The 115,343-nt window shown below is 52.7% G+C and carries 105 protein-coding genes and 1 riboswitch (2 of these 106 cut by a window edge); of the genes, 25 read left to right on the top strand and 80 right to left on the bottom strand.

The window, feature by feature from the left end:
• The 16 genes from phoU to citZ form a co-directional block, all read right to left on the bottom strand.
• Window positions 1-160: the 5' end (the start) of a phosphate signaling complex protein PhoU gene (gene phoU / locus KP014_RS12405; protein ID WP_036596467.1), read on the bottom strand. It extends 500 nt beyond the left edge of the window; only the first 160 of its 660 coding nucleotides appear in the window; its start codon is at window positions 158-160; the stop codon falls past the left edge of the window.
• 76 nt (window positions 161-236) lie between these two features.
• The gene (pstB, locus tag KP014_RS12400; protein WP_036596468.1) at window positions 237-1,016 is read right to left on the bottom strand and encodes a phosphate ABC transporter ATP-binding protein PstB; all 780 of its coding nucleotides are present in this window, start codon (window positions 1,014-1,016) and stop codon (window positions 237-239) included.
• Between the two features lie 76 nt (window positions 1,017-1,092).
• On the bottom strand, window positions 1,093-2,532 hold the full coding sequence (locus KP014_RS12395) for a methyl-accepting chemotaxis protein (protein WP_175491840.1): 1,440 nt from the start codon (window positions 2,530-2,532) through the stop codon (window positions 1,093-1,095).
• 163 nt (window positions 2,533-2,695) lie between these two features.
• A complete protein-coding gene (locus KP014_RS12390; RefSeq protein ID WP_036599800.1) occupies window positions 2,696-3,424 on the bottom strand; it encodes a response regulator transcription factor in 729 nt (242 codons plus the stop codon).
• Between the two features lie 144 nt (window positions 3,425-3,568).
• On the bottom strand, window positions 3,569-5,365 hold the full coding sequence (gene pnpS / locus KP014_RS12385) for a two-component system histidine kinase PnpS (RefSeq protein ID WP_036599796.1): 1,797 nt from the start codon (window positions 5,363-5,365) through the stop codon (window positions 3,569-3,571).
• 260 nt (window positions 5,366-5,625) lie between these two features.
• A complete protein-coding gene (locus tag KP014_RS12380) occupies window positions 5,626-7,245 on the bottom strand; it encodes a fumarate hydratase (protein WP_090834135.1) in 1,620 nt (539 codons plus the stop codon).
• A gap of 138 nt (window positions 7,246-7,383) precedes the next feature.
• Window positions 7,384-8,502 carry a 2-iminoacetate synthase ThiH gene (gene thiH / locus KP014_RS12375; RefSeq protein ID WP_036587385.1) on the bottom strand — a complete coding sequence of 373 codons (1,119 nt, stop codon included), beginning with the start codon at window positions 8,500-8,502 and terminating at the stop codon, window positions 7,384-7,386.
• Window positions 8,503-8,520: 18 nt separating this feature from the next.
• On the bottom strand, window positions 8,521-9,291 hold the full coding sequence (locus tag KP014_RS12370) for a thiazole synthase (protein WP_036587388.1): 771 nt from the start codon (window positions 9,289-9,291) through the stop codon (window positions 8,521-8,523).
• Between the two features lie 43 nt (window positions 9,292-9,334).
• Window positions 9,335-10,363: a ThiF family adenylyltransferase gene (locus tag KP014_RS12365; RefSeq protein ID WP_036587391.1), complete on the bottom strand. Its 1,029-nt coding sequence runs from the start codon at window positions 10,361-10,363 to the stop codon at window positions 9,335-9,337.
• A gap of 5 nt (window positions 10,364-10,368) precedes the next feature.
• Window positions 10,369-10,572, bottom strand: a complete 204-nt coding sequence (gene thiS / locus KP014_RS12360) for a sulfur carrier protein ThiS (protein WP_036587393.1) — start codon at window positions 10,570-10,572, stop codon at window positions 10,369-10,371.
• 5 nt (window positions 10,573-10,577) lie between these two features.
• On the bottom strand, window positions 10,578-11,228 hold the full coding sequence (locus KP014_RS12355; protein ID WP_036587396.1) for a thiamine phosphate synthase: 651 nt from the start codon (window positions 11,226-11,228) through the stop codon (window positions 10,578-10,580).
• A gap of 113 nt (window positions 11,229-11,341) precedes the next feature.
• Window positions 11,342-11,443, bottom strand: a riboswitch (TPP riboswitch).
• A gap of 137 nt (window positions 11,444-11,580) precedes the next feature.
• The gene (locus tag KP014_RS12350) at window positions 11,581-12,453 is read right to left on the bottom strand and encodes an SDR family oxidoreductase (protein ID WP_036587399.1); all 873 of its coding nucleotides are present in this window, start codon (window positions 12,451-12,453) and stop codon (window positions 11,581-11,583) included.
• A 211-nt stretch (window positions 12,454-12,664) separates the two neighbouring features.
• Window positions 12,665-13,093, bottom strand: a complete 429-nt coding sequence (locus KP014_RS12345; protein WP_090834107.1) for a hypothetical protein — start codon at window positions 13,091-13,093, stop codon at window positions 12,665-12,667.
• Between the two features lie 131 nt (window positions 13,094-13,224).
• Window positions 13,225-13,437, bottom strand: a complete 213-nt coding sequence (locus KP014_RS12340) for a lactate/malate family dehydrogenase (protein ID WP_281426461.1) — start codon at window positions 13,435-13,437, stop codon at window positions 13,225-13,227.
• Between the two features lie 13 nt (window positions 13,438-13,450).
• A complete protein-coding gene (gene icd, locus KP014_RS12335) occupies window positions 13,451-14,746 on the bottom strand; it encodes an NADP-dependent isocitrate dehydrogenase (RefSeq protein ID WP_036590226.1) in 1,296 nt (431 codons plus the stop codon).
• Window positions 14,747-14,902: 156 nt separating this feature from the next.
• A complete protein-coding gene (gene citZ, locus KP014_RS12330) occupies window positions 14,903-16,015 on the bottom strand; it encodes a citrate synthase (protein WP_036590227.1) in 1,113 nt (370 codons plus the stop codon).
• Between the two features lie 390 nt (window positions 16,016-16,405).
• Between citZ and ytvI the strand changes: the two genes are divergently transcribed.
• Window positions 16,406-17,521, top strand: coding sequence for a sporulation integral membrane protein YtvI (gene ytvI / locus KP014_RS12325; RefSeq protein ID WP_090834106.1), 1,116 nt, complete (start codon window positions 16,406-16,408; stop codon window positions 17,519-17,521).
• A gap of 158 nt (window positions 17,522-17,679) precedes the next feature.
• Here the strand turns inward: ytvI and KP014_RS12320 are convergent, their stop codons facing one another.
• The 9 genes from KP014_RS12320 to KP014_RS12280 form a co-directional block, all read right to left on the bottom strand.
• The gene (locus KP014_RS12320; protein ID WP_025693338.1) at window positions 17,680-18,078 is read right to left on the bottom strand and encodes an FxsA family protein; all 399 of its coding nucleotides are present in this window, start codon (window positions 18,076-18,078) and stop codon (window positions 17,680-17,682) included.
• Entirely contained in the window at window positions 18,075-18,632 is a 558-nt protein-coding gene (locus KP014_RS12315) for an acyl-CoA thioesterase (protein ID WP_036600512.1), read from the bottom strand. Before KP014_RS12315 ends, KP014_RS12320 begins: the two co-directional genes overlap by 4 nt.
• A 57-nt stretch (window positions 18,633-18,689) precedes the next feature.
• Window positions 18,690-19,865, bottom strand: coding sequence for an MFS transporter (locus tag KP014_RS12310; protein WP_036600513.1), 1,176 nt, complete (start codon window positions 19,863-19,865; stop codon window positions 18,690-18,692).
• Between the two features lie 152 nt (window positions 19,866-20,017).
• Window positions 20,018-21,439: a pyruvate kinase gene (gene pyk / locus KP014_RS12305; RefSeq protein WP_036600514.1), complete on the bottom strand. Its 1,422-nt coding sequence runs from the start codon at window positions 21,437-21,439 to the stop codon at window positions 20,018-20,020.
• A 275-nt stretch (window positions 21,440-21,714) separates the two neighbouring features.
• Window positions 21,715-22,719, bottom strand: coding sequence for an acetyl-CoA carboxylase carboxyltransferase subunit alpha (locus tag KP014_RS12300; protein ID WP_036600515.1), 1,005 nt, complete (start codon window positions 22,717-22,719; stop codon window positions 21,715-21,717).
• A gap of 1 nt (window position 22,720) precedes the next feature.
• Window positions 22,721-23,614, bottom strand: coding sequence for an acetyl-CoA carboxylase, carboxyltransferase subunit beta (accD, locus tag KP014_RS12295; RefSeq protein ID WP_036600516.1), 894 nt, complete (start codon window positions 23,612-23,614; stop codon window positions 22,721-22,723).
• 74 nt (window positions 23,615-23,688) lie between these two features.
• On the bottom strand, window positions 23,689-23,877 hold the full coding sequence (locus tag KP014_RS12290; protein ID WP_025693333.1) for a hypothetical protein: 189 nt from the start codon (window positions 23,875-23,877) through the stop codon (window positions 23,689-23,691).
• A gap of 135 nt (window positions 23,878-24,012) precedes the next feature.
• Entirely contained in the window at window positions 24,013-24,525 is a 513-nt protein-coding gene (locus KP014_RS12285; protein ID WP_036600517.1) for a phosphatidylglycerophosphatase A family protein, read from the bottom strand.
• A gap of 68 nt (window positions 24,526-24,593) precedes the next feature.
• The gene (locus tag KP014_RS12280) at window positions 24,594-28,253 is read right to left on the bottom strand and encodes a DNA polymerase III subunit alpha (RefSeq protein ID WP_090834105.1); all 3,660 of its coding nucleotides are present in this window, start codon (window positions 28,251-28,253) and stop codon (window positions 24,594-24,596) included.
• Between the two features lie 151 nt (window positions 28,254-28,404).
• Between KP014_RS12280 and KP014_RS12275 the strand changes: the two genes are divergently transcribed.
• The 3 genes from KP014_RS12275 to KP014_RS12265 all read left to right on the top strand — a co-directional run bounded on the left by KP014_RS12275 (window position 28,405) and on the right by KP014_RS12265 (window position 29,670).
• Window positions 28,405-28,728: a YtrH family sporulation protein gene (locus KP014_RS12275; RefSeq protein WP_036596934.1), complete on the top strand. Its 324-nt coding sequence runs from the start codon at window positions 28,405-28,407 to the stop codon at window positions 28,726-28,728.
• Window positions 28,729-28,732: 4 nt separating this feature from the next.
• A complete protein-coding gene (locus KP014_RS12270) occupies window positions 28,733-29,236 on the top strand; it encodes a sporulation membrane protein YtrI (protein WP_036596933.1) in 504 nt (167 codons plus the stop codon).
• Window positions 29,237-29,358: 122 nt separating this feature from the next.
• A complete protein-coding gene (locus KP014_RS12265; RefSeq protein ID WP_036596943.1) occupies window positions 29,359-29,670 on the top strand; it encodes a YtpI family protein in 312 nt (103 codons plus the stop codon).
• A gap of 99 nt (window positions 29,671-29,769) precedes the next feature.
• Here KP014_RS12265 and KP014_RS12260 read toward each other — a convergent pair whose 3' ends face one another.
• The 6 genes from KP014_RS12260 to KP014_RS12235 all read right to left on the bottom strand — a co-directional run bounded on the left by KP014_RS12260 (window position 29,770) and on the right by KP014_RS12235 (window position 36,725).
• The gene (locus KP014_RS12260; protein ID WP_051500206.1) at window positions 29,770-31,056 is read right to left on the bottom strand and encodes a glycosyltransferase family 2 protein; all 1,287 of its coding nucleotides are present in this window, start codon (window positions 31,054-31,056) and stop codon (window positions 29,770-29,772) included.
• Between the two features lie 63 nt (window positions 31,057-31,119).
• Window positions 31,120-32,661 carry a lipopolysaccharide biosynthesis protein gene (locus tag KP014_RS12255; protein ID WP_036596932.1) on the bottom strand — a complete coding sequence of 514 codons (1,542 nt, stop codon included), beginning with the start codon at window positions 32,659-32,661 and terminating at the stop codon, window positions 31,120-31,122.
• The gene (locus KP014_RS12250) at window positions 32,651-33,811 is read right to left on the bottom strand and encodes a polysaccharide pyruvyl transferase family protein (RefSeq protein ID WP_036596931.1); all 1,161 of its coding nucleotides are present in this window, start codon (window positions 33,809-33,811) and stop codon (window positions 32,651-32,653) included. Before KP014_RS12250 ends, KP014_RS12255 begins: the two co-directional genes overlap by 11 nt.
• 396 nt (window positions 33,812-34,207) lie before the next feature.
• Window positions 34,208-35,542 carry a DRTGG domain-containing protein gene (locus KP014_RS12245; RefSeq protein ID WP_036596930.1) on the bottom strand — a complete coding sequence of 445 codons (1,335 nt, stop codon included), beginning with the start codon at window positions 35,540-35,542 and terminating at the stop codon, window positions 34,208-34,210.
• A gap of 162 nt (window positions 35,543-35,704) precedes the next feature.
• Complete coding sequence (locus KP014_RS12240; RefSeq protein ID WP_036596929.1) at window positions 35,705-35,986, bottom strand: hypothetical protein; 282 nt, start codon at window positions 35,984-35,986, stop codon at window positions 35,705-35,707.
• Window positions 35,987-36,380: 394 nt separating this feature from the next.
• Window positions 36,381-36,725, bottom strand: a complete 345-nt coding sequence (locus KP014_RS12235; RefSeq protein WP_036596926.1) for a YlbF/YmcA family competence regulator — start codon at window positions 36,723-36,725, stop codon at window positions 36,381-36,383.
• Window positions 36,726-36,953: 228 nt separating this feature from the next.
• Between KP014_RS12235 and KP014_RS12230 the strand changes: the two genes are divergently transcribed.
• The 5 genes from KP014_RS12230 to KP014_RS12210 all read left to right on the top strand — a co-directional run bounded on the left by KP014_RS12230 (window position 36,954) and on the right by KP014_RS12210 (window position 43,308).
• On the top strand, window positions 36,954-38,321 hold the full coding sequence (locus KP014_RS12230; protein ID WP_036596924.1) for a YheC/YheD family endospore coat-associated protein: 1,368 nt from the start codon (window positions 36,954-36,956) through the stop codon (window positions 38,319-38,321).
• Between the two features lie 16 nt (window positions 38,322-38,337).
• On the top strand, window positions 38,338-39,507 hold the full coding sequence (locus KP014_RS12225; protein ID WP_175491839.1) for a YheC/YheD family endospore coat-associated protein: 1,170 nt from the start codon (window positions 38,338-38,340) through the stop codon (window positions 39,505-39,507).
• Window positions 39,508-40,881, top strand: coding sequence for a YheC/YheD family endospore coat-associated protein (locus tag KP014_RS12220; protein ID WP_036596922.1), 1,374 nt, complete (start codon window positions 39,508-39,510; stop codon window positions 40,879-40,881).
• Complete coding sequence (locus KP014_RS12215; RefSeq protein WP_036596920.1) at window positions 40,878-41,990, top strand: YheC/YheD family endospore coat-associated protein; 1,113 nt, start codon at window positions 40,878-40,880, stop codon at window positions 41,988-41,990. The genes KP014_RS12220 and KP014_RS12215 overlap by 4 nt, the downstream gene beginning before the upstream one ends.
• Window positions 41,991-42,177: 187 nt before the next feature.
• On the top strand, window positions 42,178-43,308 hold the full coding sequence (locus tag KP014_RS12210; RefSeq protein WP_036596916.1) for a YheC/YheD family endospore coat-associated protein: 1,131 nt from the start codon (window positions 42,178-42,180) through the stop codon (window positions 43,306-43,308).
• 320 nt (window positions 43,309-43,628) lie between these two features.
• On the opposite strand, the gene KP014_RS12205 is transcribed toward KP014_RS12210, so the two are convergent.
• The 10 genes from KP014_RS12205 to KP014_RS12160 form a co-directional block, all read right to left on the bottom strand.
• Window positions 43,629-43,889: an AbrB/MazE/SpoVT family DNA-binding domain-containing protein gene (locus KP014_RS12205; RefSeq protein WP_036596914.1), complete on the bottom strand. Its 261-nt coding sequence runs from the start codon at window positions 43,887-43,889 to the stop codon at window positions 43,629-43,631.
• A gap of 295 nt (window positions 43,890-44,184) precedes the next feature.
• Window positions 44,185-45,243: a CapA family protein gene (locus KP014_RS12200; protein ID WP_090834103.1), complete on the bottom strand. Its 1,059-nt coding sequence runs from the start codon at window positions 45,241-45,243 to the stop codon at window positions 44,185-44,187.
• 197 nt (window positions 45,244-45,440) lie between these two features.
• Window positions 45,441-46,010: a manganese catalase family protein gene (locus KP014_RS12195; RefSeq protein ID WP_036589064.1), complete on the bottom strand. Its 570-nt coding sequence runs from the start codon at window positions 46,008-46,010 to the stop codon at window positions 45,441-45,443.
• 36 nt (window positions 46,011-46,046) lie between these two features.
• Window positions 46,047-46,313, bottom strand: coding sequence for a spore coat protein CotJB (locus KP014_RS12190; protein ID WP_036589062.1), 267 nt, complete (start codon window positions 46,311-46,313; stop codon window positions 46,047-46,049).
• Between the two features lie 3 nt (window positions 46,314-46,316).
• The gene (locus KP014_RS12185; protein ID WP_036589065.1) at window positions 46,317-46,535 is read right to left on the bottom strand and encodes a spore coat associated protein CotJA; all 219 of its coding nucleotides are present in this window, start codon (window positions 46,533-46,535) and stop codon (window positions 46,317-46,319) included.
• A 358-nt stretch (window positions 46,536-46,893) separates the two neighbouring features.
• Window positions 46,894-48,252, bottom strand: a complete 1,359-nt coding sequence (locus KP014_RS12180) for a hemolysin family protein (protein ID WP_425517271.1) — start codon at window positions 48,250-48,252, stop codon at window positions 46,894-46,896.
• Window positions 48,253-48,270: 18 nt separating this feature from the next.
• Entirely contained in the window at window positions 48,271-49,407 is a 1,137-nt protein-coding gene (yfkAB, locus tag KP014_RS12175; protein WP_036590180.1) for a radical SAM/CxCxxxxC motif protein YfkAB, read from the bottom strand.
• A gap of 279 nt (window positions 49,408-49,686) precedes the next feature.
• A complete protein-coding gene (locus tag KP014_RS12170; RefSeq protein ID WP_036590165.1) occupies window positions 49,687-50,763 on the bottom strand; it encodes an HD-GYP domain-containing protein in 1,077 nt (358 codons plus the stop codon).
• A 138-nt stretch (window positions 50,764-50,901) separates the two neighbouring features.
• Window positions 50,902-51,726, bottom strand: a complete 825-nt coding sequence (locus KP014_RS12165) for an undecaprenyl-diphosphate phosphatase (RefSeq protein ID WP_036590163.1) — start codon at window positions 51,724-51,726, stop codon at window positions 50,902-50,904.
• Between the two features lie 56 nt (window positions 51,727-51,782).
• Entirely contained in the window at window positions 51,783-53,222 is a 1,440-nt protein-coding gene (locus KP014_RS12160; protein WP_036590161.1) for a bifunctional metallophosphatase/5'-nucleotidase, read from the bottom strand.
• A gap of 136 nt (window positions 53,223-53,358) precedes the next feature.
• On the opposite strand from KP014_RS12160, the gene KP014_RS12155 reads away from it, so the two are divergent.
• From KP014_RS12155 to KP014_RS12145, 3 genes are all read left to right on the top strand, one after another.
• The gene (locus KP014_RS12155; protein ID WP_036590159.1) at window positions 53,359-54,063 is read left to right on the top strand and encodes a molybdenum cofactor biosynthesis protein; all 705 of its coding nucleotides are present in this window, start codon (window positions 53,359-53,361) and stop codon (window positions 54,061-54,063) included.
• A gap of 187 nt (window positions 54,064-54,250) precedes the next feature.
• On the top strand, window positions 54,251-55,285 hold the full coding sequence (locus KP014_RS12150; RefSeq protein ID WP_036590157.1) for an HD-GYP domain-containing protein: 1,035 nt from the start codon (window positions 54,251-54,253) through the stop codon (window positions 55,283-55,285).
• A 417-nt stretch (window positions 55,286-55,702) separates the two neighbouring features.
• Window positions 55,703-56,125: a hypothetical protein gene (locus tag KP014_RS12145; protein WP_090834101.1), complete on the top strand. Its 423-nt coding sequence runs from the start codon at window positions 55,703-55,705 to the stop codon at window positions 56,123-56,125.
• A gap of 68 nt (window positions 56,126-56,193) precedes the next feature.
• On the opposite strand, the gene KP014_RS12140 is transcribed toward KP014_RS12145, so the two are convergent.
• The 13 genes from KP014_RS12140 to KP014_RS12080 all read right to left on the bottom strand — a co-directional run bounded on the left by KP014_RS12140 (window position 56,194) and on the right by KP014_RS12080 (window position 69,562).
• Window positions 56,194-56,796, bottom strand: coding sequence for a class I SAM-dependent methyltransferase (locus KP014_RS12140; RefSeq protein ID WP_246590751.1), 603 nt, complete (start codon window positions 56,794-56,796; stop codon window positions 56,194-56,196).
• 209 nt (window positions 56,797-57,005) lie between these two features.
• The gene (locus tag KP014_RS12135; protein ID WP_036590177.1) at window positions 57,006-58,823 is read right to left on the bottom strand and encodes an ABC transporter ATP-binding protein; all 1,818 of its coding nucleotides are present in this window, start codon (window positions 58,821-58,823) and stop codon (window positions 57,006-57,008) included.
• 41 nt (window positions 58,824-58,864) lie between these two features.
• A complete protein-coding gene (locus KP014_RS12130) occupies window positions 58,865-60,625 on the bottom strand; it encodes an ABC transporter ATP-binding protein (protein WP_036590149.1) in 1,761 nt (586 codons plus the stop codon).
• A gap of 306 nt (window positions 60,626-60,931) precedes the next feature.
• Window positions 60,932-61,342 (bottom strand): VOC family protein, encoded by a 411-nt coding sequence (locus KP014_RS12125; RefSeq protein ID WP_036590147.1) that lies wholly within the window; start codon window positions 61,340-61,342, stop codon window positions 60,932-60,934.
• 121 nt (window positions 61,343-61,463) lie between these two features.
• Window positions 61,464-62,045: a hypothetical protein gene (locus tag KP014_RS12120; protein ID WP_036590143.1), complete on the bottom strand. Its 582-nt coding sequence runs from the start codon at window positions 62,043-62,045 to the stop codon at window positions 61,464-61,466.
• A 142-nt stretch (window positions 62,046-62,187) separates the two neighbouring features.
• The gene (gene sufB / locus KP014_RS12115) at window positions 62,188-63,585 is read right to left on the bottom strand and encodes a Fe-S cluster assembly protein SufB (protein ID WP_036590141.1); all 1,398 of its coding nucleotides are present in this window, start codon (window positions 63,583-63,585) and stop codon (window positions 62,188-62,190) included.
• Window positions 63,586-63,609: 24 nt separating this feature from the next.
• On the bottom strand, window positions 63,610-64,044 hold the full coding sequence (gene sufU, locus KP014_RS12110) for a Fe-S cluster assembly sulfur transfer protein SufU (protein ID WP_036590138.1): 435 nt from the start codon (window positions 64,042-64,044) through the stop codon (window positions 63,610-63,612).
• Window positions 64,031-65,254, bottom strand: a complete 1,224-nt coding sequence (locus tag KP014_RS12105) for a cysteine desulfurase (protein ID WP_036590135.1) — start codon at window positions 65,252-65,254, stop codon at window positions 64,031-64,033. Before KP014_RS12105 ends, sufU begins: the two co-directional genes overlap by 14 nt.
• A complete protein-coding gene (gene sufD / locus KP014_RS12100) occupies window positions 65,251-66,552 on the bottom strand; it encodes a Fe-S cluster assembly protein SufD (protein WP_036590133.1) in 1,302 nt (433 codons plus the stop codon). The genes KP014_RS12105 and sufD overlap by 4 nt, the downstream gene beginning before the upstream one ends.
• A gap of 25 nt (window positions 66,553-66,577) precedes the next feature.
• Window positions 66,578-67,360, bottom strand: coding sequence for a Fe-S cluster assembly ATPase SufC (gene sufC, locus KP014_RS12095; protein ID WP_036590130.1), 783 nt, complete (start codon window positions 67,358-67,360; stop codon window positions 66,578-66,580).
• Between the two features lie 228 nt (window positions 67,361-67,588).
• On the bottom strand, window positions 67,589-68,161 hold the full coding sequence (locus KP014_RS12090; RefSeq protein ID WP_036590128.1) for a DUF1802 family protein: 573 nt from the start codon (window positions 68,159-68,161) through the stop codon (window positions 67,589-67,591).
• A 339-nt stretch (window positions 68,162-68,500) separates the two neighbouring features.
• Window positions 68,501-68,962, bottom strand: a complete 462-nt coding sequence (locus tag KP014_RS12085) for a Dps family protein (RefSeq protein WP_036590124.1) — start codon at window positions 68,960-68,962, stop codon at window positions 68,501-68,503.
• 297 nt (window positions 68,963-69,259) lie between these two features.
• Window positions 69,260-69,562 carry a YunC family protein gene (locus KP014_RS12080; protein ID WP_036590122.1) on the bottom strand — a complete coding sequence of 101 codons (303 nt, stop codon included), beginning with the start codon at window positions 69,560-69,562 and terminating at the stop codon, window positions 69,260-69,262.
• Between the two features lie 204 nt (window positions 69,563-69,766).
• Between KP014_RS12080 and KP014_RS12075 the strand changes: the two genes are divergently transcribed.
• Entirely contained in the window at window positions 69,767-70,312 is a 546-nt protein-coding gene (locus KP014_RS12075) for a hypothetical protein (RefSeq protein ID WP_090834099.1), read from the top strand.
• 108 nt (window positions 70,313-70,420) lie between these two features.
• Here the strand turns inward: KP014_RS12075 and KP014_RS12070 are convergent, their stop codons facing one another.
• Window positions 70,421-70,801, bottom strand: coding sequence for a DUF423 domain-containing protein (locus KP014_RS12070; RefSeq protein ID WP_036590116.1), 381 nt, complete (start codon window positions 70,799-70,801; stop codon window positions 70,421-70,423).
• A gap of 161 nt (window positions 70,802-70,962) precedes the next feature.
• On the opposite strand from KP014_RS12070, the gene KP014_RS12065 reads away from it, so the two are divergent.
• Window positions 70,963-71,406 carry a hypothetical protein gene (locus KP014_RS12065; protein ID WP_036590115.1) on the top strand — a complete coding sequence of 148 codons (444 nt, stop codon included), beginning with the start codon at window positions 70,963-70,965 and terminating at the stop codon, window positions 71,404-71,406.
• Between the two features lie 125 nt (window positions 71,407-71,531).
• Here KP014_RS12065 and KP014_RS12060 read toward each other — a convergent pair whose 3' ends face one another.
• From KP014_RS12060 to KP014_RS12050, 3 genes are all read right to left on the bottom strand, one after another.
• Window positions 71,532-72,458 (bottom strand): hypothetical protein, encoded by a 927-nt coding sequence (locus KP014_RS12060; RefSeq protein WP_051499504.1) that lies wholly within the window; start codon window positions 72,456-72,458, stop codon window positions 71,532-71,534.
• A gap of 99 nt (window positions 72,459-72,557) precedes the next feature.
• Window positions 72,558-73,592: a copper amine oxidase N-terminal domain-containing protein gene (locus tag KP014_RS12055; RefSeq protein ID WP_036590113.1), complete on the bottom strand. Its 1,035-nt coding sequence runs from the start codon at window positions 73,590-73,592 to the stop codon at window positions 72,558-72,560.
• Between the two features lie 145 nt (window positions 73,593-73,737).
• A complete protein-coding gene (locus KP014_RS12050; RefSeq protein ID WP_036590110.1) occupies window positions 73,738-75,333 on the bottom strand; it encodes an amidohydrolase in 1,596 nt (531 codons plus the stop codon).
• Window positions 75,334-75,661: 328 nt separating this feature from the next.
• Between KP014_RS12050 and yhbH the strand changes: the two genes are divergently transcribed.
• The 6 genes from yhbH (at window position 75,662) to KP014_RS12020 (ending at window position 83,532) form a co-directional block, all read left to right on the top strand.
• Window positions 75,662-76,825 carry a sporulation protein YhbH gene (yhbH, locus tag KP014_RS12045; protein ID WP_036590109.1) on the top strand — a complete coding sequence of 388 codons (1,164 nt, stop codon included), beginning with the start codon at window positions 75,662-75,664 and terminating at the stop codon, window positions 76,823-76,825.
• Window positions 76,826-77,171: 346 nt separating this feature from the next.
• Window positions 77,172-78,212 carry a LacI family DNA-binding transcriptional regulator gene (locus KP014_RS12040; protein WP_036590107.1) on the top strand — a complete coding sequence of 347 codons (1,041 nt, stop codon included), beginning with the start codon at window positions 77,172-77,174 and terminating at the stop codon, window positions 78,210-78,212.
• 107 nt (window positions 78,213-78,319) lie between these two features.
• On the top strand, window positions 78,320-78,982 hold the full coding sequence (gene pgmB, locus KP014_RS12035) for a beta-phosphoglucomutase (RefSeq protein ID WP_036590105.1): 663 nt from the start codon (window positions 78,320-78,322) through the stop codon (window positions 78,980-78,982).
• 46 nt (window positions 78,983-79,028) lie between these two features.
• Entirely contained in the window at window positions 79,029-81,347 is a 2,319-nt protein-coding gene (locus KP014_RS12030; protein ID WP_036590104.1) for a glycoside hydrolase family 65 protein, read from the top strand.
• Between the two features lie 242 nt (window positions 81,348-81,589).
• On the top strand, window positions 81,590-82,453 hold the full coding sequence (locus KP014_RS12025) for an AraC family transcriptional regulator (protein ID WP_036590103.1): 864 nt from the start codon (window positions 81,590-81,592) through the stop codon (window positions 82,451-82,453).
• Between the two features lie 212 nt (window positions 82,454-82,665).
• Window positions 82,666-83,532, top strand: a complete 867-nt coding sequence (locus KP014_RS12020) for a DegV family protein (RefSeq protein WP_036590101.1) — start codon at window positions 82,666-82,668, stop codon at window positions 83,530-83,532.
• A gap of 61 nt (window positions 83,533-83,593) precedes the next feature.
• Here KP014_RS12020 and KP014_RS12015 read toward each other — a convergent pair whose 3' ends face one another.
• On the bottom strand, window positions 83,594-85,177 hold the full coding sequence (locus tag KP014_RS12015; protein WP_051499502.1) for a PAS domain-containing hybrid sensor histidine kinase/response regulator: 1,584 nt from the start codon (window positions 85,175-85,177) through the stop codon (window positions 83,594-83,596).
• Window positions 85,178-85,602: 425 nt separating this feature from the next.
• Between KP014_RS12015 and KP014_RS12010 the strand changes: the two genes are divergently transcribed.
• Window positions 85,603-85,812, top strand: coding sequence for a hypothetical protein (locus KP014_RS12010; RefSeq protein WP_036590099.1), 210 nt, complete (start codon window positions 85,603-85,605; stop codon window positions 85,810-85,812).
• Between the two features lie 260 nt (window positions 85,813-86,072).
• Window positions 86,073-87,464, top strand: coding sequence for a SpoVR family protein (locus tag KP014_RS12005; RefSeq protein ID WP_036590098.1), 1,392 nt, complete (start codon window positions 86,073-86,075; stop codon window positions 87,462-87,464).
• 202 nt (window positions 87,465-87,666) lie between these two features.
• On the opposite strand, the gene KP014_RS12000 is transcribed toward KP014_RS12005, so the two are convergent.
• Entirely contained in the window at window positions 87,667-89,868 is a 2,202-nt protein-coding gene (locus KP014_RS12000) for an LTA synthase family protein (RefSeq protein ID WP_175491838.1), read from the bottom strand.
• Window positions 89,869-90,226: 358 nt separating this feature from the next.
• Complete coding sequence (locus KP014_RS11995; protein ID WP_036590097.1) at window positions 90,227-92,122, bottom strand: PrkA family serine protein kinase; 1,896 nt, start codon at window positions 92,120-92,122, stop codon at window positions 90,227-90,229.
• A 244-nt stretch (window positions 92,123-92,366) separates the two neighbouring features.
• Between KP014_RS11995 and KP014_RS11990 the strand changes: the two genes are divergently transcribed.
• Window positions 92,367-93,218, top strand: a complete 852-nt coding sequence (locus KP014_RS11990; protein WP_090834096.1) for a DUF2161 family putative PD-(D/E)XK-type phosphodiesterase — start codon at window positions 92,367-92,369, stop codon at window positions 93,216-93,218.
• An 86-nt stretch (window positions 93,219-93,304) separates the two neighbouring features.
• Here the strand turns inward: KP014_RS11990 and KP014_RS11985 are convergent, their stop codons facing one another.
• Together KP014_RS11985 and KP014_RS11980 are read right to left on the bottom strand one after the other, a co-directional pair.
• Window positions 93,305-94,522: an aminotransferase-like domain-containing protein gene (locus KP014_RS11985; protein WP_090834095.1), complete on the bottom strand. Its 1,218-nt coding sequence runs from the start codon at window positions 94,520-94,522 to the stop codon at window positions 93,305-93,307.
• 71 nt (window positions 94,523-94,593) lie between these two features.
• Window positions 94,594-95,250: a response regulator transcription factor gene (locus KP014_RS11980; protein ID WP_090834094.1), complete on the bottom strand. Its 657-nt coding sequence runs from the start codon at window positions 95,248-95,250 to the stop codon at window positions 94,594-94,596.
• Window positions 95,251-95,527: 277 nt separating this feature from the next.
• Between KP014_RS11980 and KP014_RS11975 the strand changes: the two genes are divergently transcribed.
• Together KP014_RS11975 and KP014_RS11970 are read left to right on the top strand one after the other, a co-directional pair.
• The gene (locus KP014_RS11975) at window positions 95,528-95,935 is read left to right on the top strand and encodes a hypothetical protein (RefSeq protein ID WP_036590823.1); all 408 of its coding nucleotides are present in this window, start codon (window positions 95,528-95,530) and stop codon (window positions 95,933-95,935) included.
• Window positions 95,932-96,999 carry a phosphodiester glycosidase family protein gene (locus KP014_RS11970; protein ID WP_036590821.1) on the top strand — a complete coding sequence of 356 codons (1,068 nt, stop codon included), beginning with the start codon at window positions 95,932-95,934 and terminating at the stop codon, window positions 96,997-96,999. Before KP014_RS11975 ends, KP014_RS11970 begins: the two co-directional genes overlap by 4 nt.
• Before the next feature lie 386 nt (window positions 97,000-97,385).
• On the opposite strand, the gene KP014_RS11965 is transcribed toward KP014_RS11970, so the two are convergent.
• The 17 genes from KP014_RS11965 to KP014_RS11890 all read right to left on the bottom strand — a co-directional run.
• Window positions 97,386-97,640 (bottom strand): AbrB/MazE/SpoVT family DNA-binding domain-containing protein, encoded by a 255-nt coding sequence (locus tag KP014_RS11965; protein WP_025334125.1) that lies wholly within the window; start codon window positions 97,638-97,640, stop codon window positions 97,386-97,388.
• 120 nt (window positions 97,641-97,760) lie between these two features.
• Window positions 97,761-98,225 carry a tRNA (uridine(34)/cytosine(34)/5-carboxymethylaminomethyluridine(34)-2'-O)-methyltransferase TrmL gene (gene trmL, locus KP014_RS11960; protein WP_036590817.1) on the bottom strand — a complete coding sequence of 155 codons (465 nt, stop codon included), beginning with the start codon at window positions 98,223-98,225 and terminating at the stop codon, window positions 97,761-97,763.
• A 172-nt stretch (window positions 98,226-98,397) separates the two neighbouring features.
• Entirely contained in the window at window positions 98,398-99,489 is a 1,092-nt protein-coding gene (gene serC, locus KP014_RS11955; RefSeq protein ID WP_175491843.1) for a 3-phosphoserine/phosphohydroxythreonine transaminase, read from the bottom strand.
• A 388-nt stretch (window positions 99,490-99,877) separates the two neighbouring features.
• Window positions 99,878-101,302 carry a type I glutamate--ammonia ligase gene (gene glnA / locus KP014_RS11950; RefSeq protein ID WP_036590811.1) on the bottom strand — a complete coding sequence of 475 codons (1,425 nt, stop codon included), beginning with the start codon at window positions 101,300-101,302 and terminating at the stop codon, window positions 99,878-99,880.
• Window positions 101,303-101,571: 269 nt separating this feature from the next.
• Entirely contained in the window at window positions 101,572-102,615 is a 1,044-nt protein-coding gene (gene aroF, locus KP014_RS11945) for a 3-deoxy-7-phosphoheptulonate synthase (protein ID WP_036590808.1), read from the bottom strand.
• Between the two features lie 225 nt (window positions 102,616-102,840).
• Complete coding sequence (locus KP014_RS11940) at window positions 102,841-103,806, bottom strand: 4-hydroxy-3-methylbut-2-enyl diphosphate reductase (protein WP_036590827.1); 966 nt, start codon at window positions 103,804-103,806, stop codon at window positions 102,841-102,843.
• A gap of 30 nt (window positions 103,807-103,836) precedes the next feature.
• Window positions 103,837-105,258 carry a sensor histidine kinase gene (locus KP014_RS11935; protein WP_090834093.1) on the bottom strand — a complete coding sequence of 474 codons (1,422 nt, stop codon included), beginning with the start codon at window positions 105,256-105,258 and terminating at the stop codon, window positions 103,837-103,839.
• 1 nt (window position 105,259) lies between these two features.
• On the bottom strand, window positions 105,260-105,949 hold the full coding sequence (locus KP014_RS11930) for a response regulator transcription factor (RefSeq protein ID WP_036597887.1): 690 nt from the start codon (window positions 105,947-105,949) through the stop codon (window positions 105,260-105,262).
• Window positions 105,950-106,064: 115 nt separating this feature from the next.
• A complete protein-coding gene (locus tag KP014_RS11925) occupies window positions 106,065-107,711 on the bottom strand; it encodes a S1C family serine protease (protein WP_036597885.1) in 1,647 nt (548 codons plus the stop codon).
• Between the two features lie 268 nt (window positions 107,712-107,979).
• Complete coding sequence (locus KP014_RS11920) at window positions 107,980-108,636, bottom strand: response regulator (RefSeq protein ID WP_036597883.1); 657 nt, start codon at window positions 108,634-108,636, stop codon at window positions 107,980-107,982.
• Window positions 108,633-109,727 (bottom strand): sensor histidine kinase, encoded by a 1,095-nt coding sequence (locus tag KP014_RS11915; protein WP_036597881.1) that lies wholly within the window; start codon window positions 109,725-109,727, stop codon window positions 108,633-108,635. The genes KP014_RS11920 and KP014_RS11915 overlap by 4 nt, the downstream gene beginning before the upstream one ends.
• Window positions 109,728-109,731: 4 nt before the next feature.
• Complete coding sequence (gene liaF / locus KP014_RS11910) at window positions 109,732-110,808, bottom strand: cell wall-active antibiotics response protein LiaF (protein WP_036597879.1); 1,077 nt, start codon at window positions 110,806-110,808, stop codon at window positions 109,732-109,734.
• 227 nt (window positions 110,809-111,035) lie between these two features.
• Complete coding sequence (locus tag KP014_RS29080) at window positions 111,036-111,170, bottom strand: hypothetical protein (RefSeq protein ID WP_269079206.1); 135 nt, start codon at window positions 111,168-111,170, stop codon at window positions 111,036-111,038.
• Window positions 111,171-111,321: 151 nt separating this feature from the next.
• Entirely contained in the window at window positions 111,322-111,834 is a 513-nt protein-coding gene (locus KP014_RS11905; protein WP_246590750.1) for a 3D domain-containing protein, read from the bottom strand.
• A 237-nt stretch (window positions 111,835-112,071) separates the two neighbouring features.
• Window positions 112,072-114,012, bottom strand: coding sequence for a threonine--tRNA ligase (gene thrS / locus KP014_RS11900; protein WP_090834092.1), 1,941 nt, complete (start codon window positions 114,010-114,012; stop codon window positions 112,072-112,074).
• A 487-nt stretch (window positions 114,013-114,499) separates the two neighbouring features.
• Window positions 114,500-114,676: a type II toxin-antitoxin system antitoxin gene (locus tag KP014_RS11895; protein WP_036590522.1), complete on the bottom strand. Its 177-nt coding sequence runs from the start codon at window positions 114,674-114,676 to the stop codon at window positions 114,500-114,502.
• Window positions 114,677-114,688: 12 nt separating this feature from the next.
• A protein-coding gene (locus tag KP014_RS11890; protein WP_036590520.1) for an SPFH domain-containing protein crosses the window boundary here: on the bottom strand, window positions 114,689-115,343 show its 3' portion. 188 nt of this gene lie beyond the right edge of the window; the window shows 655 of its 843 coding nt (coding positions 189-843); its start codon lies off the right edge, out of view — the gene reads right to left on this strand; it ends in the stop codon at window positions 114,689-114,691.

Here is a 115,343-nt window from a genome sequence, read left to right as displayed (position 1 = left end):
GATGAACGTCAGCTTGCACAATTTCCTGTGCTCTGGACGTATCAAGCTTCTGCAAGGAAAGCACCGCTCCTTCGAGCGCGTCAATGACATGCTCAGCCATCTGCCGCAGCAGATTTCGCAGTTCGTCAAGATTTTTGTCCAATTCCACTCTTCGAATCATAATTAGAGCGATCCTCCTCGAATCAATAGGTCATCCGGGTAGACCAAACGCATACTTCCCTATTGGAAGCCGCCTTTTAGCCAAATCTGCCGGAAATGTAATCTTCGGTGCGCGAATCTTTAGGATTCGAGAATAACTGCTCAGTGTCCGCCGCCTCGACAATCACGCCGTTCAGAAAAAACACCGTTCTGCCTGATACTCGCGCAGCTTGATGCATATTATGCGTAACCATTACAATCGTATACCGATCCCGCAGTTCCTGAACAAGCTCTTCAATCTTCTGTGTCGATACGGGGTCAAGCGCGGAAGTTGCTTCGTCCATTAGCAGAATATCGGGCTGTACGGCAAGGGCTCTGGCAATACACAGCCGCTGCTGCTGTCCACCCGACAGACTAAGCGCCGATTTCTTCAGGAAGTCCTTGACTTCGTCCCATAGGGCTGCTTGGCGCAGACTTTGCTCCACCAGCTCGTCTAGCTCGGCTTTGGGAGGCTTGCCATGCAATCGGGGACCGTAAGCAACATTATCGTATATCGATTTCGGGAAAGGATTCGGCTGCTGAAAAACCATGCCCACTTGCTTGCGCAAGTTCTCAACCTCGACATCGCCGCCGTAAATATCCTTGCCACCGACCAGAACCTTACCTTCGATCCGGGTTCCCGGAATCATATCGTTCATCCGGTTCAAGGTGCGCAGCAGCGTCGATTTGCCGCAGCCTGACGGCCCGATAAATGCGGTAACCGCCTTCTCCGGAATTTGCAAGTCCATGCCTTTAAGCGCATGAAAGGACTCGTAGTAGAGATCCAGCTTTTCTATATCAATGATGGTCTTCTTCTCTATGTCAATGACGGACTTCATTATATGTGTGCGTCTCCTTCTCATCATCTTCGGTACAATCATAAGCCATGATTGTAAATGCCACTCTAGAGAATTGTTAACGCTCTGTAAAATCACTCATCGCGAGCAGCCTTCCCTTGACCTCCAAAGCCCGGTCTGCACTCTGCCGTACCAGCCGGCAGGCTGCTTCGTCCGCCTTCTCCACTGTGGAAACTGCGGTTTGGAGGCTTGAGAAGAGCCGCTTCGCGGCCGCTATTTCTTCCGCGCTGCCGCCAATATCGCCGGCAGCGGCTCCAGTGAGCTCAGCGGTACGGGCGGCCTGATCCCCAATAGCTCCAAGCAGCGAAGAAATACTTGCCGTCAGCAGGCGGGTATGACGGGCAAGGTTTTTCACCTCGTCAGCCACGACTTGAAAGCCCCTACCATGTACGCCAGCATGGGCGGCCTCAATGGACGCGTTCAGCGCAAGCAGTTCGCTGGTTGCGGCAATCCCATCAATCTCTCCCGTCAAGGAAGCGATCTCCGTCACATTCTTCAGCAGCTCCTCAACCTGGCTGCGCTGCTCGGAGATTCGCTCCTCTACCCGCAAATACGAAGTATGTACATGGCCCAGCTTCCCGGAGCCGGCGTCAATCCACTGCTCCATACGGCTGCATTCGGCACGGGCCGTTTCGGCGGCAGACGCGGCTTCCTGCAGCGAAGACTCCATCTCACCGACATGGACGCAGCTTCCTTCTACGGCAAGGCGGCGCTCCTCTTCAGCCCGCTCCTGAAGCCGTCCGGAGAGCGCCATCAGATCTCTCACCGTCAATACGCCCTTCAGCTTTCCATTCTCGATGACGATAACGCAATCGTAGAATTGTTCTTCCTTACGCCGCAAGGCCCTAGTGATCAGTTCGGAAGGCGAGGCCGAAGACTCCACCACAAGCGCATCTTTATCGGCAAAGCTGTATGCCGGACGTGAATAGAATAACTCTGCTGAGAATCTGCCTGACAGCTGGCGGTGAAAATAATCCCGCATTAGAAGGCCGGCAGGGCGATCTGCTTCGCCCTTGACGACAAGGCATGGAGCACTCAAGTTGTCGCGAAATACAGCCAGCGTCTCAAGGCAGTCAAGATGCAGGTCAATCTCTGGAACGCAGATGCAGTAATCCGTAAGCGATATGGCGGAAGGCCGGGCTGACGCCGCCTCCTTGCCGTCCGAGTCCATTGGCAAGGGAGTCTCACGCTCTTTCGTTATAACGCAAGTCTCATCTCCCATTTCATTTCCCGCCTCCCTTGCAAACTCCGCCGTTGCCGCGGACTGTGGGGCTTGGGTCCGTGAAGCATCCGGCCGCGCCGGAGCTGGATGCACTGCGTCTAGTGACAAAACACCCGTCTGCGCCGCCTTTCTTTTTTGCCTGAGCAGATGTTCATTCCGTCCGATTTCCTGGCGTTTTATTGTAAGCTTGTCTTTTGCCGCCGAATCGGCACTTATGTCCGTCCCTCCTCCGCTCAGCTTGCCTCTCTCTTCCTCAACCGTTGTGAGTGAACCCAATGCACATTCCTCCTGCATGACTATTATATTCATAGCGTATCAATCAAATGTCATAGGAATATTTTCTTACCGTTAATGAAATGTGACTGAAAATGCACGGCTATCACAAGGGTAAAAGGAAATGGATAATACTTCCTAATAAAAAAAGAACCCCGGGCCTCGGTTAAGCGACCGGAGTTCTCTGTTTGTTGACAACCAGCTTGTAGCCGACTCCGCGGATGGAATCGATGTGGACCGATTCGGGGTCCAGTTCCAGCTTCTTGCGCAGCGAACTGACGTGAACATCTACCGTACGCTGCCCGCCGATGTAATCGAACCCCCAAACGGCGTTCATCAAATCGTCTCTAGTCAATACAACACCCGGCTTGCGGGCCAAATACAGCAGCACTTCAAATTCCTTGGGACGGAGATTGATGCTCTGTCCACCCAATGTAACTTCGTATCGCTCGGGATAAATCTCCAGTTGGCCTAAAATAATGGTGGAATCCGTCTCACCCGTTCTGACCTGCGGTTCTTCCGATATACCTGAGATGCGACGGAGTACGGCGCTGACTCTAGCCAGCAGTTCGGATACCCCGAAAGGCTTCGTCATGTAATCATCCGCTCCCGATTTCAACCCGCGGACGACATCTTCTTCGGTATTCTTGGCCGTCAGCACAATGATGGGCGTCGTTATCCCCTGACCGCGCAGTTTATCCAGAATATCAATCCCGTTCATCCCCGGCAGCATGAGATCCAGCACAATCAAATCAAAATGCTCTTTGACCGCCCGATCATAGCCCGCCGTTCCATGATCCTCATGTGCCACCTCGTAGCCTTCCTGTGTCAGATTGTAAGAAAGCAGCCGGGCCAAAGTCGGTTCGTCTTCGATGACAAGCAATCGTTGTGCCATAGGTTCCCCCGTCTTCATAATTTTTGACAAGCCCATCATATCATCGGAATGTTATCCCAGTGTAAAACATTTACGTAAATCGCTCTATTTAAACCTAAGCTTACCTGCCGCTTCACACAAGACTGGAAAATACTAAAATAATTGTCAAATTTCATACTCCTGCAGCAGCGGCAGCTCCAGAATGAAAGTGCTTCCGATACCGAGATCACTTTCCACGGAAATAGCGCCGTGGTGCAGATCCATTAGATGCTTGACAATCGACAACCCGAGGCCGGTTCCGCCCGAGCTTCGCGACCTCGCTTTGTCCACCCGATAGAACCGTTCGAAAATACGCGGCAGGTCTTTGCGCGGGATTCCGATCCCGGTGTCCGTGACGGTGAATACAACCGTTTCCGTTCCGTCTTTTTTCTGCCGGTTAATCGCTCTTACCTTGACGTTGCCGCCTTCATGTGTATAACTGATTGCATTGGAAAGCAGGTTGAGGAAAATCTGCCGCAGCTTGTCCTCATCGGCTTCAATGAAGAGCTCTTCAGGCACCTCTGCGCTTAGGCTGATGCTTTTTTTCTCCGCTACCTTACTCATCGTTTCAAGCAGCGAATCGAAGAAGGTAGCCAGGTGAACCGGAGAACATTCCAACTGGACTCGTTTGGACTCGATTTTGGACAATTCCAAAATATCGGCGATCAGGCGGTTCAGCCTTTCATTCTCGTCATAAATAATTTGTAAAAATGAGTTCGCCGTCTTCTCATCTTTCACTCCGCCTCCGAGCAGCGTCTCCGCGAATCCCTTGACCGCCGCAACCGGCGTCTTGAGCTCATGCGAGACATTGGCAACGAACTCGCTGCGCATTCTCTCCAGCCTCCGGATTTCCGTTACCTCTTGAAGCAGGAACAGCATGCCTTGGTAAGAATCGTCCTGAGTCATCGGCACCCCGTCCAAGCGCATAATCCGTTCTCCCGAATTGTAAAAGCTCCGCTCCTCATGCACCGGCTCCCGGCGGAATAATCCATCTTCCAAAATCCGGGTCAGCTCATAGTGGCGCTTCAGTTCACGGAAGGAGCGGCCGACCAAGTCTTCCGCGTTCACGTCCAGCATTTTCTCAGCCGCCTTGTTGAGCAGGGCGATTTTTCCCCGCTCATTCACCAGCAAGATGCCGCCGGTCATATTATCAAGCACGCTTTGCAGCAGGTTCTCATTATCGCGTATCGTTCGAAGCTGGGTCTGCAGACTATCCGCCATCACGTTGATCGCGGTGGCGAGCTGGCCGATTTCATCCCTTCGCTTCAGGGATACCCGAGCGTCATAATCAAGATCGGTGATCCGGCGGGCCACACGGGTAATCTGCTCCAGTGGTGATGTGAGGCTGAGGGAGACGCGATAGCTGACAATAGCAGCCGCAATGAACAGCAGTACAAGTCCTCCGGCCATAATTGTCCAGGCCCTGTTCACTCCTTGTTCGACAAGGTCAAGGGACAGAGACAGGCGGATATATCCGTTGAAGTTTCCGTTCTGTGACGACACCTTCTGGGCAACATAAAGCATATCCTGCCTCAACGTGTCACTGTAGCGGATTGCCCGGCCAATCCCGTCCTTAGCGGCGATAATCTCTTCTTCACGATTGGAGTGATTGTCCATTAGCTGCGGATTTCTCTCCGAATCGCCAATCACTTTTCCCTCTTGTGTAATAAAGGTAACCCTCGAATTCGTGAGTTTACCAATACTTTGGGCCTGTCCGGTATAATAATTAATCGCATTGGCGGCGTTCATATCGCGGAATTCCATCGTGCCCACCAGCAGATTTATTTCCCGGGACATATGATCTTCAAGCGCTGCAACATGGGAATCCCTGAACAGATGCGCCATCGTGAAGCCCGTTCCAATCATGGAAATTCCGATCAAAGTCATTAAAATTAACGAAAGACGGACTCGAAATGGTTTCATGCGGCACATGCCTCTTTCTATGCTTTACTATACTGCTGTATTCTATCGTAGCCCGATTTCGGTGAAATTGCCAGTACAAAAGCATGCCATGTAAAACCAAAAAAAGGAGCCCCAGACGTTATACGGCTGTGCTCCGATGCTGCTTTATATGATCATAATCATTGCTTAAACCTGCCGCCCCGGCTGCTTCACCAAGGGTAGCCAAGCTTGCGGATAAGAGACTGCTGGTTCGCTTCTCGGGCAATGTTACATATATCAGCTTACTTAAACACCGCTTCACGGAATAAAGCAAGTTTCCCGGCGGAATCCTTCTCAACGTCAGCATGTAAGCTGTTCCCGTGGGAATCCATGGTCACAATCGCCGCAAATCCGTCCATCGTCAGATGCCACATCGCCTCGGGGATGCCGAATTCGAGAAAATCGACACCGTTCACCTTCTTGATGCATTCGGCGTAATACTGCGCCGCTCCGCCTATCGCATTCAGATAGACGCCGCCATGATCATGGAGCGCCTGAAGCGTCTTGGCTCCCATGCCGCCCTTGCCGATGACGGCCCGGATGCCAAACTTCTTAATGATGTCCCCCTGATACGGCTCCTCGCGAATGCTTGTCGTCGGGCCGGCCGCCTTCACATGCCATCCTTCCTCGTCTTTAAGCATAACGGGACCGCAGTGATAGATGACCGCCCCGTCCAGATCAACCGGAGACTCATGGTCGATTAAATACTTATGCAGGGCGTCGCGGCCGGTATGCATTTTACCCGATAGGATGACCACATCGCCGACACGCAGGCGGCGTATGTCTTCCTCGCTAATCGGCGTAGTCAGCCGGATCTCCCGGGGGCCGCTTGCCGTATCTGCGCTAACCGCAGCAGTACTTTTGGCAGCAGCCGATTGGATGACCGGGTCACCGGAGCCTTCGGCCACCGCAGCATTCACATCCGAGGACGTTTCCGCCGCGACCGCTCCTACAGATATGCCGGAGCCCCGCTCATACAGCCACTCCCGGATATCGCCGGTAGCAGTGTCGATCACCACGCCTTGGCGGCGGAACGCCCAGCAGTTATAGGCGACAGAAACGAAGAAGCTCGCTGGTAGCCGGTTCATCACCCCAATCTTACAGCCGAACAGGGTTACTTCTCCCCCGAAGCCCATGGTGCCGATGCCGAGCTTATTGGCATTCTCCATAATATAATTTTCCAGGCTACGCAGTTCCGGGATCGGATTCCTATCATCCACCTTGCGAAACAGCTGCTTCTTCGCCAGCTCATATCCGGAAGTCCGGTCGCCGCCGATCCCTACTCCGATAAATCCCGCGCTGCAGCCCTGCCCCTGAGCCTGATAGACAGCATGAAGAATGCACTTGCGGATACCGTCAAGATCGCGTCCGGCTTTGCCCAGTCCTTCCAGCTCGGCGGGAAGGCTGTACTGAATGTTCTTGTTCTCGCAACCGCCTCCCTTGAGGATGAGCCGCACATCAATATGCTCTTCTTCCCACTGCTCAAAATGAATTACCGGCGTGCCTTCGCCCAGATTGTCACCGCTATTCCCGCCGGTGAGCGAATCGACGGAGTTCGGCCGCAGCTTGCCGTCACGGGTCGCCCGGACAACGGCTTTGCGGATATCACGCTTCATTTCGAGCTGATTCACGCCTACCGGCGTATGTATGACAAAAGTCGGCATGCCCGTATCTTGGCATATGGGCGAGACCTGAAGCTCGGCCATGCCGATATTTTGCGCAATTGTAGCAAGGGCCAGTCCCGAGCGTGTATCCTTATCTTCGAGCGCCCGTCCCGCAGCTATCGCCCGGCGCACGTCGCCAGGCAAGTTGGTGGAGGTCTCAACGATCAGATCATACACACTGTCTTCGAACTTCCGCATCATCAATACACTCCTCTTAAGTCCAGGGTTTAGATGGCTTTCATTTTGAATCTATCATATCATACCGGTGCCTGTCCGGATAAAAAAAACCAACCCTCCGTAAAGAGAATGGTTGGCTTAAACTCTTGAACTCCTCCGTCAGCGCATGGAGCTTTCGGCAAGAATATCCCAATCCTTGAACACCGGCTGAAGCCCGCTGCTGTACAGCATATCTCTGATTTCCGGCACGCTTCGGCTATCGGAAATTTCAAACTGCGGCGTTCCGCCGTCACTGGTATGCCCGCCTACCTCAGTCGAGACGCCTGCCGACATTTTGGTTACCCCCAAGTGCACAAGGCGGTCCCGCAATTCAGCGGGTTCTCTTGTGGACAAAGTAATGCCGGAACGGGGCAGGAACAGCCGGTAAGCCAGTATAATCTGTACCAGCGCGCGGTCGGTCACGTCCGATTCGGGGTTAAAGCTTCCGAGATAGGGACGGAAACGCGGCGGAGACAGGCTGATCTCACAGCCGGGATAACGGTCCTGAAGATAACTTGCGTGCATCGCCGTCATGAACGCTTCCTGCCGCCAATCGTACAAACCGAGCAGCGCGCCGATGTTGACGGAGCGGAAGCCCGCCTGACAGCCACGTTCAGGAGCATCAAGCCGGGCCCTGAAATTACGCTTCGGTCCTTTGACATGCAGCTTGCTGTACGTCTCCTGGTGGTAGACCTCCTGGAATAGAGTCAAACCGTCCACACCCGCATCGGCCAATTCCTTGTATTCCTCCATCGACAGCGGATTGACCTCGATGCTGATGGAAGAGAAATACTTTCGGAGCACCTTTACGCAATCTTTAACGTAACCGACCGGAGAGTCCTTTCGCGATTCCCCCGTCAGCAGCAGAATATGGCGTAGTCCCGTAGAGGCAATTGCTGCCGCTTCCGCTTCAACTTCTTCCAGCGTCAGCTTCTTGCGCGGAAAATCATGAATGGCGCTAAAGCTGCAGTACGTACAGTGGTTGACGCAATAATCCGCCACATACATTGGTGTGAACAGCTGAACGGCATGGCCGAAATGCGAGCGGGTGATGCGCTGCGCCTTCCGCGCCATTTCTTCCAAATGCTGGCCGGCCGCCGGTGACAGCAGGGCAAGCAGATCTTCCTTGTCCAGCTTCTCCTTGGCCAGCGCCCGCATGACATCTTCCCTCGTGTACTTCTGCCACAATTCCTTAAAGGGAATACGCTCCAAGATCATCAGTGACTCATAAAAGCTCAACAGTCTCAGTCCCCCTTCCTATACGTTCAAGAAACCGGTCAAAGGCGAAGAAGCTTCCGCCTCCTGCTGAATCGGGCCCAGCCCGGCCAGATACGCCTGCCGGCCGGCTGCAACCGCGCCGCGAAAAGCTTCCGCCATGCCGAGCGGATCACGGGCTGTGGCAATCGCCGTATTCAGCAGCACGGCGGCCGCGCCCATCTCCATCGCTTCCGCTGCCTCCGACGGACGGCCGATTCCGGCATCCACAATGACCGGCAGGCCGGCCTCTTCAATCAGGATGGAGATCAGCTCCTTCGTCCGCAAGCCGCGGTTGCTTCCGATAGGCGCCCCCAGCGGCATCACCGCCGCTGCTCCCGCGTCTCTCAGCCGGAAAGCCGCAGACAGATCCGGGCTCATGTAGGGAAGGACGATGAAGCCTTCGGCAGCCAGAATTTCCGTAGCACGGATCGTCTCCAGATTATCCGGCAGCAAATATCTCTGGTCGTTAATGACTTCGATCTTCACCCAGTTCCCCATCCCTGCCGCTCTGGCCAAGCGGGCGATACGCACGGCTTCTTCTGCGGTGCGTGCGCCGGAAGTATTGGGCAGAAGGGTCATCTGCTGCGGAATATGGCTTAGAATGTTCTCCTCCCGCGAAGAGGGATCGACTCTACGAAGCGCCACTGTGATTACTTCGGAGCCTGAACGGGCGATTACCTCCGGAATCAGCGTGTTGCGGCTGTATTTGCCGGTTCCGATGAACAGACGGCTGGACAGGGCTTTGCCCCCGATATGTAATGCATCCTGCATAATAATAATCCTCCCCTATTCGGTTAATAGAATGCTTGATAGGCTAGCCAAAATAACGGTGATACAGCGACCGGGCTTCGGCTGGATCGCCCGTTCCGTGAACGAGCACCCGTCCATCGGGAAAGATCGCCATACGGTGCTGGTCCAGTGTCAAAGACAGCATAAAGGGATTCCGCTCTGCCCGGCCATAGGCGGACAGCCGCCGCTCCCACTCCTCCAGATCAAGCCTCGTCGGCCTTGGCGGGCGAATCTGCACCGTATCCCGCCCGCAGAGTACGGCCGTTCTGGAATGGCTGCCCGGCGATAAATAAGGATAAGTGCGTTTAGCGCCGCAGGACGGGCAGTCGGCGCGCTTCAGCTTGGACGTATCCACCGACGAGTAACGATTCGTCCACAGATCGAAAGAGACCAGTGTCCCGCGCAGCGCGCTAACGTTCCCTGAGAGCCACTTCAGCGCTTCGGCCGTCTGGTAGGCAGCCGTCATCTGCACGGCGGGACCGATTATGCCGGCCGTGTCGCAGGTATCCCCTCCGGCTGGAACACTGTCCAGCAGACAGTGAAGGCAGGCGCTCTGGCCTGGAACAATCGTCATTGAAATGCCGTAGCTGCCGGTGCAGGCGCCATAGATCCAGGGAATTCCGTCCCGCGCGGCAATATCGTTTACGATCATCCGCACCTCGAAATTGTCCGCCGCATCAAGAATAAGGTCTATGCCGCGTGTATAGAGGCTGATTTCCTCCGCTGTAATATCCGCAACGATTCCTTCAACTTCCACAGAGGAGTTAACGCTGCGAAGCCTGCGGGCGGCAGCTACCGCTTTGGGAATCCGCTCAGCCGCATCCTGCTCGCTGAACAAATTTTGACGCTGCAGGTTGCTCCACTCCACATAATCCCGGTCGACGAGGGTCACCTTGCCCACACCCGAGCGCACCATCGTCTCCGCGCATGCGGAGCCAAGCGCCCCTGCGCCAATAATCAGAACCTTCGCCTGCGCCAGCTTCTTCTGACCTTCGGCTCCGATTCCGTAAAACCGCTCCTGCCTGCTGTATCTGTCCTCTCCGGCGAAATTCACCGGCCTCAGCCTCCTCCCACAAAATGCACAAGCTCGATGCGGTCCCCGTCGGCAAGGGGGATTGTTCCGTAATTATCCCTACCCACAATCATGCCGTTCAGTTCAACGACCATCCGCCTTTCTTTCCATTCGGGTCGGCTCAGCAGATCCGCAAGCGTAGCGCAAGCTTCGTCCAGCTCGATCTCGTTCCCGTTGATATAGAGCTTCATTGCCCTCACCTCCTTTCATTGCGGGCTGCCTGAACAGCTGTCCTGACTGCAGCCCGGTAAGACTTTGCAGCCGCCACAGGATCAGACGCGCCGCAGATACCCGAGAGTACGGCAATGCCCGCCGCGCCGCGTGAAATCACCTGTCCTGCATTGCCCGGTTCAATGCCGCCAATCGCAATGACCGGAACCCGGCAGGCGCGCACGGTTTCCGCAAGCCGATCCAGCCCCCGCCCTGGAAGACCCGGCTTGCTGGCCGAGGCGTATACATGCCCGTACAGGCAGTAATCCGCCCCTTCGTTTGCGGCAGCGGCTGCTTCATCCGGGGAATGGACGGAGCGCCCGATGCGCAGGCTCTGAGACAGCGGGCGGGCCGCGGCGGTTGGGAGGCTGTGCCCCGCAAGCTGAACGCCTCCGGCGCCGGAAGCCAGTGCGACGTCCAGCCTGTCGTTCACAACGATTTGTTCAAGCGGTATCCCAAGGCTGCGCATCTTCTCCACCGCTTTGAACAATTCTTCTGCTGTACGCGATTTTTCCCGTAAATGAATATAGTCTACAAAGGGCCCTACGGCCGCAGCGATAAGAATAAAGCTGTCCATTATCGCCCCGCTGCCGGATATGAGATGAATTTCGGGATCCTTTGACTTTGGCGGACACATAGCCCTATTCGCCTCCTGTGTTTATTTGTCATAAGCAGCACAAAAAACCGCCCTCCCGAAGGAAGGCGGCCGGAAACTGCAAATGGGATCGAGCCTTGACAGGCCCGGATGCAGATATTCACTCTCCACTTCCCTACGCTGGTATAAACCAGATCAGGTTCAAAGGGTCCGAACCTTGCGTTCGTCTCAGCCTTGCGGCACCCCTAGTGTTCACGCTATGCAACTATTGATCTTTCACAGCGTATCATAAATTTCCTTTTCATACCACCTTTTCATGAAAAAGCCCCAATCCGCTTGACTTGGATCGGGGCTTGCATATTCAGCGGAAATCCGCTTAATACGTTGAGAGTCGTCAACCGTTAACGATTTCGCCGCCATTCACATGAATAACCTGGCCGGTTACATACGATGAATCATCGGAAGCCAGGTAGACAAAAGCCGGAGCCAGTTCTTCAGGCTGTCCCGGTCGTTTCATTGGCTGTGTTCCGCCGAACTCGCTGACCTTCTTCTCATCGAAGGTGGACGGAATGAGCGGCGTCCAGATCGGACCCGGCGCAACCGCGTTGACGCGGATGCCTTTATCCACTAAATTCATCGCGAGCGAACGCGTAAAGCTGAGGATCGCGCCTTTGGTGGACGAGTAGTCCAGCAGTTGAGGATTTCCTCTGTAAGCTGTAATCGACGTCGTATTGACGATGGTCGAGCCTTCTTTCAAGTGGGGCATAGCTGCTTTTGTCAAATAGAACATCGAGAAAATATTGGTGCGGAACGTCCGCTCCAACTGCTCGGAGCTGATATCCTCGATCTTTTCTTGCGGATGCTGCTCCGCTGCATTGTTAATAAGAATATCAAGCTTGCCCAGACCGTTCACTGTTTTGTTGATAAGATCCTGGCAGAATACTTCGACACCGATATCGCCGGAGACGAGAACACATTTGCGTCCTTCCTGTTCGACCTGGCGCTTCGTCTCCTCCGCGTCGGAGTGCTCGTTCAGATAAGAAATGACTATATCTGCTCCCTCCTTGGCAAAAGCCACGGCTACCGCGCGGCCGATGCCGCTGTCTCCGCCTGTGATCAGGGCCGCTTTACCGAGCAGCTTGCCCGCTGCTTTGTATGCCGCCGGTTCGTATTTAGGCCGGGGCGTCATCTCCGATTCCAGACCGGGCCTGCGATCCTGATGCTGCGGCGGCAATGTCTTCTGGCTTTGTTGATTGCTCGTAGACATACTTCATTCTCCTTTCGAAAAGTTGTTAAATTTAGACTTTCCTTAGGATGTCTTGGGGATGTACAATTATTCGTTCCCTTTACGGTAATTAATTTAACCAATCGCATGAAGATCAAACACAAGCGGAGTCCAGACAAACCGAAGTTCTCACAATAGCAAAACACACGCCTCCTTTCGGAGACGGGCGAAATTGGCCGGGCTATGCTGCTATTCAAATAATCTCATTAAAAACCATAAAGAAAACCATAACCAGCAAGCATACCGCCAGCAACGCGCTCAACGTGCGGATTTTGCCGGTTTCGCTGGAGACGTCGCGGCTCTGCTTCATGCCTGCGGCCGCAAGCCGCAGCGGCTTGCTTATAACGCCGCCCAAGGCGAACATGGCGAGCAGCAGCAGTGTGACAATAATCATCCACGGGACCGAATACTCGCCTTTGGTCATCATGTAACCGCCCGTAAGCAGTTGAATGACCAAGCCATATTGGGCAATACGGTTAAACGCGCTGATTGCGCTCAGCGTCCCCTCCTTGGCTGCTGTAGAAAGCTTCTCTGTCCGGCCAAGAATGAAAGGCAGCACCAAGTAGAAACCAAGCGTCAGAGTGCCAATCATATGTAAAAACATTAAAACGCTCCAGTTCATATCATATCCCTCCCGATAAATCTATGACATAAGTTATATTAATAATGATTATAAACAATTAACTATTTAATCACAAAAAAAATCCCCATTTTATCAAGAATAAAATGGGGATGCGTTCATACTTTTGTCAATTACACATTCACTACCGACGTTACACTTCTTACCGACTCCGCCGATTTGTCGAGAGCCGCTTTGTCGAGCGCCTTGCCTTTGGTCGGATTTTCAAGTTGGGGGATATCCAGCAGAACCACGTTACCTAATTCATTCTGAGCGAGCATCAGAGCCGTGTGGGCGCCGGTAAAACCGGCGCCCACGACTGTAATCTTGTAACGTTTGATGGCCAATGTGTTGATCTACCTACATATGTTGGATCACTTGATCAGCGAATTCGGAGCATTTCAGCTCTGTCGCTCCTTCCATAAGCCTTGCGAAATCATAAGTTACCGTTTTATTATTGATGGCAGTTCCCATGCCTTTGTAGATCAGATCGGCGGCTTCCTGCCAGCCCAAATGTTCCAGCATCATGACGCCGGACAGAATGACTGAACCAGGATTCACAACGTCCTTATCCGCGTACTTCGGGGCCGTACCGTGGGTTGCTTCAAAAATGGCATGCCCGGTCACGTAGTTGATGTTCGCACCCGGAGCGATGCCAATCCCGCCGATCTGCGCCGCCAGCGCGTCGGACAGATAGTCACCGTTAAGGTTCAGCGTGGCAATGACGTCAAAATCGGTCGGACGCGTCAGCACCTGCTGCAGCGCGATGTCGGCGATGGCGTCCTTGATAATAATTTTGCCATCCTGCTCCGCCTGCTTCTGAGCCGCATTCGCCGCGTCGGCGCCTTCGCGCTCCTTGATTACATCGTACTGGTTCCAGGTAAACACCTTGTCGCCGAACTCCTGCTCAGCCACTTCATAGCCCCAGTTCTTGAACGCGCCCTCAGTGAACTTCATAATGTTCCCTTTGTGCACAAGCGTAACGCTCCCCCGTCCATGCTTAACCGCGTATTCCACAGCAGCGCGAACAAGACGCTTCGAGCCTTCGGACGATACCGGCTTGATGCCGATGCCCGACGTTTCAGGGAAACGGATCTTGCTTACACCCATTTCTTTTTGCAGGAATTCGATCACTTTCTTAACCTGCTCTGTACCTTCTTGGTATTCGATGCCGGCGTAAATATCTTCCGTGTTCTCCCGGAAAATGACCATATCGACCAGCTCCGGACGCTTCACCGGGGAAGGCACCCCGTCAAAATACCGCACTGGACGCAAACATACGTACAGATCCAGCTCCTGGCGCAGCGCCACATTCAGGGAACGAATGCCTCCTCCAATCGGAGTCGTCAGCGGCCCTTTGATTGCAACGATGTATTCACGGATCGCTTCGAGCGTATCGTTCGGGAGCCATTCTCCGTATGTATTATACGCCTTTTCTCCGGCAAACACTTCATACCAGGCAATCTTCTTGGTTCCGCCGTAAGCCTTATCCACCGCCGCATCCAGCACCCGTTTGGAGGCTTTCCAAATGTCACGGCCCGTTCCGTCGCCTTCAATGAAAGGGATAATCGGATGATCAGGAACCTGCAGCTTGCCATTGTCAATTGTAATTTGTTCGCCTTCTGTCGGCAGTTCATACTTTTCGAGTTTCAGCATTAGTGTGTAATTCCTCCTTAAAAGTTAGTGTACGGCATACGCTTCTGCCAGCCACCCGGCTGCTAACCGGCTGTAAGAAGCGCATGCCATTTGGACGGCTAATCATCTGTCGCCAGCGCCCTTCCGCTCAGGACAGGCATGCAGAAAAAAGACTGCTTATCTTTCGTTGACCGGAACGTATTTTTGCTCCACAAGACCCGTGTATTCCGCGCGCGGACGGATAATGCGGTTATCTTCGTACTGTTCGAGAATGTGAGCGGTCCATCCCGATACCCGGCTAATGGCGAAGATCGGCGTAAACAGCTCGCGGTCTATGCTTAATTGAGTATACACGGAGGCGGAATAAAAATCGACATTGGGCTTAAGGCCTTTCTGCCCGGTTACCATTTCTTCGATCTTCACGGACATGTCGTACAGCGTCGTATCGCCCTTGATTGCGCCCAGCTCGCGCGACATTTTCATCAGGTGCTTCGCGCGCGGATCACCGTTCTTGTATACGCGGTGCCCGAAGCCCATAATTTTCTCCCTGCGGTCCAGCTTGGCGCGGATATAAGGCTCCACATTGTCAAAGCTGCCGATTTCCTCCAGCATTTTCATCACCGCTTCATTCGCTCCGCCGTGCAGCGGGCCTTTAAGCGCGCCGATTGCCGAGGTGACTCCGGAGTATATATCGGACAGCGTTGCAACCGTTACCCTTGCGGCAAAGGTCGAGGCGTTAAGCTCATGGTCGGCATGCAGCACAAGCCCCGTGTCCAAAGCCTTGACCGATACCATATCGGGCTGCTCGCCCCGGAGCATATATAAAAAGTTCTCGGCGAGGGAGGCGCCGGGCTTGGGAGCGACAGGCTCCAGCCCTTTGCGGATACGCGCCAGCGCCGCAACGATCGTCGGAATTTGCGCCTGAAGCTTCACTGCCTTAATTTCATTGGCGCTGCGGCTCATATCATCCGCAGCTTCATCATACAGCGCCAGACTCGATATGGCGGAGCGCAGCGCAGCCATTGTGTTGGTATCCTTCAGATACAGCTTCATCTGTGCGATAACCTGCTCCGGAATAGCCGCAAAATCGCTCAGGTCCCGCTTGAGCTTCTCAAGCTCGGCCGTGGTCGGCAAGCTGCCGAACCAGAGCAAGAAAGCGGTCTCTTCGAAGCTGGCATTTTCGGCAAGATCATCAATATCATAACCGCGGTAAGTGAGCACGCCGTCCACAATTGAACTGATGGAGGAAGCAGCTGCAACGATGCCTTCCAGTCCCTTTATAACTGTCATTGTAAAATCTCTCCTTTTGCCAACTGGGGTATTTAGAGGTGTAAACCCGTGAAAACATTTACAATTTAAAGTAATTAAAAAATGATAGCGCATCAATTAAGCCTGCTGCCCAGAAGGTTGATGGTTTAAATAGTTCAATTCAGAAATTAAAGCCTTTAATTATCATACCGGAAATTGTAGATTACGTGAACTGCACGGAAGCTTTGAGGCGCATCAAATGATTTTATCGGAGAGATAGAAAATTGCTTCCTTGCGAACGTTTCATGAATGCGCCTTCAGTTTGCATAGGCCGAAAAAAGGGATGATTCCCCTTTCACCGGAATATACATTAGGACGAGGACGAGCAATTAAACGAGCCGTTCATTACCGCATATAGAAAGGAGAATGAGCATGGACAGCCTTACGCTGAAGAGGTTTCTGAGGGGCCTGTGGGTCGTTCTGGCCGTCTTTCTTGCTCTCTTCTGCCTCTATGTACTGCTTCCGCTGCTCTATCCGCTGTGCCTCGCCTGGCTGCTCGCTTACAGCATACGCCCGGTCGTAGAAGGCCTGAAGCGGCTTCGGCTGCCGTCATGGCTTGCGGTTATCCTCTCGCTTGCGTTTTATATCGGCTCCGCCGGGCTTGTGCTTACTGCGCTTGTTACCCGGCTGGTCAAAGAACTGGCCGTTCTTGCCCAAACCTTCAATCTACACGCGCCTCAGTGGCATGAACGGCTTCAATCCTGGAGCCGCAGCGACCGCCTTCAAAATATCATTAACCAAATCAACCAGTTCTACAACAACAATCCGGATTATCACGCCACGATCGACAGCCATATCAGCAAAACGACGGAATCGATCGGGGCTGCCGCGACTGGGCTCGTTACCGGCATCTTCAATCTGATTCTGAAAATAATCGCTTCCCTCCCATCGCTCGGAACGGTGCTCATTGTCGTCGTTCTTGCCGCCTTTTTTCTCGCCACAGGATGGGAGAAGCGGGGCCGAATGCTGTCAGATTGGCTGCCGGACGGATTTCGCAGTGCAGCGGCAAAAATCTTCAGCGATCTTCGGAGAGCCTTCTTCGGTTATCTGCTTGCGCAGCTTATCTTAATCTCGATTACTGGAGCCATTGTTATCGTCGGCCTGATTCTCCTGGGCGTCAAATCGGCCTTCGTTCTTGGTCTGATGATCGGTCTTGTCGATCTGATGCCCTATCTTGGCGTCGGTATCGTAATGATTCCGTGGGCTCTCTATTCCTATATGACAGGTGATATGCCGCTTGGCATTGGTCTTTCCGTGTTGTATGGCATCACTTTGATTACCCGCCAGGTGCTGGAGCCAAAGCTCGTGGCCAGCAGCACAGGTCTCGACCCGCTTGCCATGCTGATCGGCATGTTCGCCGGCCTGAAGCTGCTTGGTGCAGCCGGCCTGATTCTCGGTCCGGTTGCGCTTGTGATCCTTGGCGCCTTTTGGCGGGCGGGCGTCTTCCGCAGTCTCCATTCCTATATCCTTAACGGCAGATTGCAATAAGGGGACAGCGCCGTAAAAGCTGCCGCCCTAAACCGGCATAACGCCTCCGAATCTATAGGAGCAAACACGTACGCGGCCACATGAAACGATAAAAAGAGCGAAAGCCGCATGATGATCAGGCGGCCTTCGCTCTTTTGGGTACAGGTTTAAGTGCGGGGTTATCTCTTATAATAGGTAAACGTGCCATTCTTCATTTTTTTCTCAATCCACTTCAGCAGAAATCCGCGGTACAGGGGCCGGGTAAGGGGAAAAACCAAGGTGAAGCCGATAATGTCCGTGATAAAGCCCGGTATAATCAGCAGCAATCCCCCGAAAAAGATGCATAAACCGTCCAGCATCGTCCGGCCTGGAATCCTGCCCTCCTGCATCTGCTGCCTGCTGTCCTGCAGCACCTTGCTGCCCTCAAAACGCATCATCAGAAGACCAATGAGAGAAGTCGAGATCAGCAGCAGTAGCGTCTTGGACGCTCCAAACCAGGACGATACCAGGATAAAGCCGAATAGTTCTGTAGCGGGAATAATAAATAACGCCGCCCACAGCCAATTTCTTTTAATCATATCGTCCCCTTTTCTTTGCGCAGCGCCTCAACGATTGCGCCGTAAACTTGAGGCAGTGTCCTGTCCAGACGTACGGGCCTAAACTCCCGGTTTACCCAGGCATGGCCGGTGGAGCCAGTAACCAGCAGTTCTCCGGCTGCCGAGGCTAGGAAGCCCGCAGCAAATGATTCCCCATTATTGTTATGCAGAACAGCGGCATCCGATCCATACAAGCCGCTGCCGCTCAGTTCCTGGCCTGATACCCGCCGCACCTCATAATCGAAAGCTAGCCGAAGGGGCGTAAACGATGACATGCGGGCATAGACGGCGATCGTATCGTCATATTTTGCGGACCGTTTGAATTGCAGCTCTGCCGAGGTAACCGGAAGCAGCACACCCCGGTTCTCCAGTTCAAGATAGGAAAAGCCGAGTCCGCGCAGCATTTCGGTCCTCCCGATTTCAAACCAGTTCAAATAATTGGAATGGTATACCACGCCCATCTGATCGCTCTCCTGGTAACGGACCCTCAAGGAGGCGGCATGCCAGGGGCCCGGCAAAAAATCTTGGGTTTCCACGCATGATCTCCTCCTTTCCCTTGATTTAAAATAGCTTATTCAGCCTTATTTTTCAAGTTAGGCGCTAAGTCCCTCAGCCGCCGCTAGCAGCTTTCTGCGAGAGCCACGGGCCACATAAATCAGCAGCACCGCCCCGATGGCGGAACTGATCATGCAGGAAACGTTCATAACCTGGACGCCACCTTGGCTGAGCAGAAAGCCGTTAAGCAAATTCCCGACGATGCCCGACAAGCCGGAAAACACCATATTGTACAAACTTTGTCCGGTTGCCTGCATATCCGCCGATGTAATTTGAGAGACATATTCCACGGCGGCGATGTAAAAGAAGCCAAAAGATACGCCATGCAGAACCTGTACGCCAATCATAACAGCGGGGTAAGGGAAGATGACCTGAATGGCCCAGCGGAGCACATAAATCAGAGCGGCAAGCAGCAGCGTGCGCTCTCTTCCCCATTTGCCTATGACTCTGGAAGCTACCAGCATGGAGGGTACATTGGTAAGGGAAGCGAGCAGCAGCGCAATTCCGGCATACTGCGCTGAGCCTCCCATCGACTGGAACGCCAGCACAAAGTAGGTGCCAAATGCCGTCATCGTCTGGTTGACCATAAAGCTCCCGCCCAAAAAAGCAAGAAAAATGCGGTTTCGAAGCAGCTCCTTGACACCCTCGGAGAAAGACTGGGTCATCATGTGATTCTCTGCCGCTTCCTTCGGCAGTGTAACGGCTACAAGCACTGCAAGCAGGCTGAACAAAAGAAAGGGAATCCATATGGTCGAAACGGAAAAGGCAGACACATATACCCCTCCCAGATAGCCGCCCACAGCTGCACCAAAGCTAAGCATCAGCCGGATACTCCCATAGGTGGAACCTGTTCTTCTCGCTGCGGCGATTGCGTAAGAATCGGCGATAGGAGCTTGTGTGGAGGAGAATATGGTAGACACCATATAGACCGCAAGCAGGACAATAAAATACTCCGACCGGTAGAAAACCGCCAATCCAGCCGGAACAGCGACACTCAGGACCAGTACCAGCCGGGTCTGGCGGTACCGATCGGAAATAATGCCCCATACTGGCTGGGTCAAGATGGCGACGAGCGGACCTGCGGCCATAAGCGCTCCCACCCGCCCGCTGTCCAGCCCGCCCTGTACGAGCAGTAAAGTAAGATAAGGAACGAAAAGGCCGCCCGCCAGACCCAAAAATAAATAAAAAGCGCGCAGCTTCAGTAATATTCGCATGTTGCTCTTATGTCCTCTCTTGTCGGCAAATCGTCAATCATTGAAAATAATCATTACCAAGCAAAAAGCAATGGCAAAAAACGCCATTGCTTTTGGTTTCGAATCTTATAGTTTGCAATATTGCTAAATTTCAATATGCAGTTATCGGAAAATTAGTCAGCAATTTGCTCCACTTTTACCAGGTTCGTAGAACCGGAATGTCCGAGCGGAATACCTGCCGTAATCACTACAAGGTCGCCTGCTTTGACAAGACCGGAATCTTTGCCGCCTTGAACAGCCGTTTCCAGAAGCTCATCGGTGGACGAAGCCGGCGAACCGTGCACCGGAGTTACGCCCCATACGAGAGCCAACTGACGCATTGTTCTTTCCTGAGTCGTTACCGCGATGATCGGAGATACCGGACGGTATTTTGAAACTACGCGGGCGGTATGTCCGCTGACCGTGGAGGAAATGATCGCTTTGGCACTCAGATCCAGCGCCGAGATGGCTACGGATTGGCTGATTGCTTCCGTTACTGTCGTTTCTTGAGCAATTTGCTGCTTCAGGAAGATTTCACGGTGATTCAGCGCGGATTCCGCTTTTTCAGCGATACGGGACATTGTCAGTACCGATTCTACCGGATATTTACCTGCAGCCGTTTCGCCGGACAGCATGATAGCGTCGGTTCCGTCGAAAATAGCGTTGGCCACGTCACTCGCTTCTGCGCGGGTTGGACGCGGGTTGCGCTGCATGGAATCGAGCATTTGCGTAGCGGTGATTACCGGTTTGCCTGCAATGTTACATTTTTGAATCATCAGTTTCTGTGCGAGCGGCACATCTTCCGCCGGAATTTCCACGCCAAGGTCGCCGCGGGCAACCATCAGGCCGTCGGACACCGCCAGGATTTCGTCAAGGTTATCGACACCCTGCTGATTTTCAATTTTGGAGATGATTTGGATATGACTCGCGTTATGCTTCTCGAGAAGATCGCGAATTTCCTTAACATCGCTGGCTTTGCGGACGAAGGAAGCGGCGATAAAATCGATGTCCTGTTCGATCCCGAAAATGATATCGTTGGTGTCTTTTTCCGTAATACCAGGCAGGGAAATAGCAACTCCGGGAACGTTAACGCCCTTCTTGCTCTTAATCGTGCCGCCATTGACAATACGGGTCTTGATTTCCGTGCCTTGAATGTCGACAACGGTAAGTCCGATGAGGCCGTCGTCAATGAGAATGGTGGATCCTACTTGAACGTCGCTAGGAAGATTGGAATAAGTTACGGAGATACGATTTTTGTCGCCAAGAATCTCTTCCGTAGTCAGGGTCAGGTACTCGTCCTGTACAAGTTCAATCGGTTCCACTTCCAGCTTGCCTGTACGAATCTCAGGTCCTTTCGTATCGAGCAGGATGGCAACTGTCTTGTTCAGTTCCTTACATGCCTGACGGATGTTCTTAATCCGTGCTCCATGCTCTTCAAAGTCACCGTGGGAGAAGTTCAGGCGTGCCACATTCATTCCGGCCAGAATCAATTTCTTGATGTTCTCCAACGATTCACTTGCAGGACCAATCGTACATACAATTTTACTTTTCCGCATTAGTTTTCCTCCGTTTTTTCGTTTCTCTGTCTACACTTTTTCCAACTACAAAATCTACTACAAAGTTGTCCAATTGAATAGGAACTATGTCATATGCAGTATTGACTGCGCCCTTAAGAATATTACTTCAACCGGACAGTAAAATCAATGTTTCTGCGGCTTTTTCATACAAATTAGCGGCGGTGCAGCCAAATAAAAATAACCCCGAAGCCGATTCGGGGTTACGGATTGCAAGTTTATTTAGAAATCGGGCCTCTTGTGTTAAGAAGGTCCTGTTACTCCGGACTGAGCGCGGGTTCTTCGGTAAAGACTTCTTCCGCAGCCCGCGATTCCGCGAACTCCCCGATCTTCCGGAACTTCCGGTAACGGTCTTCCTTAAGCTCGTCAGCATCCAGATTGGCCAAATCATGCAAGTGCCGAACGAGGGCATCCTTGATGGACGCCGCGGTAGTCTCGTAATCGCGATGCGCGCCGCCCTTGGGCTCGGGGATCATCTCCTCGATGACTTCCATCGCAAGCAAATCGTCGGCGGTAATCTTCATCGCCTCCGCCGCCTGGTCGGCCTTCGCGGCGTCCTTCCACAATATCGACGCGGCGCCATTCGGTGAAATGACGGAGTAAATGGCATGCTCCAGCATCAGCACGCGGTTGCCCACGGCCATCGCCAGCGCCCCGCCGCTGCCGCCCTCACCGATAACGACGCAGACGACAGGCACGCCAAGTCCGGACATTTCACGCAGATTGCGGGCAATCGCCTCCGATTGGCCCCGTTCCTCCGCAGTGTTTCCGGGATAAGCGCCCTTCGTATCAATAAACGTAATGATCGGACGGCGGAACTTGTCCGCCTGCTGCATCAGCCGAAGCGCCTTGCGGAAGCCTTCGGGATGCGCGCTGCCGAAAAATCTGGCGATGTTGTCCTTCGTATCCTTGCCGCGCTGCTGTCCAATCACAGTGACCGGTATTCCCTCCAGCTTCGCGATGCCGCCTACAACCGCAAGGTCGTCGCCGAACAGCCGGTCGCCATGCAGCTCGATAAAATCGGTAAAGATAAGCCCGATCAGATCCAGCGAGGTCGGACGGCCATGGTGCCGGGCCAGGTGCATTTTCTGCGAAGGTGAGATATTGGAATAGATCTCCTCCTCCATCAGCTTGTAGCGCTCCTCCAGCCGGGCGATTTCGTCGCTGAAATCAATACCTTTTTCATCCCCAAACTGCTTTAGCTCTGTAATTTTCTTACGCATATCAACGAGAGGTTTTTCAAAAGGCAAGTCCCCCGCCATTCTAAAATCCCCCCTTCACGTCATGCAGCTCCAAAATTTTGCTGAGCATAGAGCGCATTTCCTTTCGGTGTACCACAAGATCAAGCTGGCCATGCTGTAAATTGAACTCCGCCGTCTGAAAATCATCCGGCAGCTTCTGGCGGATCGTCTGTTCGATTACAATGCGGCCCGCAAAACCGAATACGGCTCCCGGCTCCGCGATGTTGATATCGCCCAGCGTCGCAAAGCTTGCGGACACGCCGCCCGTCGTCGGGTCCGTGATAACGGATATGTATAATCCCCCGGACTCGCCAAAACGGGCCAGCGCCGCGCTGGTCTTCGCCATTTGCATCAGGCTCAGGATGCTCTCCTGCATCCGGGCTCCGCCGGAAGTCGAGAAAATAACCATCGGCAGCCTTCTTTCAGTCGCTTCCTCGACGGCGCGGGTAATTTTCTCCCCAACTACCGAACCCATGCTGCCCGTAAAAAATTCAAAATTCATGACCGCCACAATAACCGGATGGCCGTCGATGCTTCCCCGCCCCGTAATGACAGCGTCAAGCTGCCCTGATTTCAGCTTCTGCTGCTCGAGCTTCGTGCTATACCCCGGGAATTGAAGCGGGTCCACAGACGTCATCCCCGCGTCGAACTCGATAAAGCTGCCCGGGTCCATCGTCACAGCAATCCGTTCCGGAGCGTTCAGCCGCAGATGATGGCCGCAGGCCGTACATACCTTAAGATTCTTCTCCAGTTCTTTGCTGTACTGGATCGAACCGCATTTGGGGCACTTGCTCATCAGCCCTTCGGGAATTTCCCGCTTAGGCCTTTCCCCTTCCGCCGGTACGTTCGCTTGCTCCAAACGCTGCGAAGGAACTGTCGCGTATTTCCGTTTTTTCTGAAACAAATCTTTGAACAAGAGTCGCACCTCTTCAGCCGTTTATTTGCGTAAGGCAGCATCTACATTGTAATGACTGCTCTAATGATGTCAATCTAGGGATGCAGAATCAGGTTAAGCACTTCCTGCACTTCATCAAGCTCGCCGGAAGGAACCAGAATCTCAAACTGCTGCTTGGACATATTTACAGGACGGCATTTTACCAGAAATCCTTCTTCTGTCAACTTGCTCTTAATCATATCCGCCACTTTGGCGGTAGGCGCAATATAAATTACCGTCCACATGTCCTGACGAGGCCTCCCCATCTCGATTCCAAAGCCGTATCCCGTATATTGGAACCATGATAACATAGTTTTCTTTTTTACTGCAACAAAAGAGGGAGGAGGGGAACGCGGGAAAGACCGCGCCGGATTTGTGCTTTAAGGCTCTATTTCCGCCGGATTTACGCGGGAGGGATACACCTTCGCCCCTTCGTGCCGATGCGCTATTCTTGCTGAAGCCGCGGCGGCTATGCCGGCGACCAGATCGTCCAGAAAGACATGAATTCCGTCCTTCCGCTCGTTCAGGGCTCCGATGACGCCCATTTTGATTTTGTCCAGATAACCGAAGCCTGTCAGACCGATCATACCATAAACGCCGGTAATGCCAAGAGCCAATGTCTCGTCGGCCCCATAAAGCGACTCATCGGCTTCCATGATCGCCTGAAAAGGCTGCGGCAGCTGCTTCTTCTCAGCCAGCTCATCCAGCGTGATGCCCGTCATCAAGGTGTACTGCACCTCTCTTTTGCCCAGGACGGCCTTGACGCTCGCAATGCACTCATCCCCGCTTAAATTCGGATAATAGGACGATTGCAGCTTGTATACAATCTCGGCAATCGAATCAATGGAAACGCCCCTGCGTTCCAATAAATCCACCGCCAGCTCATAGGACATCATCATTCCCCTTTCCGCAAGTGAAACCTGTGGTTCCCTAATGTATGCGAAAAAAGGGAGAAACGTTCTTATTTTATTCTTATTGTTCCTGGTCCTAGGACCAATTCGACAAGACCGAACAGCTCCGGCGACGGTTTAATCCGAAAGCTGTCGCTAAGCGCGATCAGCTTCTGCTCCCGCTCGTAGAACAGGAGCGTAGGAACCGCTCCGGGATGGCGCTGCAGCAGCTCTTTCAGCTGCGGCAGCAGGCCGCCGTCCTCCGAGGCGGCCGTGATTTTGATGTAGGCGCGCTGGCCGGCGGGTCTATCCGCCGGCTGTGCCGCCGCCGCCGGGCGCGCAGCCCGCGCGGGGGCCTGCGGGCCGCCCTGCGGCCCGGCGGGGCCGCTGCGGCCGGCGGCCGGGCCATTGGCCGCGGCAGGCGCAGCAGCCGCGCCCGGCGCGCCGGGGCCGGCCGTGGCGGCCCGGCCGTGCCCTTGCGGCCGCGCAGCCACGGCCGCGCGCCGCTGCAGCAGGCCGCGGAGCGTCTCCGCCGACAGCTGCGCAATCTCGTCGGCCAGCAGCTTGAAGCCTTCGTCCTGCTGCTGCACCTTGGCGCGCAGAGCAAGCAGCGCCCCCTTGTCAACAAGCGCGCGGCTGCGCTTCCACACCTCGGGGAACAGCACAACCTCGCAGCGCTCGATCTGGTCTTCCCATTCGACAAAAGCCATCGCCTTGCCGGCTTTTGTCGTAATTTCCTTGACGGAAACGACCATTCCCGCCGTAACTGTCACGCTCTCATCGGGGGCCTCGCTGAGATCCATCAGGCGCTGAATCCCCGGTTCTTCCAGCAGCTCCGCGAAGTCGTCGAGCGGGTGGCCCGACAGATACAGGCCGAGCAGCTCGCGCTCCAGCTCGAGCTGCTGTCCCGCCGAAAACTTCGGAATATCGGGATACCGGATATCCCAGTTCGGCATTTCGACAAGGTCGTCGAACAGCTGAATTTGCAGCTCCTCGCGCTCTTTGCGCCATTTGGCCGCCGCGTCCACCGTCTCGTCCAGCATGGCCAGCAGCTGCGCCCGGTGCCCAGGGAGGCCGTCAAAAGCCCCCGCCTGGATCAGCGATTCCACGACGCGCTTATTGCAGACCCTGAGGTCAACGCGGCGGCAGAAATCGAGCAGGCTGTCGAAGGGCCGCTCCTTCCGGGCTTCGAGTATACTCTCAACGGCCAGCGTGCCGACATTCTTGATCGCCGCCAGCCCGAAGCGGATATGTCCGCCCGCGCCGCTGCCGCCGTCCACCGGCGTAAACAGTACGCCGCTCAAGTTAACATCCGGCGGCAGCACGCCGATGCCCATGCGCCGGCATTCCAGCACGTACTCCGCCACCTTGCGGTGGACGCCCGTCACCGCCGTCAGCATGGAAGCCATGAACGGCACCGGATAATGGGCCTTGAGGTACGCCGTCTGGAAGGCCAGCACGCCATAAGCCGCGGCATGGGCGCGGGGGAAGCCGTAATCGGCAAAGCGAACGATCATGTCGTAGACCGCGTTCGCGTCGTCTTCCCCGTAGCCCTGCTTCAAGCTCCCTTTCACAAAGTGGCCGCGCTCGCGGTCCAGCGTCTCGCGCTTCTTCTTGGACACGGCTCTGCGGAGCAGATCCGCTTCGCCAAGCGAAAATCCCGCCATCGCCGATGCGATCTGCATGATCTGTTCCTGATAGACGATGATGCCGTAGGTATCGGACAGAATCGGAATCAGATCGGGATGGGGATATTCCACTTCGGCAAGCCCGTGCTTGCCCTGAATATATTTCGATATGAATTCCATCGGACCCGGGCGGTACAGCGCCAGCACCGAAATGATATCCTCGAAAAGGGTCGGCTTCAGCTCCTTGAGCACGCGGCGCATGCCCGCCGACTCGAGCTGGAACACGCCCGTCGTCTCGCCGTGGCCCAGCATCGCATACGTCGCTTCGTCATCATCGGGAATCTCCCGAAAATCCGGCGCGCTTCCGGTCATCTGTCCGATCCAGTTCATGCACCGCTCGATAATCGACAGCGTCCGCAGGCCCAGAAAGTCCATCTTCAGCAGCCCTATGCTCTCCAAATGCTCCATCGAATACTGGGTCAGAGCCGCTCCCTCATTGCCTTCCTGCAGCGGAACGGCATCGGTAAGCGGCCCCCGGGAAATGACGACTCCGGCGGCGTGCGTCGAGGCATGCCTTGGCATGCCTTCCACCTTCATCGCCATGTCCAGCAAATCCCGGGTCTTCGAATTGCTCTGGTACAGCGCCTTGAGATCCGGGCTGCTCTCCAGAGCCCGCGCGATGCTGATGCCGAGTGTCCCGGGTATCAGCTTCGCCGCTTTGTCCACCTCCCCGTAGGGCAGGTTCAGCGCCCGTCCCACATCGCGCACCGCAGCCCGCGCCGCCAGGGTTCCGAACGTAATAATCTGGGCAACATGCTCTTCGCCGTATTTATCCGCCACATAGGATATGACCTCGTCGCGACGCTCGTCGCTGAAATCGATGTCGATATCGGGCATCGTGATCCGTTCGGGATTCAGGAAGCGCTCGAACAGCAGGTTGTACCTCAGCGGATCGACATCGGTAATGCGCAGGCAGTAGGCGGTGAGGCTGCCGGCGGAAGAGCCCCTTCCGGGTCCTGTCGCAATGCCCTGCCTGTGGCAGAAAGCGATAAAATCCCAGACGATCAGAAAATAATCCGAGAAGCCCATCGTCTCAATAACGCCAAGCTCATAGGCCAGCCGCTCTTCCGCGCGTCTGCGTCCCTGATCGGAGTTCCACCGGGGAGTGCCCCCGTAGCGCTCCTGCAGGCCGGCTTCGCACAGCCGGCGCAAATAGGCGGCAGAATCCAGCCCTTCGGGCAGCGGAGAGTAGGCAGGCAGTATATGTTTGCCGAATTCCAGCTCCAGATTGCATTGGTCAGCGATAACTGCGGTATTCTGTATCGCCTCCGGCACATGCGGGAACAGCGCGGCCATCTCCTCGCCGCTTTTTAAATAGAGCTGGTCCGTTCCAATTTGCAGCCGTTCCTCGTCGTCCACCGTTTTCCCCGTACCGATGCAAATCAGCACATCCTGAACCTCGGAATCTTCCCTAGACAAGTAATGCACGTCGTTGGTGACAACTAAGGGGATTCCAGTCTCTTCGGCCAGAGCGATCAGCTTCGGATTGACCCTTTTCTGCTCGGACATGCCGTGATCCTGCAGCTCCAGATAGAAATATTCGCCGAAAATCTCCTTATACCGCAACGCCGCCTTCTTCGCCTCCTCGTCCCTCCCGTGAAGCAGATGCTGAGGCACCTCTCCTCCAAGGCAGGCGCTTAGACAAAGAAGGCCCTCCGCGTGCGCGGCAAGGGCTTCCATGTCGATTCTCGGCTTGTAGTGATAGCCTTCCAGATGGCCGATGGAGACGAGTCTCATCAGATTGCGGTATCCTTCTTCGTTCCTTGCAAGCAGGATAAGATGGTAAATCGGCTGATCCTTGCGGCTGCCGCGCTCGCGGCGCGAGCCCGCCGTCAGGTAGACCTCGCAGCCGATGATCGGCTTGATGCCGTTCTCCTTGCACGCTTTATAAAAAGGGATCGCCCCGTACATCACTCCGTGATCGGTCAGCGCCAGCGACTTCATGCCGTGTTCGCCGGCCCGGCGCACCAGATCGGCAATGCGCGCCGCCCCGTCCAATAAACTGTATTCGCTGTGCACATGCAGATGCACGAAAGGACTCATGATCCCACTTCCTTTCCCGCCTCGGACAAATTGTCCAGTAATACAACTATTTTATCATATTGAAGGGAGAAAGGCCCATAGAATGAAGGGAGAGCACAGGGACAGGCGAAAAGCGCATGATATGAGCCGTGTCCCGACAAAGGAGGACTATATGAACGTATTTTTAAGCAAGGCCGTCCTCGATTTCTTTATCGCCTTCGGCATCGTGCTGGGCGGCGCCATGCTGGGCGGCATCGGGGCGGTCGTATCGCTCCAGCCGCCGACGTTTACGATGCTGGATGTGGCCGACCGGATCAAAATCTGGGCGCTGGCCGCCGCCGTTGGCGGCACCATCGATCCGATGCGGGTCATCGAGAGCAATATGCTGGGCGGCAATTTGTCTCCGGCTATTAAGCAGATTTTATACCTGGTCTTCGCTTTTCTTGGGGCGCATATGGGCAGCGAGCTTGTCAAATGGGTATGCGGCAGGGGGTAATACCATGAGGGTTCCGCCCTTTCAGCAGTTTCGCCGGTTCTCCCGGGTGTCGGCCATTTTTGTGCTGGGGATGATCGTCGGCAGCGCGGTGTACAATGCGATTTTTCACCTCGGCTTCAATGCTCTCTGGCTGGACAATCAGGATCTGCGAGTTCAACTGGAACAGTATGAGAAGGACATTCTGACCCTGAAAAAATACAAAAACAGCTCGACGGTCATCAAGGAGATTAAAATCCGGGCCGAAGACGGCAGATCGCGGGAAAACGCAAACAGACTCGATTCGGCAACCGTTAAGGAAATTATCCTCAAAATGGGCGACGACCTCGCACCGATGCGGGGCCGCAGCGTCTTCGAGATCGACGAGGACAGCAAAATGGCCCGTCTTCTGCTCAGCGGCAAGGTGTACCTCGTGCGCGACAAGGAATATGCGGTCCGCATACGAACGATGCTTGTTATGGAGGGCGTTCTGCAGATCTGGGTGGAGATCACGCCGAACAATCGCGGGTAAATTGCATGAATCCGTGGGCAGACCCGGAAAAACATGCTACAATACAGGGAAGAAAACGCTTTAATTCACCGTCTGCCGGGCAAGAGCTTTCGGGCGGCAGAGAAGCTCAAAGGGGTGCGCCCATGATCCTGGTTATCAAATATCTGCTGTTTCTCCTGCTGACCCTCGCCGTTCTCGGCGCCGCTTATTACAGCGCCGCTTCCCGTCGCGCTGCAAGCTCCGAAGAACGGGGACTGAAACGGGCGGTCATGAATATTTTGCTCGGATCCATGCTCGTTCTGCTTGCGCTGATGTCTATGTTCCTGTTTCGTGGCTCCACCATCAGCATCATTGTGGAAGCTGTGTTTCTTGTGCTCGGCGCCTTCAACGTGTTCTCCGGACTGCGCAGCTACGGCTATTACAGCCGTCTGGGGAAGTCCCGGCCGCAGCGGTGAGGCGGTTATGCTTAAAGCGGCGGATCGGCTTTGAAGACGCTCAAACAGCCTTCCTCCCTTTCGGGACAGGAAGGCTGTTTGTTTTCCCTCTATCCCCCGCTACCGGCGAATCAGCTTTCGGATAAAGGGAACTTGGAGAATCTGCTTTTTAATCAGCCGCACGCGGAACTCCTGCTTTATTTTGCCGTAGATGTCCGGGCAGTTGCTGCGTATCCATTGATACATATACATAAAATCGTCCTTCGTTTTAGCCGAGTTCCAAAGATAATACACGATCGTATCGTAAGCGGTGTTGTTGAACCAGCTGTTCATCTCCTTTTTCTGATAGCTGTACCGCTCAATGGCCAGGTTGCGGATGCTGCGCTTTTCTTCCAGATTCCGCACCAGAAAATCCCGGGACAGATTGAACGTAATATTGTTGCCGTGAATCCGATATACGCCCACTACCGCATCAATAAATCCTGCGTCGCCGACCAACAGCGAGCGGAGATAGATGGACGCGTCATTCACCATATTCATTTGAAGAATATCCATGCTGATCAGAGCTTCCCGCCTAAAGAGGGTGGTAAGAGTAGAAGCCGGTTTCCCATAGCCCGGACGCTCGAAATTCAGAAAATAAGTTCGCCGGTCGGTCACCTCGGACAGCCCGATTTCCTGAAGCTTCAGCCGCTGCGAGGCGGAATATTCCAGAAAGACGTTGGCGGCGACGAAGGAAAGACCGGGGCGGCTTTCGTGAAAGGCTACCGCCCTGCTGAAATATCCGCTGTCGATCAAGTAATCGTCGTCGTCCAGGAAGAGAACGTATTCTCCGTCCCCGTGCGCGGTAAACGCCGCAAGCCGGTTCGCTCCCGGGCCCCGGTTGGTCTCATTACGCATGTAAATGACGCGTTCCTCGTCTCCGAAGCGCTCCTCCATCAGAACCTCCGTGCCGTCCGTCGAGGCGTCGTCGATGACAACGATCTCTTTGTTCGGATAATCCTGGGCCAGTATGCTTTCAACCGCCTGGCGCAGAAAATCCTTGCGGTTATACGTTGTAATGATGACGCTGATTTTGGGAACCGCGCCGGACCGGGCTTCGCTCTTCGAGCGGTCCCTTAGTGCCGCAAGCTTGGTCTCCAGCAGGCCTGCTTCTTTCGAATCGCCTAATCCGAACTGGCTGTCCAGGTAGAAACGAAGAACCTCCAAGGCATCCTTGCCCTCAGCCTGGCGGACGATAACCTGCGACAGCGATGTCAATGCTTCCCGCGCTTCCGGCTTCTCCTGCTGAATATAGGCCGCGCATTTCTCGAGCAGATCCTTTTCGGCAACCGGACCTCCTTCGAGCTTCAGACTCACCTGGTCCATTAACCGGCGGCAGGCCTGCCTCATATATTCTTCTTGTTCCATTTTCACCCCTCCAGTCGCAAACCTGAAATGCTGCAATATTCTTATCCGATATTAGATCTGATGTCAGCCGCTAACCTTGACTTTCCCGGGAACAAACTTGGCCCTCATTTTTACGCCGAGACCTCTAAACAGACGGAGACTATCCATGAATACCTCGCGTTCCAGAATGGACGCCACGGCAATATAGATCGGCAGAATGATGATTCCAAGCACGAAGGCCCCCAAAATTATCGAAAGATAGGAGTCGAATGAATAGTCTACAAGATTGTTCAGATAAATGATTCCGGCAAATACGGCGATATTCGTGAGCCATCTCCGGAATGTGATCCAGGGGCTTCGCTCCAGCAGCCTCCGGTTGGCGTACAAAATAATATCCGTGGAGCGGTACAGCAGCGCGGCCACCGTGCCCAGCAGCACGCCGTAAATGCCCAGGAACTGCACCAGAATCAGCGAAGCGGCCAGATTGATTCCGGATTCAAGCAGCGAACGGGTCAGCGTATTTTTGAAATGTCCGGCGATGTTGATGACATTGTTAGCGGAAGAACGCGCGTTGATCAGCAGCTTTTGCGCCACGAACAGGATCGGAATCCAGTAGAGCACATAATCGACATCGTTGACGCCGGATGTGTACAGGGTGATAAACGGCAGAATCAAAATATAAGCGACGGTCAGCAGCGAAAAGACAAATGCCATGAAATACAGCTCGTACGCGTCGTACAGCTTGATGAATTTCGCCCGGCCTTCGTGATAGCTGTGCCCAAGAGCGAATCGGACGCTGGTATTGACCGTATTGACAATGTTGTCGATGATGGTAAAGATCATGTTGTACATCACATAGACGCTGACGATTTTCAGATTGGTGAAAAAGGTCAGAACCAGCACGTCGGTGTTCCGGAAGATCATATAGGACAGCTCGTGGACGAGCACGAAATTTTTCTGGTTGATGGATGCAAGGTCCGGCTCCTTATTGAAATCCAGCCATTTATAATGGCGTTTCTTGTAGATATGGAAGGCAACCATCTGAAGCAGTGTCACGGCAAAATAGGAAGCCTGCACAAGCACGATATCCACGCTTTGCAGCAGCAGCACGATCCGCACCAGGTTGTTGATGATATTCCCGATTGTGACGACCGAGGTATCCACATAGCTTTTGCCTTCGGCCAGCAGATACACTCTGAATTTGCCCTGGTAGTAATAATTGATGGCGCCGCCCAGGCCGTTGAACAGGACAATGCCCATGACCTGCCACATGCCAAGCTCCGACTTCACCGCGAACGGATAAATCACCGATATGGCGATGACGGAGAGCAAATAATAAAAGCCCGTTTTTTTGTAATACATGGCGGTGGCGGACAGGATGGAATTGATGCTTTCCCGGTTATTTTGCGCGATCGGCTTGTACAGTGCCTGGAGCGAAGCTGCACCTACTCCCGCTTCCAGCAGTGCCAGGTAGGCAATGATTTGGACGACGGAAGACACGAGACCATTGGCCTCCGACCCATAGTTGACCATGATCAGCCGGGGAATGAAAATGCTCAGCACGATGGTAATCAATTGGCTGCCCAAACCGAAGACGAGGTTAAGAATGCTCCGTTTAGCTTTCATGGCCCCTCCTTGCAAAAACGGCCGGGGTTATAGCCGCCGCTTCTTCTGCATTTTTGCTTTTTCCCAGATAGTTATCTAATTTTTCAAAATGGCTCTCAGCCTGTCTGGCGAGAACGGAAACGTTCAGCCGGTTCGTGTCAAAGCTGCGGACGACCAATTCAGGCTCCAGCGATTCCATTGATTTTAGATCGGCATAGGCTCCCGTAAAATGTGCGTCGTTCATGACATTGATGGTCTTCTCGCTGTAGGCTATTGGAAACACGGGTTTGCCGAACACCCAGCCGAGAATCATGGCATGAAAACGTGTTGCGACGATCATACTGGAGGAGGATAATATCCCAACGGCTTCTTCCAGATTCGTTTTGTAAAAATACAGGGAAGCGTGATCGGCATACGGCTGCGGAATTAAGGAAAGGATGGTTTGGACCGCCTCCTCGTCCCCTTCATATTCGCAAAATGACATCAGCTTCACCTCATGCCCTTCCTCAATAAAGGCAACGGCGATATCTTTTATTTTGTTGTAGTACATGGAGTCCAGATCTTTAAGATTGTCGCGTGCCGAGGGTTTGATTACGGAAATGACGATATGCTTCCCGCTCCCCGGATTGCCTTGCTGCGGATGCTGAAAGATTATATCCGGCGCCAGTCTCACATTGCCCAGATCCTTATACAGCTCGTGAGAATATTGGTCCCGGAAGCAGATATCGGCATATGTGGAGAACAACTCTCTGTACTTTTCGTAAAACAAGTCATCCTTATAAGGGCCAAAATTGGCTCCAAGGACGTAGAACGGTTTTTTAGTGTCAAAAACATCCAGCTTCCATGAATAGTCCTTTTTCCATCCTTCACCCTGCATATACATGGAACCGCCGATCTGAACGACTCCGTCACAGCGTCCGGCAAGCCTCTTCAGAAGCATTTTTTGAAAATCGGCATTATCCAATTTCTTTAGAAGCTTTCTGATGCCGCGAACCCAAATGGATTCGATCGGGTACACGGTAAGGTTGGGCAGCGAGGCCAGGCACTGCTTGTACTCCTTCCGGGCGGGGAGAATAAAGCGGGTGTCCGGATATCTCTCGCAGAGCACCTTTATAAAGAGATCATCGCCCAGATTTAATTTCGTGTACGCGTGAATCATGATTCTTTTCATTTCTTCATCCCTTCCGTTAATAAATATGGGCCGTTCCATATCTTACGTTTCGGATAACCGAAATCGGCAACGAATAGGCTCTTCTACAAGAGAAGGGAAAGCAGATCGGAAAATTTCTGAAAACCGTTTTAACTTTGTTCCAATTCTAAGATAAACGTTCTTCCGTTGGCAATAATAATGCAGGAAATGACACCTTTCGGAGCAAGGGTATCCTTCTAAGAGACACCCTCCGACTAATCCTTTGGAGGGTTGCAGAAGCGAGTGCGTTTAGGCGGCAGTTTGAAAATGAGCAGACTTCCTGTAACCCGGCCTTTACCCAAAAAAGGACCTCGTCTTAAGAGTAAGACGAAGTCCTTAAAAGTCCCGTTTCGGCGGAGAATTCCTCAGCAGGGCTATCTATCCATGATCGATCGACTGCAGCATCAGAACGGATTTGGCGACCAGGGTGTCATGGTGGGTGATCTCGATTTCCAGCTTGCAGGTCCGTCGGCTGCTTTCGAGCAGCCTGGGCCTGACGATAACGGAGTCCTCAATCTGGACTGGCCGCACAAAATAGGTGGACATATTGTCGAGCACATGATCGCTCCCGGTTATATCCTTGGCCGCCTTGAATGCCGAATGCATCATCAGTGTCGAAATGACGCCTTCGGAGATCGTACCTAAATCCGTCGCCATCTGCGGGGTAATAAAGCCGTGGAAGAACAGCTTGCCCTCCTCGCTTCGCTCCTCGGCGAACCCGTTCCATATGAGATGGTCGAAGGTCTCCCCGAGCTGCGGCTGATTGCGCACATCCCTCAGGCTCTGGAGCACTTCTTTGCGGGTAAGCGAGCCGACCAGCTTGCGGTTGCGGTCAATAATGGGCAGGAAATCAATGCCCTCCCACATCATGATCTGGGCCGCCGAGGCAAGCGATGTCTGCAGGCCCGCCGTTATCGGACCGCGGACCATCATCTTCTCGATGGTTTGGTCCTCAGGCAGATCCTCCACATCACGCCGGCCGATGATGCCGATGACGCGGTTCCATTCATCTGTGACGGGAAACCGCTGTTCCCCGCTCTCCTTGGAGAGCCGGAGCAGCTCGCCGGCCGTACTGGATATTTTCAACGTGTTGATCCGCGGCTTGCGGTCGACAATATCCTCGACAAGCATAATCTTTTTCTTGATCAATCTGTCAAAAATCGCGCGGTTGATCATATAGGCCACGGTAAAGGTATCGTGGCGAGAAGAGATGACCGGAAGATCGAGCTTGTCCGCCAAATCCTTGACCTCACGGCTAGTTCCAAAGCCGCCGGTCACAAGCACCCCGGCGCCCTGCTCCAGCGCCAGCGAATGCACATCGTCGCGGTTGCCGACGATCAGCAGGCTGTCCGCGTCAATATAGCGGATCATGGCGTCGATCTTCATCGCGCCGATTACATATTTATGCAGAGGCTTGTCCAGTCCGTTCGCGCCTCCGAGCACATGCCCCTCGACAATGTCAACCACATCGCCGAACGTAAGCTGCTCTGAGATGCCCCGGGGCTTCTTTTCCACCCGGACGGTTCCAATACGCTCCTTGGTAATGACAATCCCCAAGTTCTCCGCTTCCTTGACCGCCCGGTATGCCGTTCCCTCGCTGACAGCCATTTCCCTTGCCAGCTTGCGGACCGAGATTTTAGCACCCACCTTTAAGTTTTCAATATGCTGCAGCAGTTGTTCGTGCTTAGTGACTGCATCGCCTTGATTTTCCAGCTGTTACACCCCCGAACCCAAAACTGTACTACACTGTATCTGTATTGTAGTCGCAATCGGGTGCGAACGTCAAATGATTCGTGAGTCTCATGCCGCTGTGGCTTCGGTTCAACTCAAAAACGGCCCGCCGGATGATGCCGGACAGGCCATGCGCCGAAAGGGCTATAGTCTTTGGGCCGTTCTACCTTCTTCGCTCCATTTTTCCTGCCACATCTTAAGCTTCGCCTTGCGCACCGCTTCCAGCCGCTTCGTCTTCTCCTCGTCCACCCCGATAATAAAATGAAGATGGGCGGCAATCACGAGCAGGGCAAAAGCGACCCACAACGCCCCGAACACGAACACCGGCGCCGGCCCGTCCGGCGACAATCTCGGCAGCGCATACAGCAGCATGACCAGCGCCAGGATCAGGTAGAGCACATGCTTGAACTTGTTTCTTTTTCTCATTTCTACAGACAGCTCCTTCGTAATGAATCTATACTCTACTCTATGAGCGCACCGCCCGGATTATGAGACAAGTCGTTTAAAATGCCGCAGTTCGCGGACAAAGACAGGATGGGAAGTTATTGTTCAAGGCGGTCAACGGTTGTGTAAAGTTATGGAAATCGGCAGCCGGATATGAGAAGATGGCACTACGATTTTCAGTGGAGGCTACCATCAGGAGACCGCCGGTTAATCCAATCTTTGTTTTAAAACAAAAGAGGGTGTTTGCTGCCGTAAGTCACGGAAGCAAGCACCCTCTTTAGTCTGAGCAAATGACGACGGGACGTTCTATGCTCCGTCACTCATTCGCGATTGTCTTCTTGGCTGCGTAAGTCCGCCGCCATGATTCGAAGCTGACCTAGACGTCCGCTCCGTACAAATGCTCCAGGCTGCCGGAAATAATCTTGTTCACGTCTTCGATGACGACGCTCAGCCGGCGTTCCGCTTCGAACAGGCGGCGGATGCCAAGGTTCAGGTTCAGCACCTCGAACAGCTTCTCCATCTTCTCCATCTCCTCCGGAGCCGGCATTTCACCGGCCATCATCCGTTCCTGAAGCTCCTGCTGGCTGCTGCGAAAATTGTTCAGCATCCTGCTGCTCTCCGGGTCGGCCTCCACCAGCTTAAGCGCGGCGGTAATGTCCGCCACCTCGCCGCTCTCCTTGATTGCCCGGGCCAATTCATGTGCCTTATCATAGATGTTCATGGCTTTCCCTCCTAAAAGTTGTATCAGCATAACTTCCCATGTAATCTTTGCAAAACTCCATCGAATGCCTTCGCTTTGCGCCTTAAATCTATGCCTCCCTTGTGATTAAGGGGCCTCTCGGACGATGGGTCAATCACCAAGGGGCGTATGACTCCATATGATGAATGATATGTAGACCTCAGCTGTCAAACAGCCCGCATCACGCTGCCTACCGGAAGGAGATCCACGATGTCAAAGCTAAAGATCCCGGTCCATACGGTGCACTCGGGCATTCTGCAGGAGAACGCTGTTATGCTCGGCGACCGGCTCATCAAAAAACTTAAAATCCCCGCGCACGGACCGGTCCATCTGGCCTTCGGTTCTTTCCGTCAGGAGGTCACTGTCATTCCGGCTCCTAAATCCGACAGCCTTCGCGTCAGCGAAGGCTTGGCGCGAAAGACCGGGTGGAGGGCCCGGAATGTTCTGAACGCCTCCTACAATACCGGAAGCCGGATCCTCCGGCTCGGGCCGCTGATCGGTGTGCTCGTCAGCCGGGAGCATCCCGAGCATCCCGAGAGGGTGTTCGGTCCGATCACCCTGTTCTGCCGTGAATTGACGAACGCCTGCCGTGCGCAGGGAGCTTTTGTCTATTTCTTTACGCCTGAAGCGCTGGAAAGCACCGGTTCCGCTATTTCGGGCTGGGTATATGACGAGGGCTGGAAAAGATCGAAGCTGCCCGTCGCCGACGTCATCAATAACAGGCTTACGACGCGTAAAGCGGAGAATAAACCTAGCGTACAGCATTTTTTGGCGGAAGTAAAATCACGGTACGGCACTCATTTCTTCAATGAAAAATTCCTCGACAAGACTGAGGTGTTCGAAGCTCTGCGGCATGATCCCGCCCTCCAGCGGTACTTGCCGGAGTCCCACTCGCTCAGCGGGCTGGCGATCCTCAAGAAAATGTGCGGGCATTACCCCGTCGTGTTCCTCAAGCCCGTCCGCGGCAGTCTCGGCAAAGGCATTCTGCGGATTTCCCGTGAAGAAGGCGGCGGCTACAGGCTGCAGTCCACGACCCCGCTGGGTACCCGCAAGCAGAGCTATCCGAGTCTTGCCAAATTGTATCAGGCCGTCGCTCCAAAGATGAAGACCACCCGCTTTCAGATCCAGCAGGGCCTGCCGCTGATGGAAATCGGACGCAGGCCGGTCGATTTCCGCGCGCTTGTGCAAAAGAACGGCACCGGAAAATGGCATGTCACCTCGATTGTCGCCCGTACCGCAGGAAACAATCACTTCGTTTCGAATCTGGCTCGGGGCGGCAGCCTCAGCACCGTCCGTGAGGCGGTTGGCAAAAGCTCTATTCCACCCGCCGCCAAGGAAAGCGCAAATCTTCAGCTGCCCCGGGCGGCGCTGGCCATAGCCAAAGGAATTGAGGCCCATATTCCCGCCCATTTCGGCGAACTGGGCATCGATCTCGGAATGGATCATTCTGGACGAATCTGGCTGCTGGAAGTCAATTCCAAACCATCTAAGAACGACAACACTCCGCTGCACGAAACAAAAATCAGGCCATCCGTCAAACAGATGATCCAATACTGCCGCTACCTCGCCGGCTTATAAGGAGGACGCTATGCCTGTGAGCGAACTAGGCTGTCTCGGCCTCCTAAACGGAGGGGGCGGAAAGGATTCACCGGTGGCCGAACCCGTCTTCTGCAGCCTGCTCTGCCGGGCCGCCCCTAAATACGGTCTGCGCGTTATCATATTCACGCCGGAAGGCGTGTCAGAGGATGGACGGACGGTGAGCGGGTTCATCCGGACCGGCGAAGAATGGCGCGCAGTCACATCGGCCGCGCCAGACATTGTGTATAACCGGATGTTCTGCCGGAGTCCGGAAGAAAGACGCCGCACCTCCCGGGCCCTCAACGCGCTGGCGAGCAGCCTGGCATGGTCGCGGGGGCTGCCGGACAAATGGAAGGTGCATGAAATATTGCAGCAAAACCGCAGAGCATCCGTACTGCTGCCCGAGACTAAACGGTATGACGGCAGCCGCGGCCTGGAGCTCATGCTCGCGGAAAGAGAAGACGGAGTCTTTTTGAAACCCCGGGCAGGCACACACGGAAGGCGTACCCTGCATGCTGCGGCCTGGGAAGCGGCGCCCGGAGGACTTCTTGCAAGAGGCCGGGACGGTCAGAACCGCGAGATTATCCGCGGCTTTGAGGACCGCGGCAGGGGGCTCGAATGGATTGACCGGTTTATCGGAGGCCAAGGCTTTATCATGCAGCCGTTCCTGCAATTGAGCGGCAGCGGAGGACAGCCGTTCGATGTCCGCGTGCTTATGCAGAAGAACGGCGGCGGACGCTGGACACTCGCCGGCATGGCGGTCCGCCTTGGCCCGCGCGGGTCGCTCACCTCGAACCTTCACGGCGGAGGAACCGCAGTGCATCCCTCCTCCTTTTTGCGGAAGCAATACGGCGGGGCGGCGGCGGACATTTTAAGAGAGCTTACGCTTACGGCCGCTTTCCTTCCGCCGCTGCTGGAAGCAGGTTGCGGGCGGCTCGGCGAGCTCGGGCTCGATTTCGGCATCGATACCGGCGGCCGGATCTGGCTGCTGGAGGCGAACTCCAAGCCGGGCCGCTCGGCCTTCATGCTGACTGGCGACCAAGACGCCGCCCGGCGCTCGGCCGAAAACCCGCTCTCTTACGCAAGGTACCTGCTGCTGACGCGGCGGCGATCTCCCTGCACCGCCGCAGGCGGGTACGGATTATCCGGAAAATTGATATCAATGGTGCCTAAGGAGGATTCTTAAATGGGTCTCACATTTTGCAATGTCCATTTCACCAAGCAGCCCCAAAGGGTCGTATATGTCTCGGGGTCGCTGATGAAAAGCCTGAAGCTGTCCGGGAAGAAGAACATCCGGCTGCGGCTCGGCAAAGACGCCATTCCGGCGATGGTTAAGCCGATTAAGCGCGCCGGCAAGCATCTTTATCTGGCTTCGGGCGTCCAAAATGCTATCAAAGTGCCTAAATCGGGCAGCGTCTACTTACGCAACCTTCAGAACGACGAGGTTCAGCTTGGCCCGCTCGTTGGAGTCCTGTCTGATGGGCCGTCTTCATCGGGTCAGCCGTTCGGTTCCCGAACGGGTTTCATCAAGCAGCTGCTGCGCCAAGGCAGCAACATGTGCTATATATTCGCGTTCATGCCCCGTGACATTAATTGGCAGCAGGAGCGCGTGTATGGTTACTTTTTGACGGAAAACGGCAAGTTCGAGCGCAAGATGGTGCCTCTGCCCGATGTCATCTACAACCGGCTGCCCAGCAGGCGGGCGGAAACCTCCCCGGCGATCAATCAGCTTCGGGAACGGTTTACCCGCAAGAAAATCCCTTTTTTCAACTGGAGCTTTTTCAATAAATCCGATATCTACCGGCTGCTTGAAGGCGACAGCTTCGCCAGCCAATACGTACCCGAAACGCACAGCAGCCCAGAGCCCGACATGATTAAGGATATGCTTGAGCGCCATCATTTCGTCTATTACAAGCCTTCGGCCGGCAGTCTTGGGCACGGCATTTACCGTCTGACCTATCTGCCCAAACGCGGCTATTTCGCCCGTTACCGCCGGGGAGGCAAAAATGTGCTGCTGCGCTTCTCCACCTTCGACAGCCTGATGCGGCAACTGCGGTCCCGCCATGGGAGCAGCCTGCACAGCTACGTCGTTCAGCAGGGCATCCGTCTGATCGAAATCGACGGCTGCCCGATCGACTTCCGGTTCCATATGCACAAGAACGGCAATAACCAGTGGGTCGTAGTCGGGATCGGAGCGAAAAAAGCCGGACGCGGCAGCGTAACCACCCATCTGAAAAACGGCGGCTCCCTTCTTACGCCGCAGCAGGCGCTCGGCCGTGTATTCGGAGCCAAAGCCGACGAGGTGCTGCAGCGGGCGAAGCAGACGGCCATCCGGCTGGCGGAAGCACTGGAAATCCAGCACCGTCATCTGCTTGGCGAAATCGGCTTCGATCTCGGCATCGACCAGGATGAAGATATCTGGATGTTCGAGGCCAATGCCAAACCCGGGCGGTCCATCTTTCGCCATCCGTCCCTGCGCGCTGAAGGCAAGGCCTCCATCGAGCATATTCTGGAGCACTGCCTATACCTCAGCAAGTTCCGCAGGAGGGATGATATGTGAACATCCGGACAGACGACAAACCGGTCATCGCCATTCTGACGACCAGCGACAAGACCAGACTGTTCCGAGGCAACCATAAGAATTTTCGTGATATCATTCGTACCGGCAGAGAGCTCGGCTATCTCGCCTATGTAGTTACCGTCCGCGACCTGAAGCTGGAGAGCTCTACCGTTACCGGGTATGTTCCGGGTCCGGGCAAGGCGTGGACCGCTGTCCAGCTGCCTTTCCCGCAGATCATTTACAACCGCATCCCCACCCGTGAGGATGAAGCCAAACCCGCGGTCGCCCGTAAAATCGCCGAATGTCTGGAACACCCGGGCATTCGGCTGTACAATCCGTACTTTTTCAATAAATGGAGTCTGTTCGAATGGCTGAAAGGCTCTAACGCCACTTCCCGTCATGTGCCGGCTACGAGACGGCTGAGAAGCGCACGCACACTGTCTTCGATGCTGAAGACCCACACCAGCCTGTATCTCAAGCCGGAGAGCGGCAAAGCCGGAAAAGGGATCATGCGGCTTAAATACTACGCCGATGGCACTCTTCCATACCGCCTGCAAATCCAAAGCGGGAAAAAGAACGTAACGTACAAGGCAGCGTCGATAGAACGCCTATGGACCCGCATCGGGAAGGAACGCGGCGGCTCCCTTTATATTGTTCAGCAGGCGATTGAGCTTGCGACCTGTAAGGGGAGACCGTTCGATCTGCGCGTGCTTCTGCAAAAAAATGGCAGAGGCGGATGGGCGGTAACGGGCATCGGCGCAAGACTGGCGGGCTCCCGCAGCATTACGACCCATGTCCCGCGCGGCGGCAGCGTCGAAGACCCGTCCAAGATGCTGGAAGCGATGTTCGGCCCCGAACGGACCGCATCCATCCTGAAGAACCTCTCTTCCACCGCCCTGCTGATCGCACGGCAGATAGAGCGTGCTTCCGGCTATACGCTGGGCGAGATGTCCATGGATCTTGGAGCTGACGACAAAGGCGGACTCTGGTTCTTCGAAGCCAATTCCCGGCCCATGAAATTTGATGAACCGGACATCCGAAAGCTCTCGCTGGAACGAATCTTCTATTACAGCCAGCACCTGGCCCGCCAAACCGCAATCATCCCGTAAAGGACGTGACAAACCAGATGCGGATATCCTCCATATATGCCGCCGTGGCGCTTACTCCCGGACCCTCAGACGCATCGGCCCTTTACCTGCAGCCTATTATAGAACCGGCGTTCGGAGATGACGAAGCGGCAATGCAGGCGGCGGAGCGAAGCCGGGCATCCGTTTTCATACAAGGAGGTGAACTCCTGTGTCAGAGCCCGTTTTAGGCATTCTTACCCTGTATCTGAATAACGCCAAGCAACTTGAAGAGAAAAGCATATACCGCAAAATGATCATGCAGGGCAAACGGATCGGCCTTGATGTCTTCGTGTTCACACCGATGGATGTCGATAGCGGAAAGCAGCGGATTAATGCGATGGTATTCGATCCCGGAACGGGCAAATGGAGCCGCAAATGGCGGACCTTTCCCGACATGATCTACGACCGCTGCCGCATTCAGCGCAGCGAGCGGTTCCAGCAGCTGCTGCGCTTCCGCTCGCGTTACAATCATCTTACCTTCCTGAACCGTCCGCTGCGCAACAAATGGACGATTCATCAGACATTCTCGCAAAAAGGCCGGTTCCGGCCGCATATGCCGGCTACACTGCTGTACCATTCTTCCTCGGATCTGCACCAAATGCTTAAGACTAGCCCGGTAATTTATATCAAACCGATAAACGGCACCGGCGGACGAGGCATTCTACGCATCGAGCGGCTGAAAGAGACTCGCGGAATGTTCGATATCCAGGGCCGCCGCCAGAATCGCCGGATTATCCAGCCGCGCCGGGTATCGCTGCCACGACTCGAGTCCATCGTACGACAGTGGTGCATCGGCGGCCGTTTCCTTATCCAGCAGGGGATTCCGCTGCGACTTCCGAGCGGCCGGTTCCACGATTACCGGATGCTCGTTCAGAAGAACAGCGAAGGCAATTGGGAGCTGACCGGAATAGCGGGCCGTGTAGGGGCCGCTAAAAGCGTAACTTCCAATCTGCACGGCGGCGGGCATGCTGTAAAAGCGGAGACACTGCTCAAAGAGTGGCTGGGCAGCGGCGAAAAAGCGTCAAAAGCCATGCAAACGGCCGAACGGCTCGGACTGGATGCCGCTTCATTTCTGGAAGACAGCTTCGGCACTTTATGCGAGCTGGCGCTTGATCTGGCCATCGACCGGGAAGGCAGAGTCTTCGTGCTGGAGGTCAACCCTAAACCGGCCCGTGAGGTCTTCTCAAGGGCCGGCGAAAGGGACACCTACCGCAAAGCGCTTCAGCAGCCGCTGGAATATGCGCTTTGGGTGTACCGCACGAAGCTGTCTCCTTCATCCTCGAAGAAAACCGAGGAGTAACAGCCGAGCGAAAGTGTCGGCGGCAAAAGACCCCAACAAGCGAATCCTCTTCACCCGCCTTGCGAGCGGAAGAGGGTTCAAATGTTGGGGTCCCTTCCGTACAGCGTCGTCATCCCTTCCGTGGATTACGTTGGAACAGCCCTATGATATGAGGCGTTTATAGGATATTTCCAAAATCAAAAACGGCAGGCGGCCTGTTCCTTTCGGAACTTGCCATCCTGCCGTTTTGCAATTCTATGCAGCCAACCCGGTGTACGGGCAGCCTCTCATGAAAGATTGTTCCCCGGCGCTGCTTAAGCACCCAATCCTCCCGCTTCCTCTCATTTCGCCTGATGATCAAAGCTCTCAATCAGCTCGTCAAGAATGTCCCGGCTGACCATTTTGCCTTTGAAGTTAATCAGGTTCTCCGAGCTTCCGGAGAAAATGCAGGTAGGTTCATATTTTCTGAGGATGATCTTCTCACCATCGACAAAAATTTCAAGCGGGTCCTTGATGTCGATTCCCATTGTGCGGCGCAGCTCAATCGGAATAACGATACGTCCCAATTCATCCACTTTTCTTACAATCCCTGTTGCCTTCATCCAATGCTTCCCCCTCGATATAACACTTTTTATAATCATTTACATATGGAAACGCTTAAGTCCCATTAAGAGTTAGAAGTGATTACACTCTAATTTGAATTGTAAAGTGCTGCTTCTTTCCTGTCAAATCATATTTCTACATCTTTTGATAGATATCGACAAAAAACATATAATATTTTTGCTCAATTCGACAATTTTCCAATATTTTGCTAAAATTTAATCTAAAATCAGTACTATCGACAGCATAATTCCTTCAAAAAAAAGCAGCGGCCATAAGGCCGCCGCTCCCCTGCTGTCACTTTGCGCTTGTATTTTTCTCGGACACATTGCCCTTTGAATCAACGGAAGCGTTGTATGACAGCTTGTTCAGCGTCTGAATAATCTTCTTGTTATAATTTGCATCCATAAATACCGGCTGACCTCGCGTGATTTTGACCGGCGTTATACTGGCAGACAGCTTGTCTCCGGCAATTTGAAAATGGGCCAGCATCGAATCCAGCGTCTTCTCTCCGCCCCGCGTGGAGCGGTTGAACACAAAGTTTCCCAGCGAATAATAGATAGGCTTGTGCTTGTAGTACTCAATTCCCATCAGGCAATGGCTGTGCGATCCGATAATGAGATCCGCTCCACTGTCGATCATCTGTCTGGCAAGCTTACGGGATTCTTGCAACGGATAATCCTTGAATTCTTGATTCCAGTGAATGTAAACGACGGTAAAATCACTGTCTTTGGCCGCTTGTTTGATCATGCCGAGCAGCGGCTCCGCGGTGTAGGCCGAGGCCGCCCCCGGTTTGTTCTTGCCCGCATACCACGAAGGGCCGGACAGCACATGGCTTACGCCCAGCACGGCGATCTTCTTGCCATTTACAGTCTTTGTGTAAGGCTTGAACGCTTCCTCAATATTCCGGCCCGCTCCTGTGCGGCCGATCCCATACTTGTCCAGATAGGACAAAGTGTCCAGCATCGCCGTCTGCCCATAATCAAGAACATGGTTGTTCGCCACGGTTACTCCGTCAATTCCGGCATAATTTAATCCGGCGAGCGTACCCGGCTTGGACCGGAACACGAACGTTTTATCTGACGCCTCACCTCTTGTCGAAACAGGCGTTTCCAGATTGGCGAAGGCCACATCCGCTTTTTTCAACACGGGCGCTACTTTGAGGAAGGGGTAGTTTACCCCGTATTTTGCAATCTGATCGCCGACATAACCGTCCAGCAGAATGTCGCCGGCGAACACCAGCTTGACGCCATCCGAAGCCGCTGCTTTAGTGGAAGCGGATGCCGCCGTTCCAATCCCTGCATTCGTAGATAGGACCAGTATAATCACAATGATAATTGCTGGTAATTTTCGCAAAATAATCCCCTCTCTATTATCGCTTTCAATGCAGGAAATCCCAGCACCTATCCCATTCTACTATAACAACCCATTCTATTAAAGTGCTGGAAGAAAAGACCCAAAAACAGTCCCATAATCCACGTCAAAGTGGAATATGAGACTGGTTCTTAGGCTGATTTGGGTAATAAATCGATCAGTCCATCCTTTTTTCCGAATCAGAAAATCTTCTTGTACTCCCGGTCCTCCTTGAGAATCTCGACGGATTCCCTAAACCGCTGCGAATGCACGACTTCCCTTTCCCTGAGGAATTTGAGACTGTCCTGCAGATCCACATCGTCGGTCATGTTGATCAGCCACTGATATGTAGCCCGTGCTTTTTCCTCTGCGGCAATGTCTTCATACAGATCGGCAATCGGGTCCCCTTTTGCCTGAATATAGGCTGCCGTCCACGGCACGCCCCCGGCATTCTCGTAATAAAGAGCGGAATCATGGTTGGCATAATGGGCGCCGAGTCCAGCCTCCTTCAGCTGCTCCACGGTCGCGTCTTTGGTCAGCTTGTAGACCATGGTTGCAATCATTTCCAAATGGGCCAGCTCTTCCGTTGAAATGTCAGTAAGCACCCCGATAATTTTATCCGGGATGGTATATCTTTGATTCATATAGCGAAGAGCGGCGGCCAGCTCCCCATCCGCACCCCCATACTGCTCGATCAAATACTTTGCCATCCGAACGTCGCACTTGCTCACTCTTACCGGATACTGCAGCTTTTTTTCATACACCCACACACGCATAACCTCCCTTTTCGCTTCTTTTACGCTTGCCTAGACCTGCCAGGGCCAGGGGCTCTGACTCCATTCCCAAGGGCATTTCGAATAGGCGCGCCCAAAGTTTTGCAGCGGACCGTACAGCTCCTGGAACTGTTTTGCCAGCCGGGTACGCTCCTGGGTAAGCTGGTTAAACTGCTGGATGCTCTTCAGATCGGTCGGATGGGTGTCCAGATAAAGATTCAGCTCCACCAGCGCAAAATCAAGCGTCTGCAGCTGCTCGAGCAGCTCATAGTAACGGGGATCGTGAGGATTCGCATCCATCTCTTAATTCCCTCCTCTGATTTGAGGTGAATACGGACTAAACAGCGCCGGCCAGAGCGTACCGAATCTCAGCGCCTCCGGAAGATTGAACTGCGGCAGGTTGGGCGGTTGAAAACCAAGAAACAGCTGAGGCGGCACAACATAGGTCTTGCAAGGAATCGGCGGGCAGGGGTCGAACGGTCCTCTGAACGGCGTATAGTAACGCACCTCGGAATTTGACAACTGGGGATTCGGTGCCTGAAGATTCGACACCTGAGGATTCGACGCCTGGAGATTCAACGCCTGCGGATTCGACGCTTGGGGATATAATGCCTGAGGATTGAACGCCTGGGCGTTTATTGCTTGGGGATTGAACGCTTGAGAATTCAACGGTTGTGTGCTCAACGGTTATTCCTCCTTCGCTTCCTTTCTGGCTCGAAAAGCATAGCCACCCGGGAATATCTTCGTAACTAATTTATGAAGTCCGCGCACCAATAAGACGTTGTTCAGGAAAAATTAAAGACCCGCCCCGTAAAAAGCGCCATTTTAGCGCGGGGCGAGTCATGTGGGATGATGAATATACAGGATGCACTTCATTTCTTTATTCGTTCTCAGTCTGAGCTTCAGCCGACTCTTCTTCAGGAGGCGCAGGCTCCCGGTGAATATTAATCCGGGTAATCCTGAGTCGGGTGGATTCCTCCACCTCGAATATAACATGATCGACGACTCTGCGTTTTCCTTTGGCCGGGTTCCCTTCAAGTTCCTTGAACAGCCAGCCGCCAATGGAATCGACCTCGTCATCCTCAATCTGGATGCCTGCGAGGTCATTGACATCCTCTATCAGCATCCGGCCGTCGACCGAGATATAGCCGTCATCCTTATACTCCACATCGGGGCGCTCATCTTCGAACTCGTCATGCAGATCGCCGACGATTTCTTCGATTATTTCCTCCGCAGTAAGCAGACCGGCGGTACCGCCGTATTCGTCCACGACCAGCGTCATCTGGGAATGATTCTTCTGCATCAACCGCAGCGCATGGCTGATCTCGATCGATTCCGGTACATTCAGGATCGGACGAACCAGAGCCGCCAGATCTCCCTGCTGCTCCGGAGACGCGAGCAGAAAATCGGTAATATGCACAAAGCCGATAATCCGGTCCTTGTCCTCCAAAGCCACGGGATAGCGGGAATGCTTCGTCTCCGAGACAATCCGCAAATTCTCCTCCACGGACAGGTTCGTGTACAGGCAGTCCATATCCGTCCGGGGAAGCATGACCTCGCGGGCCAAACGGTCGGAGAACTCGAATAAATTGTCCATCAGCTTCATTTCGTCCTTATCGATCACGCCGCTCTTCGCGCTCTGATTCATCAGGATCCGGATCTCCTCTTCGGAGTGAGCGGCCTCCGCCTCGCTGGCCGGCTCCACGCCGATCAGGCGTAGCAGCCAGTTCGCCGACGCATTCAGCACCCAGATAACCGGGAAGAACAGCTTGTAAAAGAAAATTAATGGAGCTGAAAGCAGCAGCGCAGAGCCCTCCGTCTTCTGGATCGCCAGGGATTTGGGCGCGAGCTCACCGAGCACAATATGTAAGAAGGTGATGATGCAAAAGCCGATAACGACCGATACGGTCGAAATAAAGGTATGATCCGTGACACCCAACTTGAACATCAGCGGCTCCACCAGCAGCTCTGAAATCGCCGGCTCCCCTACCCAACCAAGGCCAAGCGAGGCTAAGGTTATGCCAAGCTGGGTAGCGGACAGATAAGCATCAAGCCGATGGTTGACTTTGAGCGCATAACCCGCCAGTTTATTGCCTTCGGTTTGAAGCTGCGTCAGCCGGGATTGGCGAACCTTTACGAGCGAGAATTCCGCCGCCACAAAGACACCGTTTAATAAGACGAGCACCAGAACAAGCAGAAGGTTAAGAATTAAACTTCCTACCTCGAATTCCGTATGCACGATAATAACGCCCCATTTCTACAAAGTGATCGCTTTCCTCGATTTAAAGTCAATATCCGGGTAGTACATTTCTTTCACTAACAGATTGGGGCCGCAGCAGCCGGCATCGGCGCAGTGGCAGTTAACCCTCTGGTTCAGCGGATGTTCATTTTGCCATTCCGCAAAAATATCGTCCAGTTTACTCTCAGCGATATTCCCGAATGCGGGTATGTCGGCAAAATCCGTAACGAACACATCACCGGTAAACATGTTGACATTGACTCGATTGCGGCCATCCGGATCATTCCGTACCGTTACGTTCTTCTCGCACTTCAGCCGGCGCAGCAGTTCGTGGTCCTCCTCCAAGATGCTGCATGCAAAAAAGGGCAGCGTTCCGAACAGCATCCACATCCCAGGATTCCGGTGGTCCAACAGGGTATTGATGGCAGCGGCAGTCTCCTTTAGCGACAGAACCGGAAGCGAAGACGCGAAATTGGAAGCGTACATCGGATGAACTTCATGCCTGCTGCAGCCCATATCTCCAATCAGCCGATGAATTTCCGGCAGCTTGCCGTGTGTCCGGTAATTGATCATGGATTCCGCCGAAATGAACATGCCTTCCCGGCTAAGCCGCTGCGCATTATCCAGCATTGTGTTATACAGGCGGTAAGCAGTGTCTTTTGCTACGGCATGGCCGCTCCCAGCGAAACCCACCTCATGAAAATCGTCGCCGTTCACATAGTTGAACGAGATATGCATAACGTCAAGATACGGAAGCAGCTTCTCATACCGGGAATACGGCATCGTCAGATTCGAATTGATCTGTGAGCGCACCCCCCGCTCCTTCGCATATTTGAGCAGCGGCACGATGATATTGTCGACAGTATCCGCTCGGAACATCGGTTCTCCGCCGGTAATGCTGATTGTCTCCAGATGCTCCACTTCCTCCAGCCTGTTCAGCATGTTCTCAAGCGGCAGCATCTCTCCTTCCCGTGTCGTCAAACTATCGCCAACCGCACAGTGCTCGCAGCGCATATTGCACAGATTCGTTACCGTCATTTCCACACTGGTGAGCACATGCTTACCGTACCTTTGCAGTGAGGAGATAGGATCCCAGGGATCGTAACTGGGCGACAATTCCTTAGTGATTGAGGCTGGCGATTGAAACCTATTCATGTACAGTAACTCCTTCAACAGCATTGCTTATTCTCTTTATTAACCAAAAAAATTACGGAGAATTTCCGTCTTACCCCATATCATACCATGAACTCTTAAAAAAACCGCATCACCCCACAACTTTAGCCTGCTTCGCAGAGGCCAGACCGACCAAAAACAGAATGCAGCGGAGACGAGGCGAAAGCCTCTCCGGCAGGAGGCGCCTTCTTCCCCGTTCCCGCTGCATGGCGGTCGGCTCCGCGCGAGACCCTCGGCGATCGCTTTTGCAAGTAACCATCGCTATTCCATCACGCTGGAAATAATCACGGACAGGGTCTTGCGCAGATCAAGTTCATACGGAGCAATCTTCTCTCTCTCCGGGCCTTCAATGACCCTTACAACGGGTCTGTGGGGAAGACTCGGGTCAATCTTGACGACCACGCCGGATTCCCCGGTGCTGAGATTTACATTCAAGCCAATCGGGTAAATTGCCACACGGTCACGAAAAATCTCCAGCTGCTGCTGCTCGTACAGCGTACCCGAACCGACATAAAGCGCCTCTACCGCCTGGTGCGGCAGCATGGCCTTTTTATAGACACGGCTGGAGGTCATGGCATCATAGGAATCCGCCACGCCGATCCATTTGGCGTATTCGTGAATCTGGGGACCGAGAAGACCGCGCGGATAGCCGGACCCATTAATCCGCTCATGATGCTGCAATGCGCAATGGGCGACTAGCAGGGGTATGTTCGGCTCTTCCTTTAGAATCTTATACCCGATCTCGGTATGCGCCTGCATGTGCCGAAATTCCTCATCGCTTAGCATGCCAGGTTTTTGGATGATTTTTACTGGGATCTGTGTCTTGCCGATATCATGGAGCAGAGAGCCCAGACCGAGCATTGTTAAGTCGCTGCGGCCGTAGCCGTGAGCGATTCCAAGCACCAGAGTATAAAGGCATACGTTCAGTGAATGAGTGTACAGGTAATTGTCGGTAGTATGCATGTCATGCAGCATAATCATCGGATCTTCCTGTCCGGACATTTCGTCCAGAATGGAATCCATAACTTTGGAGAATTTCTTATCCAGATGATAAAAGCCTCTCTTAATGCCTGAAGCGCTCGACATTTCCTGAAACTGAGTGCGTATTGTTTTCAGCGCCTGATTACGAGTCTCGTCCTGAAGCATGTCCGGAATCTCCACATCTTCCGTCAGCGCATCATGAATATATACATAGCCGATATCTATCTTGGACAAGCGGCTAATCAACGAACTATTAAGCACCACACCGTCCGAGAGCAGCACTAGTCCTTCATCATTATATATTTTCCTGCCCAGCTTCATCCCCTCTTGAAGCCGATTGATAGGTACCAAACGCAACTTGGCTCACTCCTGCCTTAAACGGTAATTAGGTGCCTAGTTATAAATTTATGATCATTCAAATATCTATACCGTTACTACTGCATACAGCAAGCGAGTCGAATACCCATTGTTATAACGTCGCCGCGGTAATGAATATCAGCGCATAACGAACAACCAGAAACAGGCGGCCAACACAAAGCGGTAAATGGCAAAATGGGTAAGCCGGATTTTTTGAATCAAACGCATGAACAAAACAACGACGATATAAGCTACAACGAACGAAAGCAGAAATCCGATAGCAAAGATTCCAATCATATCGCCGGTAATTTCCTTATACGAATCGATCAGCTCATACCCTGAAGCAGCGCACATGATCGGAATGGCGATCAAAAAAGAGAAGTCGGCCGAAGCCTTATAGCTGACGCCGGTCAGCATACCGCCAGAGATGGTTGAGCCGGATCGCGAAAAGCCGGGCCACAGTACGGAAATAATCTGATACAGTCCGATCGCCAGAGCCTGGCCGTAGGTTATGTCGTCCATTTCTTCCGCGGTGACCCTAATTTTGCGCTTGTTGACCCATTCGGCAATGATCATCAGAATCCCCCCTGCGACAAGCGCCCACAGCACCGTACTAGCGCCAAAATGGCTTTTGATAAAATCGCGGGCGAAAAAGGCTACGGCAAGCGCGGGAACGATGCCTAGAAGAACATGAATGAGGTTGAGCCGTGAGCGGGGCATAATGCCCCCTCTATCCCTCTTGCGGCCGATTCCCAGCAAATCGAGTATACGGCCGCGGTAAACGAGCGCGATAGCGAGAATCGCCCCCAGTTGAATGACAATTTCGAACGTCTTCATCAAATCACTCTGTTCGTCAAATTGAAGCAGCCGTGAGGTCAGAATCATGTGGCCGGTAGAGGAAACAGGAATAAATTCGGTAATCCCTTCAACAATAGCTAGAATAATGGCTGTAATCGTGTCCATATTGGCCTCCTAAACAGTTCTGCGATTTGGGTAAATGAAAAAATCCTGGCGCGCTGCTAGGGAATTCTCGGTTCCCAGCGGGCTTGTCCGCACTCGTCCAGACTTCCCGGACGCTGCAATTCCATCCGCAGCAGGTCCCGCAGGAAATGAGGCAGCAGGAACAGAACGTCCTGTCCATTGCCTATTGACTCATATCCCGTACGAAAAGTGAACATGTCGATCGTTCCGACGGAGTATTCCCTGCTGTCCTCAAGCGGCTGTCCGTCGACAAAAACTGCAATATTTTTATCATACGGCATCCCATGAGGATCGTACAGGATTTTTATTCCGTCCACCGCCAGACCACCGAGCCGTTCTCCCCGGAAGCCATAACCGTAAATGACCTTCTCACGGAACTCGGCGGCCAGACTCTGCTTCAGCGCGATGCGAATATCCCTGCCGGACAGACGCATAACGCACGGATTGATCGGGGAAGGACAAAGCGCATGCAGCATACCTGCCGTAATCTCTCCCTTAGGAAGCGGCCCGAGCAGCTGGCCGGCATTTACCAGTGAGAAGGCAGTCCCAGTGAAATGTCTCACCGACTGCGCCAGCAGATTGGCAAAGGGCGATTCTCCACTGATATCAAGCGCGAGGCTCCGGTCGGTAATGGCAACCGTCTCACTCAATGCTTCATTTCCGCGTTCCATATGGAGAATGGCCGCAGCGGAAACCGTGGATTCGGAGAGCGAGGGATCGACAGGGAAGCTCTCACCCGTTACATACCGGAAAGGTCCGTTCTCTTCGTCACGTTCGAATACAAGCCGCCCCAAGTATCGCCCGAATTTACCTGCGCCGCATACTGCCGTACCGCCAATGATCAGCGGCTGTTCCAGCACATGATGTGTATGTCCGCCCAGAATGGCGTGGACTCCGTCCAGCCGCTCCGCCAGCAGCTTGTCGGCCGGCAGGCCCAGATGAGAAAGTATAATTAGGATATCCACCTGATGCGCGAGCAGCCGGCACTCTTCCCGGAGGCATTCTTCCGGCTCCAGCGCATCCCAGCCGAGCAGCGAATAGAACGGGGCAAAGGGCGCCGTTGCTCCCGTAACTCCGATCCTAACCCCCTCTCTTTCCAGAATCGTGTGGCGCTTCATCCAAAGTGGGGGATTGCCCGTTGCCGTCTCTACCAAATTGCAGCATACGACCGGACACTCAATGCCGGCAAAGATGCCCGATAAAATGTCCTGAGAAAAAGTCAGGCCTTCATTGTTCCCGATCGTAACGGTGTCATAGCCTGTAAGGTTGATCATATCGATATTCGCCTGGCCCATCGTTCCTTCGGTTGCCGCGGCTGCCCGGTCCATATGATCGCCAATATCAAAGAGCAGCACGGTGCCGCCTTGAGCTTCTGTTCTCTGCCTTGTGATAGCGGCTGCGAGCGGGCTCATCATTTCGAAGTGGCTGTGAATATCATTGGTATGAAGAATCGTAAGTCGCTCTGTTTCAGGCCTCATCGTCCAAGCTCCTTCCGGCTGTGAAGCCGCCCCCATAAGAGGCGGCAGGCAGTATGTCTTTAGAGCCTAGCATAACATTTTCAATGACAATATGGTATATTGTAGTCATTACGATCATTAATGAGGTGAACCTAACATGCAAATTTCAATTCGTCTTTTCGCGGGGCTGGCCGAAGCGATCGGTTCCCAGATCCTAGATTTCCACGTAGCCGAGCCTCAGGTAACTGCCGGTAAACTCAAGGAGCTGCTATCCGCTTCCTATCCCGAAGCCGCCGGTCAGATCACCGTTTCCATGGTTGCCATTGATCGGGAATATGCTCCGGAAGACACGGTTATTTCCAATTCCTCCGAAGTGGCGCTTATCCCTCCGGTTTCCGGGGGGGAGCCTTCCCCCGATGAGGGCAGCACTCAGAATGGGTTGTATACCGTAACGGAGCAGCCGCTCCGTACGGAGGACATCCTGGACAAGGTATTGGACAAAGATCATGGCGCTTCGCTTGTCTTTGTGGGGACAACACGGGAAATGACCGGAGATGAGCGGACAGAGGCTCTTCACTACGAGGCTTATGTTCCGATGGCGCTCTCCAAGTTTGAGGAAATCGGCCGTGAGGTTATGGAACGCTGGCAGGCGCGCTGTGCCATTTCTCATCGGATCGGGCATGTAGGTCTGAAAGAAGCCAGTGTGATAATCGCCGTTTCTACCCCGCATCGCGATACCTGCTATGAAGCAAGCCGCTTCGCGATCGAAGAACTGAAACGAATGGTTCCTATATGGAAAAAAGACATAGGCGCTTCGTCTGAGAAATGGAAGGGCGCCGATAAGGCTTATCGTGACAATTGACCTATAATTTCCCAATAATTTTCATTGTGAATTTCACCTTTTCTTGTTATGCTCAAGAAGAAACGGCTGCATCTTCTTAATTTTAGATACTGCATTCGCTTCTCGTAGAAATAGAAGAACATGTATAGGCGTGCTGCTAATACATTCTTATATTTTTAAATAATGACTTGTAGAGGTGGCAAGGATTTTGAAAGTGCACGTCACGGATTTAAAGCCCGGTGATTTCCTGAAGGAAGATACCTTCAGCAACCGAGGCATTCATATATTGTCCAAAGGAGCACAGCTCCGGGAAGATGACATTAATAGACTTATGCTGCATGGCGTGGACTATGTTGACATTGAAGGTCCCGCACAGCCGACCCCCTCGACCCCGTCAGTTGTTCAGGCGGTAACTACGCAATTCGACCAAACAATAGAAGGCTTTGAATCCCTCTACCTGGAGGCGCTGACCAAAGGAAGCTTCAACCAGTCCATGGTTGACGATATCCTAAAGCCCCTGCTGAATTCGCTCGACCAGAATAAAGATGTCGTTACTCTGCTCCTTCTGCTGGACCGTGATGACGACTATACCTACATCCATTCACTTCAGGTCGGTATGCTAACTTATTATATTGCTTCCTGGCTTGGCTATTCCAAGAAGGAATGCTACGAAATTTCCCGAGCAGGGTATTTGCTTGATATCGGCAAATGCCGCATTCCGGCAGCCATTCTGAAGAAGCCCGGCAAGCTGACTCCGGAGGAATTTCAGGAAGTCCAGCGGCACACTACATACGGCTACGAGATTATCCGCAACTCCATGAGCAACCACAGCACGGCCCTCGTTGCTCTTCAGCATCATGAACGCGAGGACGGTTCGGGTTATCCCGCTAAGCTGGTAAAAGCCGAGATTCATCCGTACGCCCAGATCGCCGCGATCGCAGACGTGTATAGCGCTATGACGACCTCCCGGGTATATCAGTCGAAACAGGAGCTCATCAGCGTATTGCGGGAGCTTCACAATCTTGGCTTCGGCAAGCTGAACGGCAAGTCCGTACAAGCTTTTATCCAGCATCTTATGCCGAACTTTATTGGTAAAAGAGTGCTGCTCAGCACCGGCGATATGGGCGTTATCATTTTGAATAATTCAACCGATGTGTTTCGGCCCCTCGTACAAAGCGGAGGACGCTTCATTGATCTTTCCCGTGAACGGAATTTAGCGATTGTTGAGATTTATATGGATTAGGCATTTTCGTTATTTCCGCATTGACCTCTCCCCATCCGACGGAATGCCATAAGAAGTTATACTCCATCACCGTTGGAAGCCGCTCGATAATCTCATATTGATGACTTGTCATATAATTTAACTCCTCTCCCAAATACAAAAGCCCCCTGTCCGGTAATCGGATAGGAGGCGCAGTTGTACAACAAGAAGACACTCACCCTTCTCAAATGTAGGCGTATCTGCTTCCGCTCATATAAAAAGCGCAACATTCTGATGCCTCGAATGTATCATAATTCATCAGTCCTATTCAAGACCGCTGCTGTTATTCAGCCATACGACGAATACAACTTGTACATAATATTTTCATATAGTTCTATATGCCTAGTTAATATCAGGTGTATAATTGGAAGAAAATAGATACTTAAGGGAGATGTAATTATGCTTAAGCAGGCGGTAAGAGCAGGTCTCTTCTTGATGTTGGCCTTTCTCCTCTCCTCCCAGCCACTTTTTGCGGCAGGTAAGACGGTAAAGATTAAAGTGACCTTGGTAAGCGCGGAACTGGTTGACAATGAGCATGTGGGCAATGAGTGGTGGTGGGGCGGTTATGTAAACGGCAAGGAGCTTGAGGAAGGATCATCCGTAACGGTAAATGTGAGCTCTTCGATCTCGATCAAGCTTCGCGCGGAAGCGCAGGAACAGGACAAATATCCCGAAGACGGAACAGCCAATGCCACGGTCAAAGTCGCTTCCATCAAATCCTCTCTAAACAAGACCTTAAATGTTACCGTGGTAGAGAACCGCGGACGATATTCCGGAAACACGGCAAAATGGCGCTTTGTGTTCAAGATTCAAAAGCTGTGACGATTGCTCACAATTTAAACGGAGACTACGTCTGCCGAAAAAGAAAAGACGCAGTCTCTTTTGCTGTTTCAATTCTTTTGTAGAATATAATCGACGAACCCCTGCCGAATCTTATCTCCCTGATATATCCTCTCCAATACCCTGTCCTCTTTATATAACGTATCCATATCGCTGAACAATGGGTCCGGTTCACCCTCCTCGTAATAAGAATGAATAACGGGAAGATCGTCATCGAATTGCTCGTATTGATTATCCCCTACCTTGACGCCCTGTCCGCATCGAAAATCACGGGTTGTGAGAAAATTAACAAACAGCAGTCCCCCAGGCTTTAAAACCCGCTTCATTTCGGCTATGGAAAGCTCAACTTCCCCTTTTGTCATATGGAATACGGAGTTATAGGAGTACACAAAACTCATCGTTTGGTCTCCAAAGGGCAATTTCCTCATGTCACCTTGCATTATATTTAATTCTTGGTCCTTAGCTTTGGCAAATTCCGCTGCCCGTTTCACTTGTTTGATATCGCACTCAATGCCGAACGTCGAATATCCGAATTCCGAGAACAAACTTAAAGGCGGAGCTTCGCCTCCCGCACCACAATCCAATACCACCCGATCAAGATTAACTTCATTGCAAAAGTACAGAAATCTGTATAAAGGAACTTGCTTGAACACTTCCGTCAAAGCCTCCAACTCCTTCTTTCAAAATGGCATTAGTATACCACATTTTCCCTTTTCACAATATGAAAGAGGTATCCATGATAAAAGAAACTGCCCACCGTAGAGGTTACGGCAAACAGTTTCTTGTTGTCCAAGGAAAGTGATAGCAGCCCTTAAGCGTTAGACATTTCGAAGGTGGCGTTTGTGGGCAGCCGGGCGAGATGTTACAGAAACCGGAACTGCGCTTCAATCAGACCGTTATAAATGCCTTGTTGTTCGGTCAATTCTTGGTGAGTTCCCATTTCTTTGATTTCCCCATGGTCGAGGACGACTATTTTATCCGCATGGCGGATTGTGGACAATCGGTGGGCGACGATAAACGAAGTACGGCCTTTGAGCAGCACCTTCAGCGCCTCCTGGATTTTCAGCTCCGTTTCAGTATCGATGCTCGCCGTCGCTTCATCCAGAATCAGAATACGCGGATTAGCCAGCAGCGCGCGGGCAAAAGACAACAGCTGACGCTGGCCCATGGATAACGCGCTCCCGCGCTCCTCCACCTCAGTATCGTAGCCGTCCGGCAGCTTCATAATAAAATCATGGGCGTCTACCGCTTTGGCCGCTTCCTCTACATCCATGTCACTCGCGTCCAGCCTTCCGAAGCGAATGTTGTCCCTGATCGTGCCAGAGAAGATGAATGTGTCCTGCAGCACAATTCCAATCTGGCTTCGGAGACTATTTAGAGTGACATCACGAATGTCTTGGCCGTCTATCGTAATTCTGCCCCCTGTAATATCGTAGAAGCGTCCAATCAGATTAATAATCGTGCTTTTGCCCGAACCGGTATGGCCGACAAGCGCGATCGACTGCCCTGCCGATACTTCGAGGTCAATTCCCTTCAGCGCCGCACGCCCTTTTTCATATTCAAAATAGACTCGTTCAAAGGAAATATCACCGTGAATGGTAGGCAACGGCTTGGCCTCCGGTTTGTCCTGAACTAGTGGCTCTTCATCCAAATACTCAAAGATCCGTTCCGAGGAAGCCATCGCTACGAGTAGTTGATTGTACGTCTGCCCGAGCCGATTGATAGGGTCCCAGAAATTGCTCACGTATGTGCTGAATGCAACGAGCACGCCGACGGTCAAATTGCCCGTCTGTATCATATACGCGCCTAACCAGAATAGAACCAGTGTTCCGAGTCCGCCTGTCACCTCAATAATCGGCCCGAATCCTTGATTCATTGCCGACGCCTTATCCCAGGATTTCTTGCTGTCCCAGTTCATCGTGTCGAAGTAGTTCATGTTCTCAAGCTCCTGAGTATACGCCTGGGTTACCCGGATGCCCTGAATCGATTCGTTCAAATGGGAGTTGATTCGCGAATTTTTGATCCGCACCGCCTGCCAAGCTATCCGGATCGTCCGGCGATACTTGGTCGAGACGAGGAACATAATCGGAACAGTGACCATGACCGCAAGACCGAGCTTCCAGTTCAGCGCCAATAAAATAACGACAATACCGGCAAGCTGCACGCAGTCGATAATCGAGTTAACGACCCCGTTCGTAAACAGGTCCTGAAGAGAGTTAATATCATTGGTGACTCTCACCAGTACCGACCCTGCCGGACGCTTGTCGAAGAAGTTGAACGACAGCTTCTGAATATGTTTGAAAAGATCGGAACGAAGATCATAAATGACTTTTTGACCGATCACATTCGTATATTTGATACGGAATACGCCTGCAATCCACTGCACGATATATAGTACGATAACACCCGCCGTGAGAATATATAGCAATGCCTGATTCGGGCTCCCGCTCTTAGGCGCAATCGCCTTGTCGATCGCAAGACTGGTTAGAAACGGTACCATGAGCTTCGTTACCGTTCCCAGCACCATCATCAGCATGACGAGCGGCAGCATTTGTCTGGCATACGGCTTCATGTAGCCGAACAACCGCGTAAACTGTTTCCGGTCAAAAGCCTTGTCGATGACGTCGTCATCCTTGTAAACAAATCTCTCCTGTACCGGTACGTCTGTTCCTGACTTCAGAGAACCCTGAGCTTCATTTTTTCTGCTCGCCGTTACATTATTCACTGGTGTTCACCTCCGGCGGCCTTCGCTAGGTAATCGGCGTATTGAATCCGGTACACATCCCGGTATGCCCCGGGCATGCCAATCAGTTCCTCATGGGTGCCCCGCTGCACAATTTCCCCTTCATCCATGACAATAATCTGATCGGCATGGCGGAGAGATGATATCCGGTGAGCAATGATAAGCGTCGTCCGGCCGCGCATAACCTCTTGGAAGCCCGTCTGTATTTCATGTTCTGTTTCCATATCGACCGCGCTGGTGGCGTCGTCAAGAATCAATATCCGCGGATTCTTCAGCAGGGCTCTCGCGATGGCGATCCGCTGCTTCTGGCCTCCCGACAGACCCATACCGCGCTCACCCACAACGGTGTCATAGCCTTCCGGCATTTCCATAATAAAATCATGCGCTTTGGCTAATTTTGCCGCCCGGATTACCTCCTCCATCGTCACTTCTTTCAGCCCATAAGCGATATTTCCCCGAATGGAGGACGAGAACAAAAAGGTCTCCTGGAACACGGCGGCGATCTGCGATCTCAGACTCCGCACTCCCAGTTCTCTAATGTCAGTTCCGTCAAGCCTAATGCTGCCTTCATCCACATCATAAGCACGCATCAGCAGCTGAATAATCGTCGATTTTCCCGACCCGGTTCCGCCCAGAAAGCCGATGACCGAACCCGGTTTAGCTTCAAAATGAATGTCTGTAACCGCCGGCACCTTGTTTCCGTAGGCAAAGGTAACATGGTCAAAGACGATATGGCCCTTAACTTCGGCTGAGTTCAGCTCTACCGCATCCGGTTTGTCCTGCACGTCAATCCACTGGTTCAATACCTCCAGCACTCTCTCTCCGGAAGCCTTTGACTGCGTATAGTTGTTAATATGAAAGCCGAGACCCCATACAGGCGCAATAATATACCAGATTAGGCTGAAAAAGGCGACAAGCTCGCCGAGCGTCATTTGTTTGTTAATGACCAGCGTTCCGCCCACGCCAAGCAGAATCACTACACAAGCGCAGGCCAGAAACTCCATAGCCGGGAAGAACTTGCTCCACAAGCCAGCGGCGTATATTTGATTGTTCTTGTAGCGCTCATTGCGTCCGGAGAATTTATCTACCTCATAAGGCTCTCTGGCAAAAGATTTGACCGTCCGCACACCGGTGACGTTCTCCTGAACCGTTGTCGTCAGCTCGCTGAGCGCTTGCCGCATCTCCTGAAAAGCAGGGTGAATACGAGCTTCGAATTTAAAGGCAACCGCAGCCAGGAACGGCATCGTAACCAGCGTCACCAGCGTGAGCTGCCAATTCAGTGAGAACATCATGATCGATCCAAATACTACCATAAAGAAGACATTCAGCAGCTGAGCAAATCCGAAACCAATAAAAAGGCGGATTGCTTCCAGATCTCCAGTTAGCCGGGACATAAGATCGCCGGTCTTGGCGGTGTCATAATAACGGAACGACAAAAATTGCAGCTTCTCATAACAAGCGTTGCGAAGACGGTAGGCCAAATAATTCCCGAGCCTTCCTCCGAAAAATCCGTGTGCAAACTGCAGACACGCCTTCACACATACAACTGCCAATACCGTCAGTGCGATCAGTGGAACTTCACCAAATTTCATGGGCAAGATAACATCGTCAATCAGCTTTCTTAGCAGGTTGGGGGTAATCAGCCCCACTGCCGTAGCGGCAGCCAAACAAACGATCGATAGAATCAGAAAATGCAGCCTCTCCCGGTAAAAGACCCGCAGCTGCCTAAGAACATCCATGTCTCTCCTCCTTTTTTCACAAGTTTCCGAACTTTAACGCTTTCACAATTCTAGAGACTTTAAGGAGTTTATCACTCCTAATTTAATGGAGCAAAGCGGAAAAACACCCAAATTTAACGTTAAACACTCGAAATCATCGTTTATACCAACTAAATACGCCCCCAGATTCATAGAATGCTTCCGTTTTCTCACAAATACTGGCTTCAACAAGAAAATCAAAACAAATAAAAAGCGTCTCCATTGTCGGAAACGCTCATCGTTATCCTTGTTATTATAAATTGTCTGACATAACGGCTTCGGATTGAATCAGGATGGTTCAGGCGTCTCCATCTCCGTTACGACTTGCCACGACACCCCGTACTTGTCCTCAAGCTGACCGAAGTGCGCTCCCCAAAATTGCCGCTTCAACGCGTCGATTACTTTGCCGCCTTCGGCAAGCTTATCAAAAGCTGCATAAGCCTCTTCTTCGGTCGAAAACTCCAGCGTAAGAGCCAACCCATTTCCCCGTTCAATCGGCTTAAAAGAGTCGCTCATATAGAATTGAATACCTGCGGCCTTGAAACTCAGATGCATAACCTTGTCCTTATACTCCGGATTTGGGTCAGGTCCATCCGCGAATGTCATCACACTCAGAACTTCTCCGCCAAGCGCCTCGGTGTAAAACGCAGCCTGCGATCTTGCATCCTCCGAAAAAATGTAGGGGGTCAGTTTAGCCATGCCTTCAACATCCTTTCATTCCTGAGTTTGAATTTCTACTCACATGTTAACACGGAACATATGTTCCTGTCCAGTTCAAGAAAAATAAAAAGCCCTACCGCAAGGGCAAGGCGTTCACTCCTCATTTTTTTATGACCATTCTTGAAGTTTTCTTATTCACCTCAGCATCATGGTCAGCAATATAATCATTCAGCAATTTTTGGGCGGAAACGCATTCGGTGGGTGTATTCGCGCCCGTTGTTCGCAGCAGCTCAATCATTTTCCCCTTAACGTTTAGATCAGTTAAAGTATCCCCACTGCGCAAGAAACAAAATTTAATGTCTTCCCCTTCAGGGAAGTATCTCTCGCTTTTGTTCGTTTCTGAATCCACTGTAAAAAATTCAATATTGCCGTCAAGATTGATACCGCCAAAAGCAATCATGACTTTTACTTCCCGTTGGTTTAAATCATCGGTATTGAAAAAATCAGTCAGGGCGTTATTGATCGCAGAAAAATCCGTCTTCACATCAAAATAGGGCAGCATCTGCACCGACAACTCTTCACAAGGCCCTTGGCTGCCAGCAAAAGCAATAAAAGCTTGATTCCCGATATTAATAAATCTCTGATAATCTTCTTGCAAGATTTCATTATTATCTCCTATTAATGTTCCATCGCTCATTACGCATAAAAAATCCCTTCTGCCCAAAACAGATACAAAGCTCATAGTATTCCTCCTAATCTTGTATATGCAGTTATTTATGTAAAAATAAAATACGTGTCCGAGCGCCTTGGGCATAAGAGCGTCAAGATCACTGCGAACACGTATTTGCATGTTAGGCAAGATGGGCAGCCTTGATCAATCAAGGCTAACCGATGCTTCCCTCCATCTCGAATTTGATAAGACGGTTCATCTCGACGGCGTATTCCATCGGGAGTTCCTTGGTGAACGGTTCAATGAAGCCCATTACGATCATCTGGGTCGCTTCCGCTTCGGTAAGGCCGCGGCTCATCAGGTAGAAGAGCTGCTCCTCGGATACCTTGGAGACGGTAGCCTCATGCTCCAGCGTAATGTTATCGTTCATGATCTCATTATAAGGAATCGTATCCGAAGTAGATTCGTTATCCATAATGAGCGTATCGCATTTAATATTTGACTTCGCGCCTTCCGCCTGGCGGCCGAAGGAAGCGAGTCCGCGGTAAGTGACCTTTCCGCCGTGCTTACTGATCGACTTGGAAATGATGGTGGACGTCGTGTCCGGTGCCAGATGGATCATCTTGGCGCCAGCATCCTGGTGCTGGCCTTTACCGGCCACCGCGATAGAGAGCACGGAACCTTTTGCTCCGCGTCCTTTCAGAACAACCGCCGGGTATTTCATCGTCAGCTTGGAACCGATGTTTCCGTCAACCCATTCCATCGTCGCGTTCTCTTCCGCAACCGCGCGTTTAGTAACGAGGTTGTAGATGTTCGGCGCCCAGTTCTGAATGGTTGTATAGCGGACACGTGCGTTCTTTTTACAGATGATTTCAACGACCGCGCTGTGCAGCGAATTCGTGCTGTAGACCGGAGCGGTACAGCCTTCCACGTAATGCACGAAGCTGTCCTCATCGGCAATGATCAGCGTTCGTTCGAATTGTCCCATGTTCTCTGAGTTGATACGGAAGTAAGCCTGCAGCGGTATCTCGCATTTAACGCCTTTTGGAACGTAGATAAAGCTTCCGCCCGACCAAACGGCGCTGTTCAGCGCTGCGAACTTGTTGTCGGTCGGAGGAATCACGGTGCCGAAATACTGCTTGAAGATCTCGGGATGCTCACGCAGAGCCGTGTCCGTATCCGTAAAAATTACGCCCTGTTCTTCAAGATCATGCTGCATGCTGTGGTAGACGACCTCGGATTCGTACTGTGCAGAGACACCTGCAAGGAACTTTTGCTCCGCTTCGGGAATGCCGAGCTTATCGAACGTTTCCTTAATTTCGGAAGGGACTTCTTCCCAAGTCTTGCCCTGCTTCTCGGATGGTCTCACATAGTACTGAATATCGTTGAAATCCAGATCATCAAGGTTTCCACCCCAACGCGGCAGCGGCATTTTACCGAATTGCTCGAGCGATTTCAGACGGAAGTCCAGCATCCACTGCGGCTCATTCTTAATCGCCGAGATTTCCTTGACAATTTCCGGAGTCAGCCCTTTACCCGTTTGAAATACCGCCTTGTGCTCGTCCCGAAAACCATATTTGTACTCTTCAATTTCAGGCGCTTTTTTGGCCATGGGGGTACGCCTCCTTCAGTTTAATTAGTGGTGATGCCGTTCTTCCTCGTCGATGCCTTTGCGCAGCGCATTCCAGGCCAGTGTCGCACACTTGATCCGTGCCGGAAATTTGTTAACGCCGGAAAGAGCCTCTATATCTTCGTAATCGTCGAACGTCACGTCCTCGCCTTTCATCAGTGCAGAGAATCGGCTGGCCAAATCCAGCGCCTTCTCCACTGTCTTCCCTTTAACCACTTCAGTCATCATTGAAGCGGAAGACATGCTGATCGAGCAGCCTTCGCCGACATACCGGGCTTCCTTCACGACTCCGTCTTCAACCTTAAGCTGTAGTGTAATACGGTCACCGCAGGTAGGATTGTTCAATTCCACCTTCATAGCATCGTCTTCGAACAAACCGCGGTTCCGGGGATTCTTATAATGATCCATGATTACACGTCTGTACAAATCATCCAATTGCATCGGCGAAATACTCCTTTGTCCGGATTAATGCCGAGGCCAGCCGGTCAATATCTTCTTCGGTGTTATACAAGTATAAGCTGGCCCTTGCCGTAGAACTAACTTCCAGCCAGCGCATCAGTGGCTGGCAGCAGTGGTGGCCCGCCCGGACCGCTATTCCTTCCGCATCAAGCACAGTAGCTACGTCATGCGGGTGAACATCCCCCAGATTGAAGGTTACGACGCCCACTTCCCGGTTACGCGGTCCGTAGATCGATATACCTTCAACTTCGGCAAGACGCTGCTCCGCATAGGCCGCGAGCTTAATCTCATGCCGATGAATCTCGTCAAGACCGACCTCTTGCAGGAAGTCAATCGCCGCTCCAAGGCCAACTGCGCCCGCGATGATCGGTGTGCCGCCCTCGAACTTCCATGGGAGTTCCTTCCAGGTTGATTCATAAAGGCCGACGTCATCAATCATTTCCCCGCCAAACTCAACCGGCTCCATGGCTTCCAGCAGCGCTCTTTTGCCGTAAAGGGCACCGATGCCGGTTGGCCCGCACATTTTGTGGCCGGACAAAGCATAGAAGTCGCAGTCCAAATCCTGAACATCAACCTTCATATGCGGCGTGCTCTGCGCGCCGTCAACCACCATTACCGCACCGTGGCGGTGAGCGATGGCCGCCAGTTCCTTCACCGGACTGGTGACGCCCATTACGTTGGAGACATAGGCCACGGAGACGATCTTGGTGTTGTCCGTAATCGTCTTCTCGGCGTCCTCGAGCAGAATGGTGCCGTCTTTTTGCAGCGGGATGAACTTAAGTGTCGCTCCAGTCTTCTTGGCGAGCTGCTGCCACGGAATCAGGTTGCTGTGGTGCTCCATCAGGGTAATCACGATCTCATCGCCCTCACCGACAGCGGAAGGACCGTAAGAGGAAGCTACCAGATTAAGAGCCGTCGTCGTACCGCGGGTAAATACGATTTCTTTGGTACTATGGGCGTTAATAAATCTGGCAACCTTCTCTCTGGCTCCTTCATAGGCATCGGTTGCGCGGCTGCCCAGCGTATGGACACCGCGGTGAACGTTGGAATTATCATGCTCGTAGTAAGCCTTGATCGCTTCAATTACCTGCCGCGGCTTCTGCGATGTCGCTGCACTGTCCAGGTATACGAGCGGGTGGCCGTTAACATTCTGGTTCAGGATGGGGAATAGTTCCCGGATAGAGCTGTTCATTGGCCCAACTTCCTTTCCACAAGAGACTTAAGCTGATTGCGCAGTCCCTCAAGTGGAATTTGCGATACAACCGGCGCAAGGAAGCCGTAAATAACCAGTTTCTCCGCATCCGAACGCGAAATACCGCGGGACATCAGATAATAGATTTGTTCCGGATTAACCTGCCCTACGGAAGCGGCATGACCTGCGGTAACGTCGTCCTCGTCTATAAGCAGAATCGGATTGGCGTCGCCGCGCGCCTTAGGGCTAAGCATTAGCACTTTTTCCGTCTGCTGGCCGTCAGCGCGCGTTGCGCCTTTCTCGATTTTGGTAATGCCGTTGATAATCGACGTGGCGTTCTCACGCATAACCGCACGGGTAATCATATTGCTTGGCGTATTCTTGCCGAAATGCTGCGCCTGCGTCGTGTAGTTGAGCTTCTGCGAGCCTGAGCCTACCGCGATGACTTTTGCGTCGGAGCTTGCCCCGTTGCCCTTAAGCACCGACTTCGTGTCGCTGGCCGTATCTCCGTCGTTCATTTCGCCGACAATCCACTCGACCGTTCCGTCATTCTCCACGATAGCGCGGCGGTACGTAACATCCGTGGTATCCGCACCGAATTGATGCACCGTAGCGTAGCGGACCTTCGCTCCGGCTCCGACGAACACTTCCACTGCGCCGTTATGAAGTCCGGCTTCACTCTTGCCCGATACATAGTTGTCAACATAGGTTACCGAACTGTTGCTGTCCGCAACGATCAGGACATGGGGTGCAAATGAAGCCTCCGCGTCGTCTGTCAGGAATACAGCCTGAACCGGTGTATCGACCACTACATTCTTCGGAATGTACAGGAATACGCCACCGTTCCACAGCGCCGCGTGCAGAGCCGCAACCGAATGCTCTTCTGGTTTGACCGCAGTGTGCAAGTACCGCCGCACTAGCTCTCCGTGCTCCTTAACCGCAGTTTGCAGATCCGTGAAGATTACACCCTGATCCGCGAGCTCCGGGGCAAGCCTCGCATAGACCGCTCCGGAATTCCGTTGAATGATAAGGCTTCCTTCCTCCGAGCTGCCTGCAAGTGCGGCAATGGAGGAGGGTGCTTCGTTCAATGCGGCGATCGCCGCGCTTTCTTTATAGCTGCCGTATTGGTTTATATTCCAACGATCAATCCGAGTCTTCTCCAGCTTTGGCAATTCCAGTTCCGCGGCCAGTTCCAGCGCCTTTAGGCGGCTTTCCTTCAGCCATTCCGGCTCGCCGCTTCTCAGCGACAGTTCGCTCAATCGGCCGGCGTCAACCGGAAGAATGGTTTGCGTAGTCATTATGGTCTCCTCCTTCCAGGCGTTCTTAAGCTTCCTGCCCTACGGTTTCATCTTCGATCCCCAGCTCTTCCTTCACCCATTCATAGCCATCGGCTTCCAATCGCTCGGCAAGCTCAGGGCCGCCGGACTTAACGATTCTGCCTTGCATCATAATATGAACAAAGTCGGGTTTGATGTAGTTAAGCAGACGTTGGTAGTGAGTGATAACCAGGAAACCGCGGTCTTCGCTTCGCATAGCGTTTACACCCTGCGCGACAACTCTCAGCGCGTCGATATCAAGACCCGAATCGATTTCATCCAGAATCACAATTTTCGGTTCCAGCAACAACATTTGCAGAATTTCGTTGCGTTTCTTCTCGCCGCCGGAGAAGCCTTCATTCAAATAGCGGTGCATGAACTCCGGATTCATCTCCAAATCCTTCATCTTGCCTTCCATTTGGCGGATAAACTTGATCAGCGAAATTTCACTTCCCTCTTCGCGGCGCGCGTTGATCGCACTGCGCAGAAAGTCGGAGTTAGTTACGCCGGCGATCTCACTGGGATACTGCATAGCAAGGAATAATCCGGCGCGGGCACGCTCGTCGACCGACATCTCCAGCACATCTTCACCCTCAAGGGTTACGGTTCCTTCCGTCACTTCGTATTTCGGATGACCCATCAGCGATGAAGCTAGAGTACTTTTACCGGTGCCGTTCGGGCCCATGATGGCATGAACCTCGCCGCCCTTCATTTGAAGGTTAAATCCCTTCAAGATCTCTTTCCCCTCAATCGTCGCTTTCAAACCCTCAATGACAAATTCTGCTGCCATAACGTTCATTCCCCCCATTGATCGATTTGCGAAATCAGAAATATTGCAACAGGCTGCCCTGATCCCAACATCGTGTTTTAGAGTGCTTATCAAATTATAATAATTATAAATTGATTCTCAGTGATTATCAATGATTTTCACTCATTTTATTATAATGAGCCCGTATTTTCAAACCGAAATTTTCATTTTCATGGATTTTTTCAGTAAATGCTCATGATAATTGTCATATTATTGCCCTAATATGGACTTAATACTTCTCCGCTTTTCTTCAAAGGTATCTTCGCTCATAACAGGATATAATGTAGTTTCGTCCGGAGGAACCGCAAGTTCGATCCAGGAACGGCATCCGCCGTATTCCGGAAGCATCTCGATTTCGGCTGGCTTCTCCAGCTTGTATACTTTGAGCAGCAGTACATGCAGGGGTTCCTTCGCCTTCCATTTCAGCCGTTCCTCAGCCAAATTCCCAGTCCACATATGGTAGGGATAGAGCCGTTCAAGCTGTTCAAAATCGCGCACCTCAAGATCATCGACGGCCTCGGCATAAGCGGTGATCTTCACATGACTGGCCCCGGCGTCAAATTCCGAAAGTGAACGTTCCACAGAATCCCGGTATGGCTCCTTGACCAGATGGGTCCGTTGATGCTCGTAGGTCGGAAATAAATAAAAGGAATGGCTCTTGAGCTCGAATCGCCGGGTTTCTTCCTCGATGCCTCCTTTTCGCAGAAGCATAATCTGATCTCCCTCGGAAAGAACGTCAATGGCTGAGGCCCATTCTTTCAAAGCGACAGGGTTAAGATTCATCCCCTTACCTCTCCTTCCATCCTGGAACTCTTGCTGCTTATGTATCTATTATAGCGTCATTCACTCCATTTCGACAGGCTGATGTTAAAGAACCTTCCGCCAAATCCTGACACAACGGATATCAGGAGGCCAAAGTGGAGCAATAAATTCATGCCGCGTAAAGGTTTCCTTCCCTGGTCACGGCAAGTTTGATGCTTTTATTAATAATGAGCTGCGCCATGGAGTTAAGTAAATTATCTGAAAAATAACAGAAAAAGCCTCCGCGATGGAGGCTTCTCTACTATACAAAAGATTTCGACAAAAGATTTCCACAGTGGATAACAGCAGCTAAGCTTGATCTCAGCCGAGGAAAGAGCGCAGCATCCAGGAATGCTTCTCGAAATCACTGCGGATTTTGATGAACAGATCCGCCGTAGGCTGATCTGTTGCTTCCTCTGCCAGCTCAATGCCTTCAGTTAACTCTTCGGCTATAGTCGTAAAGTCTTCGACCAGCGATTGTACCATGGCGCGGCTGTCTTCCTTGCCGGTTGCTTCCTGAATCGTCGCAATCTCAAGATATTCCTTCAAGGTCGCAGCAGGGGTTCCCTTAATGCTCAGCAGGCGTTCGGCTACCTCGTCCATTTTCTCCGTAACTTCATCGTAAAGTTTTTCGAACTTGACATGAAGGGTGAAGAATTGCTCGCCTTTTACATACCAGTGGAAATTGTGTATTTTGACGTACAATACGTTCAAGTTGGCGACCTGTCGGTTTAGCACTTGCTCGATAGAGGTAGAATCCACTTTGTTCGTTGCTTTAGCCATAGTTAATCCCTTCCTTTATCCAAAATTGTAGCCGGCTTGTTATTGATGATCCGGCCCCTGCACAGCTGTCTAATGTCCAATTACCCTTATACGCGGCTTGGCGAAACTCCAAAAAATCGATTATCCAAAAATTTGTCAAAATACAGGATATGATCTCCTCTTACGTAGAATGCTCGGAGAAGACCTTGCTTATCCGCCTCATCCTCTTTTTAACACCGTTTACTTCTTTCATAAATATGCAACTTATTCCTTAATATTAAAAAAGGGCCCTTTCGGCCCATTCATCCTCAGTATTGACTAAATCATCTTAAGCAGAGCTTCGGATCCCGTCATCCCGGGAACAATCCCAAGCTTTTCCGCTTCGACCGTAACCGATTCCAGAGGAGCTTCAAGCAGCTGCTCCAGCGTCCGAACCCCCACCGCTCTGCCGGCAATGATGCCCCGGTCTGCCAGACGTTCGTTAAGCAACCCGATGTCAAGCGCGCCGCACATAATATAACCTCTATCGTTGCTGATTGTCAGCAGCGTCGTTTTGGGCAGCTTCACTTCAACTCCAAGCATAATATGATCGCCAACTGCAACTGGAACCATTGTCACCATTTATAGGCACCTCCTTCATTGACTTACCCCGCTGTATGTTTATGCCTGACGGTAAGCTCGCGTGTGGACGATGGTCCCAGATTTTCAAGGGAATCAGGAGACATAAGACCTATTTTTTTTCGAACTCTACTCTATAACTATTTCATGTTTAATGTTATAGTTTATATACAAAGAACCATTCCTATGAATAAAGCTGGGGGATATATGGATAATAAAACGCTGAGTGCAGACGAGCATTATTTGTTTAATGTCGACATCTTGATAAATGCCCGTACCAACCGGCTTGCTTTGCAATATTTGCTTGAATTGATGAACAGCAGTGATGTTGTGGCCGACTTCAGAATTCGTTCAGAACTGCCCTTGGGAAAAACCATTGACAGCCTTCTTGATCCCCTGCAAACGATGTCTAAGCAGGAACAAGCTCTTCCTGATACACAGCCTGGCATTCGTCGCGCTGTACTCCCGAAGTCTTCTGTCTTGCCGCAAAGTCCCGTTTCACCGGCAAATCCCGGCAATGAACAAGACTACCGTAAGTCGATTGAAAGTCCCGCCGACCCTTACGGTCAGATTCGCGCATTTATTCAGGACAATCGGCTTGTCCGGTTAAGAGCCAACCGTCAAGGCAAGCAGATATCAATGCCATGCCGCATTCTGAATTTCGACGAGGCGTCCGCCACTCTTAACGTCTACCAAGTTGACGAGAAACAGGTTTACACGTTCAGGCTGAATGAAATCGACGAATTTTTGTAAAGCAAAAAGGGTGCCTAGACCATATAGTCTAAAGGGACCCTTTTTGTTTATAACTTATTATTGGCACCGGAGCGTCCTGACACGCCTTTATCAGAGGATCTTTTCAAATTATGCGTTTCTACGGGAAAAGGCCTCCAGTGCGAGCAGCAGCCAGCCTGCAATGAAGCATACTCCGCCCAGAGGGGTAATCGCTCCCAGTACTTTGATTCCGGAAATACTCAATGCATACAAGCTTCCCGAGAACAGGACGATGCCGGCAAGCAGCAGCCAGCCTGACCACCGCAGCCGCGAACTCTCTCCCCATTGCCCTGCGGCAATCCCGACAATCAGAAGACCCAGCGCATGCATCATATGATACTGAACGCCCGTTTCATATACCGCCATGGCGCTCTCCCCTAGCGAGGATTTCAGGATATGGGCGCCAAAAGCGCCTATGGCTACCGCCAGCATGGCGAGCAAAGCCCCTAAGCCTATAAATGTACGCTGCAAAGAAGACAACTCCTTATCTTGTACTTTATATTTCCATCATAACGGATGGGAAGGCTCCAAATCCAGTATCCTCATATTTGTTCCTTTTGCTTGCATTTAGTGCCGCTTTGTGAAAAATTGGATATATACATAACAATCCGAAAAGGAGTGCGCCAAAGTTTATGAATGAACAAGATTTCTCGCAAAATAATATGCCGCAAAATGCAGCCATTTCCGGCAACGACACCTCCGGCTTTGCCCCTTACCAAGAGGAACCACGGGTCCTTAAGCATTCCGGTCCAGGCATCGCTTCTTTTGTCATTTCCATCGTTACACTGGCGGGATACATCGTCTCTTTCATAGTCGCCGGAACCTTAATCGCACCGGTGTTAAATGAAACGGATGTGCTGAAAGGCGAATCGGGCGGAGCCTTCCTGTTTCTCGGGTTGGCCATACTTGCACTTGCGGCGCTTAATGTCATCGGCGTCGTGGTGGGCATCATCGGTCTAGCCCTGCGCGGAAGGCGCAAGGTATTCGGGATCATCGGCACGATCATCAACGGGTTAATTCTGCTTCTGTTCCTGCTGCTGTTCGCAGTGGTTCTGATGAGCGCAGGCTCCCTGTAATAAATTTGGGTGCCGCTGTCCTACTAGGAATGTGGACCAAGAATGCAAAACGGCCCCTTCGCTTGTCCCAAAAGCTTCGGGAGACAAGATCGAAGGGGCCTTTTCCTGTACGCTGACAGGTGAATTTACTCACCGGTTACCTGGTTCACAAGCGTATTCAGCGAAGCGAAGGCATGCGGCGGAAACCCTTCCGTTGCATCGCCATACGGGATATTCATTCTGATGATATATCCCTGTCCGTCCTTTTCTGTTACGATATACTTTCTCGTTCCGCCATTGCCGGAAGCGGTCAGCAGCAGCCGCGCATCTGGCAGCTGACTTGCTCTCTCCTGACCCTTCAGCTCCTTGACTTCTCCTATCTCGGACAATTCTTCACGTCCTTCAACCAGCAGAGCATCGAGGTTAAAGTCCGAAGGAAGCTTCTCAATGTCGGCATAATAGTCAGGATCCGCCTTCAGGTAAAGTCTTCCCTTTGCTGAGTCGAGGGCAAGAATGTCGACCACATACAGCGAGTATCCGTCGCCCGATGCAAGTGTCGCAGTCTTTACTTCTCGGTTGCCTTCAAGCATAAGCTCCAGCTGCTTGGTCTGCGGCAGTCCGGTTCCCTTTCCCGTCTCCCCTCCAGAGGCGGCCAGCTTGGTGAGCACTCTCTGCTTGAGAGAAGCGTCGCCATTCACCGCTTTTTCCACGTATTCAAAGACGACTTGGTCTTCTTCATTCAGCGTTTCCGGTATGCTCTCCATTCCGGCTCCGAGCTCAAAGGCAACCGGACCTTCCTCCGTCTGAATTTCTATCGAATGGTTGTCGATTTGTCCATTATAGACGCCAGTTCCCTTAATGGCCTGCGTTTCCCCGCCTGCGGGCTCACTCGGTGAGTGGGACGGTTCAGGCACCGTGGTCGGTTCGGGAATTGCTGCGGTCGTGGCCGTCGGCGAAGCCGTGACGGGCGCATCCGTGGGGTCTGCTGCGGGCTTATCTCCTGTGCAAGCCGTGATGGCAAGCAAGAATACGACAAAAGCAGCCGCGGCCGAAATGAAACGTTGTGGTTTCATGTAGTTCTGCCTCCTTAAGGTTCACGTGCGATCACACTTACCCTTTTAACGTCCCACCCCGCGCTAAGGTTGCAAATGATTTTTACCGATGATGACGAATTACTGGTAAAAAGAAAACGAGACGGACTTGGCGGTGTAAGCTCCGTTCTGCAAAATGTACGTTACGACGGCTTCACCGAGATAGTTCTCTATGCCCTCCGCGCCTGCGAGTATGGCGACAAGCTTGCCGCCGCGCACTTCGTATTTAATGATGGAACCGAAGGTAAGACCGCCTGGCGATTCCCCGTCGCTCTCCTGCTTATCCAAATGCCGTTCCCGGACCGTTCCATCCGCCATTACGCGGATCACGGTATCTTTGCCTACGCGTTCCACGCCCGAAACTAGCCTTTGTCGGGCGGCTTCAAGCGGGTCCTGTATCCCGATTTCTTTAAACGTTCGGCTGTTGACAACATGGGGTTCTTCAAGATAAACACCCGTTCCGCTTCCCGCATTAAGCAGAATAATCGCTTCCGGCTTCCCGTCACCGCTAATATCTTGGGTCAGCAGCCGCGGAGGCGATCCCACAGTGGAGGGATTGCGCCATGAAGGAAAGGATTTCAGCATTCCGTTCCACTCCAAAGTGATGCCCATGTACTCCCCTTTATCTTCCGATATGGCAAAAAGACGGTTTCGGGTTCCGGGTACGGATGCAACGGCCATCCGCTTCTGTATGACCGACACTTTGTTGTTCGTTTGATCCCATGAGATGTCAGCTCCGGCCATTTCGGCGATAAACCGCAGCGGCAGCATCACCACTCCATTCTTCACAGCGATTTCCGCTCCCAGCGTATAGCGCTTGTCCATATCGTCAGCATAGCCGGTCCCCGGCTTGAAAACGAAGACGCCTCCGCGGTCCATCCAGAGTCTGGCTAACCCTTCGTCGGGGAGCCAGCTTGCGGATAATCCATTCAGCTTCGAGATCATATCGATGGATACGAAGGTAACCCCATTCTCAATATAGGAAGGCACGGATGTGCGGACGGATTCGCCGTTCCAGTCTATTGCAACCTCGCCCGTCTCGGAAGCCGATGCCGAAGAGGGGGAAAAGGGAATAAGCAGGGCGGCGAGTAGTAGAGCGGCAGCTTTCAGTTTCATTAAAGAAGCTCCTTTAAGCAGGGATTTCTTATATTATAATGAAAACCGCTTACCCAAAAGTTACCAAACGTTTACCAAGTTCGAACGCTGAGTGATTCAGCTGCGCAAAAAAACGAACCGCCCCTTGTCTGTCTCCTGCGATTCTCTAACGGGAAGCGCGGTATGCGATTCTGCCGTTAACTACCGTCATCCGAGCTTTGGCAGCCAACATTTCCTTCGGGCTGGCCGAAATGTCCCTGTCAATTACAGTGAAGTCGGCGCGCATGCCTACGGCGATGCGTCCGCGCTCGTGCTCTTCTCCGGCGGCAGCGGCGCTTCCTTCGGTGAACAGCCGGAGCGCTTCCGCCGCCGTAAGCTTTTCTTCCGGCAAATAGCCGGCATGCGTCTCATCCGGTTTGCGGCGCGTCACAGCCGCATGCAGGCCGAGAAAAGGATTCAAAGGCTCAATCGGCGCGTCGCTTCCGCCTGCGCAGATAATCCCGGCGGCCAGCAGCTTCCTCCAAGCGTATAAATATTCCTTCCTCTCCTCGCCGACTCGGTCAAGCACCCATGGAAAATCGCTGGCGACAAAACGGGGCTGAATATCGGCAATCAGCCGCAAGGCCCGCATACGTTCCACGAGCGCCGTGTTCAGTACCTGGGCATGGATGAAACGGTCCGGCAGCAGCACGTTCTTTGGCAGCGGAGCGCTTTCCATTGCGGTCAATGTCATATCGGCCGCTGCATCGCCAATAGCGTGAACGGCCACCGGAAAGGAATTCCGGCGTGCTGCGGCGACGAGTTCATTTAGCCTCTCCTGAGTATGAATAGCTATACCGGAGGTATGCGGCGCATCGCTGTAAGGCTTGGCAAGCAGCGCTGTCCGTCCTCCAATCGCGCCATCGGAGAAGAGCTTAACCGCGCCGATGCGCAGCCATTCATCGCCCTCGCCAGGCCGAAGCCCAAGCTCCTCCGCTTCCTGGAGAAACGGATAGTATAGCAGCTGATGTGTGCGGAAATATACTCCCTCTTCGCGGAGCTCAAGGTGGATTCGCAGCATCACATCAATGCTGCCAAGCAGGCGCAGGTCCTCGGTATGCGCCGCGGTCAGACCCAGTGACAGCGCGTGCTTACAGGCCCGGCGCATGGACGCTTTCAGGGCAGCATAGCTTGGTGCAGGCTGGACCGCCGTAAACGGAAGCGAGGCGTCTTCATAGATCAAGCCGTTCAGCCCGCCGTCCGCGTCGCGGCCATATGCGCTGGAAGCGGAATCTGGAGTCGACTCCGTCACGCCCGCAAGACGGAACGCCTCGCTGTTGCCAAGATAGGCGTGGAAGCAGGTGCGTGTAAGAAATATCGGATGCCTATCCGTAATTTCATCGAGCTCACGCTTATGGGGAGCTTCCGCCGGTCTGAACTCATTCTCGTTCCAGTTAAGTCCGAGAATCCAGCCGCCCGGGGGAGTCGTTTTCGCGCGTTCAGCGATCTTTTTCAACATTTCTTCCTTAGAAGCTACGCCGGTAAAGTCCAGCATATCCAGCTTCATCCCCTGCATTCCAAGATGCAAATGGGAATCGGCAAGACCCGGCAGCACATAGCCACCTTCCCAATCTACAGTCGCATAATCCCGCCCCGCCAGTTGAAGCTTCAACTCGCGCTTCGTTCCGATTGCGGTTATGATTCCGTTCTCGCTATATATGGAATCCGGAGCGGCCTGAGCACTTTGGATTCCTCTACCGTTTGTAAACAGTATGACTGACATGGTTATTCCCCTCCCACGGCTCTCTACTGCTTGACCGTTCGCAATCTCTTGATTATAGGCTAACATAACGCTAACCGGAACTAAACCGCAAGTCCATCATTTTTCCGTGGATACATATAAGGTTGGCAGCCTGCATGCGGAAATCGCACAGGGTTGCTCTTCCATCTCCGCTCCGTTAAGCGCACATATCCCTTGCGTCCGTGAATATACTTTAGGTACAACTGCTGGCTTTCGGCTCCCGGCTAATAATCGCACCCTAAATTCACGGGCAGACGCCGGAGCCTGCGTATAATTTTCGCTTTTTATATTCCATGGGAGGTGGTCATCTTTGTCACAATCGTCACAGCCTTTTTCGTTTGTTGTCTCGAAAGAAGACTGGTCCCTGCACCGCAAAGGCCATCAGGATCAGGAGCGTCACCAGCAGAAGGTCAAGGAAGCGATTAAAGGCAATTTGCCCGATCTCGTTACGGAAGAGAACATTATCATGTCCGACGGAAAGCAAATCGTCAAGGTGCCGATCCGCAGTCTGGATGAGTACCGGATCATTTATAATTACCGCAAGCAGAAGCATGTCGGCCAGGGTGACGGAGACAGCCAAATTGGAGATGTGCTTGGCAGGGAGCCGGCGCAGACCGGTCCAGGAAAAGGGGATAAAGCGGGCGACCAGCCTGGCCAGGATCTGGTGGAGGCGGAGATCGATCTGGAGGATTTGGAAGACATTTTGTTCAAGGAATTCGAGCTGCCGCATCTGAAACCCAAGGATAAGGAAGAAATCGAGGTCCAGTCCATCGTCTTCAATGACATCCGCAAAAAGGGCATGATGTCCAACATCGACAAAAAGCGCACCCTGCTTGAGAACCTGCGCCGCAATGGCAGAAGAGGCCAGCCGGGAATCCACGGTATCAGCCCCGACGATCTGCGCTACAAGACCTGGGATGAAACGACGATTCCGCATTCCAACGCGGTCATTATCGCGATGATGGACACTTCGGGCAGTATGGGAACTTTTGAAAAATACTGCGCCCGCAGCTTCTTTTTCTGGATGACCCGCTTCCTGCGCCGCCAATACGAGAAGGTCGAAATTGTCTTTCTGGCCCACCATACGGAGGCGAAAGAGGTCAGCGAGCATGATTTCTTCACCCGCGGCGAAAGCGGAGGCACGATCTGCTCGTCGGCATATCAAAAAGCGCTGGAAATCATCGACAAGCGCTATCCGCCTTCCAAATACAATATCTATCCCTTTCACTTCTCGGACGGCGACAACTTAAGCTCTGATAACGAGCGCTGCGTCAAATTGATCGGGGAAATGCTGAAACGGAGCAACATCTTCGGCTACGGCGAGGTCAACCAGTACAACCGGAGCAGCACCCTCATGTCCGCATACAAACACATTAAGCAGCCGCAGTTCATGCACTATGTCATCAAGGACAAAAAAGAAGTGTATCAGGCGCTAAAGACCTTTTTCGGCAAAAAGGAACCCGCGGGGCGTTAAGCAAATCCTGCAATCAACCGAACGGAACAGTATAATAGAAACCCTCGATGGGGGCAATTTTTTAGCCTTCCCCTATCTGCCTTCTGGCATGAACCATAACGGCGACTTCAGATCGCTCACACCTAAAAAGCTTCCCGCGCATGCAGCAGGGGAGCTCTTTGTGATGTCGTGCTGCTTACGAACCGGACAAGCTTTCCGTCAAGCTTCACGGGCCTATTGGTGTGCGCCCGCTCACTGGTAACCGCTAGTATTTATCAACTTTTGCGGCTCGGTTTTTCTATTTACAATTGCATGCACTTCGATTAAGATAAGCGTAAGCAAGCGTTTTCACAAGAGGAGGTTCTCTATGACAGTTACCATCAAGGACGTGGCCAAGAGAGCGGGCGTTTCGCCCTCCACGGTTTCCCGGGTGTTGTCAGGCCATCCGAGAATCAGCGTGGAAACCTCCCGCAAGGTCAAGAGCATTATGGAGGAAATGGGCTACCACCCGAACATCATGGCGAAGAGTCTCGTGTCGAAGACGACGAACAGCATTTGCATTATCCTGCCAAAGCCGGCTGAAGAATTGTTCACCAATCTGTTCTTTATGGAATTGATCCGCGGGATTGTCACACAGGCAAGCCGTTCGGGGTACGATGTCTTGATCAGCTCCGGCGCGACGGAAAAGGAAGAACTTGAGGCGGTCTCCCGGCTGCTCAAGGGACGGCGCGTCGATGGTGCGATTCTGCTCTACTCGCGCAAAGACGACGCCGTGATCGATTTCCTGAAGAACAACGGATATCCCTTCGTTCTGGTGGGACGCAGCGACAAGTATGACGATATTCTGTCAGTAGATACCGACAATCTAATGGCGGCCTATGATGCTACGAATCACCTCATCACCATGGGGCATAAGCGGATCGGCTTCGTCAGCGGCCCTCCGAACCTGATTGTGTCACGGGATCGGCTTGAGGGCTACCGGAAAGCTATGAAGGATAACGGTCTGGAACTGAAATCCGAATGGATTGTGGAAGGAGAGTTTCTGCAGGACAGCGGCTATCGCGCCATGTCATTCTTCATGAATCTGCCGAGCCGCCCTACGGCGCTTGTCGTTGTGGACGATATCGTTTCCTTCGGTGTTCTCCGGGGATTAAGCGAGCTGAATTACAGCGTCCCTGCAGATTTGGCGCTGGTCAGCTTCAACAACATTCCTCTGTCCGAGCTGTCTACCCCGCCGATCAGCAGCATCGATATCGGAATTTACCATCTGGGCTACACGGCCTCCCAGGTATTGATTCAAGCCATTCAGAAGCAGAATAAAGAGCCGGGCTTGACCAGACGGTTCATTATTCCTCATCGTTTGATTGTACGCGAGTCTTCCATGCTCTCTCCGGCAAGAAGTGAATAAGTAAATGAAGCATTACTTCGGCGCTTCATTTATTTTTTGGAGCCCTGTACAAACGTTTGCACTTCTCCATTGGAGGATATATCAAATTTACTTTAAGGAGAATGATCATGACCGACATTAAGGCTTGCTTGTTCGATCTGGACGGTGTACTGGTTGACACCGCCAAGTATCATTACATCGCCTGGAAGGAGCTTGCGGATCAGCTCGGCTTTGAATTTACGGAGAAGGATAACGAACGCCTGAAAGGCGTCAGCCGCGCCGCTTCGCTTAACATTCTGCTGGAGATCGGCGGACTGACTCTGGATGATGCCGAAAAAGCCAGACTGGCCGAGAGCAAAAATAACCGTTACGTCGAATATATCTCGGCGATGGACAGCTCGGAGATTCTGCCAGGGGCTCTGGCTTTTCTGGAGGATTGCCGAAGTCAGGATCTTAGAATCGCCCTGGGTTCCGCAAGCAAGAACGCGATGACCATTCTGAACAACACGGGACTCACGCCATATTTCGATGCGATTATCGACGGAACCAAGACCTCCGCCGCCAAGCCCGATCCGGAAGTATTCCTGCTTGGAGCGGAAGCTCTCGGCATCTCCCCTGTGAACTGCGTCGTCTTTGAAGACGCCGAAGCCGGGATCGAGGCGGCCCGCCGCGCGGGAATGGCGAGCGTGGGCATCGGTTCGCCGGAGACGCTCGGAACCGCAGCCCTTGTTGTTCCTTCCCTGCTGGAGATGAGCGTTGCCCGGCTTAAAGAAGCTTTTGCCTCCATTTAAATTCAGGCTAATCAATATCAATTCTTAATAAAAGGAGCCGATAAGTATGAAACAATACTTGAAAATCGATGAATGGTCAATCATTGAGGAATCCTTCGATCCGCAGACCCAAGAGATTTCCGAAAGCGTATTTAGTCTGGGCAACGGCTATATGGGCGGGCGGGCGAATTTTGAGGAGCGGCACAGCGGGCCCAGCCTTCAAGGCAGCTATGTGGCCGGCGTGTACTATCCCGACAAGACCCGGGTCGGCTGGTGGAAGAACGGCTACCCTGAATATTTTGCCAAAGTATTAAACAGCACCAACTGGATCGGCATCGATATTGAAATTGATGGAATTCCGCTGGATCTGGCGGCCTGCACCGTATCGGAATTCCGCCGGGTGCTGAACATGAAGGAAGGCACGCTGTCCCGCAGCTTCACCGCAGCCCTTGAGAACGGCAAAGAGATTAAGGTCGAAAGCATCCGCTTTGTCAGCATGACCCGGCGGGAGATCGGTGCGATCCGCTATTCCGTTACACCGCTTAATTTCTCGGGAACGATCACGGTGGCCCCTTATCTGGACGGCGACATCAAGAACAAGGACTCCAACTATGACGAGAAGTTCTGGAACGAGGTCGAGAAGAACAGCGAATTGGGCGGAGGTTATCTGACCCTGAAGACGAAGAAGCTCGATTTTCATGTGACCACCGCCATGGCGTATGATATTGTCGTTGCCGGAGAGAAGCTGGGAGCTGAGGCCGAGACGGTACTTCGCGAAAAATATGTGGGAAATATCGTTCAGGTCCCTGTCAAGGAAGGCGATCAGGTCGTCATCTATAAATACGCCGCAAGCGTAACTTCCCGCAATTACGGACTGGGCCAGCTTGTAGAAGCCGCGCAAAGTGCTCTCCAATCGGCCAGAGAAGCCGGTTTTGTGGCCCTGCTGACCGAGCAGGCGGATGCCTGGAAGGATAAATGGAAAGAAAGTGATATCATCATTGAGGGCGACCCTTCCGCCCAGCAGGCGATCCGCTTTAATATTTTTCAATTAAACCAGACCTATACTGGCGAGGACGACCGGCTGAACATTGGGCCCAAAGGCTTCACCGGTGAAAAATACGGCGGCAGCACCTACTGGGACACGGAAGCCTACTGCGTTCCTTTCTATCTTAGCACCGCGGATTCTTCCATTGCCCGCAACCTGCTGATTTACCGCTACAAGCATCTGGAGAAGGCCAAGGAGAATGCCCGTAAGCTCGGCTTCACCAAAGGCGCACTGTATCCGATGGTGACGATGAACGGCGAGGAATGCCATAACGAATGGGAAATTACTTTTGAGGAAATCCACCGTAACGGCGCTATCGCTTATGCCATCTACAACTACGTGAATTACACCGGCGACAAATCGTATCTTGGACAATACGGCCTTGAGGTGCTTACGGAAATCTCCCGTTTCTGGGAAGAGCGCGTACACTACGTGCCGCATAAAGACAAATACGTCATTCTCGGCGTTACCGGACCGAATGAGTACGAGAACAATGTAAACAACAACTGGTACACGAACCGGATCGCCGCCTGGACCATGGAGTATACATTGGAAGCACTCGCTTATTTGCGGGAAAATGAAGAAACACGCTATGCCGAGCTGGTCGAGAAGCTGGGGCTTCTGGAAAGTGAAACGGATAAATGGCAGGATATTATCGCCAAAATGTACTACCCGCTCAGCGAGGAAAAAGGCATCTTCCTGCAGCAGGACGGATTCCTCGACAAGCAGATCATTCCGGTCAAGGAGCTTGCGCCCGAGCATCTGCCGCTGAATCAGAAATGGTCCTGGGACCGCATTCTGCGATCCTGCTATATCAAGCAGGCCGACGTATTGCAAGGGCTGTATTTCTTGAACGACAGATACGACCTGGAGACGAAAAAACGGAACTACGACTTCTACGAGCCGATCACCGTGCATGAGTCCTCCCTCTCCCCCTGCATCCATGCGATTCTCGCATGCGAACTCGGATACAAGGAGAAGGCCTACGAAATGTACTTGCGGACCTCCAGGCTCGATCTAGATAACTATAACAATGATACCGAGGACGGCTGCCACACCACCAGCATGGCGGGCACCTGGATGTCTATTGTGCATGGCTTTGGAGGACTTCGGGTCCTGGACGGCCGGCTTGTGCTGAAACCGTCCAACCCGGGACACTGGACCTCGTATTCCTTTAAAATCATGTTCCGCGGCTCCCGCCTCAAGGTTACTGTTACCGACCAGGAAATTACGGTTGCCAACGAGACCGAGATCCCGGCTTCGATTACGATCTATGATAAGGAATACACCGTAAGCGGACTTGGCACTGTAACCTCGCAGGGTGTACCCGCTGCCATATAAGCAATCAGGCTGCAGGCGTTCCGATACGCGCTGCCGGAAATCCCTTTCAAGTTCAGCTACATTACAGAAGCCGTCTCGGGGAGGAGTTCACGCTCCTCCTTGGACGGTTTTTTCTGTTCTGAGCTTCCACCTGTGCGTTATACTTGTGGATGGAAATGATACATACTGTCCGCAGGAAGCACGGAAGAACAGGACCCTTGTGTGGCCGCATGATAGGATAGATACAGAGGAGATGACAGGCGATGGAATGGCTGAACCGCATGAAGGACGCTTTGGATTATATGGAACACCATATGACGGAACCAATGAATATGGATGAGATCGCCAAAACGGCCTGCTCTTCGACATTCCACTTTCAGCGGATGTTCAATCTGCTGACCGGAGTGACCGTCGCCGAGTATATCCGCAAACGCCGGCTGACGCTCGCTGCGCAGGAATTGGCGATGACGCCGGCCAGGGTGCTGGATGTTGCGCTCAAATACGGCTACGACTCGCCGGAAGCATTCGCCAAAGCGTTCCGCAAGGCACACGGCATTACGCCCTCAGCGGCGCGCGAGCCGGGGGCGGTCCTGAAGGCTTTCCCACGCCTCTCCTTCCACCTATCCTTGAAGGGAGACAAAGAAATGGATTACCGTATCGTACACAGAGAGGCATTTACCGTAGTCGGCAAAAAGATGGAAACCTCCTGCCGCGAAGGAGAGAATTTGCGAAAGATTCCTCTATTCTGGCAAGAATGCAATAGTAACGGCACTTCCGACAAGCTGATCGAGCTAGGCGACGGCGTCAATGGTCTGCTAGGAATATGCGCCGAAATGAATCACGAGCAGGAGACGCTCACTTATTGGATTGCCGTGGAGAGCGGTGTGCCTGCCCCGGACGGTTACTCCTCCACCGTCATTCCGGCTGCAACCTGGGCCGTATTCAACTCCGTCGGTCCCATGCCCAGTGCAATTCAGAGCGTATGGGCGCGGATCTTCCAGGAATGGTTCCCCGGCACCGGCTACGAGCATTCGGGCGGACCTGAGTTCGAGCTGTACCCACCGGGAGATCCTTCTTCGGAAGATTATCGCTGCGAGATATGGATTCCGGTCATGACTAAGTCTTAATGAATTGAACATAAAGGAACGAAGAACCGGCATGGCACATGCAAACTATGTGTTCCGCCGGTTCTTTCACTATGCCATCGATTTCAGACCGCTGATAGAGATAGCCGGAGGTTTTGAGGTTTATGATTGGGCTTAAGCTTGCTATAATTGAATAGAAATAAGGTATGTATACAGATTCAAGGTTATCCGATCACCCGGTGAAGGAGAATTTCATGCCTAACGTAAAAATCTTTACAGACAGCACGTCCGATATGCCGCAAGGCTTGAAAAAATCCTGTGATATCGGCGTCGTTCCGCTGTATGTCGTATTTGAGGACGCCACTTACAGGGACGGCGTAGATATCACACCTGACGAGGTGTACCGGAAGGTGGCTGCAGCAGGCGCGCTGCCCAAGACGGCGGCCCCTTCGCCTGCCGACTTTATGAATGCCTTTGCTCCTGTGATTGAGGAAGGCCGCGATATCGTCTACATTAGCCTTTCTTCAGCCCTGTCCTCCACCTATCAGAATGCGCGTCTTGCCGCAGAGGAATTTCCGCCCGGACGCGTAAAGGTAATAGATTCCGGCACATTATGCGGCGGAATCGCCCTGCTGGCCGTGAAGGCGGCCAAGGCGGCTCTTAGCGGCCGCAGCTCCGGCGAGATTGTCTCCATGCTGGAGCAGGACCGGGGACGGCTCCGCACTGAGTTCGTCATCGATACGCTCGACTACTTACATATGGGCGGCCGTTGTACGGGCATGCAGAACTTTATTGGCAGCCTGCTCAAGATTCGTCCGGTACTTCGAATGGTCGACGGCAGCATTATCCCCGTTAGCAAAGTCCGCGGTAAAAAGGAAAAAGCGGTAGAGCAGATGCTTTCTCACGCCCTGTCGGACATTGAGCGGATGGACAAAGAACTGCTGATTGTCGCGCATACGCAAGCTGAGAAAGACGCCAAGTTTCTGGTTGACGCCCTTAAGAAAGCTTCCGGAGCTGAGGAAATTGCCGTGATCGAAGCGGGCTGCGTTATTGGCAGCCACTGCGGGCCGAATACTATTGGACTGATGTACCTCACGAACGGCGACCGCGATACGCAATAATGCTTTGTACTAATGCCAGAAACCTCCGCAGCCTTAATAAAAGGACCGGAGGTTTCTTCAATCATTTATATAATAATCCTGTTACTTCCGCCTCTTCTTTCACAAAGGGCAGCATAAACCTGAAGATGGAACCGCGCGCTTCCTCGCTCTCCACAAAGATCGTTCCGCCCATCAATTCCACAAGCTGTTTGCAGATTGCCAATCCTAAGCCCGTGCCGCCGTATTTACGGTTAATCGAAGGATGTATTTGGGAGAATGACTGGAACAGCAGACCGAGCTTGTCTTCGGCAATGCCGACGCCGGTGTCCCTAACGGAGAATTCAAGCAGATAAGTCGGCGATTCCGGCAGCAGAATATTTTTCACGGACAGCGTCACGCTTCCCTTTTCGGTGAATTTCAGCGCATTGCCGACCAGATTGACGACAATCTGCCGAAGACGGCTCGGGTCGGCCTTGATCGTCTCTGGCACACTTGTATCCGCCCACCAGCGAAGCGCCAACCCCTTCTCCTCCGCCTTCGGAGTAAACAGGTCGATGACGGCGCTAAGCATCTCTCTGAGGTCGAACGGTTCGGGCTCCAGCGGCATCTTGCCAGCTTCAATCTTGCTGAAATCGAGAATATCGTTCAAAATATTCAGCAGACTGTAGCTGCTGCTTCGCAGAATCTCCGCATATGTCCGCTGCTCTTCCCCCAGCTCGCTTTCCAGCAGCAGATCGGCCATCCCGATCATGCCGTTCATCGGTGTCCGGATTTCGTGGCTGATCATGGCCAGAAACTCCGACTTTGCCCGGGAAGCCTGTTCCGCTGATTCTTTCGCCCGAATGATTTCCCGCTCGTTCGTAATATCGCTGAAGGCAACCACCACACCTTCAATATGGTCATGCTCCGTGATCGGGGATACTCTGTAATTCACCCAAAAGCTGGTGCCGTCCTTACGCCAAAAAATCTCCTCATTCATGCTTCGGGGAGACCCATCCTCGATCGTCATCATAATGGGGCATTCCTTCGGGCAGTAGCTGGAGCCGTCCGGCCGGGTATGGTGAATATGCGAAAGGCTGTGAATGCCGATAATCTCTTCGCTGGAGTACCCGAGCATAAGCATCGCGGTTCTATTAATGAAGATAATCTTCCCGTTTCTGTCGAGTCCGAAGATGCCTTCTGTAACCGAGTTCAAAATAAGACTTCGTGAGTCTCGAAGCCTGGAATCTCGCGCTGAATGAGTGGACCCCGCCTCGGCCGCGTCATATACTGCCGAACCATTCACGTCCGTAATATTGCGAATAACGGCAAATATTCCAACCACTTCGCCCTCCGCTCTGACTGGAATATAAGTCAGTTCCGCCGAGGCGACGACGCCGGATTTTTTAATAAACTTTAATTGACACGAAGACGTGTCGCCTGCACAGGCAAGAGAAAAATGCCGCCCAGCTTCGGTCCGGCTTCCGAACAAAAGCGCTTTGTTCTGAATGCCCGTAACCTCCCTGAAGGCATAGCCGGTAAGCCGTTCAGCGGAACGGTTGGCGCCGATGCAGCGGCCCCGAAGATCCAGAACGTAGATGCAGTCCGGATTCTGCTCGTACAATTCTCTATACATGCCTTCTTCGGCAATTAACTGTTTTAAAACAGAAGCCTTATCCTTATGCACAGTCCACATCCTCTCTTAACTAACCGTAACGCCTCCGCAAAGGGCATTTAGGGCGGGCACTTTGTCAGGGAACCCTGTGCGTCACTACACCCATAATCCAATCCGTAAGCGCCGCCGGCCGATCCGACAGGCGAGAATAGTCTAATAGTGTAGAATCCGAGTAGAGGTAAGAATATTATATCAAATATTATAGAATATTTACCGGATATTTTGTTAACTTTCATCATGAGGCTGGCTCATATTTGCAGGGATCTCTCCATGCTGCATGACGATACTCTATTTCTGGCCGCAGATGGGGACGATGGTCCTGAGCGAAGGCTGGGATTCGCATCTCCAAAGGTGCTTACAAAAATAAGCTCTCCACGACCTTTTCTGAAATACTTCCTTAGTTAAAAAAATCGATGTATTACTTGCAGGTGATCCGAATGTCCATTTCCAAAGAACCATTGGAGCAAAGGCCTACATTTACAGAGGAACAAAAGAAAAGAATGACTTCATTGATATTTAAAGATGATGGCGTTTTGTCCCAGCTTCATCAAGCTCAGAAAGATCGTAAGGATGGCATTTCCACATACAGTGACAGCGAGGAAGAGTTTGCGAAATTGCTGGATGAGGTCGGGAATGAGAATAAATAGGTACAAAGTTCTCTGGACCACCCATGCAAGGGTAGCGCTTGCGCGAATGAAAGAATTTAAAGTAGATCCGATGAATTTCGCATTATATTTTCTGGGGAATAGATCCTGACGATGAATAAACCTAACAATAATCATACATTTATTGTTAGGTTATCTTGTATTCGCCTGCTCTGATAGGCATAGTCTCCTTCTTCCAGCATATACATCTTGTGAACGGCTCTGCCGCTAACAGGATTCACAGGTGGAAAGGAGATGGGTACATGCCCAGCGATGAGATACAGGCGCTTGAGAAGGCTATAGCCGAGATTACGGAAATCGCTTCCGGGTTCGGCCTGGATTTCTACCCCATGCGCTACGAAATTTGCCCCGCCGATATTATCTACACGTTCGGGGCTTACGGAATGCCGACCCGTTTCGGTCATTGGAGCTTCGGAAAGACGTTTCACAAAATGAAATCCCAGTATGATTTCGGGCTGAGCAAAATATACGAATTGGTCATCAATTCCAATCCGTGCTACGCCTTCCTGCTTGACGGCAACTCTCTGGTCCAGAACAAGCTGATTGTCGCCCATGTGCTGGCGCACTGTGATTTTTTCAAAAATAATATGCGCTTCTCGGAGTCTAACCGCAATATGGTCGAGAGCATGTCGGCCACTGCCGACCGGATCGCCGAGTACACCGTCAAATACGGGACGGACTCGGTCGAGAGTTTCATCGACGCCGTTTTGGCCATCCAGGAGCATATCGATCCCAGCCTAATTCGGCAGAGCAAGCCGGGCAATAGCCGTCTTGTGGAGGGGCGGCTGAAGGAGCGCCGGGAATCGGCACAGGACATCCTCGATGCCAACCCTTATGAGGAGCTTTGGCAGCTCGACAAGGCCGCCGAAGCCTCCGCCGAGAAATCCGGAGCCGGACACAAACCCTTCCCTCCAGAACCGGAGAAGGACGTGGTCTGGTTCATTCAGCATTACTCCGCTGCGCTTGAGGACTGGCAGCGCGACATTATGACGATGCTGCATGACGAGATGCTCTACTTCTGGCCGCAGATGGAGACGAAGATTATGAACGAAGGCTGGGCTTCCTACTGGCATCAGCGCATCATGCGGGAACTGGACCTGACGCCGGAGGAGACGGTCGAGTATGCCAAGCTCAATTCCGCGGTTGTGCAGCCCTCCCGTCAGAGCTTGAACCCGTATTATCTGGGCCTGAAGATCATAGAGGATATTGAGCGGCGCTGGGACCGGGATAAAATCTTCGAGGTGCGCGAGCTAGATTCCGACATTTCCTTCATCCGCAGCTACCTGACCAAAGAATTGGTCGAGGATCTCGACTTGTACGTCTTCGAGAAGAAAGGCCCAGAATGGAAAATCACCGACAAGGCCTGGGAAAATGTCAGGGAGCAGTTGGTGCAGGCCCGCATCAACGGCGGTTCGCCTTATCTGGTTGTCCAGGACGGCAACTTCGAGCGCAACGGCGAGCTGTACATCGTCCACCGCTATGAGGGCATCGAGCTGGATCTGAAGTACCTGGAACGTACACTGCCTCATATTTATTCGCTGTGGGGCAAGACCGTCCATCTGGAGACCGTCATCGAAGACAAAAAGGCATGCTTCTCCTATGACGGCAAAAAGGTGCTGCGGAAGTTCGTTTAAAGATCATGCGTATGCGCCGTTAAAAAAGACCAAAGGCCCGAGGACGATGCGTCCCCGGGCCTTACTTTATACTATCAGAACGTAAAGTCTTCAAAGACTAGGCTTCCTGATATTGCAAGAAAAACAACCCCGAATGAGGGATTCGGCAACATCTTGGAGTGGCTCCAATCGGAGTTTTTCTTATGGAAGCCGTTCACTCTATTTACTCGTTGCCGGCATCCATATCAATGACCTCCACATGCTTCGGCCCTGAGCTTGCGGCCGGTGTCGGGCTGGGAGCCGCCTTGAAGCTTGCCCCTGGCGCGATGGCCGGCGATGAACCGGGACTTGCTGCCGGTGATGGGCTGGCCTCCGGAACGGTTTTCGAGAATCCCACGCTGATATTGTTGATTTTGATCGCTTTTTCGGCGCCCGAGTAATCATTGGTATGAAAAGAAGTCTTCAGGTTGAAGGCGTAGCCGTAGCCTACCTTCTCATTGTAGAACCTGAACGTCATTCTTCCGCTGCTGGTCTGCTTGTCGATCATTCGTACGCTTTTGTGGCCGCTGTAATCCTCGAATTTAAGAACAAGCCAATCCGCGGCAGCCATCGAAGAAGCATCATAGTCCACTTGAATGTCGACATACGACTCCTCAGGCAGCGTGATGAACTGTCCGTCGGTGACGACGGTTTCCCCGCCGCCCGCAAGCGGAATGTCTTTATTTTTCGTAATCACGATGGTTTGATCCCCCGCCGAGGACTTGTCGATGTAATTTTTATAGGTCAGTATTTTCTTTTTCAGCGCACTGTCCGACAGGGAAGTCCTCTCGTACTTGCTGCTGAACAGCTCCCCATTCTGGGAGGTCAGGCTGTAAAGCTGTCCGCTGTTATCCACCTGATAAACAGTTCCTTTTACGGTCGAATAAAAGATATCGCCATTATAGTGGGAGGCAAACAGGATCGGCGAATCTTCGGTATATTTCCGGAACACGCTTCGGCCCGTCGTATAAGCATCCAGGTTAGGGTCTGCATAATCCAGCAGCGAGAGCAGAATATCCTTCTGCCCGTAAATGCCGTCGTTGATGACTTGACCGTCAATGTCGGGTGAATACGCGGCGAAAATCCCCCAGTTCGAGCCGTAAGGCTGGTCATTCACCCCATGCGATTCGTCGGAGACGAACAGCACCAGCGTGTCTTTGGCGAAACTGGAATGATCAATATAATCAATGAACCCGGACAGCGCCTCATTCAGATAAGCCACCGCCGCCGCCTTGCGGCTCGGATACTGCTTGGCGTAATCATCCGTCACAGCGTAGGGATGATGCGTTCCGACCGTCAGCATCGTAGCAAACCACGGCTTGCCCTTGCCGTTCAGTTCATCAATATATTTTTGCGATTGCTCGAAAAAAGCTTTGTCATCCGGCCCCCATCCGAAAGGAACGTACGGATTCTTGAAGCTCTCCCCTCCGATCACCGTATCGAAGCCCGCAGCCGTCATGAAATCGCCCTTAGACATATACTCCAGCTCCGCCGCCTGGATAAACGCCGTATTATAGCCCCGGTGCTTCAGCAGTTTGGGAAGAAGCTCTTCCCGGTAACTGGGGTCTTTTTGCAAATATTCATAGGCTTTGGGTGTGGAAGCGTCCAATTTGGGATAATCGCCGCTGACCAGCGAGTACATGCCTCTTATCGTCTGATTATTGTGGGTGATGTAGTTAGGGAGAATGAGGCTGTGGTCTTTGATTTTGTCCAAGCTGGTCATCTTGATATCATTAGAGATGTCCAGAAACTCCTGATTGACAGGTGAATAAGCCCCCGGAATGCCTTCCATGACGACCATCAGAATATTTTTGCCCCCTGTATGGTTGTTCAGCAAATATTCGCCGTCTTTGAGCTGCTGCGACGTATTGATCTGCCGCTCGATATCCGCAGGATAGTCCGTCAGCGCTTCTTCATTAAAGGTCAGCAGAGCAACGGAATTGCGGATCGAAGCGGATACAAAATTGCCGTTCTTCCAATCCCCGCTCGAATGAATGGCAATGGCAAGATAGAGAATCAACAGCCCGGCGAATGCGAGCAGGTTGTACCGTTTGGTCTTTAGCGGGAACAACAGCAGCTTGCAGAGAAAAAAGATCGACGCCATTAGAGACGCCATCAGCAGGATGGAATAGACCGGGAAACTGACATGAAACAACGTGCCCGCAATAAATTCCTTGTCCGACGCCATGGTGATATCTTTCAGGTTGACCACATGGTCCAGCGCGTAAATATATTCGACATTCGCCAAATGGAAAACGCCCAGTACCACCGCCAAAACAAACGAAGCGATAAGATTCACCTTTGAAAGCGTATAAAAAACGAGCAAAATCAAAATGCCGATCCCGATATCCTTCAAGGTTGGAGCATAGAGTGTGGTAAATCCCACGCGGATATCCTTCTGCCGGTATAAGAGGATACGCCCATAAGAAAAGAGGAACAAAAAAAGAAAGGAGGGTAAAATGTAAAATCGTTTTTTCATGTTCTCGCCCCTGTCAATAGTACATAGTACATTGAAATCTATTATATATGATATTGCGCCCCCGAGTCTGAATTTTTCTGAGAAAAAAGAGCAAATCGGCATGGATCGCAGTTGCTGCTCCTTGGCTGATGATCACTATTGATTTACTATTGATGATTTTTCATATAGTGAAATAATTATGTGCTAAATGGAAAAAGGACCGCTGCCGTCAGCGGTCCTTTTTAATGATTTATCGCGTGCTTGCCGTATATGTTCTAGACAATGCTTAGCGGTTCAGCAGGCTGCCCACGTACCGGAGCAGTTCATTGGCGCAAATCGGGCAGTAGCCATGCTCCTCGATCAGACGGCGGGACACCTCGTTGATCCGCTTCAACTGGCTCTCATCCGGGGTTTTGGATGAGGTTGTGATTTTGACGATATCTTTGAGATCCGCGAACAGCTTCTTCTCAATCGCCTCCCGAAGACGGTCGTGGTTGCTGTACTCGAACTTTTTGCCTTTGCGGGAATAGGCGGAAATCCGGATTAGAATCTCCTCCCGGAAAGCCTTCTTGGCATTCTCCGAAATGCCGATTTGTTCCTCGATGGAACGCATCAGCCGCTCATCCGGCTCCATTTCCTCATCGGTCAACGGGTCGCGGATTTTGGTCCAGTTGCAGAACGCCTCGATGTTGTCGAGATAATTCTCAAACAGCGTCTTGGCCGATTCCTCAAAAGAGTAAACGAACGCCTTCTGCACCTCGTTCTTGGCCAAAGTGTCGTATTCTTTCCGGGCAATGGAAATGAAGTTCAAATACCGCTCCCGCTCCTCCTTCGTAATCGAAGGATGCTGATCCAGGCCGTCCTTGATCGCCCGCAGCACGTCAAGCGCGTTCATGCACTCCAGATCGCCCTTGATCAGCGCGCTGGAAATGCGGTTGATGACGTACCGGGGATCGATGCCGGACATGCCTTCGTCTAAGTATTCGTTCTGCATCTCCTTCAGGTCGGCTTCCTTGTAGCCCTCGACTTCTTCGCCATCGTACATCCGCAGCTTCTTGATCAGATCCATGCCCTGCTTCTTGCTCTCCTTGAGCCTTGTCAAGACGGAGAAAATCGCGGCTGCACGCAGCGCGTGGGGCGCGATATGCACATGCTTCATGTCGCTCTGGGCGATCAGCTTAGCGTAAATCTTCTCCTCTTCCGACACCTTCAGGTTATAAGGCACCGGCATGACGATCATCCGCGACTGGAGCGCTTCATTTTTTTTGTTGGAAATGAACGCCTTATACTCCGTTTCGTTCGTGTGGGCGACAATGAGCTCGTCGGCGCTGATCAGAGCGAACCGGCCAGCCTTGAAATTGCCCTCCTGCGTCAGCGACAGCAGGTTCCACAGAAACTTCTCGTCGCACTTGAGCATTTCCTGGAACTCCATCAGTCCGCGGTTGGCCTTATTCAGCTCGCCGTCGAACCGGTAAGCCCGGGGATCGGATTCCGATCCGTATTCAGTAATGGTCGAGAAGTCGATGCTGCCCGTCAGATCGGCGATATCCTGCGATTTCGGGTCGGACGGACTGAAGGTTCCGATGCCGACGCGCTCCTCTTCCGATAACAGCACCCGCACAACCCGCACCTTCTCAATGTCGCCGCCGTATTCATTCTTCAGCCGCATCTGGCAGGAAGGGCATAGGTTGCCCTCGATGCGCACGCCCAGCTCCTTCTCGATCTCAGGACGAAGCTCACCCGGAATCAAATGCAGCGGCTCCTCATGCATCGGGCATCCTTCGATCGCGTATACCGCCCCTTGTATCGTACGGGAATACTGTTCCAGCCCGCGCTTCAGCAGTGTAACCAGCGTAGATTTGCCGCCGCTTACCGGACCCATCAGCAGCAGAATCCGTTTACGCACATCGAGCCGCCGCGCGGCTGAATGGAAGTACTCCTCCACCAGCTTTTCGATGGCCCGGTCCAGTCCGAAAATCTCCTGCTCAAAAAATTTGTAACGCTTGCGGCCGTTAATTTCCTCGACACCATGCGATTTAATCATGTCATACACCCGGGAATGGGCCGTTTTGGCGGGAGTGGGATCTTTTTTTAGCAGGTCTATATATTCCTTGAAGGTTCCGCTCCACGCCATACGTTCGTTCTCTGCCCGGTACGATGCTATACGTTCAAAAATGTCCATTGCTCGCTGCCTCCTCACCTTGCGCTCTTGTGACCCTCGCGTGATGTCTGTTCGGGCTTCGCCCGGTTGCCCTCGCCTAAATATCCGCCTGCCTGCCGCCGTCCCTTCCGACGCTTCCGCCGCCCAGCGGAGTTTGCATTCGAAAAGTGTAATACATACCTATGCGGGAAGCCCGAAATACTGACCTCTTTTTTGGTGTGCTATAATAGAGAATCAGCTGTAAATGTGACAAAGGAGACAAACTATGGCGGTAAGGCACGAAACAGAGCTGTATGCTCCTTTAAAAATTTTTTTTGAACAACAAGGCTATGAGATCAAGGGTGAGGTGCGTTCATGTGACCTGGTCGGCGTCCGGGGAGATGAAGAACCGCCGCTGATTGTGGAGATGAAGAAGACCTTCAACCTCTCCTTGCTGCTCCAAGGGATGGAACGGCTGAAGCTTAGTCCGGCGGTGTATTTGGCGGTCGAGAGATGCCGGGAGAAAAAAGGGTCCGCGAGCCAGCGCTGGAGCGAGCTGAGCCATTTGTGCCGCCGCCTGGGGCTCGGTCTCGTCACCGTTGTCTTCTACAAGACGAAGGCGCCGCTTGTGGAGGTATTGGCCGAGCCTGAGGCGCCAGCGGGCCCGGCCCGGAGCGGCGGGCGGCGGCGAGATCGGCTGCTCTATGAGTTCCGCGAGCGCAGCGGGGACTACAACACGGGCGGCAGCGCGCGCGTAAAGCTGGTCACCGCCTACCGCGAGAAGGCGCTGCGCGTAGCCGCCGCGTTGGAGGCGGCGGAGCGCGAGGCCGCCCTGGCAGCCGCCGATGGCGCGGCGGCGGATGGCGGCGGCCAAGGCGGGGCCGCCGGGCCTGCCCGCGCGCCTGCTGCGGGCGCGCTTCCGAAGGGCGTGACGCCGGCGGAGCTCCGCCGGCGCAGCGGGGTGCCGGCAGCAGCCGCGATCCTGCAGAACAACTATTACGGCTGGTTTATGCGCGTCGTCCGCGGCCGGTATACCCTAACTGCGGCGGGAAGCGCAGCGCTGCTGGAATACGCCGCCGTATCGGTCTCGCAGTCGGTGGCAGACCGCAGAACGGCTGCAGAGAAGTCCAACATGTAATGAAAGAACCCATTCTCCAATGACGAAATGGAGAATGGGTTCTTCAGTTAACGCGCCGTGTAGCCTGTGGCCGCGTGGTCCCCGCATTAACTGCGGGCTGTAAATTCCGAAATGGCTTCGCTCATCAGATTCATTCCGAGCAGCAGCTCATCGCGGCCAGGGTGGCTGAAATTTAGACGGATATAGCGGCTGCCGCTTCCGTCCGCCGTACAGAGCGGCCCCGGCAGGTAAGCCACCCCCTTGCGCAGCGCATTCTTCAGCAGGACTAAAGCATCCAGTCCGTCCGGCAGCGATACCCACAGGAACATGCCGCCAGAGGGCAGATTATAGGTACAGTCCTTCCAGGCGGGACGCTTGAGCAGCTCCACCATCAGCTTCAGCCTCGTATCGTATTCGCGGTTCAACAGCGCAATGTGCTCTCGTAAATCGAAAGCGGACACATGCAGCAGATGGTACAGCAGACGCTGATTCAGCGAGCTTGACTGCCAATCCGCCATTCCCTTGGCAGCCGCCATCACACTTATCAGTTCGCGGCTGCCTGCCGCCCAGCCCGTCCGAAGGGCAGGCGCAACCGTCTTGCTGAAGGAACCGATATAGAGCACATGCCCTTCCTCACCTGCGTTCTCGAGCGCATATAGAGAAGGATATTTGGACGCGATCCGATTCTGACGCTGAAAATGAAGATCTCCGTAGGAATCGTCTTCTACAATAAGCACATTATGCGAAATGCACAGCTCCAGCACTTCTCTGCGTCTTTCCAGGCTCCAGAGGATGCCGCTCGGATTCGTGAAGCTCGGTGCGGCGAACAGCGCCTTGGGCCGATGGGCCACGATGAGCTCCCGTAAATGCTCCGGCAGCAGTCCATCATGGTCGCCCGGGGCCGGAATAATGACCGCTCCCTGCATCCGCAGTACCTGCAGAAAGCCGGGGGATGTAGGATTTTCCACAAGCACGCGGTCGCCCGGATCAATGTATACCCGGGACAGCAGGTCTACCGCCTGCTGGCTGCCTGTCGTCAGCAGGACGCCGCCCGGGGGAATATGTACTCCTTTACCTCTCAGCCAGTCGTCTTCCAGCCACTCCCGCAGCGGCCCATATCCTTCAGGATCTCCGTATTGGAGCGCCTGCGCGTCGGCCGATATCACGGTTGAAGCCGCTTCGGCCAGCAGGGACAGCGGAAACAATTCCTCCGCAGGCAGCTCTTCAGCCAGTGAAATGATGGAGCCTCTGCGCGTCTGTGTCCGGATGCTCAGCAGCGGCGAAGTCATCAGCGTATGCGTACGAGCGGAAAAATCGTATTTCATGCGGCACCCCCCTTCATACTTACAAGAATGAATATTCCGGAAGACGCCGCATTATGCCGTCCCGCCGGATATCATGCATACATGGGTCTGATCTGATGTGAATACAGCGCATATTTCTCGATCGCCTGCGCCCGGGTTGAAACTTCGAGTTTAACATAAATCTTGCGCAGATAATTGTCAATGGACCGGCGGCTTACATCAATTTCAAGGGCGATTTTATCGTAGGTGACCCCTTGAACAATTTGTTCCATAATAAATTTCTCGGTGGCGGTCAGCTTCAACACTGCATCGCCCTCCTCAGACGAGCAAATCGGCGAGACCACCGTCCCCAGCCACCCGAGCGGCATGGAGAGAAATCCTTCACGCAATCCTGCGATCAGCTGCAGCAGTTGGCTCGGCGAAGCCCCTTTGGATAAGACGCCGCTGGCTCCCAGCTTTAAGAGCGGCTGAAACAGTTCCCTGCCTTCCCTATCGGTCATCACGATAAAATGAGAAGACGGAGCACTTTTTTTCATCTCCGGCAGCATTGTCTCAATCAGATCATCCGACATGCAGTAGTCAAGAAGCACCAGTTCCGGCCGATTCTCCCGTACTATGGCAGCCCCTTCCGTCCAATCACTATAAGTACCAAGTACAATCAGATTTCCCGCTTCTTCCAAAATCAATTTCGTCCCCAGCATACTCGTGGGATGACAGCCCATAATCACTACCTGCCAAACCTTCATCATTAAAGCCCAGACCTCCTGATACTATGTAATTTACCCAGAACAATGCGCATGTTGGCACTTTCCGGATAATGCCAGATGAGAAACGATCTCGTGATGTACTCCGCCTTTTTTCCTATACATCGAATACATGGATGCTTTGCAGAATCTAGTGAAATTGTAACGCACCGCTTTCTAAGGATGCAATTACTTTTTTCCTGATTCTTCCTCTCCCCATTTTGCGAAACTAGCATAATTCTGGTAGAATAAGGACTCACAAAAAGGTTAGAGGTGATTATGAATGCAGCCGTCAATGAAATCGCCGGACGCGTATCCTAGCCGCGCCGCGACGAGAAACGGCTCATCCGTCAAATGGTTCCTGCTGTTCTGGCTGGTCGTGATTGCAGCCTGCGGCTTCAGCGTGTACAGCTACATGAATCATTTGAAGGATCAGATGCTGGAGCAACTCTCCGCGCAGAATCAGCAGCAGCTTTCGGCGCTGCAGTCAGATTACGAGAAGAAACTATCCGTTTTATCGAAGGAAATCGGCGAAATGCAGGATAAAGTACAGTCATTCAATGAACTCCTTGCTTTTACCAAGGATAACGCCAGCACAAAGACGGACAACAGCAATAAGCTGTACACCCAATTAAGCGAGGTTCGCAAGCAGCTCGACGCTTTACAGAAAGAGATGGATCTGCTGAAATGATCACACCGGTAAAAAGAGTGAACCGTTTCTTTATGCTCGTTACCGCACCATTCATCGGCCTTCTGCTGTGCCTGTCGCTGTACAGGCCGTCTCTTACACTGGATCTGGAAACGCAGCGGTTCTCACCTTCCGCAGGTCCTGTCCAGCTCACATCCGGAATCAAAGGCCAGTTGGACAGAGCGCAGACCTCCGCTGCCTACACAAGCAAATCGGTAAGCGCCAGTGCGAAGCTGTACCAGGAAACGACCGCCGCGATGAACGCGCTTGTAGATAAGACCATGACACAGGCGGGCCGCCCAGCGTCGATATATAACCGGCGTATTACGGCCAAGCTCGGCTTCCCGTACGATGTCATCAACAGCAGCCGGATTCGAATTGAGTTGTACCGGGTCAATCCCGGTGACTATACAGGTTACGCGATGAAGATCAAGCTCAAGGACAAAGCGGCGATGACCATGAGCTTTGGTCAGGAAGGTCCTGGAAGTTCGGAAACAACCCTTCAGGCGGTCAACCGGTACGGGGCCGTCGCCGGCATTAACGCGGGAGGCTTTGCCGATCAGGACGGCAGAAGATACCCGCTCAGTACCACGATTGTGGAAGGTCAGTATGTAAACGGCTTTGAATCCAGCTATAAAGATTTAAGCTTTGTAGGACTGAGCAAAGAAGGGCGGCTGATTGGCGGGAAGTTTTACAGACGTGAGCAGCTTGACAAGCTGGAACCGGCGTTCGGGGCTTCCTTTGTGCCTGTGCTGCTGCAGGATGGATTCAAAACGGAGATACCCGTAAAATGGGAGACGTCGCCCAGACGGGCGCCGCGCACTGCCATCGGCCGATACAAAGACGATCAGCTGCTTATCATCGTTGCCGAGGGCTACAATGAGAGCGGCAGCTCGGGTGCCACACTGGAGGAACTTCAAGACAGGCTGTATCAGATGGGTGTAACGGATGCATATAATCTGGATGGCGGAGGTTCCTCGTCACTCATATTTGACGGAAAAGTCGTGAACCGGCCGTCCGACGGCACTCTTCGGCGGGTGCCGACAAGCTTTTTATTTTTCAAATAACTGAACCCATATTAATATCTATGCGGCATATCACAATGTCATTTATTTTTATTCGTACCGCGGCTATAATGGAAGTAATGACAATATTCCATTCGGAGGTGTCCGCATGTCGTTCTCATTGACCTTTTGGATTATCTTCCTTGTATTTCTGCTGTTTCTGACCGGGATTCTCACTGCCTCTTATAATGACGACAAGACTAAGGGCCTCTAAAGGCTAAGCTTCCTTCAGATAACGAAGGGAGCTTTTTTATTGCGAAAGCAGCAGGAACGGAATTCCTCATTACCGGAAATCCATATGCAAAAAAGAAAAACGCCGCAGGGATGCGGCGCTCTGCTTCCGGCGAGTACACTTGCAGATGAAGCGTTCCGGGAAGGTTCTATATTGCTTAAGCGTGTCTTTGCAGTTGGGTCATTTCCCCTAGACACTGGCCGCAAATATAACGTTCCTTATATTCGCTAACCTCTTCCATGGAACCGCAAAATACGCATTTTGGACGATAACGCTCCAAAATAATATGATCGCCCTGAACTAAAATTTCAACAGGGTCCCCCTCATTCATTTGATACCTTTTACGAAGGGATTTAGGCAGAACAATTCTGCCAAGCTGATCCACTTTACGTACTACACCAGCAGGCTTCATCTAACGCACACCTTTCCTATTCAACTGATTTAATAAATACCATGATATTTCCATTCCATTGATTATTTCGATATAAAATTGTCGAATCCTGCTGATAGTAAATAAATTTCTGTAACTTCTTTAGGTAAGGCCCGGAAAGTTCAACTGCCGGAGCGCTTCGTATACAATAATTGCCGCCGAATTGGACAAATTCAGCGATCTTACATCTCCGGTCATCGGCATGCGCATCGTTGTTTCCCATCCGGCCTCAAGAATACTCTCAGGCAATCCTTTCGTCTCTTTACCAAAAACAAAAAAATCGCCGTCCCGAAACGCATAATCGCTATACCGCTTATCCGCTTTGGTCGTTGCATAAAAGAAACGCCCCTCCGGGTACATCTCCAGTACTTCTCCGAAGGAATCGTGATATTCAATGTGAACGGCATGCCAATAATCCAGCCCGGCCCGTTTCAGGGTGGCGTCGTCGGTACGAAAGCCAAGGGGCCGCACCAAGTGCAGATGGGTGCCGGTAGCCGCGCAGGTGCGGGAAATATTCCCCGTATTGGCCGGAATCTCCGGCTCTACCAGTACAATGTGAAGTGCCATGCAAATATCTCCTCCTGTTCCAAGCGCGGGTAAGAACCCCCCAAAGCGAAGCCTACGCATAGGCGCGCATGCTGCTGTTACTTTGCGGGGGATCTCGAAAGATGTGCTCATTCGTTTAGAAGACCTTCCACCGGCGGCGGAAGGTCTTTAAATTCCTGCTAATGGTCAACAATTAACCTTGAGTCTTCTGGAAGTGGTTCATGAAATCGGTCAGCGCTTTAATGCTCTCATAAGGAACGGCGTTATAGATGGAGGCGCGTAAGCCGCCAACGCTGCGGTGTCCCTTGAGGCCGACGAAGCCTTCCTGCTCCGAAGCCTTGATGAACTTCTTCTCCAGCTCTTCGGATTCCATCCGGAATGTCACGTTCATGATGGAACGGCTGCCTTGCTCCGCTACACCGCGGTAGAAACCGCCGCTGGCGTCGATCGTATCATACAGCAGTCCTGCCTTATCACGGTTCTTCACTTCGATTCCTGCAAGGCCTCCCTGCTCTTCAATCCATTTAAGCACTTGGTTAACCATATAGATCGAATAGGATGGCGGCGTATTGTATAGAGAGTTATTTTTATAATGGGTGCTGTAACGCAAGATTGTCGGAATGTTGGAAGGAGATTCGGCAATCAGCTCTTCCTTAGCGAGCACGACGGTTACACCCGAAGGTCCAAGATTTTTCTGTGCGCCGGCATAAATCAGTCCGAACTTGCTAACGTCGAAGCTGCGGCTCAAGATATCGCTGGACATATCCGCGATCAGCGGAAGAGATCCGGTATCCGGGAATTGCTGATATTGGGTGCCCTCAATGGTCTCGTTGGAAGTAATGTGCAGATAAGCGGCGTTATCGGCTGGCTTGATCGATCCGAGCTCTGGAATAGCCAGAAACTTCTTGTCTTCGGACGTTGCCGCAACATGCGCTCCGCCAGCGATCTTGGCTTCCTTGAACGCCTTGTCAGCCCAGCTGCCTGTCATTACGTAGCTTCCGACCTTGCCTTCGGAGAGGAAGTTCAACGGAATCATAGCGAACTGAGTAGTGGCTCCGCCCTGAATGAACAACACTTTATATCCAGCCGGATTGCCCAGAAGCGAAAGCAAACGTTCCTGCGCCTCATTGTGTACGGATTCATATACGGCTCCGCGGTGCGACATTTCCATAATCGACATCCCGGTCTCACGGAAATCGACGAATTCGGCTTGTGCGCGCTCCAGCACCTCAAGAGGTAGTGCCGCCGGGCCGGCGTTAAAATTATAGGCTCTCTTGCTCAAAATACTCCCACCCTTTCTCTTCTATCAATATGGTTATGATAGCAATAATCTAACATGGCAGCAAGTATAATTATTCACATATTCGCGTATTTACATCTCGAACGGGAAAGAACTCCGAAATTTGCCACTTTAATGCAGTGAATTACAAAATAGCCAAACCAAAATTCTCGGATTAACGATACTACGTACCAAGAGATAATAGCTGAATCAATCGCATTATTGCCAGAACAGCAGGGACTTATGCACTAGACGCACTAGGACGCTCTACTTGGAACCTTGAAATTGGAGTACATAAAATACCGCAAAAAAGAAGCCATCTCACATTATCCGTGAGAATGGCTTCTTTTGAAAAGCAAGCGTTCCGTCTGCACGGAATGCTTATTATTAATTCTTATACATCGAAATACAGGGAGTATTCATGCGGATGAACACGGATGGCTACTTCTTGAGCTTCGCCGCGTTTCAGTTCGATGTAGTTGTCGATGAAGTCTTTAGTGAAGACGCCGCCTTCTGTCAGGAACTCATAGTCAGCTTCCAGAGCGTCCAGCGCTTCGTTCAGGCTGCCTGGTACACTGCGGATTTTTGCCTTTTCCTCATTAGGCAGTTCGTAAATGTTCTTGTCGAGTGGGCCATAGCCAAGCTCAACCGGATTGATCTTCTTCTTGATGCCGTCCAGACCAGCCAGCAGCATTGCGGAGAAGGCCAGATAAGGGTTAGCCGTGGTGTCCGGAGTACGGAACTCAATACGGCAGCCTTTAGGCGTTACAGCAGCTACCGGGATACGGACTGCAGCGGAACGGTTACCTTTGGAGAACACAAGGTTAACCGGTGCTTCGTAACCAGGAACCAGACGTTTGAAGGAGTTCGTGCTCGGGTTGGTCAATGCGATCAGCGCCGGAGCATGGTACAGAATACCCCCGATGTAATTCAGAGCCGTTTCGCTCAGGTTAGCATATCCGCCTTTTTCATAGAACAACGGGCTGTCGCCGTTAAAGATCGATTGGTGAACGTGCATGCCGCTGCCATTGTCGCCGAAGAGCGGTTTAGGCATGAAAGTTGCCACTTTGCCGTATTGACGGGCAGTGTTTTGCACGATGTATTTGTAAGTCAACAGGTTGTCGGCAGTCTTCTTCAGTGTATCGAAGCGGAAGTTGATTTCAGCTTGTCCAGCTGTAGCAACTTCATGGTGATGGCGCTCGATTACCAGACCGGCTTCAGCAAGCAGACGACACATTTCACTGCGGATATCTTGCTGAGTATCAACCGGAGCAACCGGTACATAACCGCCTTTGATGCCCACTTTAAAGCCGAGGTTGCCGCCTTCATCCTTACGGTTTGTGTTCCAGGCCGCTTCTTCGGAATCCACGAAGTAAGAGGAGCTGTTCATTCCGCTCTCGTAACGAACGTCGTCAAAAATGAAGAACTCGGATTCAGGTGCGAAGAATGCTGCAGTTCCTACGCCGCTTTTTTGCAGGTATTCTTCCGCTTTCACAGCGATACCGCGCGGGTCACGCTCATAACGCTCGCCGTCAGGAGTGAAAATGTCGCACATAATGTTGAGCGTAGGGTGCGCGGTGAAAGGATCAATATATGTAGTGCTTGGATCCGGAATCATAACCATATCAGACTCTTCAATTCCGCGGAAACCGGTGATGGAAGAACCGTCAAAAGCTACGCCATTTACAAAGGTTTCTTCGTCAACAGCAGCAGCCGGCAAAGCAATATGATGGGCCCGTCCACCCAAATCAACAAAGCGGAAATCTACCCATTCAATGTTGTTCTCTTTAATCGTTTGCAACACTTTTTCAACCGACATTAAATTTTCCTCCCTAAGTTCCGAACATTAAGCCGTACCCACCATGCAAATGTCTCGGTTTAATTTTAACTGTCGTCATTATAAAACTCAAACCTTACATCGTCAATGCTTATGTAAGGTATTTTTTATGCCAATGTAAGATATTCTTACGCTTTGGTGAATTATTTTAAACCGGGCGCATAAGCGACGATTTCTGCTCTGAAAGCAAAACAAACAGCCTCTCTTCCGCTAGTTAAAGCTGGAAAAAAGGCTGTCTGCATAAGAATCGTTTATTTAATGGAAATCGCTTCCTGAGTGGAGAACTTCTTACCTACTAGCGGTGCCAGCTTCTCCAGATCCTGCAGCAGATTGCTGAACTGATCCGGGAACAGGGACTGAACACCGTCTCCCGTCATGGAGTTGTCCGGATCGGTATGCATTTCGATAATCAGGCCGTTTGCTCCTGCGGCAACGGACGCCTTAGCCATAGGCTCTACCAGTTCGCGGCGCCCCGTTCCGTGGCTCGGGTCGGAAATGACAGGAAGGTGGCTGAGGCCCTGTAGCACCGGAATGGCCGACAGATCCAGTGTATTACGGGTATAGGTCTCGAAGGTGCGGATACCGCGCTCGCAGAGCATAACATCCCGGTTGCCGCCGGCCAGGATGTACTCGGCAGCATTCAGCAGTTCGTCGTATGTCGCGCTGAAACCGCGTTTCAGCAGCACTGGACGGCCGCATGTTCCAAGCGCGCGCAGCAGATCAAAGTTCTGCATATTCCGCGTGCCCACTTGGAGAATGTCGGCGTATTCCGCGCACACGTCAACATACTCCGGCGTCATGACCTCGGTGATGGTCAACAGGCCGTGACGCTCTCCCGCATCCGCCATCATCTTCAGACCTTCCACGCCGATTCCTTGGAAGCTGTAAGGACCGGTGCGTGGTTTGAATGCTCCGCCGCGAAGAACCTGCGCTCCCGCCGCTTTTACCAGTCTTGCGATTTCGTCGATCTGCTCGGGCGATTCCACTGCGCACGGGCCGCCCATGATAGCCAGATGCTCTCCGCCGATCTTGACTCCTTTAACCTCGATGATCGTGTCGTCCGGATGAAAGTCTCTGCTCGCCAGCTTGTAGGATTTAGAGATTTTGACCACATTCTCTACACCCTTCATTTGGCGAAGGTGCTCCGCAAGCTTAGGGCTCACGCTGCCCACCAGACCGATGACCGTACGGTCCGAGCCTTTGGACAGATGCACTTGCAGGCCCTCCTTCTCGATCACTGCGATAATATCGTTGATTTGGTCCTCCGGAGTTTGATTCGATGTAATAACGATCATCTGATTCCTTCCTTTCCAATCCTGTATGGTTTAATGTTTGATTGTTTGCAGATCACTATTTTACTACGACGCTTTTAAGCTTTCATGCTTTTAATCACTAAAGTAATTCTATGCGATAATCTGATTCCCGTCAACCCCTTCTGCAAAATAAATATTCGAATGTGAATGGTAAGCGCCCTAAGCCCCCAAGGGCATAGGGCGCTTAAACTGAAAACTCGGGTAATTTTATGATTGGGATGACTGACCTGCTTTGGCTTTGACCGGAGGCAGCAGCTTCGCCATGTTGACCGTGCGCTTGATCTCCCATGTACCAGGATCTGCCGGATCATACTGCTCTAGATACGCTATGACTTCCTTCGTTAGCGGCGTTGGCGTTGACGCGCCTGAAGTGACAGCCACTTTCGAGACGCCCTTCAGCCATTCAAGCTTCAGCTCCGATACGTCGGCGATACGGTGTGCCGGAACACCGGCAATCTCCTCGGACACCTGGGCCAGCCGGTTGGAGTTGTTGCTGCGCGGGTCGCCGACGACAATGACGAGATCGGCCTGACCGGCTTGCTCCGCGACGGCTTCCTGCCGCACCTGTGTGGCCAGGCAGATCTCATTATGCACTTCAGCGCCGGGGAAGGTCTCCAGAAGCTTTTTCATTATATGTTTGATGTCCCATTGACTCATCGTTGTCTGGTTTGTAATGACAATCCGGGAGTCAGCCGGCAAGGCAAGGGAGGATATCTCCTCTTCCTTTTCGATCAGATGCACATGCCCGGGAGCGATACCCATGGCACCTTCCGGCTCAGGATGGCCTTTCTTGCCGATGTAGATGATTTCGCAGCCTTCCGAGACTTTTTCGTGGATGAGATCATACGTCTTGGTTACATCCGGACAGGTGGCGTCGACGGTCGTCAGCCCTTTCTCACGAGCTCTCCTGCGCACCTCTGGCGAAACGCCGTGCGCGGTAAAGATGACGGTGCCGCTGTCAATCTTGTCCAATATATCCAGGCGGCTGCTGCCGTCCAGCGTGATAATACCCTCATCCTCGAACGATTGAGTAACGTGGCTGTTATGGACAATCATACCCAGTATATAGATCGGCCGGGGAAGATCGAGATTTTTAGCGGCCTGGCGCGCCATGACCATGGCATCAACCACACCGTAGCAGTATCCCCGGGGAGAAATTTTGATAACTTCCATTGCTTCACCAACCTTCTGCAACATTATATCCTATTCAAGCGGAGCGGCAAAGAGCAGGGGCAGCCAAATCACGAACGTTGTGCCCTCGCCCTGCCGGGTAACCACCTCGACCGATCCACCGTGCTCATCAATGATCCATTTGGCTATGGATAATCCGAGTCCGATGCCTTCGGTAATGCCGCGGGATTCATCCGCCCGATAGAACCGGTCGAAAATATGCGGCACCTCGTCTTTTTCCATACCGATGCCGGTATCCTTAACCCGGATGCCAACCTGGTGCTGATAAACAACCGCGTCGAACGTCACTTCTCCGGACGGCGTATATTTGAAGGCATTGTCAATGAAAATGAACAGCATCTGCTGCAAATAATCCTTGTTGCCCAGCACATATTTGCCATTGAGGATCGAAAGATCCCCCGTAATCCACTCCGCTTCCCGGGGGAGAAAGACGGCCCGGCGGGCCACCTCATTCATCATCGGCTCAAGCGCTATCGGCTCCTTCTCGAAGGTGCGGCCCGTATCGGCTCTGGCCAATGACAGCATATCGGCGACCAGCCGGCTCATGCGCTTCGCCTCGTCCGCGATATCATGCACCGATTCCACCGACATTTGCCGAATCGCCGCTTCATCCAGTGACGGATTTTCACCAGGCTCGAGTTCCCATACCTTTTGGAGCAGCTCGATGTTGCCGCGAATGGTCGTCAGCGGCGTGCGAAGCTCATGCGAAGCATCCGACACGAAACGGCGCTGGGCCGCATACGAATCCTCAAGATTCTTGTAAAACCCTTCCATCCGGCCTAGCATACTGTTCACCGTCCGGATCAGTCTTCCAATTTCATCGGGCGGCCCGTCGTATTCGATCCGTACGCTGAGGTCATTGCCGGTCTGAATGCCTTCGGCCGCTTCGATCACCTTGCCAATCGGGCTCATCGCCTTGCGGGCCAGAAACAGGCCAAAGGTAAAGGCGGCGATCAACGTGGCAAATGAGCCAGTGATCAGGATTGTCTTCAGCCGATCAAGCAGCTTGTCCTGTTCTCCGGTATATGCAGCCATTTGCAGAACGGCCGCCGGATTGTTATTGTAGCCCTCAATATTGACCGCCTTTTGATAAACCAAAAAATGGTAGCCTTTGTAATAGGCATCTTTAAACTCTTCATCTTTGAGGTTCTGCTGCGCCGGAATATCGAAACGCAGATCAATATGCGTCAAATTCAAGCTCTGAATAAACTTTCCGCTGTCGTAAAAGTACATTTGCCCGAACAAATTCTGGGCATCCAGGCGGTTATCGAAGAGAGTGTCCAGCGATTCGCCTTTCGCCTGATCCCGGAGCCTGTCTTTTATATCCCCATACGTATTAATATAGAAAAAAACGAAAATGGATGCTGAAAAGGCCAGCAGCATGACGGCTAATATCCCCGAATACCACGCGGTCAGCCGCAGCTTGATTGACATCTTATTTGTCACCTCTTAGGATGTAGCCGGCTCCCCGAATCGTCTGAATGAGTCGTTTGCCGCCATGCTCCTCCGTCTTTTGACGCAGCATGGCAATATAAACCTCCAGCACATTGGATTCGCCGCTGTAATCGTAGCCCCAAATCTTGTCCATAATCAGATCGCGGGACAGCACCCGCTTCGGATTCTGCATAAACAAATGCAGCAGCTCAAATTCTTTTGCCGTCAGTTCCAGCCGTTTGCCGCCGCGCGTCACTTCCCGCGAATCGACATCCAGCACAAGGTCCTCATAGACGGCTGCCTGCTCGCTGCCTCCGCTTTGTTCGCTCCCCCGCCGCAGCAGCGCTCTTACCCGCGCCAGCAGTTCTTCCAGCGCGAACGGCTTTACCAGATAATCATCCGCTCCGAGGTCCAGGCCTTTGACCCTGTGCTCTACCTCATCCTTGGCTGTAAGCATCAGTACCGGAACGGTGCTGCCGCCCTCTCTAAGCCTCCGGCACACCTCAAAGCCATCCACCTGAGGCATCATGACATCGAGAACAACGACATCCGGATCGCTGTTCAGTACGGCCCGTAGGCCGTCCGCTCCGTTGGACGCCGTCTTTACGTCATAACCCTCAAAAGCGAGTCCTCTCCGCAGCATGGAAATGATTTTTTCGTCATCGTCAATAATTAAAATATTCGGTCGCATGAAGCCGCCCCTTTGTTAATGTTCTATATCTCTATTGTAACAGTGAATGCTTTGCCGCGCACATCTACGGCAAAAGCGGAAGGGCTGCCCCTCCCGCTTTTCGTGTACCGTATAATTACTGCTGGGTCTGCGCTGTATTGAAGTCGTTTTTGTTGCCGATCGTTACCGGCAAATCCAAAGTTTTGCCGTCTCTGACAACATTGAGTGTAATTTTGTCTCCGACCTTTTTGGTCTTGATGAAGTCAATCAATTCCTGGCTGGTCGCATATTTCGTTCCGTTAGCGCCGGTAATAATATCGTATGGACGCAGGTCGGCAACGTAAGCCGGTGATTTGTAAATAATCTCGGCTACAACGGAGCCCTCCTTGATGTCAGTGCCCATTTGCTTCGCCACTTCATCGGTAATCGTCATCAGCGAAGCGCCGATAAATGGAACCGGATCTTTGGGGATGGCTTGATTGGCTTCAAGCTTGTCGACAACTTCTTTAATTTTATTGACCGGTATGGCGAAGCCAATACCTTGCGAATCCGTGCTGACGGCAACGTTCATACCGATTACCTGGCCGCTTGAGTTAAGCAGCGGTCCGCCGGAGTTGCCGGGGTTGATGGAAGCGTCTGTCTGCAGCAGATCCGTATAATTGCGCGTACCGCTGCCTTGTTCTTCATTGATGTCAATGCTCCGGTCTTTCGCGCTCAGCACCCCTGCGGTAACCGTGTGGTCAAAGCCCTGCGGGTTGCCGATTGCCACGACCTCCGAGCCTACCTTGATGGCGTCCGAGTCGCCGAGCGGCACGGTCGGGAAGTTGTTGTCCCCTTCGATTTTCAGCACCGCAAGGTCCAAATCCACACTGGATCCAAGCAACTTCGCTTCATACGGCTTGGAGTTGCCGTCGACGGTAACCTGTATGACGTCGGCATTCTCGATTACGTGCTGGTTAGTCAGAATATATCCGGCTTTATCGTAAACAAATCCGGTGCCGATGCCGTAAGGTGTCAGCTGCGAATCGGAACCGGAACCGCTGCTGCCATTGTTCGGCTGGGTCTGTCCCGAAGAGTTTCCGCCGAATTGGTCACCGAAGAAGAACTGATAGAACGGATCGTTCGAGTTCGGATTACTTTGGCTTCCACGGGGAGCCGATTTCACGAGCGTTTCGATTTTAACGACCGCCGGCCCCGCTTCGTCTACGACACTGGAGACGCCTTGTGTTCCGGTCACAAGCCCGGTTGTCGTAGTCGTCGGTGCAACGGTCGCGCTCTCGTTGGCAGCCTTGCCCTGTGAGCTTAAGGCCGCCGTTGCCGTTGCTGCCTGGTCTGATGTAAACCAGTTCCCCCGGTCAGCCATGAACATGGAGCCGGAGAGCACAAGCATACCGGCAAGGAAGGAAAGGACCGCAGTTTTTACCGGTTTCTTCGGCTTCCGGTTATACTGCCAGCCGTTCCCGCCGTCCGAACCGCTTCCGCCGCCGTTCCCTCCTCCGCCATACCCGCTGCCGTAACCCGTGGGGCGGATCGAATTGTACGGGACCGGCTTGACCGGCTGGGGAGGAGTGATTTCCACCCTTTCCGGCTCCCTCCGGCTATAATGCTCTACGCCTTCCGTATTCTGCTCATTATGATTAAGGGATTTAAAAGGTCCGTACGAATAGTAGTAAGATGAATTCGATTCAGGAGACTGTCCTTCGTTGTTCCACTCCTGATCCGGCGATTGTTTCTCAAAGCGATCGTTGCCATCGCCATTATATCTGTGCTTGTTCTCGTCCATTGTTTACCCTCCCGCGCCCTGTCCCTCACGGACAAGGAGTCATTTTGCTTTCTTGGGTATATTTTGTACTTTAAACCTTAAGCCGACATTAAAAACAATTTAAGCGAAGATAAAACATTCAAGAGATAGATATACAAAAAAGAAGCCCGGCGCGCCTTTCGCTTAAACGCCGGACTTCATTGGACAAGCCTATTCTTGAAAATAAAAACTTCGAATCATAGAGTTTAAGATTGCGCCCGTCATGTGCCTGGAAATAGCGATAGACGACCTATCTCTGTGTAACCCATCCCTTGCGGTGCGCATAGATGGCGAGCTGCGTGCGGTCCTCCAGCTCGCATTTCATCAGCAGATTGCTGACATGCGTCTTAACCGTCTTGATGCTGATATGCAGCTCCTCGCCGATATCCTTGTTGCTCTTGCCTTCCGCAATCAGCAGCAGAACCTCCCTTTCCCGCTCGGTCAGCCCGGATGTATCATCCTGCACCGTGCGTTGGCGGATGCCGCGCGTCAATGCCTGCGACACATCGCCGGTCATCACCGGCATGCCGCGGTACGCCCCCTGCAGCGCGTAAATCAGCTCTTCCGCCGACACGGTCTTGAGAACATAGCTGACCGCACCCGCCTCAATGGCGTCCACCACAAGGTCATCCTCAAGGAAGCTGGTCAATATCACGATCTTTAGCCCCGGAAACTCGGACAGCACCGCACGGGTCGTCTCCACGCCGTTCATCACCGGCATCATCAGATCCATCAAGATCAGATCGGGCAGCCCTTCCTCGCCCCAGGAATGCAGCAGTTCAAGCGCCTCCCGTCCGTTTGACGCCTCGGATACCACCTCAAATGTCGGTTCCAGCATCAGATATGTTTTGAGCCCCATACGAACCATATCATGGTCATCAACCAGCAGTACTTTGATCGCGCTCATTCGCCGCTTGCCTCCTCTTCCCCTGCTTCTTTGCTTGCCGCCACGCCGCTTGCAGCCGATATCTCTCTGCCGTTCGCCTGAACAAACTTTGGAATATGTACACGGATCGTCGTGCCCGCTCCCCTGCGGCTAATAATTTCAACCTGGCCGCCGAGCTTCTCCGCGCGCTCCCGCATCGTCGTCAGGCCGTACGATCCCTGTTTGCCATGCATGAGTTCGAATCCCTGCCCGTCATCGCTGACGCTGAGCGCAACCTGCCTCGGTCCCTCGCGCAGAGACAGGCTGACCAGTCGCGCTCCCGAGTGCTTCACTATGTTCGCCATCGCTTCCTGGATAATCAGAAACAGCTGATGCTCGATCGCCTCGGACAGCTCGCCCTGCAGTTCAAGCTCCTTTATGCCCTTCAGCCCATTCTGCCGGCAGTAATCCGGGAACCATTTCTCCAGCGCTTCGAACAGGTCCCTGCCTTCAAGCTCCACCGGACGAAGCTGGGCGATCAGCGCCCGCATCTGCTTCTGAGCCATCTGCGACATGGTGATCAGCTGGTCCATCACCGTCCGTCCCTGTTCTTCATTCCGCTCTAGCACCTTCGGCAGCGAAGAGGCGGACATGTGGATGGCGAACAGCTGCTGGCTGACCGTATCATGCAAATCCCGGGCCATCCGCCGCCGTTCCTCAAGCACAGCGCTCTCCGCCGCCTTCTCTTTCTCAACAACCTCCTGCTCGCCCAGACGCTGAAGCAGCTTCATTTTGTTCTCGACCGCATCCATCATAATATTGAACTCATGATAAACTCTTGCAAAAGAAGGATCGTCGCTCCCCGGCATCCGAACGGAAAGATTGCCTTTGGCTACTTTCAGCATATTGAGATCCAGGTGATCAATCCGCCGCTGGATGCGCTGCACGGCCATATAGCCGATAACGGCGGTAAACAGCACGATGCCAAGGCACAGATACACCCACATTCTGTAATCCTCGACTTCGATATAGCCCAGGCAGCTTCCGGCGTACATCAGCAGGGCTGTTACACTGCCACAGAGCAGGAAATAAAGCAGCAGTACCCATTTCGTATTTTTAAAAATCGTCCCCATCGCCCTAACCCACCGTCTTAACCTTGATATCTCCGATAAAAGCGCTGACATTGATACGGATTTTTTTGCCGGCTTCCTTATAATAAGGTGTCTTGCACTGTACGGAGCTCATAAACCCGCTGCGCGAGTGATCCAGTACTTCCATATCGCCTATGAACGAGCTGCTGTTGACGGAAATGCCGAGATCCATGTCGTCCGGAATATAGATTTTGAGATCGCCGATAAAAGCGGATAGATTAATCTTCGTCTCGCCGTACGGGATTTGCGCGTTGGTCAGGTCAAGCACCGTATCGCCGATAAATTGGGAGACATTCGTGTTTTTGAGCTGAAAATGTTCGCGTCCCATGTGGATATCACCGATAAAAGTGGAACGGTTCGTCGTTTCCTTCCCCTCGCTATGGCTCCATTCATGTCCATCAAAATGTCCGTGCTTGCGTTCATACCGCTCCCAGCGCTCGCTATTTCTGCGTTCGTGGCGTTCCTCCCGCTCCTGGCGTCTGCGTTCATGACGATCCCTATTTTCCTTCCAGCGTGAATCGGCCTCGCGGTCCCAGTCGGTCACTCCGGACTTTCCTGCAGAACTTTCAATGGAGCCGCTCTCTTCCCTAGGTCCGCCGAATTTCCGCTCAAATTCGTCATCCAATGTCGATTCCAGCGGCCGCGGCGGTTCAGCGTCCTCCCCTGACTTGTCCCCCGAATAAAACTTCGGAGGTGCAGGCGGCGGTTCCGGTGGTCCGGAGCGGTGCGGTCTGAAGATGACCATGAGTCCGCCCCCGATCAGTGCGACTGGAATGAGCATGGTGAAGAAATCACCAGCGGAAAGGTCGAACCATCCCAGATTCCGTCCCAAAAAATACACGCCCAGGGCTAGAAAAAACAGCGAGCCTATGGAGGAAAACCCTCTGCCGCCTCCCCCTAGCAGCCGCTGACAGCCTATAATAATCAGCACAACCGGCCAGAAATTGGAGAAAAGGTAACCGATATCGATGTCTGCATATCCCAACTGCCGGAGCAAAAACAGCACGCCGATTCCAATTAGAATCAGGCCCCCGAACACCTGGCTGGCTATACGTCTTCTCATCTGTCATTTCCCCTTTAGCTTATTGTAGCGCTTATGCCTTATGGACTTAGTTTACAACAGGCTTCACCCGGTTAACAGCGGCGAGGGAATGAAAACATTCTCGGTCTGCAGACGGAGGGGCTGGAAGTCTTTACCCGGCACGCAGCAAAAACAAAAATGCCCCGCCTCTGACGAGGACGGGACACGTTTTGGCCTAGGCGGCCTATGATGCTTCAGGCGAGTGCGGCTTAAGCTTGCGGTTTTTGGACCGGTTTGGCGATCCCGCCTTGCTTCGTTACTGCATCATTCTCGGCGGCAAACTCGGAGTTGAATTTTTCATTCGGTGTCTTGTAGTTTTCTTGAACCTTCGGTTTTTTAGCCACGTTGGTCACCTCCCTTTGCTCTCATCCGCGGCGCAGATAGCACCAATCGGAGACGAATCAGAGGCTGATTTCTGTGCCCCAGTCCGTATTATGGCAAGGCAGATTGAAAATTATACTAGCGCATGTGAAATTAAGTTCATGAGCTGTCCAATTAGATGATTTCTTCCAGTATTTCCTGCGGCACGGTATCGTAAGCCCGGATGACTCTTCCTATATTCTCCAGCATAGCTTCCGTACACTTACCGCTGCCGCGCTTGATCAGTTGGACCTCCACCAATTGTTTTCCCCATTCCCTATATACCTGCTTAGTCGTTGAAAAATAAAGATCAATCTTTTGCCCTTTGATCGCCGATCCGGTGTCCGCGACTATCGCATAGCCATACCCCGGCACGTATAAAATGCTTCCCAGCGGCAGCACCTTGGGATCGGCGGCAATGGTCGAAACAGCGTTCTTGTCTCTTCGCACCTTGACGCCTGAGTAGGTGATGCCGTATTCCGGGTGATTCGGTCGTTTGCCGGTCGATTCGAAGCCTGCTGTATATCCGGTGGCTGTCATTTTGAACATGCGGATGATCTGCTCCGGCGCAGGAGCGGCTACGGGGATGGAAGATGAACGAGCAGGTTTATGCGGATACGTCTGCAAGACCGGCACTGCCTCAGCCATCGGCTGAAAGGATGGTAATGCGGGCTCCCGGTCAGCTTCGCGTCCCGCCTTTGTATATATGATGGATAGTGTAACCAAGAACGCAAAGGTGACGAAGATACACCAAGACCTCTGCCAAACACCCATTTTGTTCATCATGAAAACCTCCCCCTTATTAGCGAAGGTTTCCCGTTTCCCAAAAATTTATACATGAAGCGAAGTTGCGCCTCACGGGATGTTGACAGAGGTCTTCAATTATTAAAAAATAGCCTTGGTCGAAGCTTCAAAAGCGAGGCTCTCGATCACCTCGTCAAGAGGCTTCGCCCCGATATCGCCTTCGCCGCGTCTGCGGACGGAAACAGCGCCGCTGTTCTTCTCGTTCTCGCCGACGATGAACATATACGGCAGCTTCTCAAGCTGAGCTTCGCGGATCTTGTAACCGAGCTTCTCATTTCGCAGATCGGCTTCGGCTCTCAGACCGCGGCGGCGCAGCTTGTCGATTACCTCGTTTGCATAGTCGTCAAAAGCGCTCGACACCGGAATAACCTTTACCTGCTGCGGAGACAGCCAAAGCGGCAGCGAGCCGGCAAAGTTCTCCAGCAGGAAGGCTACGAAACGCTCCATCGTTCCCAGAATGCCGCGGTGCAGCACGACCGGACGGTGCTTCTGTCCGTCATCGCCGACGTATTCCAGCTCAAAGCGCTCCGGCAGCAAGAAGTCGATCTGTACGGTCGAGAGCGTCTCTTCCTTGCCAAGCGCAGTCTTGATCTGCACGTCCAGCTTCGGACCGTAGAACGCGGCTTCGCCTTCCGCCTCGTAGAACGGCAGCCCGGCTTCCTCGACAACCTCCCGCAGCATCCGCTGGGCCGTTTCCCACATCTGGTCGTTCGGGAAATACTTCTCGGTATCAGCAGGATCGCGGTAGGACAGCCGGAAACGGTAATCATTGATGCCGAAGTCACTGTACACCTGCTTCACCAGTTCAAGCACACGGGTAAATTCACTCTTGATCTGATCCAGACGGCAAAAAATATGCGAGTCGTTCAGGGTCATGGAGCGGACGCGGTGCAGACCGGTCAGCGCGCCGGACATTTCGTAGCGGTGCTGAATGCCGAGCTCGGCAATCCGGATCGGCAGGTCGCGGTAGCTGTGCATTGAGCTCTTATACACCATCATGTGATGCGGACAGTTCATCGGGCGCAGCACGAATTCCTCGCTGTCAATCGTCATCTTCGGGAACATGTCTTCCTGATAATGCTCCCAGTGGCCTGAGGTCTTGTACAGCTCGACATTGCCCAGCACCGGAGTATAGACATGCTGGTAGCCGAGGTTCGCTTCCAGATCAACGATATAGCGCTCCAGAATGCTGCGCAGCTTGGCGCCCTTCGGCAGCCAAATTGGCAGTCCCTGGCCTACCAGGTTATTGAACGTAAATATCTCCAATTCTTTGCCGAGCTTGCGGTGATCGCGCTTCTTCGCTTCTTCCAGCAGGCGGAGATGCTCGTCAAGCTGCGCTTTCTTGACCCATGCGGTGCCGTACACGCGCTGCAGCATTTTGTTCTTGCTGTCGCCGCGCCAGTACGCTCCCGCAACGTTCATCAGCTTGAAGACTTTGATTTTGCCGGTCGAAGGGAGATGAGGCCCGCGGCACAGGTCGAAGAATTCGCCCTGCTCATACAGGGTGATCACGCTGTCCTCGGGCAGCGCCTGGATAAGCTCAAGCTTGTACGGGTCGCCAAGCTCCCCGAAAATCTCAAGCGCCTCCTTGCGGCTGACTTCCTTGCGGACAATCGGCAGATTCTCCGACACGATACGCTCCATTTCCTTCTCGATCTTCTGCAGATCTTCCGGATTCAGCGGATGCTCCAGGTCCATGTCATAGTAGAATCCATCCTCAATCGTCGGTCCTACGCCGAGCTTAACCTCTTTGGCGCCGAACAGCCGCTTGACGGCCTGGGCCATCAGGTGGGCGGCACTGTGCCGCATAACCTCAAGTCCATCCTGAGAATCAAGCGTCACGATCTCCACTAGATCTCCGTCACTCAGCTTGGCGGACAAATCAACGATTGTCCCGTTCAGCTTGCCGGCGGCGGCATTCTTGCGCAGCCCGCTGCTGATGGAAGCTGCTACATCGTCGATGCTGCTGCCTTCCGGATATTCCCGGACCGAGCCGTCCGGTAACTTAATGCTTACTGCCATTATCATTTCCTCCTCGAATAGTGGTAAGCCTATCTCAGCGGCCGTCAGCCGCATAAAGCTTTACGGAACGGATATATCCACGCATACAAAAAACACCCGTCCCGCATAGGGACGAGCGTCTGCACCCGTGGTTCCACCCAAATTCAATCCCGCCTTGTGTCCCAAGACTTTTAAGATAAAGTCAGGCAACAGCAGAATCCTTGTTCAGCATGGGAATAACGGCCATGAACCGGCGGTTCTTACTGTTTCTTATGCGGAAGAGACAACCCGTATCAACCGGGGCACTTCGCAAAGAAAGTTCATAACCGCAGCTACAAAGGGGTAAACCGAACACCGGATTCCGAAGGAAATTGCAGCGATCTTTCCTCTCTCTGGGCGGACCTGGAAATCGATTCATGTCTTTGTCAATGCTGTTCGCGTGAATAATGTGTAATTATAAATGCTAATGGCCGCTCCCGTCAAGCCACCGGGTCAACAGCAGCTCTGCTCAGAGCTGTTCATCATGCGGCTTTCGATCAGGCAAGCGGCCAGCGCGCTTCAGGCTCTCCCGCAGCAAATACTCGATGTGTCCGTTCACACTGCGGAACTCCTCCCCCGCCCAACGCTCCAGCGCTTCATACAGCCTGGGATCAATGCGCAGCGGAAAGTTCTTCTTGGCCGCCATGATAGGACCGCCTTAATACAACGAGCCGGCGTTGATAACCGGGCTCGCTCCGCGCTCGGATACGATGGCCACCATCAGATTGTTGATCATGGCCGCCTTGCGTTCTTCGTCCAGCTCCACAACACCGCTCTCCTTAAGCTGCTTGATCGCCATATCCACCATGCCGACTGCACCCTCCACAATGATCTGCCTTGCCGACAGAATGGCAGAAGCCTGCTGGCGCTGAAGCATGGTGCTGGCGATTTCAGTGGAATACGCAAGATGTGTCAGTCTTGCTTCCAGCACCTCCACCCCTGAAAGGGACAGCCGTTCCTGCAGTTCCAGGGCCAGCTCCTTGGCGATTTCCTCTGCATTGGCGCGAAGAGACATGCCGCTTCCATTGAAGCTGTCATAAGGATATTTGCTCGCCACATGGCGAAGCGCCGTCTCGCTCTGGATTTCCACAAATTCCATGTACTTGTCTACATCGAACAGCGCTTTTGCCGAATTGATGACCTTAAACACGACGACAGCGGCGATCTCGATCGGATTGCCCTCGATATCGTTAACCTTCAGCTTGACGCTGTTGAAATTGCGCACTCTAAGGGAGACCGTCTTACGCTTGCTGAGCGGAACAACGGCCCACATGCCGCTGGCTGAAATCGTCCCAACGTATTTGCCGAAAAAA

The sequence above is a fragment of the Paenibacillus sophorae genome (assembly GCF_018966525.1).
Taxonomy (GTDB): Bacteria; Bacillota; Bacilli; order Paenibacillales; family Paenibacillaceae; genus Paenibacillus_AQ; species Paenibacillus_AQ sophorae.
The sequence above is the reverse complement of the archived record's forward strand: the minus strand, read 5'-3'. Positions and strand labels throughout refer to the sequence as shown.

What these genes read in the sequence shown, in the direction of transcription:
- pstB (WP_036596468.1), bottom strand. Translation starts at nt 1,016, where the DNA reads ATGAAGTCCGTCATTGACATAGAGAAGAAGACCATCATTGATATAGAA.
- KP014_RS12390 (WP_036599800.1), bottom strand. Translation starts at nt 3,424, where the DNA reads ATGGCACAACGATTGCTTGTCATCGAAGACGAACCGACTTTGGCCCGG.
- pnpS (WP_036599796.1), bottom strand. Translation starts at nt 5,365, where the DNA reads ATGAAACCATTTCGAGTCCGTCTTTCGTTAATTTTAATGACTTTGATC.
- KP014_RS12380 (WP_090834135.1), bottom strand. Translation starts at nt 7,245, where the DNA reads ATGCGGAAGTTCGAAGACAGTGTGTATGATCTGATCGTTGAGACCTCC.
- KP014_RS12370 (WP_036587388.1), bottom strand. Translation starts at nt 9,291, where the DNA reads ATGCAGGATGCATTACATATCGGGGGCAAAGCCCTGTCCAGCCGTCTG.
- thiS (WP_036587393.1), bottom strand. Translation starts at nt 10,572, where the DNA reads ATGAAGCTCTATATCAACGGGAACGAGATCGAGCTGGACGAAGCTTGC.
- KP014_RS12355 (WP_036587396.1), bottom strand. Translation starts at nt 11,228, where the DNA reads ATGTGTCCGCCAAAGTCAAAGGATCCCGAAATTCATCTCATATCCGGC.
- KP014_RS12350 (WP_036587399.1), bottom strand. Translation starts at nt 12,453, where the DNA reads ATGTCTACGAGCAATCAACAAAGCCAGAAGACATTGCCGCCGCAGCAT.
- KP014_RS12345 (WP_090834107.1), bottom strand. Translation starts at nt 13,093, where the DNA reads ATGAACTGGAGCGTTTTAATGTTTTTACATATGATTGGCACTCTGACG.
- icd (WP_036590226.1), bottom strand. Translation starts at nt 14,746, where the DNA reads ATGCTGAAACTCGAAAAGTATGAACTGCCGACAGAAGGCGAACAAATT.
- citZ (WP_036590227.1), bottom strand. Translation starts at nt 16,015, where the DNA reads ATGACAGTTATAAAGGGACTGGAAGGCATCGTTGCAGCTGCTTCCTCC.
- ytvI (WP_090834106.1), top strand. Translation starts at nt 16,406, where the DNA reads ATGGACAGCCTTACGCTGAAGAGGTTTCTGAGGGGCCTGTGGGTCGTT.
- KP014_RS12320 (WP_025693338.1), bottom strand. Translation starts at nt 18,078, where the DNA reads ATGATTAAAAGAAATTGGCTGTGGGCGGCGTTATTTATTATTCCCGCT.
- KP014_RS12310 (WP_036600513.1), bottom strand. Translation starts at nt 19,865, where the DNA reads ATGCGAATATTACTGAAGCTGCGCGCTTTTTATTTATTTTTGGGTCTG.
- pyk (WP_036600514.1), bottom strand. Translation starts at nt 21,439, where the DNA reads ATGCGGAAAAGTAAAATTGTATGTACGATTGGTCCTGCAAGTGAATCG.
- KP014_RS12300 (WP_036600515.1), bottom strand. Translation starts at nt 22,719, where the DNA reads ATGGCGGGGGACTTGCCTTTTGAAAAACCTCTCGTTGATATGCGTAAG.
- KP014_RS12290 (WP_025693333.1), bottom strand. Translation starts at nt 23,877, where the DNA reads ATGTGGACGGTAATTTATATTGCGCCTACCGCCAAAGTGGCGGATATG.
- KP014_RS12285 (WP_036600517.1), bottom strand. Translation starts at nt 24,525, where the DNA reads ATGTCCTATGAGCTGGCGGTGGATTTATTGGAACGCAGGGGCGTTTCC.
- KP014_RS12280 (WP_090834105.1), bottom strand. Translation starts at nt 28,253, where the DNA reads ATGAGTCCTTTCGTGCATCTGCATGTGCACAGCGAATACAGTTTATTG.
- KP014_RS12275 (WP_036596934.1), top strand. Translation starts at nt 28,405, where the DNA reads ATGAACGTATTTTTAAGCAAGGCCGTCCTCGATTTCTTTATCGCCTTC.
- KP014_RS12270 (WP_036596933.1), top strand. Translation starts at nt 28,733, where the DNA reads ATGAGGGTTCCGCCCTTTCAGCAGTTTCGCCGGTTCTCCCGGGTGTCG.
- KP014_RS12265 (WP_036596943.1), top strand. Translation starts at nt 29,359, where the DNA reads ATGATCCTGGTTATCAAATATCTGCTGTTTCTCCTGCTGACCCTCGCC.
- KP014_RS12260 (WP_051500206.1), bottom strand. Translation starts at nt 31,056, where the DNA reads ATGGAACAAGAAGAATATATGAGGCAGGCCTGCCGCCGGTTAATGGAC.
- KP014_RS12255 (WP_036596932.1), bottom strand. Translation starts at nt 32,661, where the DNA reads ATGAAAGCTAAACGGAGCATTCTTAACCTCGTCTTCGGTTTGGGCAGC.
- KP014_RS12250 (WP_036596931.1), bottom strand. Translation starts at nt 33,811, where the DNA reads ATGAAAAGAATCATGATTCACGCGTACACGAAATTAAATCTGGGCGAT.
- KP014_RS12240 (WP_036596929.1), bottom strand. Translation starts at nt 35,986, where the DNA reads ATGAGAAAAAGAAACAAGTTCAAGCATGTGCTCTACCTGATCCTGGCG.
- KP014_RS12235 (WP_036596926.1), bottom strand. Translation starts at nt 36,725, where the DNA reads ATGAACATCTATGATAAGGCACATGAATTGGCCCGGGCAATCAAGGAG.
- KP014_RS12230 (WP_036596924.1), top strand. Translation starts at nt 36,954, where the DNA reads ATGTCAAAGCTAAAGATCCCGGTCCATACGGTGCACTCGGGCATTCTG.
- KP014_RS12220 (WP_036596922.1), top strand. Translation starts at nt 39,508, where the DNA reads ATGGGTCTCACATTTTGCAATGTCCATTTCACCAAGCAGCCCCAAAGG.
- KP014_RS12205 (WP_036596914.1), bottom strand. Translation starts at nt 43,889, where the DNA reads ATGAAGGCAACAGGGATTGTAAGAAAAGTGGATGAATTGGGACGTATC.
- KP014_RS12190 (WP_036589062.1), bottom strand. Translation starts at nt 46,313, where the DNA reads ATGGATGCGAATCCTCACGATCCCCGTTACTATGAGCTGCTCGAGCAG.
- yfkAB (WP_036590180.1), bottom strand. Translation starts at nt 49,407, where the DNA reads ATGAATAGGTTTCAATCGCCAGCCTCAATCACTAAGGAATTGTCGCCC.
- KP014_RS12165 (WP_036590163.1), bottom strand. Translation starts at nt 51,726, where the DNA reads ATGGACACGATTACAGCCATTATTCTAGCTATTGTTGAAGGGATTACC.
- KP014_RS12160 (WP_036590161.1), bottom strand. Translation starts at nt 53,222, where the DNA reads ATGAGGCCTGAAACAGAGCGACTTACGATTCTTCATACCAATGATATT.
- KP014_RS12155 (WP_036590159.1), top strand. Translation starts at nt 53,359, where the DNA reads ATGCAAATTTCAATTCGTCTTTTCGCGGGGCTGGCCGAAGCGATCGGT.
- KP014_RS12145 (WP_090834101.1), top strand. Translation starts at nt 55,703, where the DNA reads ATGCTTAAGCAGGCGGTAAGAGCAGGTCTCTTCTTGATGTTGGCCTTT.
- KP014_RS12130 (WP_036590149.1), bottom strand. Translation starts at nt 60,625, where the DNA reads ATGGATGTTCTTAGGCAGCTGCGGGTCTTTTACCGGGAGAGGCTGCAT.
- KP014_RS12125 (WP_036590147.1), bottom strand. Translation starts at nt 61,342, where the DNA reads ATGGCTAAACTGACCCCCTACATTTTTTCGGAGGATGCAAGATCGCAG.
- KP014_RS12120 (WP_036590143.1), bottom strand. Translation starts at nt 62,045, where the DNA reads ATGAGCTTTGTATCTGTTTTGGGCAGAAGGGATTTTTTATGCGTAATG.
- sufB (WP_036590141.1), bottom strand. Translation starts at nt 63,585, where the DNA reads ATGGCCAAAAAAGCGCCTGAAATTGAAGAGTACAAATATGGTTTTCGG.
- sufU (WP_036590138.1), bottom strand. Translation starts at nt 64,044, where the DNA reads ATGCAATTGGATGATTTGTACAGACGTGTAATCATGGATCATTATAAG.
- KP014_RS12105 (WP_036590135.1), bottom strand. Translation starts at nt 65,254, where the DNA reads ATGAACAGCTCTATCCGGGAACTATTCCCCATCCTGAACCAGAATGTT.
- sufD (WP_036590133.1), bottom strand. Translation starts at nt 66,552, where the DNA reads ATGACTACGCAAACCATTCTTCCGGTTGACGCCGGCCGATTGAGCGAA.
- sufC (WP_036590130.1), bottom strand. Translation starts at nt 67,360, where the DNA reads ATGGCAGCAGAATTTGTCATTGAGGGTTTGAAAGCGACGATTGAGGGG.
- KP014_RS12090 (WP_036590128.1), bottom strand. Translation starts at nt 68,161, where the DNA reads ATGAATCTTAACCCTGTCGCTTTGAAAGAATGGGCCTCAGCCATTGAC.
- KP014_RS12085 (WP_036590124.1), bottom strand. Translation starts at nt 68,962, where the DNA reads ATGGCTAAAGCAACGAACAAAGTGGATTCTACCTCTATCGAGCAAGTG.
- KP014_RS12080 (WP_036590122.1), bottom strand. Translation starts at nt 69,562, where the DNA reads ATGGTGACAATGGTTCCAGTTGCAGTTGGCGATCATATTATGCTTGGA.
- KP014_RS12075 (WP_090834099.1), top strand. Translation starts at nt 69,767, where the DNA reads ATGGATAATAAAACGCTGAGTGCAGACGAGCATTATTTGTTTAATGTC.
- KP014_RS12065 (WP_036590115.1), top strand. Translation starts at nt 70,963, where the DNA reads ATGAATGAACAAGATTTCTCGCAAAATAATATGCCGCAAAATGCAGCC.
- KP014_RS12060 (WP_051499504.1), bottom strand. Translation starts at nt 72,458, where the DNA reads ATGAAACCACAACGTTTCATTTCGGCCGCGGCTGCTTTTGTCGTATTC.
- KP014_RS12055 (WP_036590113.1), bottom strand. Translation starts at nt 73,592, where the DNA reads ATGAAACTGAAAGCTGCCGCTCTACTACTCGCCGCCCTGCTTATTCCC.
- KP014_RS12050 (WP_036590110.1), bottom strand. Translation starts at nt 75,333, where the DNA reads ATGTCAGTCATACTGTTTACAAACGGTAGAGGAATCCAAAGTGCTCAG.
- KP014_RS12040 (WP_036590107.1), top strand. Translation starts at nt 77,172, where the DNA reads ATGACAGTTACCATCAAGGACGTGGCCAAGAGAGCGGGCGTTTCGCCC.
- pgmB (WP_036590105.1), top strand. Translation starts at nt 78,320, where the DNA reads ATGACCGACATTAAGGCTTGCTTGTTCGATCTGGACGGTGTACTGGTT.
- KP014_RS12030 (WP_036590104.1), top strand. Translation starts at nt 79,029, where the DNA reads ATGAAACAATACTTGAAAATCGATGAATGGTCAATCATTGAGGAATCC.
- KP014_RS12025 (WP_036590103.1), top strand. Translation starts at nt 81,590, where the DNA reads ATGGAATGGCTGAACCGCATGAAGGACGCTTTGGATTATATGGAACAC.
- KP014_RS12020 (WP_036590101.1), top strand. Translation starts at nt 82,666, where the DNA reads ATGCCTAACGTAAAAATCTTTACAGACAGCACGTCCGATATGCCGCAA.
- KP014_RS12010 (WP_036590099.1), top strand. Translation starts at nt 85,603, where the DNA reads ATGTCCATTTCCAAAGAACCATTGGAGCAAAGGCCTACATTTACAGAG.
- KP014_RS12005 (WP_036590098.1), top strand. Translation starts at nt 86,073, where the DNA reads ATGCCCAGCGATGAGATACAGGCGCTTGAGAAGGCTATAGCCGAGATT.
- KP014_RS11995 (WP_036590097.1), bottom strand. Translation starts at nt 92,122, where the DNA reads ATGGACATTTTTGAACGTATAGCATCGTACCGGGCAGAGAACGAACGT.
- KP014_RS11990 (WP_090834096.1), top strand. Translation starts at nt 92,367, where the DNA reads ATGGCGGTAAGGCACGAAACAGAGCTGTATGCTCCTTTAAAAATTTTT.
- KP014_RS11985 (WP_090834095.1), bottom strand. Translation starts at nt 94,522, where the DNA reads ATGAAATACGATTTTTCCGCTCGTACGCATACGCTGATGACTTCGCCG.
- KP014_RS11980 (WP_090834094.1), bottom strand. Translation starts at nt 95,250, where the DNA reads ATGATGAAGGTTTGGCAGGTAGTGATTATGGGCTGTCATCCCACGAGT.
- KP014_RS11975 (WP_036590823.1), top strand. Translation starts at nt 95,528, where the DNA reads ATGCAGCCGTCAATGAAATCGCCGGACGCGTATCCTAGCCGCGCCGCG.
- KP014_RS11970 (WP_036590821.1), top strand. Translation starts at nt 95,932, where the DNA reads ATGATCACACCGGTAAAAAGAGTGAACCGTTTCTTTATGCTCGTTACC.
- KP014_RS11965 (WP_025334125.1), bottom strand. Translation starts at nt 97,640, where the DNA reads ATGAAGCCTGCTGGTGTAGTACGTAAAGTGGATCAGCTTGGCAGAATT.
- trmL (WP_036590817.1), bottom strand. Translation starts at nt 98,225, where the DNA reads ATGGCACTTCACATTGTACTGGTAGAGCCGGAGATTCCGGCCAATACG.
- glnA (WP_036590811.1), bottom strand. Translation starts at nt 101,302, where the DNA reads ATGTCGGTTGAAAAAGTGTTGCAAACGATTAAAGAGAACAACATTGAA.
- aroF (WP_036590808.1), bottom strand. Translation starts at nt 102,615, where the DNA reads ATGATCGTTATTACATCGAATCAAACTCCGGAGGACCAAATCAACGAT.
- KP014_RS11940 (WP_036590827.1), bottom strand. Translation starts at nt 103,806, where the DNA reads ATGGAAGTTATCAAAATTTCTCCCCGGGGATACTGCTACGGTGTGGTT.
- KP014_RS11935 (WP_090834093.1), bottom strand. Translation starts at nt 105,258, where the DNA reads ATGTCAATCAAGCTGCGGCTGACCGCGTGGTATTCGGGGATATTAGCC.
- KP014_RS11930 (WP_036597887.1), bottom strand. Translation starts at nt 105,949, where the DNA reads ATGCGACCGAATATTTTAATTATTGACGATGACGAAAAAATCATTTCC.
- KP014_RS11925 (WP_036597885.1), bottom strand. Translation starts at nt 107,711, where the DNA reads ATGGACGAGAACAAGCACAGATATAATGGCGATGGCAACGATCGCTTT.
- KP014_RS11920 (WP_036597883.1), bottom strand. Translation starts at nt 108,636, where the DNA reads ATGAGCGCGATCAAAGTACTGCTGGTTGATGACCATGATATGGTTCGT.
- KP014_RS11915 (WP_036597881.1), bottom strand. Translation starts at nt 109,727, where the DNA reads ATGGGGACGATTTTTAAAAATACGAAATGGGTACTGCTGCTTTATTTC.
- liaF (WP_036597879.1), bottom strand. Translation starts at nt 110,808, where the DNA reads ATGAGAAGACGTATAGCCAGCCAGGTGTTCGGGGGCCTGATTCTAATT.
- KP014_RS11905 (WP_246590750.1), bottom strand. Translation starts at nt 111,834, where the DNA reads ATGGCTGAGGCAGTGCCGGTCTTGCAGACGTATCCGCATAAACCTGCT.
- thrS (WP_090834092.1), bottom strand. Translation starts at nt 114,012, where the DNA reads ATGGCAGTAAGCATTAAGTTACCGGACGGCTCGGTCCGGGAATATCCG.
- KP014_RS11895 (WP_036590522.1), bottom strand. Translation starts at nt 114,676, where the DNA reads ATGGCGGCCAAGAAGAACTTTCCGCTGCGCATTGATCCCAGGCTGTAT.